99 protein-coding genes, 3 tRNA genes and 2 pseudogenes (1 of these 104 only partly in view) are annotated in these 115,343 nt (G+C 53.8%); 55 read left to right on the plus strand and 49 right to left on the minus strand.

The window, feature by feature from the left end:
• The 4 genes from QN215_RS04975 to QN215_RS04990 form a co-directional block, all read right to left on the minus strand.
• Positions 1 to 1,025: the 5' portion of a DNA-processing protein DprA gene (locus QN215_RS04975; protein ID WP_369344984.1), read on the minus strand. It extends 535 nt beyond the left edge of the window; only the first 1,025 of its 1,560 coding nucleotides appear in the window; its start codon is at positions 1,023 to 1,025; the stop codon falls past the left edge of the window.
• An 80-nt stretch (positions 1,026 to 1,105) separates the two neighbouring features.
• Positions 1,106 to 2,698: a YifB family Mg chelatase-like AAA ATPase gene (locus QN215_RS04980; protein WP_369344985.1), complete on the minus strand. Its 1,593-nt coding sequence runs from the start codon at positions 2,696 to 2,698 to the stop codon at positions 1,106 to 1,108.
• Positions 2,695 to 3,129: a YraN family protein gene (locus QN215_RS04985; RefSeq protein ID WP_369344986.1), complete on the minus strand. Its 435-nt coding sequence runs from the start codon at positions 3,127 to 3,129 to the stop codon at positions 2,695 to 2,697. The genes QN215_RS04980 and QN215_RS04985 overlap by 4 nt, the downstream gene beginning before the upstream one ends.
• 408 nt (positions 3,130 to 3,537) lie before the next feature.
• Entirely contained in the window at positions 3,538 to 4,416 is an 879-nt protein-coding gene (locus QN215_RS04990; protein ID WP_369344987.1) for a pyridoxamine kinase, read from the minus strand.
• A 297-nt stretch (positions 4,417 to 4,713) separates the two neighbouring features.
• Here QN215_RS04990 and QN215_RS04995 point away from each other — a divergent pair, with 297 nt between their 5' ends.
• Entirely contained in the window at positions 4,714 to 6,024 is a 1,311-nt protein-coding gene (locus QN215_RS04995; protein ID WP_369344988.1) for an O-acetylhomoserine aminocarboxypropyltransferase/cysteine synthase family protein, read from the plus strand.
• Positions 6,025 to 6,077: 53 nt separating this feature from the next.
• Here the strand turns inward: QN215_RS04995 and QN215_RS05000 are convergent, their stop codons facing one another.
• The gene (locus tag QN215_RS05000) at positions 6,078 to 7,031 is read right to left on the minus strand and encodes an aminodeoxychorismate lyase (RefSeq protein ID WP_369344989.1); all 954 of its coding nucleotides are present in this window, start codon (positions 7,029 to 7,031) and stop codon (positions 6,078 to 6,080) included.
• Between the two features lie 317 nt (positions 7,032 to 7,348).
• Between QN215_RS05000 and QN215_RS05005 the strand changes: the two genes are divergently transcribed.
• Both QN215_RS05005 and QN215_RS05010 read left to right on the plus strand, forming a co-directional pair.
• Entirely contained in the window at positions 7,349 to 8,134 is a 786-nt protein-coding gene (locus tag QN215_RS05005; RefSeq protein WP_369345071.1) for an ABC transporter ATP-binding protein, read from the plus strand.
• Positions 8,135 to 8,228: 94 nt separating this feature from the next.
• A complete protein-coding gene (locus QN215_RS05010; RefSeq protein ID WP_369344990.1) occupies positions 8,229 to 10,826 on the plus strand; it encodes an ABC transporter permease in 2,598 nt (865 codons plus the stop codon).
• 152 nt (positions 10,827 to 10,978) lie between these two features.
• Here the strand turns inward: QN215_RS05010 and QN215_RS05015 are convergent, their stop codons facing one another.
• Positions 10,979 to 11,746, minus strand: a complete 768-nt coding sequence (locus QN215_RS05015; RefSeq protein ID WP_369344992.1) for a response regulator — start codon at positions 11,744 to 11,746, stop codon at positions 10,979 to 10,981.
• On the minus strand, positions 11,743 to 14,472 hold the full coding sequence (locus QN215_RS05020; RefSeq protein WP_369344993.1) for a histidine kinase: 2,730 nt from the start codon (positions 14,470 to 14,472) through the stop codon (positions 11,743 to 11,745). Before QN215_RS05020 ends, QN215_RS05015 begins: the two co-directional genes overlap by 4 nt.
• A gap of 247 nt (positions 14,473 to 14,719) precedes the next feature.
• Here QN215_RS05020 and proC point away from each other — a divergent pair, with 247 nt between their 5' ends.
• The 6 genes from proC to QN215_RS05050 all read left to right on the plus strand — a co-directional run bounded on the left by proC (position 14,720) and on the right by QN215_RS05050 (position 20,275).
• Entirely contained in the window at positions 14,720 to 15,520 is an 801-nt protein-coding gene (gene proC, locus QN215_RS05025; RefSeq protein WP_369344994.1) for a pyrroline-5-carboxylate reductase, read from the plus strand.
• Positions 15,521 to 15,642: 122 nt separating this feature from the next.
• A complete protein-coding gene (gene ychF, locus QN215_RS05030) occupies positions 15,643 to 16,728 on the plus strand; it encodes a redox-regulated ATPase YchF (RefSeq protein WP_369344995.1) in 1,086 nt (361 codons plus the stop codon).
• Positions 16,729 to 16,875: 147 nt separating this feature from the next.
• Complete coding sequence (pdxS, locus tag QN215_RS05035) at positions 16,876 to 17,751, plus strand: pyridoxal 5'-phosphate synthase lyase subunit PdxS (RefSeq protein ID WP_369344996.1); 876 nt, start codon at positions 16,876 to 16,878, stop codon at positions 17,749 to 17,751.
• 131 nt (positions 17,752 to 17,882) lie between these two features.
• Positions 17,883 to 18,437 (plus strand): pyridoxal 5'-phosphate synthase glutaminase subunit PdxT, encoded by a 555-nt coding sequence (gene pdxT, locus QN215_RS05040; RefSeq protein ID WP_369345072.1) that lies wholly within the window; start codon positions 17,883 to 17,885, stop codon positions 18,435 to 18,437.
• Positions 18,438 to 18,648: 211 nt separating this feature from the next.
• A complete protein-coding gene (locus tag QN215_RS05045) occupies positions 18,649 to 19,122 on the plus strand; it encodes a glutathione peroxidase (protein WP_369344997.1) in 474 nt (157 codons plus the stop codon).
• 118 nt (positions 19,123 to 19,240) lie between these two features.
• Positions 19,241 to 20,275: a bile acid:sodium symporter family protein gene (locus tag QN215_RS05050; RefSeq protein ID WP_369344998.1), complete on the plus strand. Its 1,035-nt coding sequence runs from the start codon at positions 19,241 to 19,243 to the stop codon at positions 20,273 to 20,275.
• Between the two features lie 191 nt (positions 20,276 to 20,466).
• On the opposite strand, the gene QN215_RS05055 is transcribed toward QN215_RS05050, so the two are convergent.
• Positions 20,467 to 21,495: a YdcF family protein gene (locus QN215_RS05055; RefSeq protein WP_369344999.1), complete on the minus strand. Its 1,029-nt coding sequence runs from the start codon at positions 21,493 to 21,495 to the stop codon at positions 20,467 to 20,469.
• A 158-nt stretch (positions 21,496 to 21,653) separates the two neighbouring features.
• Between QN215_RS05055 and QN215_RS05060 the strand changes: the two genes are divergently transcribed.
• Positions 21,654 to 22,835: a glycosyltransferase family 4 protein gene (locus QN215_RS05060; protein ID WP_369345000.1), complete on the plus strand. Its 1,182-nt coding sequence runs from the start codon at positions 21,654 to 21,656 to the stop codon at positions 22,833 to 22,835.
• Between the two features lie 18 nt (positions 22,836 to 22,853).
• Here the strand turns inward: QN215_RS05060 and QN215_RS05065 are convergent, their stop codons facing one another.
• On the minus strand, positions 22,854 to 24,179 hold the full coding sequence (locus tag QN215_RS05065) for a glycoside hydrolase family 3 N-terminal domain-containing protein (RefSeq protein WP_369345001.1): 1,326 nt from the start codon (positions 24,177 to 24,179) through the stop codon (positions 22,854 to 22,856).
• Between the two features lie 42 nt (positions 24,180 to 24,221).
• Here QN215_RS05065 and QN215_RS05070 point away from each other — a divergent pair, with 42 nt between their 5' ends.
• The 6 genes from QN215_RS05070 to QN215_RS05095 all read left to right on the plus strand — a co-directional run bounded on the left by QN215_RS05070 (position 24,222) and on the right by QN215_RS05095 (position 34,753).
• Positions 24,222 to 27,386 (plus strand): UPF0182 family protein, encoded by a 3,165-nt coding sequence (locus QN215_RS05070; RefSeq protein ID WP_369345002.1) that lies wholly within the window; start codon positions 24,222 to 24,224, stop codon positions 27,384 to 27,386.
• Between the two features lie 190 nt (positions 27,387 to 27,576).
• Positions 27,577 to 28,176, plus strand: a complete 600-nt coding sequence (pth, locus tag QN215_RS05075) for an aminoacyl-tRNA hydrolase (RefSeq protein ID WP_369343283.1) — start codon at positions 27,577 to 27,579, stop codon at positions 28,174 to 28,176.
• Positions 28,166 to 31,765: a transcription-repair coupling factor gene (gene mfd / locus QN215_RS05080; protein WP_369343284.1), complete on the plus strand. Its 3,600-nt coding sequence runs from the start codon at positions 28,166 to 28,168 to the stop codon at positions 31,763 to 31,765. The genes pth and mfd overlap by 11 nt, the downstream gene beginning before the upstream one ends.
• Before the next feature lie 167 nt (positions 31,766 to 31,932).
• A complete protein-coding gene (eno, locus tag QN215_RS05085; protein ID WP_369343285.1) occupies positions 31,933 to 33,228 on the plus strand; it encodes a phosphopyruvate hydratase in 1,296 nt (431 codons plus the stop codon).
• 185 nt (positions 33,229 to 33,413) lie between these two features.
• Positions 33,414 to 34,019, plus strand: coding sequence for a septum formation initiator family protein (locus QN215_RS05090; protein ID WP_369343286.1), 606 nt, complete (start codon positions 33,414 to 33,416; stop codon positions 34,017 to 34,019).
• A 56-nt stretch (positions 34,020 to 34,075) separates the two neighbouring features.
• Positions 34,076 to 34,753, plus strand: a complete 678-nt coding sequence (locus QN215_RS05095; RefSeq protein WP_369343287.1) for a DUF501 domain-containing protein — start codon at positions 34,076 to 34,078, stop codon at positions 34,751 to 34,753.
• A gap of 101 nt (positions 34,754 to 34,854) precedes the next feature.
• Here the strand turns inward: QN215_RS05095 and QN215_RS05100 are convergent, their stop codons facing one another.
• Positions 34,855 to 36,348, minus strand: a complete 1,494-nt coding sequence (locus tag QN215_RS05100; protein WP_369343288.1) for a xylulokinase — start codon at positions 36,346 to 36,348, stop codon at positions 34,855 to 34,857.
• A 291-nt stretch (positions 36,349 to 36,639) separates the two neighbouring features.
• On the opposite strand from QN215_RS05100, the gene QN215_RS05105 reads away from it, so the two are divergent.
• From QN215_RS05105 to QN215_RS05135, 7 genes are all read left to right on the plus strand, one after another.
• Entirely contained in the window at positions 36,640 to 37,686 is a 1,047-nt protein-coding gene (locus QN215_RS05105; RefSeq protein ID WP_369343289.1) for a Ppx/GppA family phosphatase, read from the plus strand.
• Positions 37,687 to 37,946: 260 nt separating this feature from the next.
• Positions 37,947 to 38,558, plus strand: a complete 612-nt coding sequence (locus QN215_RS05110; protein ID WP_369343290.1) for an NAD(P)H-dependent oxidoreductase — start codon at positions 37,947 to 37,949, stop codon at positions 38,556 to 38,558.
• Between the two features lie 128 nt (positions 38,559 to 38,686).
• Positions 38,687 to 39,283: a YbaK/EbsC family protein gene (locus QN215_RS05115; protein WP_369343291.1), complete on the plus strand. Its 597-nt coding sequence runs from the start codon at positions 38,687 to 38,689 to the stop codon at positions 39,281 to 39,283.
• 224 nt (positions 39,284 to 39,507) lie between these two features.
• Positions 39,508 to 39,588 (plus strand) — tRNA-Leu (locus QN215_RS05120).
• A gap of 299 nt (positions 39,589 to 39,887) precedes the next feature.
• The gene (locus QN215_RS05125; RefSeq protein ID WP_369343292.1) at positions 39,888 to 40,346 is read left to right on the plus strand and encodes a hypothetical protein; all 459 of its coding nucleotides are present in this window, start codon (positions 39,888 to 39,890) and stop codon (positions 40,344 to 40,346) included.
• Between the two features lie 129 nt (positions 40,347 to 40,475).
• Positions 40,476 to 40,883: an FKBP-type peptidyl-prolyl cis-trans isomerase gene (locus tag QN215_RS05130; RefSeq protein ID WP_369343293.1), complete on the plus strand. Its 408-nt coding sequence runs from the start codon at positions 40,476 to 40,478 to the stop codon at positions 40,881 to 40,883.
• Positions 40,884 to 41,050: 167 nt separating this feature from the next.
• Complete coding sequence (locus QN215_RS05135) at positions 41,051 to 41,530, plus strand: GreA/GreB family elongation factor (protein WP_369343294.1); 480 nt, start codon at positions 41,051 to 41,053, stop codon at positions 41,528 to 41,530.
• A gap of 157 nt (positions 41,531 to 41,687) precedes the next feature.
• On the opposite strand, the pseudogene QN215_RS05140 reads toward QN215_RS05135, so the two are convergent.
• Positions 41,688 to 42,353 (minus strand): annotated as a pseudogene (locus QN215_RS05140) (hemolysin III family protein); the annotation flags it as partial.
• A gap of 170 nt (positions 42,354 to 42,523) precedes the next feature.
• Between QN215_RS05140 and QN215_RS05145 the strand changes: the two are divergent.
• A complete protein-coding gene (locus QN215_RS05145) occupies positions 42,524 to 44,026 on the plus strand; it encodes a sensor histidine kinase (RefSeq protein ID WP_369343295.1) in 1,503 nt (500 codons plus the stop codon).
• 127 nt (positions 44,027 to 44,153) lie between these two features.
• On the opposite strand, the gene QN215_RS05150 is transcribed toward QN215_RS05145, so the two are convergent.
• The 4 genes from QN215_RS05150 to QN215_RS05165 all read right to left on the minus strand — a co-directional run bounded on the left by QN215_RS05150 (position 44,154) and on the right by QN215_RS05165 (position 49,403).
• Positions 44,154 to 44,432: a WhiB family transcriptional regulator gene (locus QN215_RS05150; RefSeq protein ID WP_094693199.1), complete on the minus strand. Its 279-nt coding sequence runs from the start codon at positions 44,430 to 44,432 to the stop codon at positions 44,154 to 44,156.
• An 82-nt stretch (positions 44,433 to 44,514) separates the two neighbouring features.
• Entirely contained in the window at positions 44,515 to 46,407 is a 1,893-nt protein-coding gene (locus QN215_RS05155; RefSeq protein ID WP_369343296.1) for an FtsK/SpoIIIE domain-containing protein, read from the minus strand.
• 224 nt (positions 46,408 to 46,631) lie between these two features.
• On the minus strand, positions 46,632 to 47,957 hold the full coding sequence (locus tag QN215_RS05160; RefSeq protein WP_369343297.1) for an LCP family protein: 1,326 nt from the start codon (positions 47,955 to 47,957) through the stop codon (positions 46,632 to 46,634).
• A gap of 63 nt (positions 47,958 to 48,020) precedes the next feature.
• Positions 48,021 to 49,403: an LCP family protein gene (locus tag QN215_RS05165; RefSeq protein ID WP_404978515.1), complete on the minus strand. Its 1,383-nt coding sequence runs from the start codon at positions 49,401 to 49,403 to the stop codon at positions 48,021 to 48,023.
• Between the two features lie 350 nt (positions 49,404 to 49,753).
• Here QN215_RS05165 and QN215_RS05170 point away from each other — a divergent pair, with 350 nt between their 5' ends.
• The 3 genes from QN215_RS05170 (at position 49,754) to QN215_RS05180 (ending at position 54,931) form a co-directional block, all read left to right on the plus strand.
• Positions 49,754 to 50,050 carry a WhiB family transcriptional regulator gene (locus QN215_RS05170; protein WP_369343299.1) on the plus strand — a complete coding sequence of 99 codons (297 nt, stop codon included), beginning with the start codon at positions 49,754 to 49,756 and terminating at the stop codon, positions 50,048 to 50,050.
• 70 nt (positions 50,051 to 50,120) lie between these two features.
• Positions 50,121 to 53,273, plus strand: a complete 3,153-nt coding sequence (locus tag QN215_RS05175; protein WP_369343300.1) for a glycosyltransferase family 2 protein — start codon at positions 50,121 to 50,123, stop codon at positions 53,271 to 53,273.
• Positions 53,274 to 53,281: 8 nt separating this feature from the next.
• The gene (locus QN215_RS05180; RefSeq protein ID WP_369343301.1) at positions 53,282 to 54,931 is read left to right on the plus strand and encodes a DUF5719 family protein; all 1,650 of its coding nucleotides are present in this window, start codon (positions 53,282 to 53,284) and stop codon (positions 54,929 to 54,931) included.
• Positions 54,932 to 55,043: 112 nt separating this feature from the next.
• On the opposite strand, the gene QN215_RS05185 is transcribed toward QN215_RS05180, so the two are convergent.
• Entirely contained in the window at positions 55,044 to 55,478 is a 435-nt protein-coding gene (locus QN215_RS05185) for a metallopeptidase family protein (RefSeq protein WP_404978516.1), read from the minus strand.
• Positions 55,479 to 55,591: 113 nt separating this feature from the next.
• Here QN215_RS05185 and QN215_RS05190 point away from each other — a divergent pair, with 113 nt between their 5' ends.
• Both QN215_RS05190 and QN215_RS05195 read left to right on the plus strand, forming a co-directional pair.
• Positions 55,592 to 56,446, plus strand: coding sequence for an HAD-IIB family hydrolase (locus tag QN215_RS05190; protein WP_369343303.1), 855 nt, complete (start codon positions 55,592 to 55,594; stop codon positions 56,444 to 56,446).
• A gap of 198 nt (positions 56,447 to 56,644) precedes the next feature.
• Positions 56,645 to 57,436: a ComF family protein gene (locus tag QN215_RS05195; protein WP_369343304.1), complete on the plus strand. Its 792-nt coding sequence runs from the start codon at positions 56,645 to 56,647 to the stop codon at positions 57,434 to 57,436.
• Here QN215_RS05195 and QN215_RS05200 read toward each other — a convergent pair.
• The 5 genes from QN215_RS05200 to glgB form a co-directional block, all read right to left on the minus strand.
• Positions 57,420 to 58,817, minus strand: a complete 1,398-nt coding sequence (locus QN215_RS05200) for a Y-family DNA polymerase (protein WP_369343305.1) — start codon at positions 58,815 to 58,817, stop codon at positions 57,420 to 57,422. The genes QN215_RS05195 and QN215_RS05200 overlap by 17 nt on opposite strands.
• Positions 58,818 to 58,820: 3 nt before the next feature.
• A complete protein-coding gene (locus QN215_RS05205) occupies positions 58,821 to 59,519 on the minus strand; it encodes a LexA family protein (RefSeq protein WP_369343306.1) in 699 nt (232 codons plus the stop codon).
• Positions 59,520 to 59,766: 247 nt separating this feature from the next.
• Positions 59,767 to 60,864, minus strand: a complete 1,098-nt coding sequence (locus tag QN215_RS05210; protein ID WP_404978481.1) for a sensor histidine kinase — start codon at positions 60,862 to 60,864, stop codon at positions 59,767 to 59,769.
• 44 nt (positions 60,865 to 60,908) lie between these two features.
• Complete coding sequence (locus tag QN215_RS05215) at positions 60,909 to 61,640, minus strand: response regulator transcription factor (protein ID WP_369343307.1); 732 nt, start codon at positions 61,638 to 61,640, stop codon at positions 60,909 to 60,911.
• A 39-nt stretch (positions 61,641 to 61,679) separates the two neighbouring features.
• A complete protein-coding gene (gene glgB / locus QN215_RS05220) occupies positions 61,680 to 63,944 on the minus strand; it encodes a 1,4-alpha-glucan branching protein GlgB (RefSeq protein ID WP_404978482.1) in 2,265 nt (754 codons plus the stop codon).
• A 123-nt stretch (positions 63,945 to 64,067) separates the two neighbouring features.
• On the opposite strand from glgB, the gene QN215_RS05225 reads away from it, so the two are divergent.
• Positions 64,068 to 64,667 carry a CarD family transcriptional regulator gene (locus QN215_RS05225; RefSeq protein WP_369343308.1) on the plus strand — a complete coding sequence of 200 codons (600 nt, stop codon included), beginning with the start codon at positions 64,068 to 64,070 and terminating at the stop codon, positions 64,665 to 64,667.
• Between the two features lie 13 nt (positions 64,668 to 64,680).
• Here QN215_RS05225 and QN215_RS05230 read toward each other — a convergent pair whose 3' ends face one another.
• Positions 64,681 to 65,727 (minus strand): metal ABC transporter solute-binding protein, Zn/Mn family, encoded by a 1,047-nt coding sequence (locus QN215_RS05230; RefSeq protein ID WP_369343309.1) that lies wholly within the window; start codon positions 65,725 to 65,727, stop codon positions 64,681 to 64,683.
• 172 nt (positions 65,728 to 65,899) lie between these two features.
• Between QN215_RS05230 and QN215_RS05235 the strand changes: the two genes are divergently transcribed.
• From QN215_RS05235 to pyk, 6 genes are all read left to right on the plus strand, one after another.
• Entirely contained in the window at positions 65,900 to 66,784 is an 885-nt protein-coding gene (locus tag QN215_RS05235) for a bifunctional methylenetetrahydrofolate dehydrogenase/methenyltetrahydrofolate cyclohydrolase (RefSeq protein ID WP_369343310.1), read from the plus strand.
• A gap of 107 nt (positions 66,785 to 66,891) precedes the next feature.
• Positions 66,892 to 68,379, plus strand: a complete 1,488-nt coding sequence (rpsA, locus tag QN215_RS05240; RefSeq protein WP_369343311.1) for a 30S ribosomal protein S1 — start codon at positions 66,892 to 66,894, stop codon at positions 68,377 to 68,379.
• Positions 68,380 to 68,511: 132 nt separating this feature from the next.
• On the plus strand, positions 68,512 to 69,165 hold the full coding sequence (gene coaE, locus QN215_RS05245; RefSeq protein ID WP_369343312.1) for a dephospho-CoA kinase: 654 nt from the start codon (positions 68,512 to 68,514) through the stop codon (positions 69,163 to 69,165).
• Between the two features lie 46 nt (positions 69,166 to 69,211).
• A complete protein-coding gene (gene uvrB / locus QN215_RS05250) occupies positions 69,212 to 71,323 on the plus strand; it encodes an excinuclease ABC subunit UvrB (protein WP_369343313.1) in 2,112 nt (703 codons plus the stop codon).
• 156 nt (positions 71,324 to 71,479) lie between these two features.
• Positions 71,480 to 72,460: a TerC/Alx family metal homeostasis membrane protein gene (locus QN215_RS05255; protein WP_369343314.1), complete on the plus strand. Its 981-nt coding sequence runs from the start codon at positions 71,480 to 71,482 to the stop codon at positions 72,458 to 72,460.
• Between the two features lie 163 nt (positions 72,461 to 72,623).
• Complete coding sequence (pyk, locus tag QN215_RS05260) at positions 72,624 to 74,066, plus strand: pyruvate kinase (RefSeq protein WP_369343315.1); 1,443 nt, start codon at positions 72,624 to 72,626, stop codon at positions 74,064 to 74,066.
• Between the two features lie 144 nt (positions 74,067 to 74,210).
• On the opposite strand, the gene QN215_RS05265 is transcribed toward pyk, so the two are convergent.
• Positions 74,211 to 74,807, minus strand: coding sequence for an NUDIX domain-containing protein (locus QN215_RS05265; protein WP_369343316.1), 597 nt, complete (start codon positions 74,805 to 74,807; stop codon positions 74,211 to 74,213).
• A 117-nt stretch (positions 74,808 to 74,924) separates the two neighbouring features.
• On the opposite strand from QN215_RS05265, the gene QN215_RS05270 reads away from it, so the two are divergent.
• The 7 genes from QN215_RS05270 to QN215_RS05300 all read left to right on the plus strand — a co-directional run bounded on the left by QN215_RS05270 (position 74,925) and on the right by QN215_RS05300 (position 82,824).
• Positions 74,925 to 74,998 (plus strand) — tRNA-Leu (locus QN215_RS05270).
• An 83-nt stretch (positions 74,999 to 75,081) separates the two neighbouring features.
• Positions 75,082 to 75,696 (plus strand): ANTAR domain-containing response regulator, encoded by a 615-nt coding sequence (locus QN215_RS05275; RefSeq protein WP_369343317.1) that lies wholly within the window; start codon positions 75,082 to 75,084, stop codon positions 75,694 to 75,696.
• Positions 75,697 to 75,715: 19 nt separating this feature from the next.
• The gene (polA, locus tag QN215_RS05280) at positions 75,716 to 78,610 is read left to right on the plus strand and encodes a DNA polymerase I (protein ID WP_369343318.1); all 2,895 of its coding nucleotides are present in this window, start codon (positions 75,716 to 75,718) and stop codon (positions 78,608 to 78,610) included.
• 188 nt (positions 78,611 to 78,798) lie between these two features.
• Positions 78,799 to 79,740 (plus strand): Nif3-like dinuclear metal center hexameric protein, encoded by a 942-nt coding sequence (locus tag QN215_RS05285; protein ID WP_404978517.1) that lies wholly within the window; start codon positions 78,799 to 78,801, stop codon positions 79,738 to 79,740.
• A gap of 17 nt (positions 79,741 to 79,757) precedes the next feature.
• Positions 79,758 to 80,465 (plus strand): NUDIX hydrolase, encoded by a 708-nt coding sequence (locus tag QN215_RS05290; protein WP_369343320.1) that lies wholly within the window; start codon positions 79,758 to 79,760, stop codon positions 80,463 to 80,465.
• An 88-nt stretch (positions 80,466 to 80,553) separates the two neighbouring features.
• Entirely contained in the window at positions 80,554 to 82,671 is a 2,118-nt protein-coding gene (gene glgX / locus QN215_RS05295; RefSeq protein WP_369345075.1) for a glycogen debranching protein GlgX, read from the plus strand.
• 79 nt (positions 82,672 to 82,750) lie between these two features.
• A tRNA-Pro gene (locus QN215_RS05300) sits at positions 82,751 to 82,824 on the plus strand.
• A 300-nt stretch (positions 82,825 to 83,124) separates the two neighbouring features.
• Here QN215_RS05300 and QN215_RS05305 read toward each other — a convergent pair.
• Together QN215_RS05305 and QN215_RS05310 are read right to left on the minus strand one after the other, a co-directional pair.
• Positions 83,125 to 83,283 carry a hypothetical protein gene (locus tag QN215_RS05305; protein WP_369343321.1) on the minus strand — a complete coding sequence of 53 codons (159 nt, stop codon included), beginning with the start codon at positions 83,281 to 83,283 and terminating at the stop codon, positions 83,125 to 83,127.
• A gap of 132 nt (positions 83,284 to 83,415) precedes the next feature.
• The gene (locus QN215_RS05310) at positions 83,416 to 84,135 is read right to left on the minus strand and encodes a hypothetical protein (protein WP_369343322.1); all 720 of its coding nucleotides are present in this window, start codon (positions 84,133 to 84,135) and stop codon (positions 83,416 to 83,418) included.
• Positions 84,136 to 84,347: 212 nt separating this feature from the next.
• Here QN215_RS05310 and QN215_RS05315 point away from each other — a divergent pair, with 212 nt between their 5' ends.
• The 3 genes from QN215_RS05315 (at position 84,348) to QN215_RS05325 (ending at position 86,202) form a co-directional block, all read left to right on the plus strand.
• Positions 84,348 to 84,656 carry a hypothetical protein gene (locus tag QN215_RS05315; protein ID WP_369343323.1) on the plus strand — a complete coding sequence of 103 codons (309 nt, stop codon included), beginning with the start codon at positions 84,348 to 84,350 and terminating at the stop codon, positions 84,654 to 84,656.
• A 25-nt stretch (positions 84,657 to 84,681) separates the two neighbouring features.
• A protein-coding gene (locus tag QN215_RS05320) for an IS3 family transposase (protein WP_369343324.1) occupies positions 84,682 to 85,844 on the plus strand; the annotation gives its coding sequence in 2 pieces (ribosomal slippage) (positions 84,682 to 84,937 and positions 84,937 to 85,844; 1,164 coding nt in all).
• 43 nt (positions 85,845 to 85,887) lie between these two features.
• On the plus strand, positions 85,888 to 86,202 hold the full coding sequence (locus QN215_RS05325; RefSeq protein WP_369343325.1) for a hypothetical protein: 315 nt from the start codon (positions 85,888 to 85,890) through the stop codon (positions 86,200 to 86,202).
• A gap of 127 nt (positions 86,203 to 86,329) precedes the next feature.
• On the opposite strand, the gene QN215_RS05330 is transcribed toward QN215_RS05325, so the two are convergent.
• Positions 86,330 to 86,812: a hypothetical protein gene (locus tag QN215_RS05330; protein ID WP_369343326.1), complete on the minus strand. Its 483-nt coding sequence runs from the start codon at positions 86,810 to 86,812 to the stop codon at positions 86,330 to 86,332.
• Positions 86,813 to 87,087: 275 nt separating this feature from the next.
• Positions 87,088 to 87,294 (minus strand): hypothetical protein, encoded by a 207-nt coding sequence (locus QN215_RS05335; RefSeq protein ID WP_369343327.1) that lies wholly within the window; start codon positions 87,292 to 87,294, stop codon positions 87,088 to 87,090.
• Between the two features lie 176 nt (positions 87,295 to 87,470).
• Between QN215_RS05335 and QN215_RS05340 the strand changes: the two genes are divergently transcribed.
• Positions 87,471 to 87,887, plus strand: coding sequence for a hypothetical protein (locus tag QN215_RS05340; protein WP_369345136.1), 417 nt, complete (start codon positions 87,471 to 87,473; stop codon positions 87,885 to 87,887).
• Between the two features lie 201 nt (positions 87,888 to 88,088).
• Here the strand turns inward: QN215_RS05340 and QN215_RS05345 are convergent.
• The 4 genes and pseudogenes from QN215_RS05345 to QN215_RS05360 form a co-directional block, all read right to left on the minus strand.
• Positions 88,089 to 88,235 (minus strand): annotated as a pseudogene (locus QN215_RS05345) (helix-turn-helix domain-containing protein); the annotation flags it as partial.
• 247 nt (positions 88,236 to 88,482) lie between these two features.
• Positions 88,483 to 89,079 (minus strand): hypothetical protein, encoded by a 597-nt coding sequence (locus QN215_RS05350; RefSeq protein ID WP_369343328.1) that lies wholly within the window; start codon positions 89,077 to 89,079, stop codon positions 88,483 to 88,485.
• A gap of 39 nt (positions 89,080 to 89,118) precedes the next feature.
• Positions 89,119 to 89,355 carry a hypothetical protein gene (locus QN215_RS05355; protein ID WP_369343329.1) on the minus strand — a complete coding sequence of 79 codons (237 nt, stop codon included), beginning with the start codon at positions 89,353 to 89,355 and terminating at the stop codon, positions 89,119 to 89,121.
• A gap of 312 nt (positions 89,356 to 89,667) precedes the next feature.
• A complete protein-coding gene (locus QN215_RS05360; RefSeq protein WP_404978535.1) occupies positions 89,668 to 89,838 on the minus strand; it encodes a hypothetical protein in 171 nt (56 codons plus the stop codon).
• Between the two features lie 123 nt (positions 89,839 to 89,961).
• On the opposite strand from QN215_RS05360, the gene QN215_RS05365 reads away from it, so the two are divergent.
• From QN215_RS05365 to QN215_RS05400, 8 genes are all read left to right on the plus strand, one after another.
• Positions 89,962 to 90,222, plus strand: a complete 261-nt coding sequence (locus tag QN215_RS05365; protein WP_369343330.1) for a hypothetical protein — start codon at positions 89,962 to 89,964, stop codon at positions 90,220 to 90,222.
• 422 nt (positions 90,223 to 90,644) lie between these two features.
• Positions 90,645 to 91,400 (plus strand): hypothetical protein, encoded by a 756-nt coding sequence (locus QN215_RS05370; protein WP_369343331.1) that lies wholly within the window; start codon positions 90,645 to 90,647, stop codon positions 91,398 to 91,400.
• 133 nt (positions 91,401 to 91,533) lie between these two features.
• Positions 91,534 to 92,964: a UTP--glucose-1-phosphate uridylyltransferase gene (locus QN215_RS05375; RefSeq protein ID WP_404978483.1), complete on the plus strand. Its 1,431-nt coding sequence runs from the start codon at positions 91,534 to 91,536 to the stop codon at positions 92,962 to 92,964.
• Positions 92,965 to 93,200: 236 nt separating this feature from the next.
• Positions 93,201 to 95,126, plus strand: a complete 1,926-nt coding sequence (locus tag QN215_RS05380; RefSeq protein ID WP_369343333.1) for a helix-turn-helix transcriptional regulator — start codon at positions 93,201 to 93,203, stop codon at positions 95,124 to 95,126.
• Between the two features lie 47 nt (positions 95,127 to 95,173).
• Positions 95,174 to 95,452, plus strand: a complete 279-nt coding sequence (locus tag QN215_RS05385; RefSeq protein WP_369343334.1) for a hypothetical protein — start codon at positions 95,174 to 95,176, stop codon at positions 95,450 to 95,452.
• 29 nt (positions 95,453 to 95,481) lie between these two features.
• A complete protein-coding gene (locus QN215_RS05390; RefSeq protein ID WP_369343335.1) occupies positions 95,482 to 98,055 on the plus strand; it encodes a DEAD/DEAH box helicase in 2,574 nt (857 codons plus the stop codon).
• Positions 98,056 to 98,137: 82 nt separating this feature from the next.
• Complete coding sequence (locus tag QN215_RS05395; RefSeq protein WP_369343336.1) at positions 98,138 to 98,485, plus strand: RNA polymerase-binding protein RbpA; 348 nt, start codon at positions 98,138 to 98,140, stop codon at positions 98,483 to 98,485.
• 89 nt (positions 98,486 to 98,574) lie between these two features.
• Positions 98,575 to 99,336 carry an HAD hydrolase-like protein gene (locus tag QN215_RS05400; RefSeq protein WP_369343337.1) on the plus strand — a complete coding sequence of 254 codons (762 nt, stop codon included), beginning with the start codon at positions 98,575 to 98,577 and terminating at the stop codon, positions 99,334 to 99,336.
• 149 nt (positions 99,337 to 99,485) lie between these two features.
• Here QN215_RS05400 and QN215_RS05405 read toward each other — a convergent pair whose 3' ends face one another.
• The 18 genes from QN215_RS05405 to pyrH all read right to left on the minus strand — a co-directional run bounded on the left by QN215_RS05405 (position 99,486) and on the right by pyrH (position 115,256).
• On the minus strand, positions 99,486 to 100,154 hold the full coding sequence (locus QN215_RS05405; RefSeq protein ID WP_369343338.1) for a MerR family transcriptional regulator: 669 nt from the start codon (positions 100,152 to 100,154) through the stop codon (positions 99,486 to 99,488).
• Positions 100,155 to 100,272: 118 nt separating this feature from the next.
• Positions 100,273 to 100,713, minus strand: a complete 441-nt coding sequence (locus QN215_RS05410; protein WP_369343339.1) for an FHA domain-containing protein — start codon at positions 100,711 to 100,713, stop codon at positions 100,273 to 100,275.
• Positions 100,714 to 100,718: 5 nt separating this feature from the next.
• Positions 100,719 to 101,507, minus strand: coding sequence for a DUF881 domain-containing protein (locus QN215_RS05415; protein WP_369345076.1), 789 nt, complete (start codon positions 101,505 to 101,507; stop codon positions 100,719 to 100,721).
• Between the two features lie 71 nt (positions 101,508 to 101,578).
• Positions 101,579 to 101,911 carry a small basic family protein gene (locus QN215_RS05420; protein ID WP_094693133.1) on the minus strand — a complete coding sequence of 111 codons (333 nt, stop codon included), beginning with the start codon at positions 101,909 to 101,911 and terminating at the stop codon, positions 101,579 to 101,581.
• 1 nt (position 101,912) lies between these two features.
• Positions 101,913 to 102,881 carry a DUF881 domain-containing protein gene (locus QN215_RS05425; RefSeq protein ID WP_369343340.1) on the minus strand — a complete coding sequence of 323 codons (969 nt, stop codon included), beginning with the start codon at positions 102,879 to 102,881 and terminating at the stop codon, positions 101,913 to 101,915.
• Positions 102,874 to 103,488, minus strand: coding sequence for a CDP-alcohol phosphatidyltransferase family protein (locus tag QN215_RS05430; RefSeq protein ID WP_369345077.1), 615 nt, complete (start codon positions 103,486 to 103,488; stop codon positions 102,874 to 102,876). Before QN215_RS05430 ends, QN215_RS05425 begins: the two co-directional genes overlap by 8 nt.
• A 2-nt stretch (positions 103,489 to 103,490) precedes the next feature.
• Positions 103,491 to 104,342 (minus strand): ATP phosphoribosyltransferase, encoded by an 852-nt coding sequence (gene hisG / locus QN215_RS05435; RefSeq protein WP_369343341.1) that lies wholly within the window; start codon positions 104,340 to 104,342, stop codon positions 103,491 to 103,493.
• Between the two features lie 104 nt (positions 104,343 to 104,446).
• Positions 104,447 to 104,710: a phosphoribosyl-ATP diphosphatase gene (locus tag QN215_RS05440; RefSeq protein ID WP_369343342.1), complete on the minus strand. Its 264-nt coding sequence runs from the start codon at positions 104,708 to 104,710 to the stop codon at positions 104,447 to 104,449.
• A gap of 75 nt (positions 104,711 to 104,785) precedes the next feature.
• The gene (rpe, locus tag QN215_RS05445) at positions 104,786 to 105,451 is read right to left on the minus strand and encodes a ribulose-phosphate 3-epimerase (RefSeq protein WP_369343343.1); all 666 of its coding nucleotides are present in this window, start codon (positions 105,449 to 105,451) and stop codon (positions 104,786 to 104,788) included.
• 47 nt (positions 105,452 to 105,498) lie between these two features.
• Entirely contained in the window at positions 105,499 to 106,554 is a 1,056-nt protein-coding gene (lgt, locus tag QN215_RS05450) for a prolipoprotein diacylglyceryl transferase (protein WP_369343344.1), read from the minus strand.
• Between the two features lie 77 nt (positions 106,555 to 106,631).
• Complete coding sequence (gene trpA / locus QN215_RS05455; RefSeq protein ID WP_369343345.1) at positions 106,632 to 107,555, minus strand: tryptophan synthase subunit alpha; 924 nt, start codon at positions 107,553 to 107,555, stop codon at positions 106,632 to 106,634.
• A 5-nt stretch (positions 107,556 to 107,560) separates the two neighbouring features.
• The gene (gene trpB / locus QN215_RS05460) at positions 107,561 to 109,660 is read right to left on the minus strand and encodes a tryptophan synthase subunit beta (protein WP_369345078.1); all 2,100 of its coding nucleotides are present in this window, start codon (positions 109,658 to 109,660) and stop codon (positions 107,561 to 107,563) included.
• A 136-nt stretch (positions 109,661 to 109,796) separates the two neighbouring features.
• Positions 109,797 to 111,413 carry a chorismate-binding protein gene (locus QN215_RS05465; protein ID WP_369343346.1) on the minus strand — a complete coding sequence of 539 codons (1,617 nt, stop codon included), beginning with the start codon at positions 111,411 to 111,413 and terminating at the stop codon, positions 109,797 to 109,799.
• Complete coding sequence (hisI, locus tag QN215_RS05470) at positions 111,413 to 111,859, minus strand: phosphoribosyl-AMP cyclohydrolase (protein WP_369343347.1); 447 nt, start codon at positions 111,857 to 111,859, stop codon at positions 111,413 to 111,415. The genes QN215_RS05465 and hisI overlap by 1 nt, the downstream gene beginning before the upstream one ends.
• Before the next feature lie 100 nt (positions 111,860 to 111,959).
• A complete protein-coding gene (gene hisF, locus QN215_RS05475; protein ID WP_369343348.1) occupies positions 111,960 to 112,730 on the minus strand; it encodes an imidazole glycerol phosphate synthase subunit HisF in 771 nt (256 codons plus the stop codon).
• A 154-nt stretch (positions 112,731 to 112,884) separates the two neighbouring features.
• Positions 112,885 to 113,853 (minus strand): phosphatidate cytidylyltransferase, encoded by a 969-nt coding sequence (locus QN215_RS05480; RefSeq protein WP_369343349.1) that lies wholly within the window; start codon positions 113,851 to 113,853, stop codon positions 112,885 to 112,887.
• Between the two features lie 51 nt (positions 113,854 to 113,904).
• Positions 113,905 to 114,459 (minus strand): ribosome recycling factor, encoded by a 555-nt coding sequence (frr, locus tag QN215_RS05485; RefSeq protein ID WP_369343350.1) that lies wholly within the window; start codon positions 114,457 to 114,459, stop codon positions 113,905 to 113,907.
• Between the two features lie 20 nt (positions 114,460 to 114,479).
• Positions 114,480 to 115,256: a UMP kinase gene (gene pyrH, locus QN215_RS05490; protein ID WP_369343351.1), complete on the minus strand. Its 777-nt coding sequence runs from the start codon at positions 115,254 to 115,256 to the stop codon at positions 114,480 to 114,482.
• Positions 115,257 to 115,343 lie beyond the last annotated feature (87 nt).

The following is a 115,343-nucleotide window of genomic DNA, read 5'->3' on the forward strand; positions in this document are numbered from 1 at the left end:
GCATTGTGTGGGTGCTCGATATCACCAGGGATGGCATATACTTCGCGTAAGAGATTCGCTCCCCAGTTTGCGGTGTTCAGGGCACCGGACCGTGTTCTTGCCTGAGTAACGATTATCTGCCGTGACATTGCCGCGATGATTCTATTACGCAGTAGAAATCTTCGGGCTTCAGGAATTGAGTCAGGACTGAGTTCACTGATCAGAGCGCCGTGATTGGCCTTGATGCGCTCGAACAGACGCTGATTGGAAGCGGGCCCGATATGATTGAGTCCCCCTGCAAACACGGCAATGGTGCTTCCGGGCTTGACATCGGATTCACTGCATGGTTCGTACGATTCCTGAGCTTGAACGGCACCCCAGTGTGCGAATGCGTCGGCACCGAGAGCACCGCCAGATATGACCGTATGCCCCAGCGAAGAGACCAGCCTTCCGGACAGCATGGCCATGCGTCGACCATAGTCATTGATCTGGCGTGAACCGACGATGGCAACCGGATGATCGCAACGAGCTACTGCTTCCATCGAGCCCTGACCCCACAGACACATGGGAGAAGACCAGCCGACGGTGTTAGGCAAGTCATGCAGCTGAGAAGGCCAACAGGGATGATCTGGAGCAATGACCCACATAGAGTGATCGGCTGTCACCCAGTTCTGAACCGCATCTGAGCGCACATCAAGAGTGGCATCAAACCCGAGCGTTGCCTTGCGATGCTCCCAACGGACAATGGCATCGTAGAGACGATGCAGGGAAGGCTTGGTCTGACACTGATTCCTTATTTCCATTCCCTTGACGAAAGCGTCATGCACTGCCTTCGGCAAGGAGTGGGACGTGTGGGTGCTCTGTGCCATTCGCGTGCCATGCTCGGCCAGAAGCTGCCACAGCGCCATGACCTGTATGCCACCCAGCACCAGAGCATGCATGACTGGATCAGGTCCATCGGAACAATATGACAGCAAAGCCCTGGCAACGGTGCTGTCACGAATGCTGCCACCATTGCTTTCGCTGGTACTGCTTGTGCTCCACACATCGTTCTTGGCTGTGCAATCGAGTTCTGTGCGGTTTAATTCCGTGTTGTTTAATTCCCTGCGGTCTGATTCCCTGCGGTTCATGAGAGTCTCGTTCTCAGTTGAATGCTTGATTCGATATCAGCCATGTTCGGACTGGTATGGCCATTCAGATCTGCAAGCGTCCAACATAGCCGAATCGACCTATCAGCTCCACGCATGCTCAGTCCGCCTTGTCCCAGCACGGTATTGACCACTGCGAGTACCTTCTTGGAGGTGTGCTTGCGCAGCCATTCGCCGCTGGCATCAGCATTGCAATTCCAACCAAAACCGTGGAAGCGTTCTTTGGCACAGTTTCGTGCCATCAGAACCACTTTGCGTATGGTTTCACTCGAAGACACGGTTGAAGTGGGCAATTCAATCATCTCCGATACTTCACGAATCTGTGACTGAATATCAATGCGGTCCAATATTGGCCCTGACAGACGATTCCAATATCGCGTCCGCTCCTTCACCGAGCATGTGCAGCGCTCGCCATTGCCAAAGTCGAAACCACATGGGCAAGGGTTTGCAGCCATGATGAGCTGAAATCTAGCTGGAAAGAATGCCGTACCTTTGGCTCGGGACAGCGCAATAAGGCCAGTTTCCAGTGGTTCGCGCAAGGTTTGCAAGGTTCGTGGAGAAAATTCAGGTGCCTCGTCCATGAACAGCACGCCTCGGTGAGCTCTCGTTATGGCGCCGGGCAGGGCAACGCCGCTTCCGCCACCGACCAGTGAAGCGGTTGAAGCTGTATGATGCGGGGCAATGAACGGTGGAATGTCCGTTATTCCATACTGGTGAAGATTGCCGCAAAGGGAACGTATCGATGCCACTTCCAGCTGTTCCTCTTCGCTGAGTGGCGGAAGTATTGTCGGTAGACGTGAAGCCAGCATGCTCTTGCCTGAACCCGGCGGTCCAGTCATAATCATGTGATGGCCACCGGCTGCAGCGACGGTTAACGCCCATTTTGCCTGTTCCTGACCAATGACCTGGCTCATATCCAGCGTGCTATAGCCATGTGAAGGATGCTCCGGCAATGTCGCCGAATTGGATGCGTCTGGTGAATCACGAGTCTTGCCCACCAATGATGTGCCGGAGCCGAACGGTGTCGTTCTGGATTGATGCTGTATGCGATACACAGCCTTGCCACCTCGCATCTCAACAAGTTCGCCAAGATGTCTGATACCCGTTATCTCCATATCCGGAACCAGGGCAGCTTCGGCTTCGTTGGTAGAGGGAACGACTACCTTGCGCACGCCGCGAGCCTTGGCATGCAAAATCATCGGAAGCACACCGTTGACATGGAGGACACTGCCATCAAGATTCAGCTCTCCAATGGCAAGCTCATCTTCAATGGCCTCAGAGGGAATAAATGAGCCTGCAGAGAGGATGCTCAAAGCGATTGCCACATCGTATGACGATCCTTTTTTCGGTAAGGAGGCGGGAGACAGGTTGACGGTGATCCGCGTTTCTGGCCATGAAAAACCGACGGACGAGCAGGCTGATTTCACCCGTTCTCGCGCCTCTGAAACGGAGGTGTCCGGCAACCCGATAATGGAAAAGTAGGGAAGTCCAGGCGAAATAAACGATTGAATCGCTATGGGACAGGCCTTCAAGCCGACCAAGCCAATTGAGAGTGAAGTTCCAATTCTCATGCGAACGCGCTCCGAAGATGATTCACGTACACGGTGTTGCCAAGCACTGAGATTGCAACCACATCAAAGCGCACGCCATGATGAGCAACTCGATGCGATGTGTCGCATAGCCATTGCGATCCGGCACGTCGAAGATTGCGCTGCTTTCTATAATCGACGGCATCCTGAGGATTGCCGAATCTTCGGTTACGGCGCGTTTTCACCTCTACAAAGACAATCATCCCATCGGTGTCTACGGCGATAATGTCAAGTTCACCATACCGTGATTGCCAGTTTCGGCCGAGAATTCGCCAACCTCGACAGATCAGCCAATGTTCGGCGTATCGTTCGCCCAGCATTCCCAGCGATTTTGGACTCAAGCCTGGATCCAGCAACTGATTCGGTGAAGGGGGTGAAATGGGATGCGTGCCTTCTGCAAGTTGTATGTTCATGCATTCAAGTTGACCATGCGGAGGACATCCAAGAAACTGAAGCTTAGAGATGTGGTCGAATGTGGCTGTTCGCAATTCGGCTGTGGATGCGTATCCAATTGTCCATATCAGTATCCACATCCTTGATCCACACAAGGCATAACGAGTCTGTGTTCATAACGAGTCTGTGCCCGTAAGAGTCGGTACCAGCAAGAGTCGGAACCAGCAAGGGTTTGTGCCCACAAAAGCCCGTGCCCAAAGAGCTTGCGCATAACGAATCAATGCACAAGAAGTGAATGCACATACAGAGAACCCATGTCGGCGTAGTCCCGGAATCTCAGCGCAAGAGAACTGAAATTCAAGGTCTACGAGACATGGGTGATAGCAATGCGGGCTGCAGCAGGCAAAAGACCTGGTGCCCTTGGTACGTCAGTGAACCAATGACGTCAATTCGAAAAGACTCAGCTCGAAGCTGACGCCACGTTCCTGGTAATGGGGCTGATTACGTGTGTCCATCATTGCCGAGCGGACGAATTCACCTGCAATGCGAGCGCTTTCGGCGAGATTCTTTCCTGCCATGATTGCGCCGCACAGTGAGGATGCGAAGGCATCTCCCGTTCCATGAATCATGAATGGCAGCTTCTCATGCTCAAGCTCGACCATATGGCTGGCATCGCCGAGCGCTGCCGATGCCACATAGTTGCGAATCGAGCCGTCATTTCTGTCGATGCCTTTCAGCACGACGTTCTTTGCGCCAAGATCAAGCAAAGCCTGAACCCATGAGGTGACTTCCTCATCCTTGATGTTCTGACCAGGGTAGTCGCGCCCGGTCAGGATGCTGGCTTCGGTGAGATTCGGCATCAGAATGTCAGCGCCGTCGGCAAGCCTGCCCATCGCATCGCACAGCTCCTTGGTGTAGGTGGGATACATCTTGCCGGCATCGCCCATAACCGGGTCGACCAAACGCAAGGAATTCGGATACTCAGTGTACAGGCGTTGAATGATGCTCACCTGATCCGCACTGCCAAGAAAGCCACTGTATACGGCATCCAGCTCGACGTTTTCCTTTCGCCAGGCATCCAGATAGCCGGGGAGCATGTCCGTCGTGTCGTGGAACGTGAAGTCCTTGTACATGGTATGGGCGCTGAACAGGGCCGTTGGAACGGGGCACACGTCACAGCCTGCGGCTGAAAGGATTGGAATGGCGGCCGTCAGCGAGCATTTGCCATAGCCACACATGTCATGTACGGCGGCGACGCGTGGAATGTATTGTGGGTCGCGATCAAAAAGAGTCACATCGTTAGTCATCGGTATCTTCGCATCCTTGTTGCTTGTGAGTCGGATCTGTTGAGGTATCCGCCTTCACACAGCAACAATAGCGCAGTTTGAGCACTCCCATGCATGTCGGTGTCCGTGCTTGAAAAGGGTGCTATCCCTTGTGCTGAGCGAAACTTATATACGTTATAAACAATGGCGATAACCGATACGCGTTTCTGGCTTGCGCTTGGCTTTGCAACCACATAATCTCGCATTTGACACGGCTTCCAGTGATGGTGGTCGATATTGATGATGTGAGCAAATGTTGAAACCATACAAGGAGCAGCAATGGCAGACAAGAAGTACCGTTTTGAAACCCTCCAACTTCACGTTGGACAGGAAGAGGCAGACCCAGCTACCGATTCGCGCGCAGTTCCGATCTATGCGACGACGAGTTATGTCTTCCATGATTTCGATCATGCCGAGGCACGCTTCGGCCTTCAGGACGCAGGAAACATCTATGGTCGTCTGACGAATTCCACTCAGGGCGTGTTCGAGGATCGCATCACTGCTCTTGAAGGTGGCACAGCGGGTCTCGCCGTTGCATCCGGCGCCGCTGCAGTCGAATATGCGGTACGCAACATCACCCAATCCGGGGATCATATCGTATCGAGCAAGAACATCTATGGCGGAACGTATAACTTGTTCAAGCACACGTTGATTCGCGATGGCATTGCAACGACATTCGTCGATCCGGAAGATGCGCGGAACTTTGAGGACGCCATTCAGGATAATACCAAACTGGTGTATTTCGAGACCTTTGGCAATCCCAACGCAGACCTGCCAGATTTCGAAGCCATCAGCGCGATTGCGCACAAGCACCATCTTCCAGTGATCGTTGACAACACCTTCGCCACGCCTTATCTGTTCCGTCCGCTTGAGCATGGTGCAGACGTCGTTGTCGAATCGGCAACCAAGTTCATCGGCGGACATGGCACCGCACTCGGTGGTGTGGTCGTAGAGGGTGGCAAGTTCGACTGGAATGAAGTTCCAGGAAAGTTCCCCACGTTGACCGAAGCCGATCCAAGCTATCATGGGCTGAAATTCTTTGAAGCGCTGGGGCCTGCCGCTTTCGTCACCCGCATCCGTGCGATTCTGCTTCGTGACACCGGTGCGACCCTTTCGCCATTCGCAGCATTCTTGCTGCTTCAAGGCACGGAAACCCTGAGCTTGCGTGTCGAGCGTCATGTGGAGAACGCGTTGAAGGTCGTTGACTATCTTCAGACCGTGCCTGAGGTGGAGGCGGTTCGCCACCCGTCCATTCCAGGTCGCCGCGATCATGAGCTGTATCAGCGCTACTTCCCGAATGGCGCAGGCTCAATCTTCACCTTCGACGTGAAGGGCGGCAAGGATGCGGCTCGTGTCTTCATCGACAATCTCCATCTCTTCTCGCTATTGGCAAACGTTGCCGATGTGAAGTCCTTGGTGATTCACCCAGCTTCCACCACGCATTCGCAGGAAACCACTGAGGAACTTGAAGATCAGGGCATCCATCCAGGAACCATTCGTCTTTCGATTGGCACTGAGAACATTGACGACATCCTTGACGATCTGAAGGGTGGCTTCGCAGCTCTGAAGGAGTCCGGACTGGCCGAGTAGTGAGTTCCGTGCGCTGGACTTGAATTGAAGATGAGGGCATGTTCTGAGGCAGCTTAGAACATGCCCTCATCTGGTTGTATCTGCAATGCTTCCTCTTGCGTTCGTCCAGAATGAATCGCATCGTTGGCGCGCTGCACGAAGTCAGGGTTCACGACAAACTTCGTATCATCGATGCTTGCCACCGGTATAACCCAACCACCGTGCGTCATGAACACATGATCCGCTTCCAGTAGGCGGGCAAAGGGGAGCGTCGCATATTCCCAGCTGCCGCCTTCCTGCTGATTGAACGAAAACAGTTCACGCTGACTGGTTCCATGAAGAATGCCGATATTAGGATTCGGCGTTACCAGACGATTGCCATATTGGGCGACGATTGAAGAGTTCGGGCATTCCAGCACAAAGCCATCCTCGGTAGTCGTGACGGCATCATCGACATGGCGACGGTCACATTCCCGGTGCATGGCCATATTGACCGCATAGCTCAAGGTCTTCGCACCATTGAGCAGCCAAGGGGCACGGGATGTGATGTCGGAGGAATATCCACGGTTCAGCGCGGTCAACGTGATCGGATCGGTGTCGTGCAGCGCCCCTTGCGCATCGAGAAACATCCAGACATGGGGTAAGCCGTCGCTGGCACGGCCAATGCCCGTTTCCGCATCCAGGCCACGGGAGACCAGAATGCGTAGAATCGGACCGGGTTCAGGATCATCATAGTGAGCGATCATTTCGTCAACTGCTCGGGAAAATTCTGCGACATTCGGCTTCGGCAATTCCATCAACGCGGCAGAATGGGCAAGTCTGCGCAGGTGAGCCTGCAAGGAGATAGGCGTGCCGTGCCATACGGTGGTCGCCTCAAAAATTCCGTCGCCGCGCGTGACGGCATAGTCAAAAGGACTTACCACGCGCTCATGCGCGTCAACAATCGTCATCAGTGGCTCTGTCGAGTGCTGAGCGCCCTCCCCAAACAATCGGGCCGAATCAGCAATTCCTAGAACGATGCTCGCCATGTCCAACCTCTCGATCCTTCAACGTACGTGAACGCTTATCCTACATGGTACGCATGTCACGCACGATTCACTTCCTGCTGATGTCTGGCTGATACAGGGCATGTCATCCTTAAGAATGAGAAATGCATGGAAGAATCCTGAGAATTTGCCTGTTTCGTATGCAAAATCAGTCTTTTGTCTGATTTCAGCGTACTTCGGTGCTTCATATTCTTGATATATACAGGCGCGAACCGAGCGTCATACATCAGAGGAGAATGAAGATGAGCACTGTGAATCCCACGAATGCTGAGCGTGCCTTGGCAAACCCCAACAATGGCATGCATCGTGATACCGCGATTGAAGCAATCGACGTAGTCAAGGATTATGGAAGCGGAGAAAATGCGGTGCATGCACTTCGCGGAGTGAATGTGGCGTTTGAACGAGGCAAGTTCACGGCAATCATGGGGCCTTCCGGCTCAGGAAAATCTACGCTGATGCACACGCTTGCTGGACTGGATTCAGTCTCGCACGGCAAGGTCGTCTTCTCGGGATTCGACATCACATCGATGAACGACACTGACCTGACCATGCTTCGTAGGCATCGAATCGGTTTCATCTTCCAAAGTTTCAATCTTCTTCCGATGTTCACGGCCAAGCAGAACATTCTTATGCCCTTGACTCTTTCGGGTGGAAAAGTCGACAAACAATGGTTCCGCATGCTCACACAGACGCTCGGTTTGAAAGATCGCTTGGAGCACAGGCCAAATGAGCTTTCTGGCGGTCAGCAGCAGCGTGTGGCCATTGCCCGCGCCTTGATAACAAAGCCTGACGTGGTGTTCGCTGACGAGCCAACCGGCAATCTCGACTCCGTGTCGAGTGCCGAGGTTCTGGGCTTCCTGAAGAAATCCGTCACCGACTTTGGTCAGACCATCATCATGGTGACGCATGATGCCGTCGCAGCGTCATACGCCGATCGTGCCATCGTTTTCGCCGATGGGAACATCGTCGCCGACGAAGCCAATCCCAACCCGGACCGCATGAACGATCTCTTGATGCAGGAGCGTCGCCGTTCTCTGACTCAGCAAACCGTTACAGCACAGGTCAATTCAGCGTTGCTTCGCTGAATTCATCTGCCATTGAGCGTCATCGTTCGCATCATCACGTCGTCTATCAGAGCACTATAAGGACACCATCATGTGGTCAGTAACCATGCAATTAATGAAACGAAATCTGACAATGCTGATTCCCGCCGGCATTGCCATTCTGGTTGGTTCCATGTTTATTTCATGCACCTTCCTTTTCAGCAACACATTGAACTATTCGCTGCGAAAGCAGATCTCCGCCAACTTTGGCGAGGCAAATTACGGGGTGACTCCGAAGACCCCTTCAGACAGCGATAACGCAGCGTTGTCAACTGTCTCAGATTTCCGACTTCAAGAACTCAAGAATCTCAACGGGGTCGAAGGCGTCAGAACCGATGTTTCCACACCTATGGAAATCAGTGCAAAGCTTGGGGGAGAAGGCATCAGGCACACTTCCACCATTGCAATTGCTGCTGCGGAACCTTCATCGATGCTGCCCCTGCAGCTCACTTCAGGTGTCTGGCCCAAGGCATCTGGGCAGGTTGCCATTGCGGACAGTGTGGCCAAGCAGCTCAATCTCAGCGTAGGTTCAACGGTGAGCGTCAGCACCGCCGCTGAAACCAGCATGTACGGTACGAGCGGATCACTTGCCGGCATGAAGGTCGTTGGCATCACCCATGATGGCGCCGGAGCGTTCTCGTATTATCGAGGCGCATGCGTATTGAGTGAATCCGATATCGCAGCGGTTCAAGGCGTCTCGACAGGATTCAACGACCTCTATACATCTGAAGTCTTCCTCACGATACATCCCACTGCAGGCGCAACCGAGTCACAGGTGGTTGACCATGTCAAGAGCGTTCTGCCACAGGGCTTTGCAGTGCAATCAAAGCAGACCTTGCAGGATCAGCAAATCAAGCAGCTCAGCAGCGGTGGCACCAACGTCATCACGACCTTCGTGCTTGTGTTCGGCATTCTTGCCATGTTCGTTGCCAGTCTGGTGATCGGCAACACCTTCCAGGTGATGGTCGCACAACGGCGTAGAACTTTGGCACTGCTCAGAACCATCGGTGCGAAAAAGGGTCAGCTCTATCGTTCGGTCGTGCTCGAATCGCTGATTCTTGGATTTGCAGGATCGGTGATCGGCGTGGCATGTGCCATGGGACTGATGGCCATTCTTGCCGTTGCCGGCACGACCCTTGGAAACGTTTCCTTCGCGCTGATTCCAAGCTGGCAGGTTATTGTAATCCCTATCGTCTTCGCACTGATTGCAACGACTGCCGCATCCATAAGTTCAGCTCGCATGGCCACCAAGGTAACGCCCCTCGAAGCTCTGCAGCCAATTGAAGCCTCCGAGAACAAGCGTTCGGGGAAGGCGAGAGCAATCTTTGGAATCTTGCTGCTGCTTGCTGGCCTTGCGCTCAGCTGCCTCGCAATCTATCGGACATATGCATCCACGCACGGCTCGCACATGTCGGATACCAACTCTGAAACCCTGGTGCTCATTGCCATTGTAGGTGTGATTTTCTGCTTCGTCAGCATGCTTGTCATGTCGCGCATGTGGATTCCTGCAATGCTCAAGGCTGTTGGAGTACTCATCTCCCACATTGGTGCGGCTTCAACGCTTGCCAGTGCCAATATTCAGAAGAATCATCGTCGCGTTGCTGCAACCGGTTCAGCCTTGCTCATAGGCGTGACCTTGGTCTCTTGCCTGGGAATTGGGGCTGCGAGCGCAAAGGCGACTATGGGAACGGTGCTGGACTCGCACTATAGCGTCGACATTCAGGCCGTTGGTCAATCCTTGGATGCTTCAGCCTTGCACAAGGTCGAAAGGGTCGAAGGGGTTGGCAGAGCAGAGTTGGTCAGCAGTGCAACCGCAACGATTACCAGTGGAGAGTATAAAGGCACGTCGATTGATATCTACGGTGTGAACACAGGTAACATCGCGGATGTCATGCATGGCATGATCAATTCCCAAGATCTGGACAGCGGCAAGCTGGTATTGTCATCGACTTCCGCCAAGAGCGATGCCGCCTTGAAGAAGCAGCATTCGCTTCCGATATCTTCCGGTAGTTCCGACTCGAAGGACATTCCTGTGACCATCGGAACATATCGGGGTATCGATAGCATGAACGGTCTGTACGGTATTGTGTCGCAGAGCACGTTCGATTCGATGGAATTGACCCATGTCAGCAACCAGATTTGGGTGAAGAGCAATGGCATAGCCAGTACCGCCAATCTGGTCGACAATGTGAAGAATGCATTATCTTCATATGCGAGCGTGAATGTGATCGGATCGATTGCAGAGCGTGCACTATGGGAACAGATGGTGAATGCGGTGTTGATGATCCTGGTCGCGCTGCTAGCCGTTGCCGTGGTTATCGCGTTGATCGGCGTGACGAATACCCTGAGTCTGTCTGTCATCGAACGTCAGAAGGAATCGGCGACCTTGCGTGCCATCGGCATGACGAAAGCCCAGCTGCGGCGTTCATTGGCAGTTGAAGCAATCCTTATCTCGCTTGGCAGCGGTGTGAGCGGAATTGTCGCCGGAACCTTGTTTGGCTGGCTGGGATCATACGTTGTCTTTGCTCCATTCGGCAAGGTTGCGTTCCCCTTCGATTGGCGCATGGCCTGCACGATCGTGATCATCGCATTGGCGGCCGCATTGCTTGCGAGCATCATCCCAGCCCGCCGCGCGACCAAAGTTTCGCCAGTGAGCGCGCTCGCTGAAGCCTAACCTGCAAAGCTGAAACTGAAAAAACCAAGATTGCGAGTTTTGTTGCCTTTTTAGAAGTATCAGAGACTTTTTCCTTGAAATGTTGACTAAATGTAGCCGATATTCGCTTTGATACATGAAAAAGGCAACAAAACTCGCAATCTTGATTTATATTACGAGACCAAATGGTTTTCGTAGGCAAAAACGACCGCCTGAACACGGTCACGAGCGTGGATTTTTTGCAGAATGTGAGCCACATGAGTTTTCACGGTCGGCAGGCTGATGAAGAGCTGCTCGGCAATCTCCTGATTGCTGAGCCCGTGTGAAATTTCGACAAGGACCTCGCGCTCGCGGTCGGTAAGTTCTGAGAGCTCTGGATCCTGATAGCTTTCCACTGCAGGCGGAGCAACAGACGGCGAAGGGGAGTCCAAGCCCTGCGAGCGCGTGGGTTTGGGTGTCCCGGCCTTGTCGTTGCTCCAGGAATCCTCGACAAAACCCGTTTCCATCATGTGCTCGACCAGACGCTTGGTCGCGCTTGGGGCGATGATCGCATTGCCCTGATGCACGGTTCGGATCGAAGAGAGCAGAGTCTCGGGTTCGGTATCCTTCAAAAGGAAACCGGAAGCCCCAGCATTGATCGCAGACATGACGTATTCATCAAGATCGAAGGTTGTGAGAATGATCACGTGCGTACTGTCATGCTCTGTTGATGCGGTAATCTGTTCAGTGGCCGATATGCCATCAAGACCGGGCATGCGCACATCCATCAGCACAACGTCTGGATGGAGACGATTGCATTGGTCAACTATCTGCTGACCGTCGTTCGCCTGACTTACGACGCGCATGTCAGGTTGAGAATTGATGACCATGGCGAAACCAGCCCGAACCAGTTCCTGATCGTCTGCAACGCTTACCTTGATTATCTCGTCGCCAATGTTCATGATTCATCGCTTTCCTTGGTTGCGCTTTCCACAGTGTTGTGTTGGTTTGCATGCTGGGATTTCTGTACGTGAAACTCGCCATGAAGCGTCTGACGTAGCTGGGCATCGTGAAGCTTTGCATCGTGAAGCTGTACATCGAGCGAGGCAGCGGGTTTCAGTTCGGAACTTGGCAGACCGCCGTTCACTGCATGTGACTTCTTTGAATCAGCGTCACTGAATCCGGTTGTGCGCAGTACCCCCAACAAGGTTCTCATATGTGCCAAAGCGGTGCGTCCCTGACGGCCAATCGCACCGAATGCCTCATCAAGAATGCCTTCGTTGGAATCATTATGAAACAAATCTGCAGACTTACCTGCCATGTTGTTCTGATACAGGGCGTCGATCGTTTGCAAGCCGTGTTCTGCCTGATTGACAACAGACATCAGCGTATCCGTAACTTCCTGCTGGATGATCGATGCGATGCGATTTCGCTCGTTGTCGGCACTCAACACCATTTGGCGCTGCTGCTCGAGCAGAATCGCCTCCTCGCGTTCTTGCAAGACCAGTACATTGTTGCCTCGTGCACGTACCCACAATGCGCATGCTGCTGAACCACCACACAGCAGCAGCATGTACAAGGTGGTGACTAGTCCATCACGAACCGAACGCACGTCCGAATTCATGCTGATGCCAAGCATTGCATCACGCGCAATGTCAATCAAGCTTCTGCCAGTATCTGCGGTTGCGAAATATGTCTGCATTCCAAGCAGCACCGAGTCGAGTGTGGCAAGGCTCAGCAGCTTCACCATATGTGATCGCCGGCCATACATGATTGCCGACGACAGATACACGACCGCATATATGTTTACGGCAAATGCGCCGGGAACGAACAAGAGTTGAACCGTGCAGCAGACAGCCACGAATACCGCAGTGATGAAGGGGAAACGTCTGCGCGTGCAGAGAGGCAAGGCCATAACACAAGTAACCAGTATCAGAACCATGCTCGAAGGGCTGGCGGAAGAAGACGAATAGAACAGGTACGTCTTGTTGGAGAGCTGGCTGACAAGGAAGAACGCCCATATGATTATCGCGCCTATCGTATCCACCAAGACGTAGTGGCGCTGAGTCCACTGGGAGAATCGCTCAATCGGATTCGGCTTGCGCGAATGATCGGAATCATGAACATGCAGAGGTTGGGAACGGAACAGGTCGATGGTCAACTGCACCTGGTGGATGAACGACTTGAATCCGCTAGCTTTCTCATTGTCCAGTGGAGTAAGAGGAAGCGTTACGACGAGTTCAAAGCCAGCCGTGGCAAGTGCTCCGGCATGAAATGAGCCGTTGCACGCCTCCACTCGTTCCCGCATGCCGAGCAATCCAAAACCCGGCGCGTGACCGTCTTCGCTCGCATGCTTGCCTCGTCCATTATCGCGAATCGTAAGACGTATCTCATGATCCGACCACTGTTCATCGACCACGACTTGGACCACGGAACCAGCATGCTTGCGCACGTTGCTCAGAGCTTCCTCAACGACGCGAAACAATGTCTCCTGGCAGTCAGCAGTGAGCATATCCGGGCTTGCCTTGCCACTGATATGCCGACTTACATGAGATTGAGGACTGATGGCATTCTCGTGCGAGATAAGCATGGGAATATCGGCATAGGTGGTCGAGGGGAGAGCGCTCCGTGCCGAATCGACACTGGATTCATGCACCAACCCGGCATGAGGTTCAACCGATTGCGTGACAGAATCGTGGACAGTTGACTGAGAAGCCCCCTGATCTCGGCTATCGCTTAGTTCAGCCGCAGTTTCCCGCCTGGCTGCTGCTTCCCCTTCGTGCGATTGCGATGAAGAGGCATCAGCAGATTCTTGCGCAGTCCTGTTTTCTTCAAGGGAACCATCATCGCGAACAGTGATCGTTCCCAGCAGCGACTGCATTCCGGAAAGCGCAGAACGTCCCTCACTTTCTATGTTTCGCATGGTCATTCGCGCAATATCAACATCGTGCTTTCCCGCATATCTTCCGGCATCCGACTGGACGATTATCGATGACAGCGTGTGCGCCACAACATCATGCATATCCCTTGCAATGCGAGCACGCTCTGCAAGTACCGCGATCTGTCGCTCCTCATCCTGACGGGACAGCAGAGCCTTGTTGCGCTCTTGCAGAAGCTGGATGGAATGCCTCCGGGCACGCTGCCAGTAAGCCATCAGGATGACGCTTATCAACGATATGAATACCGCAATCCCGAGAACTAGCATCACCCTTTTCAAGGAATCCGTGCAGTCTGCATCAAAAAAGGCCTGAGTGCGCAATGTGCATGCAAACGTTTCGGCTTTCGCTGACGTGTACCACAACGGAGACAGAAGCGGACCGAATGATTCCGACACGGCTCCCACCATGATCGTGAGCAAGCCCATGGCTCCAGCAATGAAGAGAAAGTGGTGAGTGTTCTTCGGATTGCCATAGACGATAACGCTGTAGAGCAGCATCAGGGAAGCAATGTCCGAGGACAGCGCACTCGGGCCAAGAATCAGATGAAGAAGAACACACACAACGAAGATCAGAGCTGCAGTCTGAGGGTATGTGCGTCGAATCAACAAAGGCACGCCGAGCGCAATCGTCCAGGGAATCATGGCCCATGCCGGGAATCGAAACAGCAATCCGTTGTAATCGACTCCTTTGTCGGCAAGCAGTACGAACAGCGCTGTGATCAGGGTGCCAGAAAGGATGTCCTGAATCATACGGTTGCCAAGCGCAGAACGGAAACGCTGAATAAATGAGTGCACGTTACCCAAGTTTAATGGTCTGCATGACTCGCTTGACACTTTGAGCCGGCCAGACAACGTAGAGCCTTGAATCCTTCCACCGGTCGCTTATGCTGATTATCGTTGACTGGTGACAGAAGTGGTGCAGAAGAAGTAACTGAGTTGAACTGCGTTCCGACTTCGAAAGCAGCGATATTCACGACAGTGCAGAAAGGCGACGACTATGGATTTGAGCTCACTTACCATCGGTTTTATCGGCTATGGCAATATGGCGCAGGCAATGGCTGAAGGATTTGTGGATCAGGGAGTGGTGACAGGCAAGCAGATAGTGGCTTGCGCAGGTCATTTCGGCAAGCTTGAAAAGAGTGTGGCGAAGATTGGCGCTCGCCCACTGCATTCTGCGACCGAGGTTGCCATCGCTGCGGATATCGTGATTATCGCGGTAAAGCCTTATCTGGTTGAATCTATTGTCGATTCCATCAAAACCGAAGTGGCGCATGATGACAAGTTCATCATTTCCATCGCATCAGGATGGACCCTCGAGCAATATCAGTCATTGCTCCTTCCTCAGACCCATGTGATCTGCACGATTCCGAACACGCCCATCGCCGTCGGTCAGGGAGTCGTCATCGCAGAAGCTGAGGATTCACTCAGCGATCATCAGAGGCAGATTGTGGAGGCCATGTTCAGCCCTGTCGCATTGTTCGAACGCGTTGAAACGGCGCAGATGTCAGTTGGCAGCGTCGTTGCCGGATGTGGTCCCGCCTATGCGGCCATGTTCATCGAATCGCTGGCAGATGCAGGGGTGAAATATGGTTTGCCACGCCAGACCGCCTATCGTCTGGCGGGAAAGATGGTGCAGGGCACCGGAGCATTGCAGATAGCTACCGGTCAGATTCCTGCCGCCATCAAGGATGCCGTATGCTCTCCTGGGGGCACCACCATCAAAGGCGTGTCCGCATTGGAGCAGCACGGTTTCAGGGGTTCGATCTTCTCGGCCGTAGATGCTGTCGTGGGAAAATAACATCAGCCATGTAACGCAAAAAAGGCGCTCATGAGGCTCATAGACGAGTCGCAACGATGCGTGTGGACGAAGGTGGCGCACGGCACCGCCACTTCGTCCGCCTTGGCCTTAGACTAGAAGCCATGTCATTAACCATAGGAATCGTCGGACTGCCAAACGTTGGCAAATCCACATTATTCAACGCTTTGACCAGAAACAACGTTCTGGCTGAAAACTATCCATTCGCCACCATCGAGCCGAACACCGGCATCGTTGCATTGCCTGACAAACGTCTGCCGATTTTGGCAAAGCTGGTGGGCACGCAGAAGATCATTCCTGCTACCGTCACGTTCGTTGATATCGCAGGCATCGTCAAAGGCGCTTCACAGGGAGAAGGGTTGGGCAACCAGTTCCTCGCCAACATACGAGAGGCCGATGCTATCTGCGAGGTCGTTCGAGCTTTCGAAGATGACGATATCGTCCATGTCAATGGCAAGGTGGACCCGGCAGACGATGTTGACACGATCAACACCGAGCTGATTCTGGCCGATTTGCAGACGATTGAGCATGCATTGCCGAAGATGGAGAAAGATCTTCGCGGCAACAAGATCGACAAGTCCCTTATGGATGCGGTGTTGAAGGCGAAGGACATCCTCGCAGGTGGCGAAACCATCGACCACGCCGCGCAGGACAAGCGCATCGACAAGGCCAACATTGCCGAGCTCCATCTGATGACAGCCAAGCCATTCATCTATGTGTTCAATGTCGATGACGACGAGTTGCAGAACGATGATGTGAAGAAGAAGCTTGCCGCTTCCGTGGCTCCCGCGCCTTCCATATTCCTCAATGCGCAATTCGAGTCGGATCTCACCGAACTCGATGAGGCCGATGCCGAGGAGATGCTGCGCGATGCGGGTTTGCAGGAATCCGGCCTGGACCAGCTGGCACGCGTCGGCTTCGATATTCTCGGATTGCAGACCTACCTCACGGCTGGGGTGAAGGAGGTGCGCGCCTGGCAGATTCACAAGGGTTGGACGGCCCCTCAGGCCGCAGGCGTGATTCACTCCGACTTCGAAAAGGGTTTCATCAAGGCCGAGATCGTCTCGTATGACGATCTGGTTGCATCGGGATCCTACGCAAAGGTCAAGGATGAAGGCAAGATGCGTCTGGAAGGCAAGGACTATGTCATGCAGCCAGGAGACATCGTAGAGTTCAAGTTCAACGTGTGAATTCCAACGCACGCTTCATTGGCTTCATTGAACGTCCATAAATGACAAGGCTTCTTAATAGGGGTCGTTCCGAGCCTCAGGCGCATGCGCCTGCGGCTTTGTGATACGTTTCTTGTCTGAAACTCGATGATGGGTATCCTTATGCGTATGACAAATGATAGATATGAATTGAATAAGAATCTTGCCCAGATGCTCAAAGGCGGGGTCATCATGGATGTGACCACGCCGGAACAGGCTGTTATCGCTCAGGATGCGGGTGCTTGCGCTGTCATGGCTTTGGAGCGCATTCCTGCGGATATACGTGCAGCTGGCGGAGTGTCGCGCATGAGCGATCCGAAGATGATACATGGTATTCAGAAGGCTGTCTCGATTCCTGTGATGGCAAAGGTCCGTATCGGACACTTTGTGGAGGCACAGATTCTTCAGGCCATCGATATCGACTATATTGACGAATCTGAAGTGTTGACTCCTGCCGATGATGTGTATCACATTGATAAAACCGCGTTCAGCGTGCCCTTCGTCTGTGGTGCCAAGAATCTGGGCGAGGCCTTGAGAAGAATCGCCGAGGGCGCTTCGATGATACGTACCAAGGGCGAGCCTGGAACGGGTGATGTGGTGCAGGCCGTGCGCCATATGCGCGAAATGAACAGCCAGATTCGTGAGGTTGCAGGACTGCGTGACGACGAACTCTTCGAGAAGGCGAAGCAGCTTGAAGTTCCTGTCGAACTGCTTCGTTCCGTGCATGACAACGGTCGACTGCCGGTCGTTAACTTCGCGGCTGGAGGCGTTGCCACGCCAGCTGACGCATCGTTGATGATGCAGCTCGGTGCCGAGGGTGTGTTTGTTGGATCGGGCATCTTCAAGTCGGGAGACCCTGCACAGCGCGCCTCTGCAATCGTTCAGGCAACGACGAACTACAACGATTTTGACTTGGTGGCCCGCGTCTCCGAAGGTCTCGGACAGGCGATGGTCGGCATCAACGAGAATGAAATTGCGCTGCTGATGGCGGAGCGTGGCAAGTGAGTGATTCTGAGGAAAACTTGCCGCTGGTAGATGTTGCTGGGGATGATGCAGGTAACGATTCTGCCGATGTTGGCGATGTTGGTGACGCTGGCGACGCCGGTGGGCGCGATTCTGGCGATTCGTCACGTGTAATCGGCGTGCTTGCCCTGCAGGGAGCGTTCATCGAGCATGAACATATGCTGGCGAAGCTTGGCATCCGAACGGTTGAAATTCGACAGCGACGAGACCTTGAGCAGCATTTCAGCGGCTTGATACTGCCAGGTGGCGAATCGACGGTGCAGGGCAAGCTGCTGCACGATCTGGATATGGCGGAACCCTTGCGCCAACTCATCGCTGCCGGGCTGCCAACCTTCGGCACCTGCGCGGGACTCTTGCTGCTTGCCAAGCATGTCGAAGATGGAGACACCCATCTTGCGCTGATGGACATCACGGCAAGGCGTAACGCCTACGGCCGTCAGCTTGGCTCGTTCTTCACCAAAGGCGAGGTGACTGGCGTAGGAACCATTCCGATGACCTTCATTCGTGCGCCTTATATCGAAAGCGTGGGGAAGAAGGTGCAGATCCTCTCCGAAGTCAGAGGGCATATCGTTGCGGCACGCGAAAACAACATGCTGGTCTCCTCATTCCATCCCGAATTGAACGACGATCTCTCCCTGCATCGCTATTTTGTGGGCATGCTGAGCTGAATCGTTGATTTCAACTGAATGCGACCGCAATTGCGTAACTTGATAGTCCTGATTCTTTTCCAGAGCTGAAAAGGTGGATATGGGGGAGAGATGCGCGAATAATCAAGGGAAAGATAATTCCACAGTTGTTGAGGTCACAGTTGTTGGGGTAACAGTTGTTGGGGTAACAGTTGTTTGAACCTGATCTGGTTATCGATCTGAAGGAGCTGGAATGAGTGTTTATGATTTTACTGTCAAGGATCCGAAGGGCAATGATGTGAGCCTTGGAGAATACCAGGGCAAGGTGTTGCTTATTGTGAATACGGCGACCAAATGCGGGTTCACTCCGCAGTATGAAGGGCTTGAGAAGCTGTATCACGAATACAGGGACAAGGGCTTGGAAATCCTTGATTTCCCGTGCAATCAGTTCAACAGTCAGGCACCTGGAACAGACGAGGAAATAGGATCGTTCTGCCGTGTGAAGTACGGCACTGAGTTCCCTCGCTTTGCAAAGATTGATGTCAACGGCGATCATGCAGATCCACTCTATGAGTGGCTCAAGGACCAGAAATCTGGCGTTGGCATGAAAAGCATCAAGTGGAATTTCACGAAATTCCTTGTCGACCGGCAGGGCAACGTGGTGAATCGTTACGCTCCGACAACCACTCCTGAAAGCATCGAAAAGGACATAGTCGCACAACTGTAGGCGCGTCATTCATGCATCGAATCATGTATTAACTATGTTCACATGGTGGTCATCCACCTTCCCGCAGGCTGGAATCAGCGTAGGTTTCCCGTCTTGAGAAGGGAAGGTGGATAATACAATGGCAAAAGTCCAGCAATTTAGCTCATGGCTGACAAAGTGGTTCACACTCGTCGTCGTGCTGTGGGCAGTACTCAACTTCTTCGAACCGCAGACCAGTCTGTGGGCGAAGAGCTACGTTAATTATTTCCTCAGCATCATTCTTTTTGGAATGGGAATGACACTGAGTATTGAGGATTTCAAGCGAATTATCCGCATGCCCCTGATGGTTATCGTCGGCACCGTGGCTCATTACTTGATCATGCCTCTTCTGGCCGTCCTCCTGTGCTGGATATTCCGTCTGCAAGGAATGATTGCAGTAGGCGTCATCCTTGTGGGCTGCTGCCCTTCGGGAACATCATCGAATGTGATGTCGTTCCTTTCCAAAGGTGATGTGGCTTTGGACGTTTCGATCGGTCTGCTCTCAACGCTATGCGCGCCAATCATGGTGCCACTGTTGATGAGCGGTCTTGCAAGTTCATATGTTCAGATCCCCGTCGAGAAGCTGTTCCTCACCTCGGTTCAGGTGGTGCTGATTCCTGTCGCCTTGGGCGTTATCGTTCATACGATCTTCGGCAAGCATGTTCAGAAGGTCACGCTGGCATTGCCGGCGGTTTCACAGATAGCCATACTCGTCATCATTGGCGTGGTCGTCGCTGCCAACAACGGCAAGCTGTTCACGGCTCAAACCGCGCTGCTGCTTCCTGTGGTGATGCTGCATAATCTGAGTGGCTATACTCTTGGCTTCCTGTTCAGCAAGCTGATGTACAAGATATATCCCAAGGGTTTCCGCTATGCACAGCAGAAGGCAGTCACCTTCGAAGTCGGTATGCAGGATTCGGCATTGGGCGCGACACTTGCCCTTCAGGCGTTTGCCGCAAATCCAATCGTTGCAATCCCTTCAACCTTCTTCAGCGTATGGCACAACATCTCAGGTTCGGTGCTGTCATCATGGTGGGTTCGTCACGATGCAAAATATGGCATCAAGGCAGACTCTGAAAATGGGAAGATTCATGCAACAACCAAGCAGGTGAAACTGGAAACGGCTCAAGCGTAGTCAGAAAATCATCAAGAAACCACAAGATTGCGAGTTTTGTTGCCTTGCATCGAGTACAAGGTCAGAATTCGTTGGAATTGAGTTCACATTCCGCGGATAAGATCATTCGATGCTTTCACATGGCAACAAAACTCGCAATTTCATGTTTGGACGCGGCAACAAGGCACGATGTTGCAAGCATTGTGGTGTAGTCAGTGCATGAATTGTGACAATGCTGGTCCAAAAGTCTGAAGCAACAGTGAAATGAGCCAGATGCAGGCGATGACGATGTATGGCCATCTATGATCGATTGAAATCGCAACGAATTCGCGTATGAAAGCTGTCGGCCAATAGTAGCTCTTCGTGTGGCTGCCCACTCCATCGGCCTTGAGATGCAGCATATGCGCATATTCCGCTGCACGGAAGACATGGTAGTCGCTCGTCACCAAGGCGCAGCGATAGTCATGCCCGCCTGAGTGCTCGGTAATCAGGGATTTGGAAAATTCGAGATTCTCCATGGTCGTTGTCGAACGATCCTCAAGCAGAATGGCTTCGGCGGGCACCTTGCATTGCTGCTGCAGATATCTGTTCATCGCCTCGGCTTCGGAGATTTGCTCGTCAGCTCCCTGACCTCCTGAGGCTATGAACTTGCCGTAACCCTGTTGACGTTTCCAGAGGCGAACCGCCTTGTCAATTCTGCCTTTCAGCAGGGGAGTGGGTTCGGTCCCCTGAAGGCCTGCACCATGAATGATGATGTAGTCGTAACGTCTGCGCTTTGGCAGGAGTCGATAAATCCACGAGTAGGCCAGAAGTGCGGTGAAGGTGAAAAAGAACCATATTCCTTCAAGAACGATCAATCCTGCAATGCTGACCAAAGCCCGGGGAGCATGCATTGCGGTCAGCAGAGGGAAGGCGATGAAGAACAGGACGATTGCGAATGCGAGCAGAGCTGGAAGCATCGTAGTTCTCGACAATCCCTCATGCCTCGCAACCACAATCGAGTTGATGCCAAGAAATACGATGACGATGATCGGGCATATCGTGATGGCGGCGAGAATTGGCAGAATCATCCATTCCTGGCCGAATCCCATCAACAGATTGGTCGCCAGGCAGATGAGGAACAGGCTGAGGTAGATGGAATTTCTAAATTGCCGCGGCTCCCTCCACAAGGAGTAGATAAAGAGTCCGCCAAAAAGCAACACTGGTGCATAGAGCAGGGCTATGCCAATCATGGGATTCATGGGAGCCTTTCACGACCGAAGAAAAATCAATGACTGATACCTATGCTAGCCAATTGCCGCTTGCCATGGTCTGTGAGTCGTTGGTGAGCCTTCAGTGAGTCGTGGCCACTGAGCTCCTTTCTGGTTCTCCCTCGAAGCGTGGTACTACCATCGAACGCATGACGTTGCGAATAGGCTTTGTTTTTGACGACACCCTCGATGTGCTGGATGGCGTTCAGGCACACATACTCACCCTCGGCAAGGAGCTGGCCAGACGGGGCAATGAAGTCCACTATCTTGTCGGCCAGACTGCAGGAAGGCCTGTCGAACACATTCATCCCTTGGCTCGCAACATGATGGTGGCGTTCAACGGCAATAGAATGAGAATCCCCATCCTCTCCAAAGCTTCGTCTATTCGCCATGTTTTGGACGAGTGCAACTTCGATGTTCTTCACGTTCAGGCACCCTACAGTCCTCTGTTTGCGGGCAGGGTTCTCAATCGTGCTGACGACGCCACAGCAGTTGTGGCAACCTACCATATTGCACCTACGGGCATGCTGTCATATCTCGGTGGGAAAATGCTTGGAGCCATCAATGCGCATACTCACAGACGGGTTGACGACGTGATATCTGTTTCCAAGGTGGCAGCAGACTATGCGCATCTTACGGCGCACGTCGATAGTTGCGTCATACCCAATCCCGTCGATGTGCAAGGTTTTAAGCGGCGCAAGGAACAAGCCGGACAGCGTTCCATCGAAGCGTTCCATGGCAACGGTCCGCATGTGGTGTTCCTTGGTCGCTTCGTTGAACGCAAGGGTGCCAAGGTGCTGATTGAAGCCTTGCATTGGGGAGAGAGCCATCATCTTTTCCCCACGGATATGCATGTCACCTTTGCAGGCAAAGGGCCGCTCTTGGAAGAGTCGAAGCAACAGGCCAGTGACCTTCACTTGCCTTGCAATTTCATCGGTTTCATCGATGAGGATGACAAGCCCTCACTGTTGGCAAGCGCCGATGTGGCGGTCTTCCCCTCAACGGGTGGAGAATCGTTCGGCATCGTGCTGCTCGAAGCCATAGCGTCAGGCTCGAAGGTGGTGCTTGCCGGTGACAATCCGGGCTATAGAAGTACCCTGATGAACCAGGAGGATGTGTTGTTTCCGGTCAGAGGAGAAGGACGAGCCCAGGCTCTGGCAGAGAGCATCGCCAAGGCGCTCACGAATCAAGCGTGGTCCAGCCAGGTGCATGACGAAGAGCAGGGCCTGCTCACATCCTATGACGTTTCAGCAGTAGCCGATCAGGTCGAAGAGGTCTATCGACGGGCAATCAGGGCCAGAAGAAATCCCGAGCAGGATAGGAGCATATGACCCGCAGATGCCTGCGGGCTAATGCATCAGTTGCTTCTCGTATTTGAGCGTGAGCACGCGAGTGGCGGACGACTTGACCTGCTGGGCGAAATCCGCGTTCTTCTGTGCCGTGTCAATGATCCCATCGAGTATTGTTTCGATGTAACCCGGAGCGTCGGCACACACGAGATCGCCGCCAGCCTGAATGAAGCGAACGCCCAGCTCACCGACCGGTATCCCTGACAGAGCCTGAGCCGAGAGGGAATCTGAAACGATGATGCCCTCAAAGTGCTCCTCATCTCGAAGGTGACCCTGCATGATCGTTGGCGAGAATGCTGCAGGATTGTTGGGGTCGATCTTCGAATATGTGGCAAGCGACATCATGACAAACGCGGGTTGTGACTGAAGCGTCGTATCGAATGCAGATATTTCCTGTCCATCCAGCGTCGTCGTGGAATCGATGATGCCTGCATTGGTGAAATCGGTGTTGCCTGCGATTGCTCCAAGGCCTGGATAGTGCTTTATCGCAGTGGACACTTCAGCATCGGCCATGCCTTGAATGAAAGCGGAGGCGTGCGCGGCATTGCCTTGGGCATCGAGGCCGAAATCTCGATTGAGGGCTCCGATTGCGGCATTGTTCGCACGTGGCTGAGTCTGCACGGTGTCAACCGATGGTGCAAAATCAACATTCACTCCCGCAGATTGCAGTGACGCGCCCCAAGATTGTGCATTCGTGCGCAAAGTCTGAGTATCCATCTGACCTTGCATGACGGCGCTGGGCATCTGTGCGAATCCCGGACCTTTGAGGTGCTGCACGGTTCCGCCCTCCTGATCGGTTGCAACGAGCAGACCGTCGCCATTGCGCGCATAGGCTTGCAGCGCTTGCGTTTCGGCATGGACAGCGGCCACGCCTGCCGTGCTGTTGCCAAACAGAAGCACAGACCCGATGTGCCTGTTCTCAATGTCGTCTTGAATCGTGCTCGTAGCTGAGCCTGCCTGAAGCGAAATCATCACCAATTGCGCTGCCTGATCCTGCACTGACATCGTGGAAACACGCTTGCTGGCCTGCAACGCGGCCTTCTGCTGTTCGCTAAGGTGTGGCGACGGAACTTCCTGCTTGCTGATATCGAGATGAATGTTCGCTGACGTGCTTGCCGGTGTGCTTGCTGGAGGCTGCGATGTCGTCGGTTCCTGCTGTCCAGTCGAGCAGGCAGAGGAAAGCAGGGTGAGCACCATAGCGATGATGGATGCCCAGCCCCGCAGGTGCATCGAGTGGCCGTTGCGTGTCTTCAGAACACATGCCTTCAGAACAGATGCCTTCAGAACGGATGCAGGAGAGCATCGTCCATTGTTCAGCTTTTCCATAGGGTTCCATGCTATCTGGAGGGGTTCATGTAGTCTTGAATCATGTCATTTTTTGGTAGTTTTTCGCATATGTTCGAAGACCCCTCAGACGGGCGCGGGTCCCGACGGGGCAATGATGATGAGGCGCATGTCGATGACATTCGCACTGATGGAGACGACAGCCACACTTCGGGAAGTGCCCGACGTGGCAAGCCGCTCTTTCGCGTGACTGCCCATCGATCCGGTGGATCAGGCAATTCGCTGGGAGCAAAGATCCTTATCGGTGTCGTTCTTGCCGTGGTTATCGTGCTCGCTGCCGTTGCATTGCTGTCACATTTCATCACTGAGGTCATGTGGTTCACTCAGCTTGGATTTGCATCGGTGATTTGGACACAGCTCGCGATCAAGGTCGGCCTGTGGCTGGCGTATGCAATCGTCATGGCATTGATTACCTATGGTTCGGCAACCATGGCGATTCGGAACCGTCCCGCCGATCCAGATGGCTCGACCATACGAGTCAAGGGTGATGTCATCGAACTTGGCAAATCGGTGAGCTCAAAGGCGGCTCGACGTACCGCCGTCATCATTTCGCTGATAGTTGGCCTGGTCTTCGGTTCTCGACTGAATACCAACTGGGCACAGCTGGTGATGATGTTCCACGCGCAATCCTTCGGCACGAAGGATCCCCAGTTCGGCCTTGACGACGGCTTCTTCGTGTTCGTGCTCCCCGGTCTGCAGCTGTGCATGGGTGCGCTTGCGATGCTGCTGCTGGCAGGTCTAGTCTTCTCCGTGATCACGAACTTCCTTATGAGTGGCATCCGTCTTACCATGCCTGTGCGTGGCCACAGCATCATCGGCATGACCAAGCATGCGCGCCGTCAGGTTGGCGCATGGTTTATCGTCAATATGGTGGTCTGGTCGGCGCGTATTCTTCTTGGCATCTTCGACACCGTGACCGAGCAAAGTGACCGCATCACGGGCGCTGGCTTCACATCGGTTCATATCACCATTCCTGCAGGCATCATCATGTCGGCGCTTACCCTGGTGCTGGGCATCATTCTGGGCATCTGGATCATGAATGCGAAAAGTCTCAGGGAGAATGCGCTGCCAAGCGCTTCCATGTCCTCAATGCTGAAGGAATGGAAGGTTCCGGCCATCGCAATAGCCACCGTTGTGGTGGTGAGCATTCTGCTCACGGGCGTAGCTCCTATGATCATTCAACGATTCAAGGTGAATCCTAACGAGCAGGAAACGGAATCCGCCTATATTCAGAGGAACATTGCGGCGACAACCGCTGCTTTCGGACTCAACAAGTTGAAAGTGGAGAACTATCAGGCGACGACAACTGGCAAATCTGGCGCATTGGCTGAGGATGCGGAAACAACCGCACAGATTCGTTTGCTTGACCCGCAGGTCGTGTCTCCCACGTTCCGGCAGCTTCAGCAGTCCAAGCAGTATTACAATTTCGAGGACACGCTCGCAGTCGATAAATATGACATCGATGGCAGAAGTCAGGATACGCTGATCGGCGCGCGTGAATTGAACCTCGCAGGCAACGACAATCGAAACTGGATCAACGACCATACCGTGTACACGCATGGTTATGGCGTTGTGGCTGCATACGGCAACAAGGTGACACCTGACGGTCAGCCTGAATTCTTCGAATCGGGAGTTCCGACGCAGGGAAAGCTCACCGATGCTGAACACTATGAGCCAAGGATCTATTTCTCTCCAAATGCTCCAGAATATTCCATTGTGGGTTCTCCAAAGGCTACGCAATCCTGGGAATTCGACTATCCCAAGGGTTCCGAGGGAGCTACCAACACCTTCACCGGCAACGGTGGGCCCAGCGTCGGCAACCTCTTCTCCCGTCTTATGTATGCCATTCGCTTTGGTTCTGACCAGATTCTCTTCTCTGACCGCGTCACTCCGTCCTCTCAGATTCTTTACGACCGCAATCCGAAGGAACGCGTTGCCAAGGTCGCGCCATACCTCACCTTGGATGGACGCGTTTACCCAGCGGTCGTTGATGGGCGCGTGAAGTGGATTATTGACGGATATACGACATCGGCGAATTATCCCTATTCGCAGACCGTCGATCTCGGCTCTGCAACCAAGGACTCCACAACGCAGACCTCATCTGCTGTAAAGGGATTGGGATCGCAGAATGCCAATTACATCCGCAATTCCGTCAAGGCAACCGTCGATGCCTATGACGGCTCGGTGAATCTGTATGCATGGGATCCGCAAGACCCTGTTCTCAAGGCATGGGAAAAGGTATTCCCCGGGCAGTACAAGCCAATTTCCAGCATCTCTGGCGACCTGATGAGTCACCTGCGTTATCCAGAGAGTCTGTTCAAGGTGCAGCGTCAGCTGCTCGCAAAATATCATGTGAATACTGCAAACCAGTTCTTCTCGGGAGAGGACTTCTGGCAGACACCAATCGATCCAGTGGAATCCAAGCTGAATCAGGAAGATGACGTGTTGCAGCCTCCATACTATTTGACGATGAAAACGCCGGGAACCGCCAAGCCTTTGTTCTCGTTGACGTCAACCTATATCCCTGCAGGCACTTCCACAAGGGAGATTCTCACCGGCTTCCTTTCCGTTGACTCCGATGCCGGTCGCACCGCAGGAAAGGTCGGAGCGAACTACGGGACCATGAGACTTCTTGAGCTTCCCAAGGATGCCAGTGTTCCAGGACCCGGTCAGGCGCAGAACAACTTCAATGCGAATGCCGATGTTTCCAAGGAACTGAATCTTCTTGAATCAGGAAGCACCTCGGTCAAGCGCGGCAACCTGCTCACGCTTCCCATCGGTGGCGGTCTGGTCTATGTCGAGCCGGTGTATGTGCAATCCAGCGGCAACACCAGCTTCCCATTGCTGAAAAAGGTTCTTGTTGCCTTCGGCGACCAGGTTGGCTTTGCCAATACCTTGGATGAAGCTCTGAATCAAGTATTCGGCGGCAACTCTGGCGCTTCGGCAGGCGATGCCGAGAATGCCACAGGCCAGCAGTCCGATTCCACTTCAGAAGGAACTGAATCGGGTGGTTCGACGAGCGGACAGTCTTCCACGAAAGATAACGCTGCACTCAAGAAAGCTCTGGATGCAGCCAATCAGGCGATGGAGGATTCCGACGCAGCCTTGAAGAAGGGCGATTTCAACGCGTACGGTCAGGCTCAGGACCAGTTGAAGCAAGCCATCAAGGACGCTGTGAACGCACAATAAGCAAGCAAGTCGAGTTTTGCGGCAATTGTCAGATAGACCGTGGCGAAAACGAGGAAATTCGTTCCTGTTTTAGCCAAAAAACGGCTTTGATATCCAGCAATTGCCGCAAAACTCATATGCTCAGAACAAATGCGTCATGCCAGTTGGTACAATCTGAGGGGTTTTGCGCGAGAAAGATTGGTTTTACGGCATGTCGTCTGATTTTTGGTTGATAGCAGGTTTGGGGAATCCCGGTTCACGCTATGAGGGTACCCGACACAATATGGGTTTCATGTGCGCGGACATCCTAGCCGAGCGTTGGAACGTGTCACTGTCCGATCACAAGGGACTTGCGTTGCTCGGTAAAGGCGTAATGCGGCTTTCCGGCGCTCCGCTCAAGTTTTTCCTGACCAAGCCGCTCACCTTCATGAACGATTCAGGCAACGCCGTCGCTTCCATCTGTTCGTATTACGACATCGCGCCGGAACATGTCATTGCCATACACGACGACATGGATTTGGAATTCGGGCGCATCAAGGTCAAGGCTGGCGGTTCGGCAGGTGGGCACAACGGCATCAAATCGATTGACCGTTCACTCGGAACGAACGCCTATTCTCGTGTCAGGCTCGGCGTTGGTCATGCAGCCCGTCAGGGGGATGCACATGCCAAAACCGTGAATTGGGTTCTTGGCGGCTTCAGCGCAAGTCAGAAATCACAGTTGGGTAACTTTCTCGGCGATGGTGCCGATGCGGTGGAAACAATCATGAACGAAGGCCTCGGACAGGCTCAGGAGAAATTCAATGGTCGATGATGTGAGACAGCAGGTGCTTTCGAAGGCCACGGGTTCTGAAACAGAGCATACAGCAGTGCCGAATGCTCGCGTTGAGGGATCGTTGTCACATCTGCTTGAACTCTTGCAACACGATCCCATATTCCAGGCTGTGGTGACGGGTGAGACCGACATCTCGGAATCGAAGACCAGTCCGTCAACGACCTTGGGCATCCCGGAAGGTTTACGACCAGCTCTTATCGCTGCATCCGCGGCACGAAAGACGGTTGTCGCCATAACCGCTTCCGGCAGAGATGCCGAAGAGTTGGTAGGAGCAATCCGCTCGTGGTATCCGGGAAATCCACAGGACATTGCGCTGCTGCAAGCGTGGGAAACTTTGCCGCATGAGCGACTCTCACCGCGCGCCGACACGGTTGCCAGCAGAATGGCCGTATTCCGCCGCTTGAAGCATCCACTCGTCGGTAGCAGCATGTTCGGCCCGATTCGTATTCTCGTCATGCCTGTCCGATCCTTGATCCAGCCCGTTGTCGCTGGCTTGGGTGACGTCGAACCGTTGGTTTTTGAGACTGGCAAGGAGATCGCGCTGGATGAGGCTGCGCGACTGCTTGTCAGAAATTCTTACTCTCGGGTCGATTTGGTCATGGATAGGGGTGAATTCGCCGTTCGTGGAGGCATCCTCGACATATTCCCACCGACTGCAGCACATCCGGTGCGCATCGAATTCTTTGGCGATGAAGTTGATGGCATCCATGAATTCAACGTTTCGGATCAACGCACCTATGGCGATTCGATTCCGAGCATCTGGGCGACCGCATGCCGAGAATTGCAGCTCACACCAGAGGTGTGCCGCCGCGCTGCATCACTTGTTGGACAGATTCCCAATGCTGAGGATATGCTCGAATCGATTTCCAAGGCCATACCTGTCGAAGGCATGGAATCCCTGCTGCCAGCGTTGGTTGACCATCTTGAACAGGTGCCAAGTATGCTGCCTGACGATGCCATGGTCATGCTGGACGATCCAGAGCGTCTGCGCAGATCTGCGGATGATCTGGCAAAGACAGCCAATGAATTCCTGGCAGCAAGCTGGCATGTCGCCGCATCTGGTCACGGTTCGGGAGCTCCAATAACCTTTGACGAGGCGAGTTTCCTTGATTTTGATGAAACCTTGTCAGCCATGGAGTTTGGACACAAGGAAGTCATTCGGCTTACAGGATTCGGCGTTGACTCCCACGTTCAAGGCCATTATCAGCTTGATGCTCAGAACCCAGAGAGTTTCAGGGGAGAGGAAGAGAAGGCAAGCTCGGGAATCAGTGGTCTTATCAGACAAGATTTCACAGTCATCCTCACGGCAGCCGCGCAGGGAACGTTGTCGCGACTCAAGCGAGCCATCAATGAGACAGGCATCACCACCTTCACGCCGATTCGTTCGCTCACTCCCAACGGCTTCGTCGACCGCGCGGCAAAGCTTGCAGTGCTTACCGAACGCGACCTGACTGGAAGAACCAGTGCGTCGGCACAGTTGAAAACGCCGAAACGTCGCCGCAAAAGCATCGATCTCATGGAACTCAAACCCGGTGATTTCGTCGTCCACGAGCAGCATGGTGTCGGACGTTTCACCGGAATGAAGCAACGGAGCGTAGGCAAGGGCGCTCAGAGGGCACAGCGGGAATATCTGGTCATCGAATATGCTCCAAGCAAGCGCAATGCGCCTTCCGACAAACTTTACGTACCAACCGATCAACTCGATCAGATCAGCAAGTACATTGGTGCCGAGGCCCCAAAGCTCAACAGGTTGGGCGGGGGAGACTGGGCGGCAACCAAGGCCAAGGCTCGCAAACATGTGCGTGAGATCGCAGCGGATCTGGTCAAGCTCTATTCGGCACGTCAACGCACCAAAGGCTTCGCATTCAGCCCCGACACTCCATGGCAGAAGGAGTTGGAAGACGCCTTTCCGTTCCAGGAAACGCCGGATCAGCTCACCACCATTGACGAAGTCAAGCACGACATGGAACAGCCCATGCCCATGGATCGCCTGATTTGTGGCGATGTGGGCTTCGGCAAAACAGAGATAGCGGTCCGCGCGGCGTTCAAGGCGGTGCAGGACTCGAAGCAGGTTGTCTTGCTCGTGCCAACGACTCTCCTTGTGCAGCAGCATCAGGAGACCTTCAACGAGCGCTTCGAAGGATTTCCCATCAACGTGGCCGCAATGAGCCGCTTCCAGACACCCAAGGAGATCAAAGCCACCACCCAAGGCCTTGCAGATGGAACCGTGGACGTGGTGATCGGAACGCAGGCATTGCTGAACCCCAAGATACGGTTCAAGGATCTAGGTCTTGTCATCATTGATGAGGAGCAGCGTTTCGGCGTCGAGCACAAGGAAACGCTTAAGGCTTTGCGAACCAATGTGGATGTGCTGAGTCTTTCTGCCACGCCTATTCCGCGAACCTTGGAAATGGCCGTTACCGGCATTCGAGAGATGTCAACCCTGGATACACCTCCTGAAGATCGTCTGCCTGTGCTGACCTATGTCGGTGCGAGCGAGGATTCACAGCTTACGGCGGCGATAACGAGAGAGTTGCTGCGGGGAGGTCAGATTTTCTACGTGCATAATCGCGTCGAGGACATCGACAGGGTGGCATCTCATATCGCACAGTTGGTGCCGCAGGCGCATATCGGCATCGCCAACGGCAAGATGGGCGAACGTCAGCTTGACCATGTCATCCGAGATTTCTGGCATAGAGACATCGATGTGCTGGTCTGCACGACAATCATCGAAACGGGCTTGGATATTTCGAACGCGAATACCCTGATTGTCGACCATGCTGACCGTTTCGGACTCAGTCAGCTGCATCAGCTCAGAGGGCGTGTCGGGCGAGGCAGGGAACGAGCCTATGCCTACTTCCTCTATGATCCCAGCAAGCCCATGACTCAGACAGCTCACGACCGATTGGCAACGATTGCCCAGAATACCGCCCTGGGCTCTGGCTATGAGGTCGCCATGAAGGATCTCGAACTGCGTGGTACGGGCAATCTTCTCGGAAGCGAACAGTCTGGCCATATCGAAGGCGTTGGATTCGACCTCTATGTGCGCATGGTGTCTGAAGCCGTAGAACACTACAAGAAGCCGGAGTCCGAGGAGGAGCAGGCTGTGTCCATCGACCTGCCCATCGAAGCTTCGATTCCCGTTGACTATATCGATTCGGACAAGCTGCGCTTGGAAGCATATCGCAAGCTTGCAGCGGCGAAGCATGAAGAGGACTTGGACGAACTGAGGGAAGAGCTCACCGACCGCTATGGAATGCCTCCGCAGGATTTCGAAGCCCTGTTTGACGTGGCACGGCTTCGTTTCAAGGCGCAGAAGCTTGGCATCACCGAGATTGGCGGACAGGGAAGAAACGTTCGCATCGCAAAGATCGACCCTCAGGAGTCGGTGCTCATGCGTATCGAGCGAATCTATCGATCCTCGCAGTACCGTCCGGTCACCCACACACTGCTGGTACCGGCTCCATTCGCTGGCTCGCTCGGTCAGCAAGCCATGGATTCCGAGCATATCCTGGCATGGACCGCCCAGCTTCTGGACGACCTGGCATGGCATCCGCACCAGCATTGAATCATGCTGCGGCATGCATGTGCGCAGGATGGAAGTCGAAAAGTGACTCGCGCATTCGCACAGAAATGTGAGCGCTCACATTCATTTCTGTGCAACACGCACTGCTCGTCCATAAAAAGCACTACGCTGGATGATGTCAGAACAACACAATGTCTTAAGGAGAAGTTGTGGCAGCAATCGAAAGCGTATACGCACGCGAAATCCTTGATTCCCGCGGAAACCCAACAGTAGAGGTAGTTCTTGAGACCGAAGACGGAGCTCAGGGCCTCGGCCTCGTTCCTTCCGGCGCATCAACCGGTGAAGCAGAAGCTTGGGAGCGTCGCGACGGTGACAAGAATCGTTATCAGGGCAAGGGTGTTCTCGGAGCTGTCCAGGCCGTGAACGACGTTATTGCACCAGCCGTTATCGGCATGGATGCAACAGATCAGCGTGCCATCGACGACACCATGATCGAGCTCGACGGAACGGCAAACAAGGGCAAGCTTGGCGCCAATGCCATTCTCGGCGTCTCGCTCGCAGCAATGTATGCGGCAGCAGAGTCGGCTGAACTCCCTCTGTACCGTTACCTCGGAGGAACCAACGGACACATTCTTCCTGTCCCGAACATGAACATCATGAACGGTGGAGCTCACGCAGATTCCAACGTTGACATTCAGGAATTCATGGTTTCCCCATATGGATTCGATTCATACAAGGAAGCCCTTCGCGCAGGCGTCGAGGTCTATCACACGCTCAAGGGCGTTGTGAAGGCACGCGGTCTGAGCACCGGTCTCGGTGACGAAGGTGGTTTCGCACCAAACCTCGATTCAAACGCCGAGGCTCTTGACCTCATCGTTGAGTCCATCGAGAAGGCCGGATACAAGCCAGGCGAGCAGATTGGTCTCTCCCTTGACGTTGCATCTTCCGAGTTCTACGACAAGGAAACCGGCAAGTACCTCTTCGAAGGCGAGCTGCGTGACGATGACTGGCTGCTGAACTATTACAAGGGTCTGGTCGAGAAGTATCCACTGGTTTCCATCGAGGATCCATTCCAGGAGGAAGACTGGTCCGCATGGACCAAGATCACGGCCGAGATGGGCGACCAGCTTCAGTTCGTTGGCGATGACCTTCTCGTCACCAACCCGGTGCGTCTGCAGAAGGGCATTGACCTGAAGGCTGCAAACTCGCTGCTCGTCAAGCTCAACCAGATTGGTTCAGTCACCGAAACGCTGGATGCCATCGAACTCGCAACAGCCAATGGCTTCACTTCCATGGTTTCTCACCGTTCAGGCGAAACCCCAGACACCACCATCGCTGACCTCGCAGTTGCCAAGAACACCCGCCAGATCAAGACCGGTGCTCCTGCACGTGGCGAGCGCATCGCCAAGTACAACCGTCTTCTCGAAATCGAAGAGGAGCTGGGTTCAACCGCACAGTATGCTGGCTACAGCGCATTCAAGGCTTGCAAGAAGTATGTCAAGTAGTTATTGCTTCAGGGCTTGAGGCAATCTCAGGTCCTGAACCATACGATGCCCGTCACTTTCTCAGTCGAGTGTGACGGGTATTTTCGTATGGCAAGCAGTAGAGCAAACAGTATGGTAAAGCAGTTGGGCAACTTACACCGTATGTGAAGGTACAATGGCTTCGTGAAAGAATCTGGGGATTTACCATGAGCAAGACATCCAAGGGCAGCGGACGGACTTCCACTGGTTCCGCACGGCCATCGCAGGGCTCCTCGGCTCACACCCTGGGCAATTCCGGCCCGATTTCTTTTTTCATTGCCATGATTATCATTCTTCTCAGTACGATGGAATTGGTCTCTACCTTCCACACCTATGCAATCAATCTTTCAGAGCTCAATGGTTTGCGCAAGCAGGAAGCCAGTCTCGTGGCGCAGAAGAAAGATCTGGAAAACCAGATTTCACGGTGGAACGACAAGGCGTATGTGACCGCTCAAGCACGAGAACGACTGGGCTTCGTCTTCCCCGGTGAGGAAGCCGTCAGAGTGCTTCATCCCGAGGCTGTCACCGGAACCAAGACGAATAAGGATGCGAAGCAGACAGATTCTTCCTCGGACACAACAACGCTACCTTGGTATAGCGAGCTTTCATATGCGTTCAACAAGGCCGACAAACAGGCCGGGCAGTCTTCGGGCGGCTCGTCGTCTGCAGACTCCTCCAAGGGAGGATCCTCGAAGAGTTCCCCAACGCCAAGCTCCACATCGGCCCAATCTACGCAATCGCCATCATCGTCATCGTCATCGTCCTCAGACTGAAGCAGTTCACAGTCGAGTCTTGAAGATAACTGCCATAAGGAACCATTCAATCGAATATGAATCATTACGATACTTCTCTAGACAACGATACTTCTCAAGACCAAGGCGTACAGCACAGGGAAGGTGCAACGGCACCATCCCAGGCTGGAACGAATGCAGACACGCTCGATGAACAGTTGCAGTCAAGGGTGAGAACTCGGCTGAACGAAGTCCTGAACTCGCCTGCGACAGATGCCGAAATCAAGCTTGTCGAGCGGCAGTTGACGCGCTATCCACGCGGCATGATCGCGGTTGGTGCGCGATGCAGATGTGGAAGACCGCTGGCAGTGGTGACTCGACCGTTGCTGCAAGGGTCCATTCCATTTCCAACGACTTTCTATCTCACCAGTCCCGAGGCAGTGAAGGCAGTATCCAGCCTTGAAGCTGACGGAACGATGAAGCAACTCTCAGAGCAGATCGAAGAGGATCAGGAGCTGAAAGAAGCCTACGAACAGGCTCATCTGGCTTATCTGGCCTTCAGATCGCAACTCGCGGAACTGCTTGGCGATGATGATGGCCATATCAGGGGGATCAGCGCAGGGGGCATGCCTGTCCGTGTGAAATGTCTGCATGCGCTGGTGGGGCAGAGCCTGTGCATGGGCTCTGGAGTCAATCCAATCGGCGATATGGCTCTGAACATGGTAGCTGCAGCAGGACGCTTCGACCGTAACCTGTGCCGGTGCAGCATTCTGTGATATTTGCTGTGTCAGGCTCAGTCAATGCGAGCAGGGCTGCAACGTTCACGTTCACCGTGGAAGTTGCAGCCCTTGCCTGTGTTGTTGCCGTTGCTGGAATATCAGCCGCGATAGCTTGCGTATTGTTGGAATACGTCGTTGTTTGCTTCGCCGGATAGCGTCTCGTCGATTGCAACGGGCCATTCCGGTGCCTGATCCAAGCCGTCAAGAACCCATGCTGCCTGACGTGCCGCACCAATGGCCACGTATTCATCGGGATGTGGCAATGTGACCTCTGACCCAAGAATCGAGGGAAGCAGCGTGCGCACTGCTGGAGTTTTCGATCCGCCACCGATCAGCAGTATGCGTGTGACATCCACGCCGAGTCCCTCGATCAATTCGAGGCAATCTCGCTGCGTGCACAGCAACGATTCGACAAAGGCACGGGCTATGTTCTCAGGCTTGACGTTGCTCATGGTCATGCCATGCAAGGTTCCTGTAGCCTCCGGTCGGTTCGGCGTGCGCTCACCGTCAAAATACGGAATCAAGGTGATGCCCTCTGCTCCAGGCTTCGACTGCAACGCTAGATCAGAAAGTTGCTGATAGTCGACGCTGAGCATCGATCGTCCTGCATCGATGATCCTCGATCCATTGATGGTGCAGGCCAACGGCAGCCAGTGGTCGGTGCAATCGGCAAAACCGGTGACCGATGCGCTCATGTCATACACGGGTTCTGAAGCGATTGCTGCCGCAACGCCTGAAGTGCCCAGCGAGATGGAAACATCCCCAACCTTCATGTTCAATCCCAGCGAAGCCATGGCATTGTCACCGCCGCCAGGAGCGATGATGCATCCTCCTTCCACGTCTTTTCCTGCGATGGATGGGTCTGCCTTGGCTGCAACGTCGTGTGAGCCGACCAGCTTCGGAAGCGTCACATTGTCTCTTGCGAATGCCATCTTGAACAGATCCATGCGATACGTGTTGCTGACGGAGTCGAAATAGCCTGTTCCTGAAGCATCCGAGCGGTCGGTGAACAATGCATCCAATGCTGCTTCCTTGCCATCTTCGACCGGACCATACCCTGCGATTCTCCAGCTCAGCCATTCGTGAGGAAGGCATACGGCAGCAACCCGATCCGCATGTTCAAGCTCGTGCTCTGCAACCCAGGCTATCTTGGTGATGGTCAATGAGGCGACCAGAGAGGATCCGACTGCCTTGACCCAGCGTTGGCGTCCTCGCAGCATGGGGTCGTCGGCAAGATCCTGTTCGTCGGCTGTTTTTTCCGGCTTTCCAAGTTCTGCGACAAGCCGTTCTGCATCTGGTGCAGAACGCGTGTCGTTCCATAGCAATGCGTCTCGTATCACTCTGCCTTGAGCGTCAAGAAGCACCATGCCGTGCTGCTGGCCGCCGACGGCCAGTGCACTGACATCGTCAAGTCCTCCAGCCTGCTGTGCCGCTTCGAGAAATGCATCCCACCAGCGTTGTGGATCTACGCTGGTGCCGTTGGGATGCTTCGCCTGCCCAAATCGCACCATTCGTCCGGTGCCGGCATCAGTGATTCTGACCTTTACCGATTGAGTCGATGTGTCAATGCCTGCAACAAGTACCTGTGTCATGAATTTTCCCCTTGGTGTGCTGTCAGAAGGGGAATAAGGCCTCAACGCAACTTTAATTTCCCCAGTTCCTGAACCATTTCATTATATTCCGCTACAGGCCAAGAATGCCGTTGGAATAATGCATGTTGTGTGATGTCAGACTTGGCAATACTATGCGACTGCAATGGATGAACGCCGCCATGAGCATGATGATGACTATGCTGAATGATGCCGAGCAGCGTTACACTCGGATCATGTGTGAGATGCATGGTTGAGCTTCACATACGAAGAGCATTGTTGGAGGAGAAGCTGATGGATTCAGTGACCATAGCCGGAGTAGACTGCGGCACCAATTCGATACGACTGATGATTGCCGAGGTCGATGCGCATGGGCTGCATGTGGTCACGCCGCGAATCCTGCGAATCATCAGGCTTGGCGAGGGTGTCGATAAGAACCGCCGATTCTCCGATGATGCCTTGCAGCGTGCGTATGCGGCAGTAAGGGAATTTGCAGAGGTCTTGAGCAGACAGCATGTCGACAGTCTGCGTTTCGTGGCTACGTCAGCGACGCGCGATGCCGCGAATCGCAATGAGTTCGAAGATGCTGTCGAGTCAATTCTCGGTGTCAGACCAGAGGTGATTCCAGGGTCCGAAGAGGCCGCATTGAGTTTTCTGGGAGCTACGGCTACCTTGCATTCGAAACAGAATCAGTCACAGAATCAGTCACAGACACCACCACAGGCTCATATGCGTGATCACGCACCATATTTGGTGGTCGATCTTGGCGGCGGCTCCACCGAGCTGGTTGTGGGAGGCGATGGCGACGCAGTGCCTGAGTACCAGGTTCGAGCCGGTTTCTCAATGAACGTCGGCTCTGTGCGCATGACAGAGCGGCATCTACTCGCCGATCCTCCAACAGAGGCGCAAATCGAAGAGGCCACTGCAGACATCGACGAACACATAGACGAGGCGTTCACCCGTATTCCAGCGCAGGATGTATCAACCATCATTGGCGTCTCAGGTACCGTCACCACCATGAGTGCCATCGCCATGGGTTGCCAAAGCTATGATCGCCATGCAGTTGATGGTGCACGAATTACTTTCGACGATGTTCTGAAGGCGGATGACCGTGTGCTTCGCATGAGTCGCAAAGAACGTGGCACGGTAGGGGCGATACATCCTGGGCGAATTGACGTCGTTGGCGGAGGCGCATTGATCTGGACCCGTGTGCTCACCAGGGTCGCATCGGCTGCAGCAACTCAGGGAAGGCATATCGATTCATTCCTGGCCAGCGAGCACGGTCTTCTGGATGGCATTGTCCTCGATCGCGGTCGAAAGATGCTTGCAGATAACATCTGATTCCGTAGTGGCGAGACGGTAAACGCATCTGACATGGGATTATCGTGTGCTTACCTTGTCGATGGTAAATACGACAACTCACGCAGACCCACTGGAGGTTCTGCGCACTTGGAGTCGTCACCATTGAACTGGATATTTGGCTAACAGGCAGAATCTTTGAAACAATTCGAAGCAGTCAATATGTATAAAGTCGATATATATATATCGATATATATCGATCTCATGCAAGTACATCTACGTATTTCGCCGAAAGGAACACCATGAAAGTTCTTGCCATTACGAGTAATCCCAAAACTGATAGCCTCACCAATGCCGTGGCCGATGCATTTCTCAACGGTGCGACGGCCTCGGGTGCCGAGGCAGAACTGCTAGACCTGCACCGGATCGGTTTCAACCCTGTATATACGAATGAAGACCGTGAGCACTACCTCGGCAGAGCACCGTTTCCTTCGGATGTTGTGCCCTTGCAGGCACAGATTGCAGACTCTGATGTCATCGCTGTTGTTTTTCCTATCTACTGGTATGCGATGCCCGCGATGATGAAAGGCTTCTTTGAACGAGTGCTATGCCGTGGCTTCGCCTACAGAAGAGACGGACTGCCAGGAGCTCTTGTCGGCAAAACAGTGAGGATATTCGTGCTGTGTGGGGATAGCGAGGAATGGTATCGGACAAGTGGCATGGATGACGCTCTGCAGTTGCAAATATGCGAGCGTACCTTCAAACACTACTGCCGGGTTGACGATGTCGAATTGCATTATGTTGACGGTCTCATCATGGGCGATGACAGTCATGAGGCGATTGAATCAGCGAATGCTCAGCTTCGTCAGATTCGCATAATGGGGGAGACCATTACTGCATCTCACAGCAGCTAACCTTTCTGAAACATGGTTGCGGTTAAGTTGTCTCAAGTCTTTCGCCGATACGCTGGCTATGCCCGTATCGGCGAAGGGCACCACAAGCGCAACTATGGCTTGTACTGTTCAGACTAAGGTGGTACTTCTTGGAACGTCAGTCAGTGGAACACAGTCACGAGCAAGAGGCAGGTCGCGATTCAGCGGCAGAGCATGTTTCAGAAGCAGAGCGTGTTTCAGAAACAGAGCGTAATGATGCTGCGGTACAGGCTGTGTTAACGAATCCCAAGGTTATGTTGGTGCGGGCTGCACTTGCCGAACATGGATATACCGATCACATTCGTGTGTTCAGTGAGGCGACAAGGACTGCCGCTCAAGCCGCTGAAGCATGTGGTTGCTCGATTGGCGCAATTGCCAACAGTCTCGTGTTTCGTTGCGACAACGAGCCACTGCTGATTCTGACATCAGGAGCGCATCGAGTCGACGTGCGGTATGTGCAGCACCAGCTCGGCAGTGGCAAACTCCATCGTGCCGATGCTGAATTTGTGTTGGAACAGACGGGGCAGGTCATAGGAGGAGTGGCGCCACTGGGTCACAGTCGGGCGATAAGAACGATTCTTGACACGTCCTTAGCGCAATTTCCAGAAATCTGGGCTGCAGCCGGTCATCCCAACACAGTCTTCCGTACAAGCTACGCGGATTTGCTGGCGTATACAGGAGCGATGGAAATGCCCGTTGCTCCATAAACACTTGTGTGAACTTTGGAAACTGTGTTATGGAGAATAGCGATTATGCAAACCATTGTGCAAACCACTATGCAAACCGGAATAGTGGCAAGGGACTCTAATGGACTCCTATTAAGCGGGCGAGCATGGTCTGCTGGTTGGAATTATGCTTGATTGTTGACGCGCCTACTGCAAAACGCTGCAAACGTGGCATAATACTCAGGGTGGTCGTTGCTAGCGGCCATGCCCCAGTGGCGAAACGGTATACGCATCGGACTTAAAATCCGACGTCGCAAGACATGTGGGTTCGATTCCCACCTGGGGCACCCGTCATTGATGGTACAGGCGGTTGCAGATGCTAAGCTTCATTGCACAGCGTCACAGTTGAGATGAGGTTCATGTGTCCAAGTCATTAGACAAAGCAAAAGTCCACCAGAAACAAGAACATCAGAAACAAGAACATCAGAAACAAGAACATCAGAAACAAGAACATCAGAAACAAGAACATCAGAAACAAGAACATCCGATACCAGTCCATAAGGTTCCAGAAATACTGACGCAGGTAATCTGTGCCGCTGCGTTGCTGTGCATTGGAGAAATCATCTGTGCGCCATTCATACTCGCTATGGCCACCAACACAGGGATCGCACTGGTGCCATGGATCTGCATTGCGAGCATGCTGGCTGTGTTCTTCTGCTATACGGTCGGTTTCGCTCTGTTCTGGGCCATTGACTACGTTTCCATGCAAATCAAAGAGTCGCTGCGTGCCCGTTTGGCACCGGTGATTTTCGGGCTTGGTGGATTCATCGCATACGCCACCTGGGGATATTTCGTCATACCAGCGATCTTTGATTCCTTGCTTGCCGGCATCGATGCAGAGCCTCTCTCCGTCTCACAGCGTCTGGCTGTCGGATTCAATTGCGCGGTGTTGGGTTTCGTGGCATGGTTCGTCGCCAAAATCGTCGCTCCACGGTTCTCCGAGCGCCTTGCTCCGGTCGTCGTGACTGGTGTCATCACCTTGGTTCTTGCGGCGCTTGGAGTGTTTTACATGGTCATGATATTCACGTACATTGCCCATGCTTGAGTTCGCAATGTCAGTCTTGCACATGCTGTTGGGATTGCGAAATCTTGCTTGCTCAACACGGATTGAGTTTGTGATATTGGCTAAAAGGTAATACCGTAGAACTTTGTTATTGTAAGGCAAGGAGAACTTATGTCAGACGCGAATATGCCCAAGGTCGCTCAAGATTTCGGTCAACGACCAACCATCGAGTTTGATGGCGAAGCTCCCAGCGGTTTGAAATCCGTTGAGCTGGTTGCAGGCACGGGTCCTGTGGTTCGCAAGGGCGATACCGTGACCGTAAACTATCATGGCGTCACCTGGGGCTCCGAAAAGCCATTTGATTCAAGTTTCGACCGTCATGAGCCGGCAAGCTTCCCCATTGGTGTCGGGCGTGTTATCAAGGGTTGGGATCAAACGGTTCCCGGCCACAATGTCGGTTCTCGCCTTCTAGTGAGTATCCCACCCGAGTATGGCTACGGAACGCAGGGCGTGCCCCAGGCTGGAATCGGTGGAACGGATACGCTCGTATTTGTCGTTGACATCATTTCAACACGCTGAACACTGAAACAGGGGACGTCGGCTGCTGTCGGCGTCTTTTTTGTTATGAGGATGCGGAGCAGGCATCCATGGCGGTGGTCAGACGAATCATCATTTCACGCGTTTTTGACACATGGTGTCGAAAACCGTAATACACTTACTGCTCAATACACAATTAAGGAGGAATCATGGCAGAGGAAAAGACCATCTTGCTGACACAAGAGGCGTATGACAAGCTCAAGGAGGAGCTTGACCATCGGCAGGGCGAATACCGTGAAGAGATTACGGAGCGTATTGCAACAGCTCGTGCCGAGGGAGATCTCAGCGAGAATGGTGGCTATCAGGCTGCTCGCGAGGAGCAGGGCAAGAACGAGGGGCGCATCAACGAGCTGATTGTCAAGCTGCGCAACACCAAGATTCTCAAGGCTCCCAAGGCGGGTCTGGTGGGCAACGGTTCCATCGTTACGCTTGACCTCGCAGGTAACAAGGTGACATACGTCCTCGGCTCCCGCGACATTGCGGTAGCGACGGATTACGACGTCATCAGCCCAGAGTCACCGATTGGCGCAGCGATCATGGATGCGAAGCAGGGCGACCAGGTGACCTACAAGGCACCAAACGGGCGCGACATCAAGGTCAACATCATCGAATCCAAGCCGCTGAAGTAGGCATAAAGCTCCTCCTTGATCGGTGTGCCAGGCTGCAAAGAGTCTGACACCATTGAACAGGCCGAATAACTCAACACGGCAACAACCCAGAACAGGCGCTTCATATAGACCTGTTCTGGGTTTTCCTTGCTGGATTGCGAGAAGCCTTGAAATCTCGTCACATGAGACGGCAGATGACAAGATAAATGGCAACCATATGGCATGCGTAACCAGCGATGGTTCCACAATGGAATATTTCATGGAAACCGAAGACCTTTGGCCACGGATCCGGCCGTCTCAGAGCATATACGATGGCACCTGCAATGTAGCAGATTCCTCCGGCGACGATGAGCCAGACGACTGAAGGCCCTGCCACTGGCGAATTCCAGAAGAGACCGAGGAATGCCACCCCTGACACTCCAAAGATGATGTACACGGCCGTGTACAGCCAGCGCGGAGCGTTGATCCACACGACGTGAATGATGATCGCTATGGCCGTGCTGGTCCACATGCCAGCGAGAATGATGTTTCTCCACAATGGTGCGAGCGCAAACGATGAAGGCGTATAGGTTCCAGCAATCAAGAGAAATATGTTGACGTGGTCGAACCGACGCAGCAAGACGGTAAGCCTTGGAGACCAATTGCCAAGATGATACAGAGCGGAATTTGCGAAGAGAACCAAGGAACACGTCATGAAGATCGCACATGCCCATTTCAGTGCGGCAGTCGGACTGAGGCATATGAGAACAATGCCAGCGGCCAATGCTAGGGGTGTCGCTCCCGCATGAATCCATCCGCGCAACAACGGTTTCTCCCGGCCGTGCACGTCCAGTCGGGGCGTACGAGTCTTTTTCGTGTCAGATGGGTCAATGTGAACTTGCGCTGGCATGCCTTACCTCCAGAACTTACGATAGCGTAACCTACGATACCGTAAGTTAGTTCAGAATGGGAATCCAGTTCACCGTCCGCGTTTCCAGGAAGCGCGAAGTGCGCAGTCATCATTATGATGGAGACATGGCAGATTTTACCCACATCCTTGCGACCCGTCCGGACTTTACCAATGACGATAGGGAATGGCTTCATCATCTCGTTGCGGACTGGCAAGTCATATCGGATCTTACCTTTGCCGATCTGCTGTTGCTGCTCCAGACAGGGGATGGGCATTACGTCGTTGCCGAGCAATGCAGACCATCGACCGTAATGTCCCTCAGATCGGAGGACGTTGTCGGCAATCAGGTTCCTGATGATCTCACTGGCGAGCTTGATGAGGCCATGAAGCTCGACACCCCGCTGCATTCTCGGCGAGTGCGTACCCTTGGACGGTTCACGGTCTGCGACGTCTATGCGCAGGTGAAGCATAAGGGTAAGACGCTGGGCCTCGTTGTTCGGGAAACGAATATGGCGACGCGCGAATCGAACGGTCGTTACGAAAGCGAGAGCATCGAATCGGGAAAGATGCTCTTCAACATGATTTCCCGTGGAGAATTCCCCTATGTCGATGCTGTCATCAACCAGCGGCACATTGCCCGTGTCTCTGACGGCTTCATCATCATCACGGCAGAGGGAATCGTGCGCTATGCATCCCCGAATGCTACCAGCTGCTTCAGAAGGCTGGGTTCGGTGAAGACCATGCAGGGTCGCTATCTCAGTGAAATTGGAACCTCGCTGCTTCACAAGAACGATCCTGTTCCTGAGAGCCTGCCCCTGGTGTTGAGCGGGAAGGCTGCCATCGACTCCGAGCTTGCCGCGAACCGTTCAGCCGTATCCATACGCTCGTTGCCGCTTTTGGACGAGCATGGACGTATCGGTGCCGTGATTCTCTGCCGCGATGTCACGGAACTGCGTCGACGTGAACAGGAACTGCAGACGAAGGATGCGACAATCTCCGAAATCCATCATCGCGTCAAGAACAATCTTCAGGCCGTTTCAGCACTTCTACGCCTTCAGGCTCGCCGGACGAAGCTTCCCGAGGTAAAGGCCGAATTGGAAGAGGCACAGCGGCGCGTGCAGACCATAGCGGCCGTACATGAGGGATTGAGCCAGACTGCCGATGAAATCGTCGACTTTGACAAGGTCATTTCGAATCTGCTCAAGCTGAGCGTTGATCTAGCCATATCCGAGGAGCAGAAGATTTCGATAACCTTCCTTGGAAAATTCGGCATGATGCCTGCCCAGGATGCAACCCCGCTGTCTCTGGTGCTGACAGAACTGATCAACAATGCCGTAGAACACGGCTTTGAAGGCCGCAAAGAGGGGCATATCACCATTTCCGTGGGTCGAGGAGGCAACTCCCTGAACGTTGTTGTGGAAGACGACGGCAACGGATATCGCAGCGAATCCAAGGAGGGCATGGCAAAGTCAACGGGTTCAGGCCTTGGCACGCAGATCATCAACACTTTCGTGACCAATGATTTTGGTGGGTCGGTCAAGTGGGGTCCCCGTCGAGATGGAGGCACGCGCGTGGCGCTGTCAATGAAGCTTAGAGCCGCCCAGGAATCCCAAAATGATAGGGAATAGAGCCACACGGACGGTCACGCGATAGTCGTGCAAGAGTCGTGCAAAAGCCATGCAATCGGCGTCCAAAAAGGAAAAGGTCGTGCTGAATGTTTCCATCCAACGCGACCTGATATGAAGTTGATGCGTGTTACGCCTGCATCTGGATAGCTTGGGAGCGTCTTGCTCTCATGGCTCTGCGCTTCAGCGCTCGGCGTTCGTCCTCGCTCAAGCCGCCCCAAACGCCATAATCCTGATTGGTGTCCAGCGCGCATCTCAGACATGCATCGATGACCTTGCAGGTTCTGCACACGCTCTTAGCCTCTTCGATCTGCTGGTACGCAGCACCGGTGTTGCCAACGGGGAAGAATAGTTCAGGATCCTTGTCTCTGCAAGCGGCTTTGGCTCGCCAGTCGAAAGCACTACTCATTGTCGCCTCTTTCAAGTCTGTTGCCCGGTTTATCCGAGTATGTACCTAGGTAAGCACGAAAATGGAAACTTTTCAAGAAAATTTAGCATCTATAGGATGTTGAACACTGTATTATGCGTTCGATTCCCGGCGCAATCAGCACGGCTCGGCCCACACGTGTCGCATCATCTGGGGCGAAGTTCTTCACAGTCCCGGACGAGATCCCGGACATGATATCCAGACCTGACTCTCCGGAGGGGAAAATGATGCGTGTGGGACAATACTCGTGCAGACGAAAATGGCTGGGGGAGTCCACTGCGAATATCACGACTATTTCTGGATTGCGAATTGCCTGGATAAATGGTCTGCTCAGAGGATGCATGACACTGGGATCACAGAGTTCATCGGCATCATCGATGAGCCATACATGCCGCGAAGCATCAGTGACCGAGGGCAATGCAGCGCAATCCGCAGTGATGAAGGTGCAGATGACACCCGGTCTCGTTGCCAGAGCATGCTGGATGTTTCGCAATATTGTGGTCTTGCCTCGTCCTGGTGAACCGACGATTGCGACGTTGCCCGATAACGGCATTGAGCAGACGCGATACCTCACGCCATCATCTTCCAACCCAATCACTACAGCGAGCGGCTGGGAGATTGCCGGTCTTGCACTCATTGAGGGTTCTTGAGAGCGTTGCAACTCTGAGTCATCCTCTAAGTCATTGCCTGCGGCTTCGGCCTGCTGCTGCGTATTGCAGATCGATGGCAAGGGGCGAGTGAAGAGGGGTCTCGGAGCGTCATGGTTGAGAAACGAGGCAGCATATCTGACATGGGTGACTACATGGTTGCAATCGTTGATATACGCACTTCTAAAGAGCATCTTGGATGCACCGTCGGTGAACACGCCCATGCCGGGCATCGTCGGACTGATGCGAATTGCTGCGGGTTCGCCTATCATCTCAAGAGACTGCAAGGGATCCTGAACGCGCAGACATATGCGAACTGCCATATTGGCCTTGATTTCCGTGTGGAGCTGGCTTGCAGGGTTCTGAGTGCACATGATGAGATTCATGCCCAGAGACCTACCGAGCGACGCAACACGCGATAAGCGTTGCATGGCCTCGGGTATCTGCTGGCATAAGGCATGTGCCTCGTCAATCACGATTACTAGCCGGGGTGGTGGAGCAGCAAGCTTCATGACATCGCTCACCCCATGGCGTGAGACCAATGATTCGCGGCTGCGGAGCTCTTGTTCCAAGCCTCGCAGCGCACGCTGCGCATGCTGCAGGTGCAGGTCGCTGACACATCCGACAGTATGGGGCAGCCCTTGCAGCACGTCGAGTCCCGCACCACCCTTGAAGTCCATGAGCACCAGATTGAGTTCCTCTGGCGAGAAGCGCATAGCCAGGGCAAGACACCAGCTTTGCAGCATGGCCGACTTTCCGGAACCCGTGGTCCCAGCCATCATGGCGTGCGGACCCTGGGAAGCGAGATCTATCTGGAACAACACGCTCTCGTCAAGCATCCCCAAAGGCACACGGATGTTCTTCCTTTGCCTGTTGTTGCCAGCACCCTTGAGCCATGCGTGAACGATCGTCTGCCAGACCGGCTTCGTTTCGTTGGAAGTCGAGTGAACCATGGCATGCGATGAATCGTCGGAATCATTCCGTGTCCACACAATGTCCATAAGGTCGCAGCATGGGGGAAGGTGTGTGCTGAGCAAATCCGTTTCGAGCTTGGAGTAAGGACCCTTGTTCAACATCCCTGATTCTGTTCTTGCAGAGCCGTGTTGCTGTTCTTGTGGGGAAGTGTCCCCCAAGGGTTCAAGGGTGACACGCTGTGTCATATTCATCCAGATATACGAGACGGTGACAATGAAACTGATAAGAGCGGCAACCCATTGTCGTTGCACGAGCATAATGGAAGCCACGATTGCCTGTGGAAGGAACACCGGCGTGAGGGCAAGAATGCGTTGGAAGTGTGAGCGCTTAGCCATGGCCTCAGTATCGCTGCCCCAAACACCTCACGACGCTGGCCGAAATCATTGTGGTCGAATGTGAATCTGCTCAGATTGTGGCGTGCGAACGCTCATTGTGAACTTCACGAAGTATACAAGCCTTAAATCGAGGGAAATTACACGATTTCGACCCCAATTTTGCCATTTCTGGGGCTTCTATACTTCGCGAAGTTCACAATGAACGCGCAGATAGGCGTTGCAGCTCAGTCTTGACCGCCAACGGTGCCGCGCTCGTGGGTTCCGTCTGCGAGAGAGGTGAAGAGCGCCTTGTTCTTCGAAGCGTCAAGGCGGACGGTCGAACCGACGTTGCCTGGATAGTAGTCAGGATCCGTCCAATAGACGCTTCCCGTTACGCCGTTCGTGCCAGATGCGGATTTGAATGCCAAGGCCATCTTCAGGAGCGTATAGGGGTTTGTCTTGTTGTCGACCACTATCGAGGCCAGCGAAGCCTTGGCGACCTTCTGGATGGTCGAAGGGCTGCTCGTGGTGGCTGAGCTTGAAGCTTTCTTCACGATTGCAGCGATCACCTGACGCTGTCTTTTCGCGCGGCCGAAGTCGCCTTCAGGATCAGAGTATCGCATTCTTGAGAAAGCCAGGGCTGTGGCACCATTGGCAACATGACATCCTTCTGTCCAATTGAGACCAGAGTTTGCGTCATTGACGGTGCTGCTGTAGCACAGCTCGACGCCACCAAGCGCATTCACGACCTTTTCCAAGCCACCAAACTTGATCAGGGCTACGTGGTCGATCTTCTGACCGGTGATGTTCTCGACCTGCCCGGTCAACGCTGGATAGCCCCCAGTTTCAGCTACCGCGTTGATCTTCATGTATGTGCCGTTATTCTGCACCAGTGAATCTCGGGGAATTGAAATGAGCGAACTAGGTCCGCTCTTGGGCTTGGTGAGTACCAGCAAGGTATCTGTTCTAAATCCTGGCGTATCCTCGTCCGTGCCTGTTCCAGGTGTGCCGTCCCGCTCATCGGAACCAAGGATGAGCCACGACTGGGCTGGAGTGTCTGCCGCAGAGGTGAGCATCTCCTTCTTGTTGAGCTGACCGTTGACCCAATTCCACATACCTATGCCACAGACTGCGAGAAGCAGCAGGATCACTATGATCAGGACTGCGATGATGCGTCTGAATTTGAACTTCATGCGAGTATTGCCGCCATTGCCTCCACGACCTGAAGGCCTGGCTGGAAACGACCGAGACTGCGGACGGCTAATGTTCGAGGACGATGACTGATAGTGCCTTTGATCGCCCCCGCCATTGCGTGAAGCATCGAGTTCGCCCGAAGCATTGCGTGAACCTGATGAGCCGGACGAATGGCGCGTGGAACCATACGGTCTAACGTTCGAGGCCGTAGGGTGCGAACCCTGGCTCGAACTTCTTCTCGGAGCAAAGCTGGGCAAAGCATCAGAACCCTTGCCACGTGCGCGCGAAGACGATTGGCTCGACTTATTCGAATGGTGTGTCGGAATGAAACTGGGCGGGGTGTCGCCGGATGTCGCATCTTCAGATTCTCGAGCCATGTATCCTCCGAACTTGTCTTTCTGGACATAGCTTTAACACAGAAAGCGGCATACAGGTGAGCTTCAGTCCCAATCTTGCGCAGTAATCCCACATACCGTGAAGTTGATGTATTTGGCTGCCATACCGATGTATTGACCCGTGTTCGGATCGCGAATGGCCCCACTTTCAGGGTCAACCGTGCCTCCCGTTTCCGGATCGATCAGCGTTCCATCGCTTTCGGTGATCAAGCCGGTGTTTGCATTCACCGTTGCGCTTGGCGTCGATGACGCGCCTGTGGAGGATGATGCGCTTGGAGTGGAGCTGGAAGCATCCGAAGAGCTGGAGGAATCGCTCGAACTGCCGTCTGAGCTGCCTGAAGAGTTGGACTCAGTCGCTGCCGAGCTGACGAGCGGCTGACTTTCCTTGAATTTTGCCCATACGCTGGATGCCGTGCTCGCCCAAATCACACGGTTTGGATCGGAAGGAGCGCTGGTGACAGGCAAAGTCTGAGAATAGATATGTGAAGTGGTGAGGTTCTTCAAACTCGTTGCCAATCCAACCAGACCTGTTGTGGTGGCAAGGTTCTCGCTGAACTGCAAGGAACTCAACGCAGACTTTGCGAGTTGATACATCTGCGAGGCATTGGTGAAGAGACTTTTGGAACGGGCCGTGGCAAGCAATGCTTTGACGAGATACTGCTGACGCGTCGTGCGCATGATATCCGAACCGTCGGTTCCGGTGCCATGCCTCATGCGGGCATACTGCGTGGCCTGCGTCCCATTCAGATGCTGAAGTCCCCTTGTCAGGGAGAGATTGGTGTAGGAGTCCTTTGTGTCTTCAGGAATGCAGACGCTGACCCCACCAATGGCATCGATCATGTCTTGCAGGCCGGCGAAGTCGGCAACGATGAACGAAGAGATATCCAAGCCCGTCAGCGCGTTGACGGCGGTCATCGCGCAATTTGCGGCCGATGCGACATCGCCGCCCTGAGAATAGCCATAGGCAAAGATTGAATTGAACATGACGTTATACCGCGCTGGGATTGTGCCCGTCGTGGTTTTGCAGCTGGGCGCATCAACGAGTGAGTCACGGGGGATCGATACCAGATTGACATAGGATCGGTCGGCTGAAATCTGCATGACCATCGCAGTATCCGATTGATGATCCCCTGCACCATCACTACCGCCGATGGCAGCATTCTGAGAATCTGAGCGCGTATCTTGCCCAAGAATCAGAATATTGAGTGTCTTGCCGGCGTATTGATCGAGTGTCGTGGGCGTGCTGGTTCCCTTGCTCGGCGAAAGAATAGGGACGGCGTGTGATTGTACGGTGCTATCGATATCGAGGAAGCTCGCTGCTGCGAAGGTGGCTGAGAAGGCGAAGAATGCGATGATGGCCAGGGAAACGGCTGTAAGCACGCGGTGATGAGTGACGAAACTTATGCCGTGCTTGGGTGCAGTTACCATGAACCCCCCAATATTCGGAGGATTCACACCTGTATGTTTCTTCAAAGCCACGCTTAAGCCTTCCTGTCAGAGCACAAGGATCGTACTTGATTCTCGCAATCGTAATGTCGCTCTATCCCTCGTAAACTCTTAAATTGTAATTCATCGAATGTGTGCTTCTCTGAAAACCTGCTGAAAATTGTGAAGCTAGTGTGTTAAAGACCCTGAAAGTTCGGTGCAAAACGCCTGAAATCACGAGTTTATTAGTAAATATTGCATTTTCATTGACAAATGCTGACTCACAAGTGTGTAATTTACACGAAGTCATATCATTCTCTGTATGTGCACACGATGCACCAAGGAGGCCAGCCATGCTAGATGGCATCGAAGACGATTCTCCGTCAACATCGGCGAACCAACTTTGGGGATTGTTCGACCGTAGCGAGGATCTTTCCTGGCAGCACCGTGCCCTATGCGCGCAAACCGATCCGGAGGCGTTCTTCCCTGAAAAAGGTGGATCGACCAGAGAGGCCAAAAGAATCTGTGCACAATGTGAGGTGCGTGAGCTGTGCCTGGAATGGGCCATTGCTCATGATGAGCGTTTCGGCATCTGGGGTGGCATGAGTGAACGCGAGAGACGCCGCTATCACAAGGAACAGCAGGCATGAGGCGAAAGGATTGTGCGAGGCACAGTCCGTTCACCTCTTATCTTCTTGGACCTATGCTTACACTGGTTATATGAATTCAGTTGGTCTCACGACTCCAGGCATACAGCAGGCACTAGCTCAGACCATGTCCGAACATGCGCAATCTCTTCGTTCGGATGTGGCGGAAGATGTCGCTGCGGTCATCACCGTCGAAGAGGATTTGCGTTTCTTCACGAAAACATTCGAAAGTGTCCTGCATCAGCGAGTGCTTCCCAGCTGCATCGTCATTGCTGACTGCAGTGGAGAAACATCCACGCCCTTATACTCCTCCTTTGAAGTGTTGGAGCCGAATAAGCAATCTGGAGAAAGCTTTCCCCGAGTTCACACAGTTCAGGTTCAGCTGGTTCGTGCAAAGGGTGCAAGCTCGTTCTCTCACGCGGTTTCTCAGGCCCTGAGCTATGCCAGGCTGCCAGAATCCGTTCGTGGTCTGTGGTTGTTGCACGATGATTCGCGACCTGAGAATCCGCACTGTCTGGATGCTCTTCGCGAGGCTTGGCGCAATGCTCCCAAGGCTTCGCTGATTGGAGCCAAGCAGATTGATTGGGACGAGCCCAATCTTCATAACGTTGGATACTATGCCGCCAAGCACCGTCTGGTCAGTCTCGTCGTCGATGGTGAACCTGACCAGGAGCAATATGACGCTCGTCAGGATGTTTTTGCAGTATCTTTGGCTGGTGCGCTGATGCCGCTATCAACCTTCAACCGTTTCGGCGGCATGGACTCATGGTTTGGAACGTTCGGTGAATCCGCTGAAATATCACGTCGTATCTGTCTTCATGCCGGTCGAGTAATCGTCGTTCCCCAGGCAGTCATTGCCCATCGTCGCGCGCGCTATGAAGGCATTCGTACCAAGAATGGGCTTGCCACTGAACCGCATACCGTTCACAACCCGTACCTAAGCGTCGCGGCTGCACGGCTGCGATATCGCATCACCGATAGCCGCATGACTCTATGGCCCTTACTGTGGGTATGGCTTGTGCTGCAGGGGATCGGCTCATTCGCGCAGCGGCTCTTCAGAAAGCAGCCTTACGAGGCGATATGCGACCTGTGCATTCCCTGGCGTCTCTTCCTCATTATTCCTGGTGCAATCGCGGCCAGAAGAAGACTGGTTCATGGCAAGACCGTTGCACTCTCTTCGTTGAACATGCTGGTGGCCGGAAGAAGTCAGCTGAAGCAGTGGAGAGAACGCAATGAAGCTTTTGCCGAACAGGGTAGCGTCACACTGCTCAGCCCTCTGGCTCTGGCACATCTTCACCGGCAAATGCGCATTCGGCTGCTGTGGATGGTTGCCTTGCTGATCGTCACATGCACAGCAGCGGCTGCATCCCAGCACGTACTGATCACTGGTCTGTTCCAAGGTGAAGGAGCGGCATCAGGTACGCTGCTTCCCTTCGATGCAAGCTGGAGTCAGCTATGGAACACTGCAACGAGCAATTGGTCCTTCGGCTCGGGTCTCGGCATCTTTGCTTCGCCAACGCCATTCGCCTTCATCATCGTCGTTGCCAACGTCATCACGTTCGGACATGCCAACATCGCCTTGCTGCTCATGATTGTCCTAGCAGCGCCGCTGTGTGCCATATCATTCTGGGCACTTGCAGGAACATTCACTCGCTCGAACATCATTCGCTTCGCCACATCGCTGCTGTGGGCAGCATCCACCTGGCTTCTTGGCATATACAGCGATGGATCCGTGGCCATGGCCGTCACGATGGTCTTTCTGCCGGCATCCTTCGCATTCATGTTGAGAGCGGTGGGAATGTACCGCACCGAAATGCCTGCCCTGCCTCATCCCTCGATTCAATCCGCGGCTTTGGCTTCGCTGTGCTTCATGCCGGTGACGCTGTCGGAACCGCAGATAGTGCTGCCGCTGATTGCCGTGTTTGCAGCCTTCCTGGTGATGGTCCGTTCGCATCGCACCATGTTGCTGCTTATCCCCATCCCATCGGCATTGGCCTTGGCACCAGTACTCCTCAACGCTGTTGAGTTCTGGGCTGCAGGAGATTGGAGACAGCTCTTCGGTGATGTGCAGATACCGGTTGCCAGCGTCGGCTCTTCACCAAAAGCCCTGAATGCGCTGCAACTCATCGCGCAAAGCTTTGACATGCAGTTCATGCAAGGCCAGCAATGGTGGCTTTTGCAAGGCGATGTGCTGGTTATCGCGCTCTGGGCCAGTTTTGCCCTGCTCACCGTATTTGGTATATGTGCGCTGGCGCTGCCGTTTGCGCTGCGTCTTTCGAGGATGATGTGGATTCTCGCCATTGCCGGGCTTCTCCTGGCTTTGGTATCGGTTCGCGTTGGCATTGGTACGGATGCAGGCACGGGCGTGGCCGCATCACCATCGCCGGGGCTGGCTCTAGTCATTCTGGCACTGCTTTCATGCGTCTGTCTGATAGCGGGATCAGCAGTGCATCAATTCATCGAGCTTGCTCAGCGCTCCAGCATCAAGGAAATCAGTGCAGGTTCAAGGCGTCGTTTCGTCTCTGTCGCCAAGGCGGGTCGTATCTCGCTGGCTCTCGTTCTGTTTGCCTGCATAGCGGTATGGGGCGTCTATGGCGGTCTGCTCAGCAACTCTCGAAGCTCTCTGGCACCGTCGGGCAGTGGTCTGCCGATGGTGGCACGAGATTATCTTTCCCAGAAACCTTCGCATCGCGTGCTTGCCTTGGCTGCGCTGTCTTCGAACAGAGTCGATTATTCCCTGATGCGAACGGGCAACGGCGATATCATCGATAGTTCCCCAGCAGCACGAGTATCGCAATATCTCGGCAGGGAGAGCACAGCGTCGGCGGCCATAGGACAAGCGTGCGCCGAGCTGCTTTCGAATAGTGCGGATGATGCCATTGCATCGCTGACCAATCTCGGCATTGGTGCCATCTATGTGCCCTATACCGGAATGGTCAATAATCTTAGCGCCACGAATGCTTCGGTCAGCAGTGAAAGCGCTACGGATTCATTGATCTCCAACATCACGGCGAGTGCCGGGGTTCAGCCGGTTGTGAGCAACGGCAATGGTACCTATTTCCGTCTGATCGGACTCGATGCATACAAGGGCGGTATCTCCACTGTCGGTGAGCGTGAGGCGCTGAACAATCCGTTCAGAATGCTATGGCTATGGTGTCTGGCAATCTGCCTTGTCGTGTATTGTCTGGTGGCTTTGCCTCGTCGCACGAGAAGCAGCCAGAGGTGAGAGGGAACATGAAGAACAACGCTGAAACCACACATTCGCAGCACCATGCAGATCAGCAGGGTAGAGTCCCAGACATGGCAAACAAGGCAGGGCATGAAAGTGACGAGCATGCTGCACTGTCGTCCTCGTCGCGCGGCCGAAGCATTTCAAAGATAGCGCTTGCCTCGCTTTCCGCATTGGTCGTTCTTGCGATGATGTTCGTTCTCGTCGCCATTGAGCCGGCGCAGGGCAAGGTTGATAGTGATAACAGCGGTTCTGCAATGCAGACTCATGCCGTTACTCAGCATACGATTATGGGCTACTGTCCTTCTCGCATGAGTTTGGCGGATTCTGGGAACTATGGTGATTCCCAGTTCCAGGCGAGTGCAGGAGATATCTCGTCTGATTCGGCACATGCGGCATTTGGCGCAATCTACGATTCGTCAATCACTGCTTTCCCCAATAATGATGGAACTGCCTTGGCAACTCAGCTCGAAGATAAGGATCCAACTAATGATGCTGCAGTTTCCATCGCTCAGAGCGACGTAAATGCACATGCCCTGGTGCAGAATACGCAACTGTTGGATACCAAGAGTGGTGCCGGAGCTGCATCATCCGTTGTTTCGCAGGCCACGCAGGGTGATTTGCGAGGTCTTTCGGCTACCTCCTGCGTGAGCCCTGCGCTGTCGCAGTCATTTTTGCTCCCTGCCACCGATACGGGATGGACGCAGCAACTGGTTATTGCCAATCCCACCGATAAGGCCACGGCGATTTCCTTCAACGTCTGGGGTACCGTTAAGACAGGAACGCTAGCTTTGAACACTGCACGAACCGTGACCATTGGCGCTGGCAGCGAGTCTGTCTACGATCTTGCTGCTGCGGCACCGCAGCAGGATGGTCTGTTCGTCACTGTCGCAAGCAAGGACACGGCAGTCGCTGCCGTCGTCAAGGTGGTTGGCCTTGACGGATTGAAATCCTTGGGATCTGAATACGTGACGGCAACCGGTTCTGCCGCGCAGAGCATGGTATTGCCGGGCGTGACGAAGGGGCAGCATGTGAAGCTGCTCGCCTATGCTGAATCAGCCAGCAAGCTCAGCATCTCGTGGGTGACGAAGGCTGGTTTGAAGAATGCCACGTCGCAATCCCTTGAGGCACACCGCGTCGCATCCATTGATATGGGCAGCGTTCCCGACGATGCCATGGCGGTGTCGGTGACTGCCGACAATGACATTCATGCCTCTGCAATTACGACGGTAGATGGTTCGGACGGCCAGCAGGACTTCGGCGTGATTGCTGCCCAATCCACGCCTCAATTCAGTGCCATCGCTCTTCCCAAGGGTTTGGGAGGCTCGTTGGTACTGGCGAATCGATCCACGCAGGAAGCGTCAGCCGACATCGACATCTACAATGCGGATGGCGCCCGTCTCGAAACGAAGACGGTTCAGATTGGTCCCAATGCCGCCTCGTCTCTTGCCTTAAGCGATCTGGGCTCGAATATCGCTGCCATTACTGTGCAGCAGCAGGCATCTTCGAAGAATGCGTTGTCCTGGGACATAGCCCTGTCCAGCTCAACATTGGACGATGCCAAGATTGCAGCGTCAAGCTATCTGCAGCCTGTTTCGCTGATGCTCCAGCATGCGAGGATAACAGTGAATGAGACTGTCGGTGTCTTGCGCTGATTCATGTGCAACCCTGCCGGGGGTCAGCGCTCGGTAGGGTTCAGCCCCACAGTGTGGTTCAGTACCATAGTGTGGTTCATCCCAACAGTGTGGTTCACCCCCACAGTGTGGTTCATCCCCACAGACCCCATTGAGGATCGATTTCCTCGGGTCTTCTTCCATACAGTTCTGCAAGCTGTGACACCATTTCGTCGCGAATGAGCAGCTGCAGTTCGGTTTCATCCTCAACCTGCATCTGCATGGGCATTCGGTACAGGACTATGCGAGCCGGAATGCCGTGACTGGCTGGAAAGGAATGTGAGAGGCTGCGCATGTCTTCGTCCCAAGGCACCGGATCGGATGGGGGCACGTCTTCGACGGCGAACTGAACTGGATGGATGAGATTCGGCCAGGCCTCGTTCAATCGCTTGATCTGCGAGGCGACGGCACTGTCAAATATTCCGGAACGTGTTCGATAGCGGGGCAATCGTGTGCCAAACATTGGCTTGCGCTGCCCTCGACCATGTCTATCGCGGAAAATCTCACGCGTCCAAGGATGCTCATCCATATGTCTCACAGTAAGAGCCATCAGCGACCGGAACAAGCTTCGATGCACGTATCTCTCGAAAGTGTGAATTATGGTGTAAGCTCTCAGCAGTGAATGACGAAAGGAATAATGCGATGGACGTCACAGGTATGGAAACAGCCACCACACAGGTTGAAATCGCAAGTTCCTGGAAGCAGCTTGACATCGCTGACATGAGTGCGCGTGCCAGAGTCGTCGCCTTCGATCTTGACAACACGCTGGCATGGTCGAAAACGCGCATGAGCGAGCATATGGGTTTCTTGCTTTCGCAGCTCACCCACAGCATCACCGTTGCCATTGTGTCTGGTGGCACATTCGAGCAGTTTCGCGATCAGGTGCTTGCGGTGCTGCCTGAGACAACGGACAACTCACGACTTCATCTGATGCCGACAAGTGGAACACGCTATTATCACTGGGATCATGATGCGTGGTCTCGCGTATATGCACACAATCTCAGCGAGGCTGATCGCAAGAGCGCCATCGCTTCATTGACATTGCATGCGCATGAACTCGATCTGTGGGAGAGCAAGACCTGGGGACCTCAGATAGAGGATAGGGGCAGTCAGATAACCTTCTCCGCGCTCGGTCAGCTTGCGCCAGTCGAGGCCAAGGATGCCTGGGATTCGGACAATGTCAAGAAGAATGCCTTGGCTGCCGCTGTCCGCGTTGATTTGCCGCATCTGCAGGTGCGCTCCGGCGGATCCACGAGTGTCGACATATCGGCAAAGGGCATTGACAAGGCCTATGCCGTGCGCAAGCTTGGCGAAATCCTTGGCGTGGCCGTTCCTGACATGATCTTTGTCGGAGATCGCATGGATCCACAGGGCAATGACTATCCCGCTGCATGTGCGGGTACGATGCCTGTACGGGTCGCCAACCCAGATGAGACCGCAGCCTTTGTCGAAGAACTGCTGCGCAGCCTGCCCAATTCTGGAACTTCGGCATTCTGAGATATTCGGAGATGCTCTGAAAACCTCGCAGGCTGGTGGGGTGCACGGTTCTGTTGGAATTCTCGGTTTGTTGGAATTCTTGGTTTGTTGAAGTTCGCCAGCTGTCGGAGAATCGCACTGTTCGCAATGCATGTCATATTTGACCACAATGCTGATGTGCGTTGCAGTGAATCGTAGAAGCTGGATATCGTCACCATCATGACTGATCCCTTTCGCATCCGTGTCGTCGCTTCTGCGATGGCAGTGCATGCTTATCGAGCATCCTTCGTTCGTGCCGCTCGTCGCATCTGTCGGGAAGTGCTCGACATAGTGGTGCCGCGTGGCTGTGTGGGATGTGATCTTCCGGATTGCGTCATATGCCAGCGATGCGCGGCATCATTCCGCTATGGCAGCACGCGGGTCTTCCCCCTTGCTCTCATGGAGCGATCCTTCTCCAGCGCCTTGTATCGTGGCCCGGTCAGAGCCGCCATCCTAGCGTGGAAAGACCATCGTGATGAAGAGCTTACGCAGTATTTCAGTGAACGGATGGCTTTTCTGGTATATGCCTCTTCCTTGGTGGACTGGTGTCACGAGCACGCAGTGTATTCGCTCTGCATCGTTCCGATGCCATCCTCGCCCTATGCAATCCTGAAGCGCGGGCGCATGCACACCCTTGCTCTGGCTCAGGCAGTAGCGCAGACGCTGCAGAGGGAGGGCATCGATGCTCATGCGCAGTCAGCGCTGCGCCTGAAGTTCTCGACCACCAAGGCCGTTCGTGCCGTTGGAGCCGCAGGCCGCACGCAACGGCTTCACGGCAAGATGGCTGTGAAACGATCGTACGAATTGAACAATCGGCATATCGTTCTTGTAGACGACATCATTACGACAGGCTCGACCATTCGTGCATGCATCAAGATGCTCGGCACCTGCCAGGCGCATGTGGTAACCGCGCTCACCCTCGCGTCAACGCCCTGCAACCCGCATCGTGACGCTGCTATGCATGAACGATAGGCATTTCATCCCATCTGGTTGTGCCGCGGATGGAAAGCATGTCGCGCCTCATCGTCCATGTGGCACCGGTATCGGCATCATTGCGCCCCGAGCCGCGAATGCCTCCATAGCCGATACCTACACGTCGAGGACCAAATCGACGGGCGGCAACTTCAAGCACGCTGCCGATGCCGTGTTCATCACGCTGGGCGTCCATGCCTTCGAAGGTGGCGAAATCCTGAGCGTCGCTCAGATCCAGCAACATCACACCAGCTCGGATATACGGCGCATGCTCGTCTATGCTGTGGCGCAAGGCATTGCAGGCCGCCTTTGACAGTACCATCGGGTTGTCGCTCGGGTCGTCAAGGATAACCGAGTTGCCGATATGCGAGTATTCCTTGGCAAACGGACTTGTCGAGCAGAAAGCGGCGACACGGCCGCACAGACTGTGCTGACGGTGCAGTCGATGACAGGCTTGCTGAGCATAGACGCTTAAGGCTTGCGACAATGTTTCAAATCCCCTGACCGGTGAGGAGAACATGCGCGAACATAGAATCTGGGTTCTTCTCACGCCACTGCTTGCATCTGATTCGTCCTCGATGCATGGCGTGCCTCGCAGCTCCAGAACGGTGCGTTCGAGCAATACGGAGAAACGATGTCGAATAAGAACCGGATCGCATCGCTGCAGATCAAGGGCAGTGGTGATGCCCATGCCCATGAGTGTCTTGGTAATGCGTCGACCAACGCCCCATACTTCGGATACGGGTATGCTGCGGAGTGCGTCGTCACCGCATTCCTTGGCAATGTCGTTCCAGAATGTCACGCCATGCGAAGTCGGATGCTTCTTGGCCCAGTGGTTGGCGATTTTTGCCAAGGTCTTGGTCGGGGCCACACCAACGCTTACGGCAATGCCCACGCCACGCAGCACGGTGCTGCGCATCTGTCTGCATGTCTGCTCGGCTCTTGCTCTGCCCATCGTGTTGTGAAGAAAACATTCATCGATGGAATACACCTCCTGATGGGAGAAGAATCCAGACATGACATGCATCATGCGGTGCGAAAGGCTGGCATAGAGCTCGTAGTTGGAGCTTCTGGCAATCACGCCGTCGTGTTCCGCCTGACCGCGAATCTTGAACCAGGGCGTTCCATTGACGATGCCTAACTGCTTGGCGGCCGCACTGCGCGATACCACGCAGCCGTCGTTGTTGGATAGCACCACGACAGGGCGTCCAGCCAGCTGCGGGTTGAATACCGTTTCACACGACGCGAAGAAATTATTGGCATCTGCGAGCACTATGGCATAGGGAAGGTGAGAGACTTCGATATCTTGGGCGGCATCGGTCCGTGTCTCGACGGTGGGCGCATCAAGGGCCGGATGCTCGGCGCGCATTGAATCAAGCATGAATCATGCACCCCAACCTGATCTCGGATATCGCTGAGCATCCTGATGCAGCTGACCGCTGCGATGCGATTCTGCAGCATACGAAGATACGCGAGCATGATGGCTGCTGTGCGATGTGTCGGCACGATGAGGTGCAGGCGTGGAGGTGCGGGGCACCTGAGCGCTGTGCCGTGACGACAAGGCATCGTGCTGGCTGTGAAAATTGCCGGTGACGACACCCCAGATGCTCAGGCTTTCGTCATTGCCGGGAATGAAGTTCGGATATCGCGCATTTTCGGGATGCAGAACCGGCGTAGATCCATGCACCAGAAGGCGTTTCACCGTGAGTTCATCATCGAGAATCGCGACGACGATGTCACCGGCTGCCGGTGCAATCGAACGGTCTACGATAAGGAGATCGCCGTCAAATATGCCGGCACCTTCCATGGAATCTCCAGCAACATGAAGAATGAAGGTTGTATCGGGATTCGTGATGACGTTTTCGTCAAGACTGAAATCGCCGGCAAAGTAGTCCTGCGCCACCGAAGGAAAGCCTGCGTGCACGGCCTCCAGCGCCATGAGCACCGGCCTTGGGCTCACTGCCGCCTGAACGACGTCAGTGACGCGTAACGATGCCTGATCCGCTGTTCCATCGATCTCAGACGCGTTGCGTGAAGGCACGCCATCGCCATGTTCGGTCGCATGTGACATTTCATTATGCATGTGCATTGTTCCTCCAGCCCATCACTTATCTGAATGCGTCGAACATATGTTCGAATACCATTATGCATGAGCGACGAGCCATGCGCAAGCACATATCGCAATCGAGCGGTCATGCAAGGTGACCGCTCGATATTCGGGGCGTGTTGGAATATTCGTCCGGTGTGTGCGAACATCCATGAACGACTGATCGTTTCATCGATTGAACGATTGGGTGGCTGAACGATTGGGTGGCTGAACGATTGATGATTTATGCGTCGTGATATTGGGGTAGTACGATTTCAAAATCCGCACCACGGGTATCGTCAACGACGCTGACCGAACCGCCATGCAGCTTCGCGGCCCAGCGAGCTATGGACAGTCCAAGACCGGTGCCTCCGGATTCGGTGCCGAGACCCGCCTTGCCCTTCACGAAGCGTCTGAAGATGTCCGAGCGAGCCTCTTGGGGTATCTGAGAGCCAAAGTTCACGACATTGGTGACCACACGTGGGGGATCGGTTTCCACATGGACTTCAATGAGGACGGTCGTGCCATCGGCGGAATGCTTGAGAGCATTTGAAATGACGTTCGTGAAGAGCTGACGAAGCCTGTCCTGATCGCCTTCCATCTTGGTATTGCGGGGGACATCGACTTCAATCTCATGCGCATGACCAGCATCGGCAATTTCAAGCGGCTCGATGGTTTCATCGATGAAATCGGCAAAGTCAAAGCTCGTTATCTCAAGGCTTGAGGCACCTGCCTCCATGCGCGACAGATCAAGCAGGAAGGCGATGAGATCCGAAAGACGGTGGGTTTGATTGAGTATGCTCTCCAGGTTTGCTGGGGTCGGTTCGACGACATGGTCGGCAAGGTTCTCAATCATGGCCTGCAATGCGGATACGGGGGTGCGCAATTCGTGGCTGACATTGGCAACCATGTCGCGCCGCATCTGGTCGGCATGCTGCAATTCCGCAGCCATGACATTGAATGAACGTGCCAACTGCCCGATCTCGTCATGGCTCAGCGTTGCCGATTGCACGCGAACGGTGTAATCGCCATCTGACATGGCCTCTGCAGCGTCTCGCATCTGTCGCAGTGGGGCAGTGAGCCCTCGCGAAAACACATAGGTGATGCCCAGAGCCACAATCAGCGTCAGGGGCATGGCAATCCAACCGTTGAGCCCGACCTTGAGCAGGAACCACGCCATGATGAATGCTATGGCCGTGGCAATCGTAATGAGAACGCTGAGTTCGCCCTTCAATGACGAAAGAAAGCCAATGGGTCGATCTGGGGACACATGCTGCGTCTTTACCTGCGACCCGCTGCTGGCATGCGTTTTCTGCTGATGCTTGTTGCTATCAATTTTCATATGTCTTGCACTGATGTCTGCTGGTATTGGTGATGTCTAGCGTGTCATGCGGCGCGCTGCTCTGGCGGCTCGAAGGCATAGCCGACACCGTGCACGGTGCGAATCATGTCCGAACCGAGCTTATGCCGCAGCGCCTTTACATGGGAATCGACGGTACGGGTACCTGAAGCATCGACCCAATCCCATACGTCTTCCAGAAGTTTTTCGCGGGTGAGAACCGAGCGTGGCTTGCGTGCAAGGGTTGCGAGCAGGTCGAATTCTGTCGGTGTCAGATGGATCTGCTGATCGTCAAGGGTGACAAGACGCTGTGCAGGATCGATGATGAGCGAACCAAAGTCAAGAATCTTCTCATTCTCTGAATTCTTGGCGATGACCTTTGCCCGTTCGACGCGTCGCAGCAACGCCTTGCACCTGGCGATCAGCTCTCGCATCGAGAATGGCTTGGTCATGTAGTCGTCAGCTCCGGCACCAAGTCCAATGACCTTGTCGGCTTCGTCGTCGCGAGCCGTAAGAATCAGAACAGGCACAGGCCTTTCGGCGACGATGCGCTTCGTCGCCTCAAGACCGTCCATGACGGGCAGCATGATGTCCATGATGATGAGATCTGGCTTCAACTGGGACGCAGCCTGAACGGCGCTGGCACCATCGGAGGCGACTCGTGCCGTCCAGCCTTCTGCCGTAAGGCGTTGTGCAATTGCAGTGGCCAAGGTTGGCTCGTCCTCCACAACAAGAATCGTGCGATGTATGCTATCGCGACGCATTGTGGTGTTATTCATGCTCACGTGTTCCTACCTTCATGTGTGTGGTGGGTATCCTCAAATCTCTCCCAATGAGTTGTCTGGTTTCAAGAATACTGCGCCCAGGGCAGGCACGGTGAGTCTTGCTGACCATTTTCTACTGTGGAAAGGTACATCATCGGCATCGAAGCTGCCATTGTGTATGTCAGAACCGCCATATTTCGCGGCATCGGTGGTCAGTATCTCTGTCCATCTGCCACCTTGGGGAAGTGGCACCTGATAGTTCTGCCATGCGGTTCCAGCGAAGTTCACGACTGCTACAATGCATTCGTCCTGCGAGCCCAGGCGCATGAAACTCAGCACGTTGTGGTCTGCATCATCGCTGGTAAGCCACTGGAATCCTGCAGGATCAAAGTCCTGTGACCACAGGGCTGGTTCATGACGATACAGCGCGTTCAGATCTTCGACCAGTGTCTGCACTCCTTGATGATCCGACCAGTTCAACGAGTCCCAGTCAATGCTGTACTCATAATTCCATTCACCGAACTGAGCGAATTCATTGCCCATGAATGTCAGATTCTTGCCTGGGTGTGCCCACTGATAGGCAAACAGCGCTCTGACGGAGGCGAATCTCTGCCAGTCATCTCCCGGCATTTTGCCAATGAGCGAACCCTTGCCGTGGACGACCTCGTCATGAGAGATCGGCAGCACGTAGTGCTCCGAATAGGCGTAGACCATGGAGAAGGTGATTTCGTTATGGTGGTATTTCCGGTTGACGGGGCTTTCATGGAGATACTCGAGCGTATCGTGCATCCAACCCATGTTCCATTTGAGACCGAATCCCAAGCCGCCAATGTTGGTTGGAGAAGTCACGCCCTGCCATGCCGTCGATTCCTCGGCAATCATCATGATTCCAGGATTCATGCGGTAGGCGGTTGCCGTCACTTCCTGCAGGAAGGAGATCGCCTCGAGATTTTCTCGACCGCCGTAGATGTTGGGTCTCCATTGACCGGGATCGCGACTGTAATCCAGATACAGCATCGAGGAGACGGCATCGACGCGGAGGGCGTCGATATGAAACTGCGAAAGCCAGTACAGTGCGTTGGCGACCAGGAAATTACGTACCTCGTTGCGGCCGAAGTTGAAGATATAGGTGCCCCAGTCAGGATGCTCACCGCGGAGGGGATCAGGATCCTCATATAACGCAGTCCCATCGAAACGGCCAAGAGCGAAGCCATCTTTGGGGAAGTGAGCGGGAACCCAGTCCATGATCACGCCGATACCGGCGTTATGCAGCTTGTCTATCAGATATTTCAGATCATCGGCGCTGCCCTGACGCGAATCTGGAGCATAGTAGCCGGTGACCTGATAGCCCCACGACCCTGTGAAGGGGTGCTGTGTCAGGGGCATGAACTCAACGTGGGTGAATCCGAGCTTGGACACATAGGGGACAAGCTGATCCGCCAGCTCACGGAAGCCGAGCCCTTCCTTCCAACTTCCAGCATGAACTTCATAGATGCTGATGGGGCCGCCGTGCGGATCGTGCTGAGCTCTCGTGCGCATCCAATCGTCATCTTGCCATTCGTGCCGCGAATCAATGACGACGGATGCGGTTGCCGGTGGAATTTCATGGCCGCGCTCCATGGGATCTGCCTTCATCACCCACTCATGGTGAACATTGAGAATCTCGTATTTGTAGGTTTCGCCCGCTTGCAATCCCGGAATGAACAGTTCCCATATTCCTGAAGAACCCAGCTCTCTCATGGCGTAGCTTCGTCCATCCCAGGAATTGAAATTGCCCACGACGCGAACCGCATGGGCGTTTGGCGCCCAGACCGCGAAGGATACGCCGGAAACCTGCTGTCCCTTCGTACCGTCTGCGGAACCCATTGGATCGTCATAGCTTCGCACGTGCGCGCCGAGAATCTCCCAGAGTCGTTCGTGCCGCCCTTCGCCAAAGAGATAGATGTCGATATCACCGATGGTGGGGAGATAGCGATAGGGATCGTCTTCGACACGTATGGTTCCATCGGCATATTCGGTGCGAATGCGATAATCCGGTACGGAATAGCGCATCGACGTCTGCAGGGCTGGAATGACGACGGTGAATATTCCATTGAACTCATGACGAGCTGGATACTCGCCATTCTGAGTGATGATGGTGACACTTTGTGCCATCGGTCTGAGCACTCGAACGGTGACCTCATGACTGGCGCTTTCCATGTTGATGTGCTCGCCCAGAATTGCGTGAGGGTTGTAGTAGCGTGCGTTGCTAACGGCGTCTAGGATGGTGCGATCGACGTTGATCGGCATCGTGGACGACTTTTGTGAAAGTGTTGTCATAACAAGAGTGTAAACGAGCATGTGGGACATAGACAAAATCCATGCGATTCCTTATCGAAGTCCTTGCTGCATGACACAATTGTGTCGGTTTTTAGGCCAGCTTAAGCATACTCTGGAGGATTCATGGGATATAAGGTCGGCGATATGGTTGTCTATCCGCGGCACGGTGCAGCGAAGGTAGATGCCATTACCGAACGAACCGTCAAGGGAATCACGCGTCAGTATCTGCAACTCTCAGTACTGTCTTCTGACGGTTTGGTCATCAACGTCCCCGTCGACAATGCTAAAAAAGTTGGTGTCAGAGACATCGTAGGTGCCCGTGAAGTCGCCAAGGTATTCGAGATTCTTCGTACGCCAATCGTCGAAAAGGAAATGAACTGGTCGCGTCGATACAAGTTGAACGTTGAGAAGATTGCAACCGGCGATGTCAACAACATTGCAGAGGTTGTGCGTGATCTGGCACAGCGCGACGTTGACGAGCACGGACTTTCTGCAGGCGAGAAGCGCATGCTTACCAAGGCTCGTAATATTTTGACTTCGGAGATTGCCTTGTCGGAAGATCTTGATGATGACGAGGCGCAACGTCTGCTGGATGTCAATCTTGGCTATCAGCCTGCCCAGCCTGGAGATGAGAAGCATCATACCAAGGCTCCCAAGGAACCGGTTATGGAGACTTTGGCTCGTATGGAAGCGGAAGCCAAAAGCGCCAAGAAGAAGAAGTGATTTGCAAGAACGCTCATTGAGATGAGCTTGGCGTTGCGTCTGATTCGCTGCTCGAAGGTGAGACGCTGTCAGATGTCGTTCCCTGGCTCGAATCCGCCTGTGGGTTCTCGGACTGCATCGTTGTCCTAAGTTCCAATGCTTTGGCGATATTCGTCGTTATTGCGCTGATCCATGCATTCAGCGTCGTGTCCTGTGCAGGCATCACTTCGGTGACATCAGCCGTGGGAACATTGTTGTCTTTGGCAGCAGTGGCGAGTTTCTTCTGTGTTTCAGCCGATTGCTGCGTTGAGTCTTCCAGGAAAATGCTCGGATGCTGTGATGTGCCGAGCAGGTCCACGAAAGTTTCGACTTCGGTCGTCGTTGGCTGCTCACTGCCGCTGAGAGCCTGTGCAAAGCCTTCGGGCGTCTTGTCGGAAAATCCAAGATCAGCCATGAGATAGTAGGCAATTGGACGTTCCTGGGCATAGGTCAACTTCTTCTTCGACTGCGATGCGATGGTTTGCATCAACGTTTCCAACGTCGTCTCGCTATGCTTCCATGCCTTGAGCCGAGCATTGAAGTAAGACTTCTTGGCGGGAAGAGCCTTGATGTAGGCTTCGGTCACTTCGGTTGCAACACTGTTGCGTACATCCTTGGAAAACCACAGATAGGGGTTGTCCCCCTCCGAAGCGCCCACAGCATCGGCAGCACTGACCAAGGTTGCATCCTTGGGTGCGGATTTGGTAGCCCAATCGTCATAGCCAGCACCATTGACGATCTCAATCCGGGACTTGCCAATGGTGGTGACATCCGTTGTCTTCGGCTCGTATTCCTGTATCGCCAGATTCGGATCTGAAATTATCGTGCTGACCTGGACTTGATCGCCACCTAATTCCTGAGCCAGAGAACCCCATGGACGGATGGTGGCAACCACGGGGATCGGTCCACTCAGCGTGGTCGACGTTGTGGAAGGGATTGCGGAGTCTTGCGAGCGCAGCGAACAGGCAGATACTGCAATGATTGCGCTCATCGTGAGGAGAGCCGCCAAAACCCTCCGTGTCAAGCCCCTATGTTGTTTCATACCCGACCTCTTCATCAACCTTCGATGGTGACATTACCAGCATTATCGATGCCAGCTCCATCGACTCCAACTCACGGCTCCAATTAACTTCATCTTCATATGAAGGCGATAATCCTTAATTCACGATAGCCTATGACTCGGAGCAATTTCGAGAAGAACTGGAGTCTCAATCATGGTTTTGTTGCTTGATGGCAATGCTGTTGCGCAATCGATCAAACGGGATTTGCGGCAGCGCGTCGAACGATTGCAACAGCATGGGGTTTTCCCCGGTCTTGGGACGCTTCTTGTTGGTGACGATCCGGCCTCTGCCCGGTATGTGGCTGGCAAGCACAGGGATTGTGCCGAAGTCGGCATCAAATCAATCAGATATGATCTGCCGGAAGGTGCCACGACCGATGACATCATACATGCCGTCGACGCGTTGAATGCTGATGCACAGTGCACGGGGTTCATCGTTCAGCTCCCGCTGCCCAAGGGCACGGATGCGCACGCTGTGATAGACAGGATCGATGCTTCCAAGGATGCAGACGGCATGCATCCATATAACCTCGGTCAGCTTGTCTTGCATGTTTCAGGAGAGATTGCGACTCCGCTGCCATGCACTCCTCGAGGGGTTTTGGAGCTGCTTGCCGCCTACAACATCGATCTTGCTGGGAAGCATGTCTGCGTGGTCGGGCGAGGCATCACGATTGGTCGAACCATCGGGCTGCTCCTTACTCGCAGGGAATGCAACGCCACGGTGACGCTCTGCCATACGGGAACCAGGGATCTTCACGAGCAGATGAAAAGGGCCGATGTCATCATTGCCGCCACAGGACGGCCCGGCATCGTTCAGGCGGACGATGTGAAGGAAGGTGCTGTCCTCGTGGATGTCGGCATTGCCCGAGTGCAGGACAAATCAACTGGAAAATGGCGGATTTCAGGCGATATTGACCCTTCGGCACGTAGCGTCGCTTCAGCGTACACACCAAATCCTGGAGGAGTGGGGCCCATGACTCGTGCCATGCTGCTCACCAATGTCGTCGAAACTGCGGAACGCCAAGCTTTTGGAAAGTGACAACAGGTGATTTATCGCATATACTAATGACGTATGTGCCTACCAGGCAGATATTCATAATTGAAAATCGATTTTATTCATCCACTACGTACAGAAATAATCAATTAATGGCAGAAAATAATACAGAAGTCCAGAAGGTTGCGATCAACGACATCGGCACCGAGGAGGACTTCATCAAGGCAGTCGATTCAACCATCAAGAATTTTGATGATGGTGATTTGGTCGAGGGTACCGTCGTTCGCGTTGATCATGACGAAGTATTGCTTGACATCGGCTACAAGACTGAAGGAGTTATTCCTTCACGCGAACTTTCCATCAAGAAAGACGTCGATCCCGATGAAGTGGTCAAGGTCGGAGATTCGATCGAGGCTCTTGTCGTCACCAAGGAAGACAAGGAAGGCCGTCTTATCCTTTCCAAGAAGCGTGCACAGTATGAACGCGCCTGGGGAGATATCGAAAAGATCAAGGATGCCGATGGCGTTGTTGAGGGAACTGTCATCGAAGCTGTCAAGGGTGGCTTGATTGTCGATATCGGTCTGCGCGGATTCTTGCCTGCATCTCTTGTTGAAATGCGTCGCGTCCGCGATCTGAGTCCGTACATCGGTCAGAAGATCAAGGCAAAGATTCTGGAGCTTGACAAGAACCGCAACAATGTGGTGCTGTCACGTCGTCAGTATCTTGAAGAGACCCAGTCCGAAGTGCGCGAGACCTTCCTGTCTCAGCTCAAGAAGGGTCAGATCCGTGAGGGCGTTGTCAGCTCCATCGTCAACTTCGGCGCGTTCGTCGATCTTGGCGGCGTTGACGGCCTCATCCACGTTTCCGAGCTCTCTTGGAAGCACATCGATCATCCGAGCGAAGTAGTCAAGGTTGGCGACAAGGTTACCGTCGAGGTACTGGACGTCGATATGGACCGCGAGCGCATCTCGCTCAGCCTCAAGGCAACTCAGGAAGATCCATGGCAGCGTTTCGCACGCACCCATGTTCCAGGACAGATCGTCAAGGGCAAGGTTACGAAGATCGTGCAATTCGGTGTCTTCATTTCCGTCGAGGACGGCATCGAGGGTCTGGTTCACATTTCCGAGCTGGCCAACCGTCACGTTGAAAATCCGGAAACCGTCGTCAAGCCGGGCGAAGAGGTATTCGTCAAGGTCATCGATGTCGATCTCGATCGTCGTCGTATCTCCCTCTCGCTCAAGCAGGCGAACGATTCGGTTGATCCTTCATCCGAAGACTTCGATCCAGCACTCTACGGCATGCCTGCAGAGTACGACGAGAACGGCAACTATAAGTATCCAGAAGGCTTCGATCCCGAGACCAACGAATGGATTTCAGGCTACGAGAAGCAGCGCGAAGAGTGGGAAGCTCAGTATGCTTCTGCTCACGAGCTGTGGGAAGAGCACAAGGCCTTCGTTGCCAAGGAGCTCGAGAATGCTGCAGCCTCAGCCGCAGAGGATGGTCAGGAATCAGAGCAGAAGGAGAAGAAGGCCGAAGAAGCAACTTCGAACTATTCTTCTGAAGACAGCGCCGAAGGCACACTTGCTGCCGACGATCAGCTTGCTGCTCTGCGTGAACAGCTCCTCAGCGAAAAGAAGTGAATCGCATAAGGATCATGCTCAGCTCTGAAATTCACGAGTAATGCATGAACTGCATGAATGAAGCCCACCATTATGGCGGGCTTCATTTGTTTTGCGAGCCATGGTAGCGTTCGGCAAGAATGGATGAAGCTTATGAGAATAGCTGTCACTGGTGGAATTGCCGCTGGGAAGAGCACCGTCGTCGCCCATCTGCGCGATCTTGGCGCCTATGTCATCGACTATGATGCAATTGCGGCCGCAGTGGTTGCGCCCGATACGGCCGGTCTTCGCAGTATCGTGTCAGCCTTCGGTCCAGAAGCGGTCGATGAACACGGGCAATTGCGCAGAAACTGGTTGGCTTCGGTCGTTTTCGGGGGAGCGGAGCATGCTCGCCAACGCCAACGCCTGAATGCCATCGTGCATCCTTTGGTCTATGAGCGTGCAGCAATCCTTGAGACTCAATTCTTGCGCAGTCTGAGCGATGACGTGGAACCGCAGCATCGGATCATCGTTCACGATGTGCCACTGCTGAGCGAAGTCATCCATACGATGCATGTTGAATTCAGACACATCATCACCGTTGAGGCACCTATCGATGTCCGCATCCAACGCATGGTCAGCAGGCGACATATGTCCCTGCACGATGCGCAGGCACGAGTCCAGAGCCAGTCCAGCGAGCGCCAGCGTCTTGCCATTGCAGACATCGTCATCGACTCAGCTGTGAGCATCGAACAAATGTTCGAAACTGTTGATAGAGTATATGCTGGGCTGGTAGAGGAGCAGCGGGAGTCGTGCGATCCGCGCTGAATTCCGAGGATTGGCCTGTTATCAGTGACCTTATGAGGAGGAATGTATGGGATTCAATATCGAACGTGCAAACAAGCCTTTCGAAGTGAAGTCACCGTACCATCCTTCAGGAGACCAGCCTCAGGCCATCGATGATCTCGTGACACGAATCAACAATGGCGAAAATGACGTGGTGCTGATGGGCGCAACAGGAACGGGAAAGACCGCCACCACCGCATGGATGATTGAAAAACTCCAGCGCCCGACCTTGATCATCGAGCCGAACAAAACCCTTGCAGCGCAGCTTTGCGCGGAGTTCAGGGAACTGATGCCTGACAATGCCGTCAGCTACTTCGTCTCCTACTATGACTATTACCAGCCTGAAGCCTACATTCCCCAGACGGATACCTACATCGAAAAAGACTCGAACATCAATGACGACGTTGAACGCCTACGGCATGCTGCGACAGCGAATCTGCTCACTCGCAGAGATTGCGTCGTCGTGGCAACGGTTTCATGCATATATGGATTGGGAACGCCAGAGGAATACGCGAGCCGCATGCTGTTTCTCAAACAGGGGCAGCAGCTGAACAGAGACGAGCTGCTGCGAACCTTCGTCAACATGCAATACAAGCGCAATGACATCTCATTCGTTCGCGGTACCTTCCGAGTCCGGGGCGACACCGTTGAGATCATCCCGGTCTACGAGGAGCTGGCCATTCGCATCGAATTCTTCGGCGACGAGATAGACCGCATATCGACCCTGCATCCTCTTACTGGCGATGAAATCGAAGAGGAGAAAGAGGTGCACATCTTCCCTGCATCGCATTACGTTGCCGGCCCTGACCGCATGGAACATGCCTTGAAAACCATCAAGGAGGAGCTGGACACTCGTGTCGCCGAGCTGCACAAGCAGGGTAAGGAACTTGAAGCGCAACGACTGAACATGCGTACCACATACGATCTTGAAATGTTGACGCAGATAGGCGTATGCTCCGGCGTCGAGAACTATTCGCGACATTTCGATGAACGCGCTCCCGGCACGCCGCCGCACACCTTGCTTGACTTTTTCCCTGACGATTTTCTGCTGGTCATCGATGAATCCCATGTGACCATTCCGCAGATCGGCGCGATGTACGAGGGTGATGCCAGCAGAAAGAGGACGCTGGTGGAGCATGGTTTCCGCTTGCCGAGCGCGATGGACAACAGGCCGTTGAAATGGCCGGAGTTCCTCGATAGGGTCGGCCAGACAGTCTACCTTTCAGCAACACCGGGCGATTATGAAATGGGACTCTCGGACGGAGTCGTGGAGCAGATCATCCGTCCTACGGGACTGCTCGATCCTCAGATTGAAGTGCGTCCTGTCAAGGGACAGGTCGATGACCTGCTCGCTGAAATCAAGGACCGAGTGGCCAGAAACGAACGCGTGCTGGTCACGACCCTCACCAAGAAGATGGCCGAGGACCTTACCGACTATCTTGTCGAGCGCGATATCAAAGTCGAATATCTTCATTCCGATGTGGATACTCTGCGACGGGTGGAACTGCTGCGCGAACTCAGAACCGGCACCATCGATGTGATCGTCGGCATCAACCTGCTGCGTGAAGGCCTTGATCTGCCAGAAGTGTCACTGGTGGCTATTCTCGATGCAGACAAGGAAGGGTTCCTTCGCTCCTATCGTTCGCTGATCCAGACGATAGGCCGCGCTGCACGTAACGTTTCAGGAACCGTGCTGATGTACGCCGACCAGCGCACTGATTCGATGAACAAGGCGATTTCCGAAACGAATAGGCGTCGTCAACGTCAGATCGCATACAACAAGGAGCATCATATCGATCCCAAACCGCTTATCAAGAAGATCAGCGACGTCAACGACATGATTGCCCATGAGGATGTTGACACCCAATCCCTGCTGGAAGGCGGATATCGCAACGCCAACAAGGCGGGCAACTCACACCTCGGTGTGCCGACCTTGGATAGCGAGGAAGCGCAGAAACGTCATGAGGAGATACTCAAGGCGGGTCTGCCGGCGCAGGATCTCACCGATTTGATTCGTCAGCTGAGCGAGCAGATGCACACCGCCGCAGAACAGCTGCAGTTCGAGCTTGCCGCAAGGCTGCGCGATGAAATCCACGATCTGAAGAAAGAGCTCCGCGGCATGGTCAACGGTGCACAATGAGTGAAAGCCTAGCGCATACGGCTTTGCTGTCGTTGTATCGCAAGGGGCTTGCGGCTGGGAAGCGTCGTCACAGCGTCGTTCCCGCAGCCAGTCCCCATCGCTGCGTCCCAGGTCTGTGGAGGCAGTGGTTCCCGCTGCGTCGTATAGTTGACTGTTATGGCTGAAACCCCGTTACCTTTCATGATCGGCACCTTCGTGGTGCTTGCAGTGTTCTTCATCGTAGACATCTTCTTCATAGGGCGAAAGCCTCATGTTCCCAGCACCCGAGAGTGCATCACCCATATCGGCTTCTTTGTCGTGGCTGCATTGCTTTTCGGCGGACTGCTGTGGATGGTTGCAGGGTCAGGGCCTGCCATCGAGTTCTATTCCGGGTGGTTGACGGAATACTCGCTCAGCATCGATAACCTCTTCGTCTTTGTCATCATCATGGCCAATTTTGCCGTGCCCAAGACACTCCAGAAATATGTATTGAGCATCGGCATAACCGTAGCTCTGGTGCTCCGCGGTCTGTTCATTCTGGCCGGAGCCGCACTGATCACCCGATTTACCTGGGTATTCTTCATCTTCGGGGCTTTTCTTCTCGTTACTGCAGCGAAAATGGTGTTCGGATCAGACGATGACGAAGAGTATCACGAAAACGGCTTGATCCGAATGCTCAGAAAGTTCATGAAGATCTCCGACGACTACGATGGCGAACACCTGCGCACCACGCATGATGGTCAGCGCTATTTCACGCCTATGCTCGTTGTATTTCTTGCCATTGGCACGACTGACGTGCTGTTTGCCTTTGATTCCATCCCCGCCATATTCGGACTTACCAAAGATCCCTTCATCGTCTTCACGTCGAATGTGTTTGCGCTGCTTGGACTTCAGCAGCTCTTCTTCCTGCTCGGCGCTCTTCTGGACAAGCTCGTATATCTACCGATAGGTCTTGCCGTCGTCCTTGCATTCATCGGAGTCAAGCTCATACTGGAGGCCGTACATGAGAATACGCTGCCATTCATCAACGGAGGACATGCCATCGAAGCGGTGCCGGAAGTGCCCACGTGGCTTTCTTTGGGCGTGATAGTCGTATCCATAGGAACGGCTGCAATTGCAAGTCTGATACATATGAAAGCAGAGGAAACTTCCAAATAATCATCGAAGTTCCTTGACATTGCAAAGAAAATGGCCATTGTGAGCGCTAACAACACACCCTTTGCATTCGTGGGGTTTGGTCGGTGAAAGATAGTACTGTTGTTTGTGGAAACTATGCGAGGATACAAACCTCGTTCACCAAATAAGAAATAGGCAGGCATTCATGCGCAAAGCCAAAATTGTAGATACTATCGGACCAGCGACGGAATCGCTGGAAAACATCACCGAGCTCATTGAGGCAGGTATGGACGTCGCTCGTCTCAACCGCTCACATGGAACTCCTGAAGATCACCTCAAGGTCTACAACAACGTTCGCGAAGCAAGCAAGAAGACCGGACGCAATGTTGCGGCACTGGTCGACATTCAGGGACCAAAGATTCGTTGTGGTTGGTTCAAGAAGAATGCCGATGGCGAAGACAAGGTAATCCTCAAGGAAGGCCAAGAATTCACCATCACCACCGAAGACGTCACCGGCGATGAACACATCACCTCAACGACCTTCAAGGGTCTTCCAGGTGACTGCCACGCAGGAGATCCCATTCTGATCGATGACGGCAAGGTTCGTCTTGAAGTCACCTCCGTCGAGGGCAACGAAGTGCACACCAAGGTCATCGTCGCAGGCCCGGTTTCCTCACACAAGGGCATCAACCTTCCAGGCGTTGCCGTGAGTCTTCCAGCGCTGACCGAGAAGGATGAGGCAGACCTTCGCTGGGGCATTCAGACCGGTGCAGACATCATCGCCATGTCATTCGTTCGTTTCGCGACCGACATTGATCGCGCGCACGAAATCATGGACGAAGAGGGTCGCCGCATCCCAATCGTCGCCAAGATCGAAAAGCCACAGGCCGTTGACAACCTCGAAGAGATCGTGCGTGCCTTCGATGGCATCATGGTTGCTCGTGGCGACATGGCCGTTGAAATGCCGTTCGAACAGGTTCCTCTGGTTACCAAGCGTTGCATCGAGCTTGCTCGTCAATATGCAAAGCCGGTAATTGTGGCCACCGAGGTTCTCGGTTCCATGGTTCATTCGCCAATCCCAACACGTGCAGAGGCATCAGACTGCGCCAACGCCATCCTTGATGGTGCAGACGCAACCATGACCTCCAACGAAACCGCTGTTGGCGATTACCCAACACAGACCGTACAGACCATGGCACGCATTTCAGGTTACGCTACAGATCACGGATACGACCGTATCCCAGACCTGAAGAAATTCGACATGTCAAACTCGGGCGCTGTTTCTTCTGCAGCAGTCGATCTGGCCGAGAAACTCAACGCCAAGGCCATCGTCGCCTTTACGCAGACCGGCAACACCGTTCACCGCGTTTCTCGCGAACGTCCTTCGGCTCCGATCTTCGGCATCACCTCGAACATGCACACTTTCCACTGGCTCGCACTGAGCTGGGGAACTGAAGCATTCCTGCTCGATCACGACTATCATGACCTTACTCGTAAGGAACTGATGAAGCTTGCTGACGACACCCTCAAGAAGGCCGGCAAGATCGTTGACGGTGACAAGATCGTTCTGCTCAGCAGCGCACAGGGAGAGCACAAGTCCGGAAGCACCGATTCTATCTACGTGCACTCAGTCGGCGCATCTGACTGATTGAGCCGCTCGCCACTCGGCTGGCAGGAGTGCAGACCGGAGCATACTCGCTGACTGTCTGCACTCGATAGCACCCATAGCAATATGCCGGCACCATCTGCTTCATTGATGATGCCGGCATATTGCTTTTTTCGTCGTACGAGTCTACTGCAAGGTTTCCCCGAGGCCGCAATGTGCACGCAACACGGCAATCACTGTTTTCGCATCGACTATGGTTCCATTCAGCACCATTTCATACGCTTCCTCAGGAGTGTAGAGACGAACGTTTGAGCGAGGGGACTCCGGGCCGATGACCCCTCTGTCTATCGGTGTCAACCCGCTTGCGTAGTACATCGAGGTGTGCTGGTTCGAAAAACTGGGCGTATTGATGAATCTGCCGAACTGCGTAAAGCTTGCCGCTTCAAACCCGGCTTCTTCATGGAGCTTGCGCTTTGCCACATCGAGTGATTTCTCGTTCGGTGAATTAGCGTGTCCAGCAGGAATCTCCAGTGTCCAACGATGTGTCGGAATGCGATATTGCTCGATGAGCGGCATCCTTCCATCGGATGTGACCGCGAGAACAGCCACGGTGTCGCCGTTGTTCTCATGCAATATGTATCGCTCGAATGATCCGAACACGTTGGAATCGAAAGAGACCTGATCGACATTGAAGTAATGGCTTTGCACGATTTGGGTTCTTGAACCTTCCTTGACTGGAGAAGGACGCCAAGGGTCGAATGGCCGGTATGTTGGATTGCTCATGAAATCTCCTTGCTGCATACGTGTATTGCACTGCATGGTTACCGTCATTGTATGCCGCCACGCGCGGCGATGTTGCATGGTCGCGAGAATATGGTAAATTCCCAAAGGTAACAGAAAGCCCCTGTATCCCAATTGGTAGAGGAAACGGCCTCAAAATCCGTCCAGTGTGAGTTCGAGTCTCACCGGGGGCACGGTTGCAGGTACCTGTCAGCATACGCACCTAGGGGAGCACTGAAGCTACGCTGGGAGGGAAACATACGGAAACGAGGTTGGCATGGTAGCGGAAACGGATAAGACCGAAGATTCTCAGTCAAACAGAACAGTTGTGGTCGCTGAGGATGAATCGTTGATCCGACTCGATATCGTTGAAGCCTTGGGCGATGCCGGATATGACGTCGTTGGTGAAGCTGCGAGCGGTCAGGAAGCGTTGGACTTCACTCGAAAAATGAAGCCGGACGTTGTGGTCATGGATGTCAAGATGCCCGGTATGGATGGCATTACGGCCGCCAAGGAAATCGGCAAGGATAATCTTGCACCGGTTGTCATGCTTACTGCTTTTTCTCAGCAGAAACTCGTCGAGAAAGCTGCGGAAGCCGGTGCCATGGCCTATGTCGTCAAGCCGTTCGTACCTGAAAAGCTACTTCCTGCACTTGAGGTTGCCATCACGAGATTTGAGCAGATCAACACGCTTCGCGATGAAGTCAGCGATCTCAAGGCTCGTTTCGAGGCCCGGAAGCGCGTGGACCGTGCGAAGGGTCTGCTGATGGAAAACATGGGTCTTACGGAGTCTGAAGCCTTCCGTTGGATTCAGAAGACTTCCATGGATAGAAGACTTACCATGCAAGAAGTCGCAGATGCAGTTATCGCTCAAGTAGAGGGTGACGACTGATTCAACGAAAGGCAGGGAGATGGACACGGATTCGCAGGACAGGCAATCGCAGAAAGACACGCTCCTTGTAGTTGATGGTCATTCCCTGGCCTTTAGAGCGTTCTTTGCTCTGCCAGTAGAGAATTTCACCACGCAAAGCGGCCAGGCCACCAATGCGGTATGGGGTTTTGCAACGATGCTTGCGCAAGTCATCGAAACGGAACGGCCAAACCATCTTGCCGTGGCCTTCGACATGTCAGGCGGCACCTTCCGCAACACCATGCTCAAACAGTACAAGGCAACACGAGATGCAGCACCAGAGGAGCTTCTCAGCCAGCTTCCGCTGATTCAGCACCTCCTCACATCTCTGGGCATCACCTATGTGGAACGGCGTGGCTTTGAAGGCGATGATATCATCGCCACCCTTGCCACGATGGGTTCGCAGGCACAATACAAGACGCTGGTGCTCTCGGGGGACCGTGACGCTTTCCAGCTGATTGACGATTATGTGACCGTGCTCTATCCGGGTCATCACTTCAAGGAACTGAAGCATATGACCGCCGATGCGATACAGGAAAAATATCATGTTTCGCCCTCGCAATACCCAGACCTTGCGGCGATGCGTGGAGAGACGGCCGATAACATTCCCGGGGTTCCGGGAGTTGGCGATGGCTACGCAGCAAAATGGATCAATCAGTATGGCGGACTTCAAGGAATCTATGAGCATGCCGAGGAAATAGGCGGCAAAAAGGGCGAGGCTCTGCGCGAAAACATCGAACAGGTCAAACTGAACCGCAAGGTGAACGCGCTTGTCCGTGACATGGACCTCGGCGTTGACATCACCGATCTGGAATATGGCGATATCAAATCTGATGATCTTTCGAAACTGTTCGACTCGTTGCAATTCGGCGAACGAACCCGCAGCCGCATCATCGCAGCATTCGGCGCGGATGCCGCAAAGAAGCTGAAGCAGGCTGCTGCAAAGGACGATACGGACACAGCAGGTGAGCAGCATCAGCCAGAGATGGAGGCAGAACTCGACCAGGTGGGCGATTCGCACGACTTCCAGGCTTGGTTGACGGAGCATGCGCACAAGTCCAAAAACTCCCTTGGTCAGAGCAACGACGAGCAAGGCAATCCCGCATTGGAAGCGTCTGCAACCGCCGGATCGGCTTTGCCAGATGCCATCACACTGGTTGCCGCAGGCAAGGATCTGCCAGGTCGGGAAACATTCCGTTCGCTGACCATCATGGCAGCAGACGGCCATGTCGTGGTATTCGATGGCGTTGGTGAGAACGCCGATGTGCAGCATTCTCTCCAGCAGTTCCTTGATGAATACCAATCACAGCTGCTGGTTCATGGATACAAGGAACAGCGCCATATTCTCAATGCATCCGGGCTTGAGCTTCATGAACCGATGTTCGATACGAAGCTCGCTGGTTACATCGTGGAACCCGACTTCCACGCGGACAACCTTTCCGCATCGGTCGCGCATTTCTTGGACATTCAGGACGGCAACCGCGACATAACCATCGAGCAGGGCAGCTTCGCATTCGACGACAACGATTCAGAGGAGAGCAAGGATGAATCCTCGACAGATGCGCATAAGCAACCTGAATCCGTGAGACAAGCCATGCTCATATCTCGTCTGGCACAGCATCTGATGCCGATCATCGATGAGCGCAGGCAATACCGGCTCCTGCGTTCCATTGAGATACCTGTGTCCTCAACGCTCTATGCCATGGAATCGTCAGGAGCATCCGTGAGTGCGCAGAGACTGAAGGAACTGCATGATCGGTTCATAGCGGATGCCTCTCAGGCACAGGACATCGCGTGGGAGAATGCCGGTTCAAAGATCAATCTGCAAAGCCCCAAGCAACTCCAGAAGGTTCTGTTCGAAGATCTTGGGCTCAAGCATTCCCGCAAGACGAAGGGTGGATCATATACCACCAATGCTGCAGCATTGCAGAGCATGTATCTGAAGTCGGTTGACAATCCCAAGGCGAATGATTTTCTCGGAGCCCTGCTGCGCTATCGAGAGACCAACAAGCTCAAGCAAATCATGCAGACCCTGATCGATGCGGTGAATGCCCGCGATGGCAGGATTCATACGACCTTCGAGCAAACGGTTGCCGCTACCGGAAGGTTGAGTTCAGTCGATCCGAACTTGCAGAACATTCCGAACAGAAACGCTGAAGGGCGCGAGATCCGTTCGGCATTCGTGCCTGCGCCTGGCTATGACTATCTTTTGAGTTCCGATTATTCTCAGGTCGAATTGCGTATCATGGCTGACCTTTCCGGAGATGAGGCGCTTATCGAAGCGTTCAAATCCGGAAGGGACTTCCATAAATACGTTGCCAGTCTGGTATATCAGAAATCCGTTGACGACATCACAGGAGACGAACGCTCGCATGTGAAGGCAATGAGCTACGGTCTGGCTTACGGTCTGAGCACGTACGGGCTTGCCCAGCGGCTGAGCGTCAGCCCAGCCGAGGCCGATGTGCTGCGTCAGAAGTATTTCTCCACCTTCGGCAAGGTTCACGAATATCTCGAATCCTTGGTGAATACGGCACGAGACAAGGGTTATACCGAAACCATGTTTGGCAGGAGAAGATATTTCCCGGGTCTAAAGTCCACCAGACGCCAGATCAGAGATGCGGCAGAGCGCGGTGCTCTGAACGCGCCTATCCAAGGCTCCGCAGCCGACATTATGAAGATTGCAATGGTGCGCGCTGACGCGGCATTGCGCTCTGAGGGTATGAAAAGTCGTATTGTGCTTCAGATTCATGATGAACTCGTGCTTGAAGTTGTAAAATCAGAAGTCAAGAAGGTTACTGCCTTGGTCACTCAAGCGATGGAACATGCAGTGGACATAGCGGTTCCGCTGGATGTGTCAACTGGCCTGGGAGCAGACTGGCAGCAGGCCGCACACTGATAGGCAAGGCAGACGTTTGTGTTCTTGCTGCTGATGCGTTGCTGACGGGGATAACATTACATTCATTGCATCCCCGCCAATCACTGCAGGTCAGTCACTTGCAGTACTGGAATCACTGGGAATTACACTGGGCACTGCAACGAAGCGCGACTTTGGAGGTTATCGATATGAGCGATGCAGATACGGACATGGAGCGCACCAAGGGGACGACGCTCGACATTTCGCAGACCGATAGTGACGAGCAACCGATTCTTGGTCAGGTCGTCGAAATCCTGGAATCGTTGTACCCGCTCGAATATGCGGAGAGTTGGGATGCCCCGGGTCTTATCGTCGGTGATCTGTCGAGACGGATCACCAGGGTCATGTTTGCCGTCGACCCGACGATAGACGTCGTTGACGAGGCGATTCGTCACCATGCCGATCTGCTGATAACCCACCATCCCTTGCTGTTCAGAGCCGTTCATGAGGTCAGTGGACTCGGCTTCAGAGGTGGCATCATCAATGCACTCGTGCGTAACAACTGTGCGTTGTGGGTTGGCCATACGAATGCCGATGTCGCCTATCGCGGAGTTGCGCACAGTGCAGCTGATGCCCTGGGTCTGGTGAACCTGCACCCACTGATTCCCTCTGGTACCAAGCAGCACGGTCATGACATTGGGCTTGGCAGGGTGGGAACGCTCAGCAAGCCGCAGACTCTGCGCAATTTCGCATCAGTGATTGCCAACAAGCTGCCACGAACGAAAGCAGGCGTTCTGGTATGCGGTGAGTTGGATGCAGTGGTCCATACAGTCGCCATCCTGCCGGGGTCAGGTGACTCATGCTTCGATGAAGTGCGAGATACTGACGCTGATGTGTATGTCACGAGCGATCTGAGGCACCATCCGGTGACCGACGCTTATCAGCAGTCGCGGTATGAATTCATGCTGAAAAGCTCAGGTTATGTCTCTGGGGGAGAGCATCATGCTGCACCCTCACCAGCATTCATCAATACGCCTCACTCCGCAATCGAGCATCTCTGGCTAGCGTACGCGGCTGCAGACCTACAGGAAGCTTTGAAGAAGCATCATCGACACAGCATCACGAGCTACATGTCAACGTTGAACACGGATCCTTGGAGCTTACGATTGTAGACAAGAGAAGGGTAGCCATGCCGCAGAAAGAATCTGAAACGGAATCATTGCACACGTCGTCACATTCGGTGTTTCATGCTCAGCCACCTGCGTCGTTCCTTGCATCGTTGCAAGAAGACTCCGATGGCATCGACATGTCGAGTCAACCGCATATCACTTCCAGAATCGTCCAGTATGCAGGGATTATCTTCGATGTTGATGAACTGAGAGTTGCCTTGCCAAGGATGGATGGTGGCAGAGAATTCATAACACGTCAGATTGTCAAGCATGCCCCATCGGTGGTGATGATCGTTCATGACTCCAAGAATGACACATATCTGGTTGAACGCGAGTACCGAGTAGGCTGCAACGGTTTCGTCTTTGGACTGCCCGCAGGTCTCATGGACAAGGACGAATCGATTGATGCCGCCGCCTTGCGCGAGCTGAGAGAAGAAACCGGCATTGTGCCGACGCAGCGTGCATACATGATCACCCATATCAGCGATTCGTATTCCTCTATAGGCATGTGCGATGAAATGTCACATGTGATCTCCATCGAATTGCATGACTGGAGCATGCACGACACGAAATTTGACAAGGACGAACACGTCCAATCAGCATGGGTGAGCTGGGACATGCTGAAATCACTGAAAATTCAATCCGCCACATGCATCATCGCCCTGCAGTCAGAGGCATTGAAACGAGCGGGAATAAGGGAAAAAATGAACATCAGGGAACGCGACTGATTGCTCATTGACAAACACGGTCTGGGTCCACTACCACGTAATCGTTTTTAGGTGACATACTGTAACTATGCAAATTAGACCAGGTTCAATGTATCCGCTCGGCGCAAGCTACGATGGAGCGGGCGTGAATTTCGCATTATTCTCACAGCTGGCCGAAAAAATCGAGCTGTGCCTGTTCGACGATGACGATCATGAGACTCGCATCGACATGAGTGAACAGAACTCGTTCGTCTGGCATAACTATGTTCCAGGCATCCAGCCCGGGCAACGCTATGGGTATCGCGTCTATGGGCCCTACGACCCCGAACATGGGCTTCGATGCAATCCTCACAAACTGTTGCTAGATCCCTATGCCAAGGCGATTGAGGGCAACACCGATGGTGACGAGAGCCTGTATTCATTCTGGTTCGATGACAAGCAGGGCCATACCGGCATGAACACCTTGGATTCAGCCTCCCATATGATGAAATCTGCCGTCATCAATCCATACTTCGATTGGGGCAACGATCAGCACCCCTTCATCCCATACCATGATTCAGTCATCTACGAGGCCCATCTTCGGGGCATGACCAATCTCAACGAGGATGTGCCCCCAGAGATTCGCGGCACATATGCCGGTCTGGCATATCCTACCGTTATCGATTACCTGAAAAAGCTAGGGGTGACAGCCATCGAACTGATGCCCGTGCACCAATACGTCAATGATGCATTCCTGCAGGAAAAGGGACTTACGAACTATTGGGGATATAACACCATAGGATTCTTCGCGCCTCACAATGAATATTCAAGTTCAGGCGAACGAGGCGAACAAGTCAACGAATTCAAGTCCATGGTCAAATCCTTCCATAAGGCCGGCATGGAAGTTATTCTCGATGTGGTGTACAACCATACCGCCGAGGGCAATGACAAAGGACCTACCTTGAGTTTTAAGGGGATCGACAATAAGTCATACTATCGTCTGGTCGATGGCGATGAGGCTCACTACTTCGATACGACAGGTACCGGCAATTCTCTGTTGATGCGCTCGCCTCACGCCCTTCAGCTGATAACCGATTCGCTGCGGTACTGGGTTACGGAAATGCATGTTGACGGCTTTAGATTCGATCTGGCAGCCACCCTGGCCCGTCAGTTCCAAGAAGTGGACAAGCTCAGCGCCTTCTTCGACATTGTGGAGCAGGATCCGGTTATTTCACGGGTCAAGCTCATTGCAGAACCTTGGGATTTGGGTTCTGGCGGCTACCAGGTGGGTGGCTTCCCATCCTCGTGGAGCGAATGGAATGGTAGGTATCGGGACTGTGTCCGTGATTTCTGGCGGTCTCAGCCATCGACGCTGCCTGAATTCGCGAGCAGGCTGATGGGTAGTTCCGATCTGTATCAGGATGATGGGCGCAGGCCTGTGGCATCGGTGAACTTCGTCACGGCCCATGACGGCTTTACCCTGAATGATCTGGTGAGCTATAACGACAAGCACAATGAGGCGAATCTCGAAGGAAACCGAGACGGTGAGAACGCCAATCGTTCATGGAACTGTGGTGTTGAAGGTCCGACGTCAATCGCTGACGTAAACGAATTGCGCATGCGGCAATGCAGGAACTTTCTTGCGACATTGCTGGTCAGTCAGGGCATTCCTATGATCTGTGGAGGAGACGAAGTTGGCCGCACCCAGCAGGGCAATAACAATGCGTACTGTCAGGACAATGACATTTCGTGGACCAACTGGAATCTTGATGACAACCAGCAGGATTTGCTTGCATTCACCACGAAACTGATTCACCTTCGCCTTGATCACCCAGTCCTGCACCGTCGTCGGTTCTTCACAGGGCGTCAGCCTGGAGATACCTCCGATACGATTCCGCAGGTCGAATGGTTTGACCATACCGGCTCGATCATGGACATGAATGACTGGAACAACACGCATGCGTTCTCAGTCATGGTATTCCTCAATGGAGGCAACATTCCTGAGAAGGACTGGTTTGGTACGAATCTGACCGACAACGACTTCATATTCATATTCAACGCCCATTACGAGCCGATTGTATTTAACCTGCCGGAGGAGAGCTACGGCAACAAGTGGCAGCTGATGGTCGATTCCTTCAACCCCAAAGGCCCACAGCTTGCATACGAGGCAGGTTTCGCCATCACAGCCCAGCCGAGAAGCTTCCTGCTGCTCATGAGTGCCGAGCGGCATAATCGACTGGAAGCATGACCAGAGGAACACTGCGTTTCGCGAATTGACGCATTTCTTGTGGTTATGCTAGTTTATTCTGTGGTGCTTTATGCACCGTCGGGCCATAGCGCAGCTTGGTAGCGCACTTGACTGGGGGTCAAGGGGTCGCGAGTTCAAATCTCGCTGGCCCGACAAAAATGGCGGAATTCCAACGGTTTCAAGGTGTTGGATTCCGCCAGTTCTGTCTTTCGTTGTACATTATAGGACATTGCAGAAACACTATCCGTCGCGTTGTTTCTGGAATCTCCGAGGCTTTTCCTCATCATGCATAGGCTATGCGTTCGATATGTTAATATTCTCGCAACCTTACCAAACCTGCCAATATTATTACCATTACGCTGTGACACATACTTATAAGTATGACAGTTACCGACGCATAACAGCAGTATAGGCTACAATAATGGTCGCTATGTCCAACCTAGGGGGCTACCGTCAAGAAGTCTTGGCGGTAAGCCATCTTCGTAAGGAGAAATCGTGCGCTTGCTTCTTCGCTTTATCGCTGTTTTCCTCGCGCACCGTTCTGACTGCGTCTTCGTAGGCGGCCTTCATGTCAGGATCGTGAAGAACCTTTGGTGTATGTGCAGCAGTCATGTCAGCCTCCTTTGATTCCGGTTACTTCCCTCAGTTTAACCCTGACTGATTGACAAATTGTGAATACTTCCTTAAGCCTGACGAGGTTTTTGCAATCGTTTCAGCTATCCCCAAGAGTCGGGCAATCATTTTTCAACCCGCTATATCAAGCGCATCAAAGGCGTTTGATTCAAGACTGTTCACAGTGAGCATTCCATAGGGGAGTGATCCTGGATTCACCGCAACAGAGACAAATGATTTATATTCTCTTTTGGTGGAGATATCGAAACCCTCTGGCGCATCATGGGGAAGATCGTTAGCCTGCTGAACACTGCCCTCGTCTCGTATGAGCTTCCAAACATTGGTGTCGGTACCACTGTCCAGAGTGAAACGTGAAGAAAATTCGTCAATTCTACCTGAAGATGCTCTGACTATAGACCTCATGGACACGGTATCCGTAACTGTGTCGTCTATGGCAAAGTACGCTGCTCTTGGAGAGGTGTCGCTCACCATATCGCAAATCTTATCGACGGCGGATTGCCGAACCTTTCCCAATGCCTTGTCCTTCTCGGGCTGAGACGCAAGGCACATGTCTTCAATATCTCGGACAAGAGACAGGAGCGATCCATTTGAAGTTGTCAAAATTCGGATACGTTCAGAGTCCAGTCGCTCTGCCAGTGATTGCTTTTCCCAATTCTTCGATACTGAAAACAGTGCCGTACTACATGCGCCTACCGCGAGTCCGATTGCCTGGATTGCAACAAGAGACAACGTCATACCGACAATGTTGATGATTGCTCCTCCAAAAATCAACACGATTGCAACAATCTGCGCCGGTGAAGATGAAACCAACTGTTTAAATTTCAAGAGCATATCTGAACCATATAAAGAAATGTCGACTTACGGTGAGCTGTGTCAAAATCGTTGCGATTGCGCTGTGACGCATACATATCGGTATAGGCAGTTACCGGCGTATAACAGCTGTACCAGATACAATTATTAACAGTATGTCCAACAAATAAGGTGAGACCAATGACCAACAACGACCTTGAAGACACCACGGTGACGACGCCCAGACCCCCGAGGTGCAGTCCAACCGCAAGCGCACGATGATCATCGCCATCGTCGCGACGGCGGCTCTGGTACTCGCGGGCAGCGTTGTCTACGCGAACCATGTACGCGAAACCCAGCGGCAGGAAGCCCTGGCCTCGTGCGAGAACCAGCTCAAGTCTTTCAACAGCGCGCTCACCGATTTGGACAAGGCGAAGGACGGTGTGGCCGATGCGCTGGCGGTCACCGTCGAGCAGGTGGCCGATGGTGCTACCGTCACCGCGTTGTCGTTGACGGCAGGGTTTGCTGCAATGTTGGTTGACTTTGGGTCTGGTTGGATGTGATGGTCTGACCGGGAAGGAGCCAATGATGGCGACCACGTATAGTGACGAGTTCAAGGCCGATGCGGTGGCGTTGGTCAGGAACGGCATGATGCAACGGCAGGTCAGGCAGGATCTGGGCATCTCGAAGTCCTCGCCGGGCAAGTGGGTGCAGGATGCCGAGCTTGCCGAGCGTGGCCTGTCGGGCACGCCGGAGGAGCGTCGGGCGTTGAAACGCATCCGCGAGTTGGAGACGGAGAACGAGATCCTGCGCAAGGCAGCGGCATATCTGTCGAAGGCGAACCTCGACCGCCCAAAATGATCTACCCGCTCGTCAGACGGCTGGCAGAGCTTCCCGAAGCTGGGAGACCTGCCATACCGGTCGTGCTGGCCGGGCGGGTGCTGGGCTTCTCGAAGCAGGCGTATTTCACATGGCGGGCCGATCCTGTATCCATGTTGGAGCGTGAGGAGAAGGAGCTGCTCGCGATGATTCGTGTGATTCACGAGGACGACCCCCAGTTTGGGTATCGGCTGGCCGGTGACGAGCTGCATGCCCGGGGCGTGTGCGTGTCGGAGCGTCGCGTGTGGCGTATCTGTTCGAAGTATCGGATATGCTCCACGATCCAGTGCCGCTACCGCACGGGCAAGCCCGCCAGCCGGCCCGCGTCGGATGACCTCGTGCGCCGCAAGTTCCACGCCGACGCTGCCAACGTCGTGTGGCTGACCGATATCACCGAGCATTGGACGAGCCAGGGCAAGCTGTATCTGTGCGCGGTCAAGGACGTGTGGAGCAACCGGATCGTCGGCTGGTCCGTGAACTCCAGGATGCGTGCCTCGCTGGCTGTCGACGCGCTCGAGGACGCCTGGCAGCGGCGTGGCAAGCCCCGTGACGTGATCATCCATTCTGATCGTGGGTCCCAGTTCGGTTCACGCACGTTTATCGAGACCTGCCGCGCTACGGGAATCCATCGTTCGATGGGCCAGGCATACACGTGCGCGGACAACGCGGCGATGGAATCATTCTTCTCCCTGCTGCAGAAGAATGTCCTCAACCAGCGCTCCAGTTGGCCGGACATAACCACGCTCAGGCTCGCGATCATCCGTTGGATCGAGGGCACCTACAACCGTCGCCGACGACAACGCTCCCTGGGCAAACTCACCCCCGTAGAATACGAAACAATCTTCGCCAACGGCAACCGGCCAACGGCATGACAACAACACAAGGAAAACAGTCAACCAAGTTTGCAGCAAACCCGTGCATGCGGGCAGTTCCTCCACGCTGACCGACAGGGTGCGGGTCAAGCTGCTGGGAGCGTGCGGGAAGGACGTGTACGACGGTGGCGCAGAGAACAAGAACCTGGACTCGAACTGTGACCGGATGATGGATACCTTCCACTTCGCGGTTGAGACCCGTCTGACCATAGGCGGACAGTCGCGCACCAAGTTCTTGAACTATCGCGGCTACTACCGTGGCGGCAGCACATGCGATACCACGGTGCGCACCGTGTCCGGTGGCGGAGGAATTATCCGCGTATATATACCAAGTCCTGTGTCCGCGTGGGACATATGATCGACGCCCTTGACACAGTGCGCCGTGCGGTCATCGTCTCAGCAGTCTGCGGGCAATGTCCAGCGCGATGCTCCACGGCGGACGTTGGAAGCTCATCGCATGACCGTCCCTGAACATGCCGTGAAGCCTAGTACTTCGTCAGTCTGCTTTCGGACGCATGCGAGACATGTGCCGCAGGACGCTCGGCTAGGTCATGACCGGCCTGGATCAGTTCGTCGTAGACGATCTGAGGGAACTCTCTGACCAGTGCCCTGAGCTGGCGTTCCCTGTATTCCTTCCTGCTGTCCTTGATGGCGTCAAGGCAGTGGTCTTCCGCATCGATGCCAAACTCACGTATCAGCATCTCAAGGACATCCTCCAGTCCAGGACGGAAGCGATCACCGCCCACAGGAAAGTGCAGGGTGGAGAACGTGGGGAAGAAACCGCTGTCAACGAAGCGTTTCCTTCGTGCCTTGCCACGGTTCTTGCCTCCGCAACCCAGCATCACCTTCACGGCGCTGTCGTTGCTCGCATGGACGTTGATATGTGCTGAGGGTATCCCCTTGCCAGCGGTGCGCACAAAATCGTAATGAAACATGGGAACCGAATCACTAAACGTGGCGACGGTCATATCCGAATTATCAACTTGAAGATACGAGCCATCTGTCCTGCATGAGCAGTTGAAAAAGAAACCGAAAGTTAGGACCGCGCTTCCGTCCATTGTAAGACAAATCCCCGAATCGTCTGCATTTTCGATGCGAAAGTACCGCACGCCATTCTTGGATATACGAGATTCGGGAGTGTTGACATACGAGTCGTGCGACGTGCCGAAAACCCTTACAAGCAGGTCTTCAATCCGTTGTGCGAACGCAGTCGCCTGGTTGTCAAGCGACATGCCGTCAGGCATCATTCTCCTTCAAGGTAGTCGAGGGCTTCCAGCTTTCTCAGAGCTATACGCTCTTGGGGGTTCAGACCAATTCCATTCCGTTTCACGATAAGGTCGTGTAACGTTCCATACTCATGTTCGAGAGCCTCGCGCCTACGCACGATGGTCGCATCGTCAAGCATTACCGGTGGCCCTATGCGATGTGCGCTTGGTCTTACGGCTGTCATGGACATGTGGCACCTCCTGGAATCTTTGTGATCGTGCCTCCATCATACAGAAGCTATGCGTCAGATATAAGTATTCTGCCAGCCGCTTCAGACATCCTCAGATCGTTGCCATTGCACTGTGACGCATACCTATAAGCATAGGCAAAATAGCAATACCAGATACAATAATGGACACCATGTCAACACAGGAGACTCCGATGACCAACTTCAACGAATTCGAAGACACCACGGCAGCCCCATCCGTCGAAGACACCCAGACACCCGACGCAACCGGACAGACCTCCGAGGTGCAGTCCAACCGGCGTCGCAAGACGGTCATCGCCATCGTCGCGGCGGCGGCTCTGGTGCTCGCGGGCAGCATCACGGGCAGCGTGGTCTACGCGAACCATGTACAGGAACGGCAGCGGCTCAGGCTGCGGCAACGCAGAAGAGCACGTACTCACGCAGTGGCGGCTCGTACTCGAATACCGGCTCGAATGGCAAGATCGCCACGTCAGGCGGCGCCGCCAGCGGAGGCAAGAAAACGACCGGAGGCGGTCAGTCACAGCCAGCGCCGACGCCAGCTCCGAAGGGCGAGAGTGAAGAGATACTGAGCTTTTGCGCGGAAGGCGATTCACTCGGCAATGCAACCTATTACCATCCTTGTTAGGCCTGGTTGGCTGTTGTTTGATGCTCTCTCTGCATGACAATGCAGGGGGATTTTCGTGTATTCCACCGATATCGGTTCTTGTTTTTTCTACTTCATGTGAAGAGGTCAAGTGTTTGCATAGAACACGGGGTTTTGCTGCAATGCTGGTTCGCTCGTTGCGCCATGTTTTCCCCGTGCGTTTGGATACCCCGACCATGCGGGCAGCCTGGGTGAAGTTCATGCCCTGGTTCAACAGTTCGACATAGTGGACGCGTCTCGCGCTGCACATCGCACGCCGGGTCGCATAGATCACGCCCTAATACTCGTATTGCGACATCCATACCTACCAGAAGGACAGATGTTGCAACGATCACTAGGATCCCCTAATCCGCTCGTTTACGAGGGGGAGGAAGTCAAGTCCTGTCTGCTTTCAGAGGCTTGGCTTCGTCTGGATGCGTCATCGGACGCGCGCCTTGCCGCTTCCTGCATCCGCATCTCTTTCCCCGACTCTTCCATCCTTTGGTGGTCGGGCGCTCCGGGGACGCGAGGAACGTATATTATCATCGGGCACCTTGTTTGTATCCGAGGATAAACGCATCGGACGGTGAGCTGGAACCCAAATCCGTATCATCCAATGCCCTGCGCGCTCGGGTATCGAGCACTGCTTTCGCAACGGCAACGGAGTTTAATGGAAGTGGCATGAAGAACGTCGTAGACATGTCGCCAACTCTCGCGGCTGCCATGCGCTCGTTGGTGGAACCTACGAAAGGGTCGAGATCCAGCGCAAAGGGATGGACAACGTATCTTCGGTCAATCGGCTTATCCGTGACGATCAGCACCCTGCCACCGTCCTGGCTGAATGTGTTGGCAATCCACGCGATGAAGTATGGGTTGTCGCAGTCTGGCATCATCGCCACCACGAGGTCGGGACGGTTCTTTTCATCCAGGTCCAGCATGTCGGTTTTCGTGACGCCCACGCCCCATGTCTCCCAATAGTGTGGGACGCGATCCTCGGGGGCGACCAGTGCAACGGTGTCGCCTTGGTAGATTGCGTGGACGAGGAATCGTTCGGTCAATGCAATCCTCTTGTCTTCGGTACCTCCATAGATGGTGACCACTGACTTGTCGAACGGTTGCAGGTCGGTGAATTCAGTCATGATTGCTTTCCTTGTACTGTGGCGGTGCGAAGATGCATGTCAATCATCTTTGGGGGACGCGTCCTCATGGCGTTTGAACACCCTCGAGACCAGTGTAATGCCCATCGCTCGCAGGAACGTGATAGCGGCGAACGTAAGCGACATGACGAGGATCTCGGCCCAGAAGGGCGTGGCGTCGCTGGAGTATATTGCCTCAAACCCTATGGCGTAGGTGATGCCGGCAACCGTAACGAATGCAACTATGGTGATGATGGCGTTGATGATTGTTTTGGTCATGCATGAGTGTATGCGTCTGAAGACTGCAAGCATTGCAGTTTCCAAGTGGTGCATGCGGGAACTTTTTTCATCTTTGTCATGTCGTCATGGGCGTTCGGATCGAACCGACGGCACAGGGAATCTTCCGTCTGCATCCGCTATGGTCAGCACATCCGCAAACCTGCCGTTGGTGATGTCGATACATTCTTCATTCCATTCATGCCGGGTGTATCGTTGGCAGCTTTCATCCATCCTTGAAGAGGGGCAAGCGCGACGTGCCTGTTCATCGAACTCGTTGGAATGCGGATTATAGGCCAAACGTGTGTCCTTGTGTTAGTCGGTTTCGTTTGGATATCTGGTAGGTGTGTGGAATTCGTTCCAGTTGATGTCGGTGCTGTACCGGTTGGGGATGCTGTAGGTTTCCCAGTCTCCTTGCGGACTTGATTGCCAGGCCTGCTGGCTGTGCTGGTGGCACCACCAGCAGATGGCTTTGATGCGTCGCATGAGGCGCAGTCCCCGGTGCTGACGCATCATGTCGCGCAATTGATGTGAACAAAACCCAGTCCACTTCAATAACCCAGTTTGTGAACGTCCGACACAGCTATAATGCAAGGACGGGAGGCGATCATGAACGACAGCATGCACTACCATCTCAGCAAGCCATCACAGGAAGAACTGAGGTTTGCGAGCAGACTGCGAAAGCGTGCCGTTGTCCGTCGCCCTAGAATCGTCTATCTTACCGGTACGGCAAAGGTCGTGCGTGAATTGAAGCGAGAAATGGAGAGACAGGGCATCACGCATCACAGCTTGCAGACCGCTCAGGAGTCACGCAAGAAGTGGTTGAAGCCATGCTTGATGATGGCGATGTGCGTGCGCAGGATGCCATGAAGACTCTGCGGGCGGTGGATCTTAGCCCCACCGCGTTGCCGGCGGCATATTTCAAGAGTGCGTCATGAGGGTTCTCCATGCATGGCTTGAGGATAGGTACGTTGGCAGATTCATGCAGGACACCAATAGACATACTGTTTTTGAATATGCCGTTGATTACCCATCAACTAGGTTCTAGTGATTGTTGCAACATCCATACCTCCCAGAAGGACAGATGTTGCAACAATCACTAGAACCTAGTCTGCTTATAGAATGAAGGGGAGGCGACGATCGATGGTGAGTTGCCTGTTCATACACTATCGCTGTTCATTTCTGCTTCGACATGCAATGTGACATGCTGTACGGTATGTCAATCGATTGAACGAGATTTCATGCTGTTCCACTGGTGATGAATTGACTATAAATGTTATAAGGAGTTGCCCTTGGCAAGGAAACTATTGCAAAGAACATGGATGTCTCTCGTTCAGCTTCTCCTGTTCGGTATCATGTTCGCCATCGATCTTTCGCTGGCACCCATTGGAGGGACGCTGGCGAAGGTGGTCTTCCAGGTCCTAACAGTCACGGTCGGTGCAGTTGTTGCCATTTTCGTCGTATTGTGGACGAAAGGCGGTGTGGTCGAACGCACGACTGCCTCTGTCTGTAGTCTCATTTCGCTGGTGTTCGCTACGAATCCAGCCTGGATCTGGTATCCGTTCTCAACATCGCCAATACTGTACTATCGCAGCATCCGCAACGCATTTCCTATGGTGGTCTGGCTTTTCATTGTCGCCTGTCTGCTTGCGATCCTCGTCATCGTAAATATGCGAAGCCATAGAACAGAGGAAAAACCCGCTCATGCGGGACTGATCGTGTCGGATGCACAGAATCATGCGTATGGAAGTTTGCTTGGTGAAGCGGCTTGTATCGCAGCGCCTGGCTGGGTCTTTCTACCTTATTTCGTGGGTTCGCGAACCTTCATGAAGCTCCAATCTGTTGACAGGCACTCGTACGCTAGCATGGTGCTGATTGCTGCATTTGTTATAGTGGCATGGCTGTTCTTGCTGATGGTGAATGCGCTCTTCGATGCAGCAAGGGGGTCACGTCGCCTGTCCCGAGCGGGAATGACCCTTCTTCCCTTCATGTTCGCTGGATTGGCCGTGGCCGGTGTCGTCGTGGTAACTCAAGCTGCAGGAATTTAGAAACCGTTCTCTGTAGGAAATCAACGAATGGATTCAACGATAACGCCCGCTTCTTGCATGTTCTTATTGCAAATCGGAACAATCGCTGTGCCGAGGGGCTAGACTAATGCTGACCTATACCGAAAGGGACTCAATGAGTGAAGAAGCATTTGAACTTTCTGCCGAGAAGATGCGCAAGCGCGGCCTGAGTGAAGTGTCCATCAAGCAATTCAAGCGCTTGTACGATACCTGGCAGGGAGAAGATTCAGAGTTTTCGATATTGGAAAAGAATGTTGACGCTCTCAAAGATGTCCCCTATGTGGGTGACGTGCACGACAGGATGAATCAGCAGCAGGCATTGGATGCCTTCTCCAAGACCGCATTCCTCAAGCTCAATGGGGGACTGGGCACTTCCATGGGTCTTGAGGGTGCGAAATCGCTGCTTCCCGTGCGTCGTCACAAAGCTCGTCAGATGCGCTTCCTTGACATTATTCTCGGTCAGGTGCTCACAGCCAGGAAGCGTCTTGGCATCCCTCTGCCATTAATTCTGATGAATTCCTTCAGAACGTCCAAGGACAGTCTGAAACTGGTGAAGAAGAATCGACTGTTTGAACAGCACGACATCCCTCTGGAGATCATCCAGCACGTTGAGCCTAAACTGGTGTTGAAAACCGGTGAGCCGGTGGAATTCCCGGAGGATTCCGAGCTGGAATGGTGCCCACCTGGTCATGGTGACGTCTATTCCACAATTTGGGAATCGGGTCTGCTGGACAAGCTTCAGGAGAAAGGTATTGAATACCTGTTCATCTCCAATTCCGACAATCTTGGGGCTCGACCGTCACGTACCTTGGCATGGCACTTTGCCAAGTCTGGTTCACCGTTCATGGTTGAGGTCTCCCGAAGAACGAAGGCTGACCGTAAAGGCGGACATATCGTCTTTGACAAGAAGACCGGACATCTCATGCTTCGCGAAATGAGTCAGGTGGCTCCGGGCGATGAGAACGATGCGACCAACATTCGCAAGCATCCATACTTCAACACCAACAGTATCTGGGTCAGGGTCGATGCTCTCAAAGCCAAGCTTGAGGAATATGACGGTGTGCTTCCATTGCCTGTGATCGTCAACAAGAAAACCGTGAATCCTGCCGATTCGAGCACGGAAGAGGTCGTTCAGCTTGAAACCGCAATGGGTGCTGCCATTGGGCTGTTTGAGGGAGCAAGCTGCATCGAAGTGGATCGCATGCGCTTCCTTCCAGTCAAGACGACCGATGACCTGTTCATTATGCGGTCAGATAGATTCCACTTGACGGACTCGTATGAAATGGAAGATGGCAACTACATCTTCCCCAATGTGCAGCTTGATGAGAGATATTACAAGAACATCAATGATTTCAATGAGCGATTCCCATACTCCATTCCCACGCTTGCTGCTGCCAATTCCGTCACCATCGAGGGGGACTGGACCTTTGGACGGGATGTGACGATGTTCGCTGATGCAAAGCTCACAGATCAAGGCAGACCTTCGTACGTTCCGAATGGAGAGTTTGTAGGACCGCAGGGCGTTGAACCTGACGAATGGGTGTAGAAGGAATCTGCTCGGATTTCTATGAAAGCTCATGCCGAGATGCTCTGAGACCTGGCTGCGCTGAACTGGAAGGTGCGCGTCTATCTCTCAGAGCATATTTGTGTGGCTTCGCTCACCATGATATTTGTACATTTTTTGATTATTGTGCCTGACACGAGCAAAATACATCTAATATAGATAAGGGTCTGTGCAAACACGCACAGTTACTTAGGTATGCTAACGATACGCGAGGACTAATGACAGAGGGAACGAATGGTAGGCGACGCTTCTCCGATAAATGGGGGAAACATGAATTGGATGTGCTTGCCGTACTGTCCTCAGCCTTCCCGCAATGGCTGACATCCCGTCAAATCGCACAGCGCGTGAAGGCGTATGCCGATTCGTACGGCGAACTTGCTGACCAAGCGGCAAAGGCTGCATTTGCTAAACAATTTCAACGTGACCGCGCCAAACTCGCGGCAATGGGCATAGCAATAGAATCCCGACAACCTGAATACTCATCGAAGTCAGAGGGTCAGGATTTTGCGTCATATCGTCTTCAACTTGGTGACGAACCCAGAGTTCGGCTTCGCTTTGAACAGGATGATCTACCTGTTCTGGCAGCAGCCAACTACCTTGCTCGTTCGGTATCCATCTCTCAATCGGCAGAACATCAGGAGCATCACGCTTCGCGCACCAGCCCACGCGTGCCACAAATGCCGGTTCCGGGACTGGGCCTTGATTCCATAGCTCCCGGCTTAGGGACGCAGCCTATTCCCGATGCCTTGGTAAAGGTTATCGACTCTCGACGTTTCGCCGCGACCGTTGACGACAATGGTGAGCATATCAATGTGGCATACACGGATTCTGACGATCTGGCGATGTTTGTACTCGGCCATCCTGGCTCATCGATCATCAGCCCTCAGGAAGCGGCCGACGCATTCAGCAGAAGGCTGCATGCCGCAACCCGTCTTCAACCCATTGACGGCAATGGTGCTGAAGCTGCGCAAGCCATGACCGAGATTGATACCGGCAAGGACCCCTGCGAGCTCCATCACAAGGAAAGCAGAAAGTCATCTGCCTCGTTTCAGACCGGTTCCGAGGTTGACCGTAGACTGCGCCTGATGCTGTTCCTATCAGCCCATCTGGGCGAGGAATTCTCCCTGAATGAGCTTGCAGAACGCTTTATCGGCCGCGTCCGGGACGATGACGATCTGAAACGCTTCGTCAATATTATTCACAAGGACATCAACACTCTGACAACCGTTTCTGACGACGGCGAGATGGCCGGCAGCCAGTTCTTTGACATTGATTGGAATTTGCTTGAGACCGAAGGTATCGTCTCGGCTACCAATTCGCTTGGTTTGGAACGTCTCGCTGGCGTTTCGCCCCAGTATCTCAGTCTTCTCACTGCTTCCGTCAGCTATCTGGCGCATTCGCCACTCCTGCCTGACTCCTCGCGCCAGCATGCTCAATCGCTCTATATGCGACTGCGGCAGCATGTCGAGCCAGGTGTGACGCCATGGCTGAGTCTGACAGGGTATGAACTGGAACCCATGAGCTTTGCCATTGTGAAGCGGGCCATCGATACCCTGTCGATTCTTGACATGGAATACACCGATGGGGCAGGCAGAACACATCGCAAGATCGTCGCTCCGGCGAAGATCTTCGTTGATGAGGGCGTCTACTACGTCGCCGTATGGACTGATCTCTACCACGTCATCGACATGGATACGATGTCAGACGAATTCAGGGCGATCATTACCAAGCAATCCGAGCAGCTTACCCATATGAAAGGCGAGCATCGCCAGTGGCAGGTATTGCGGCTTGCACGCATCGAACATGCTCAGCTCGTCAAGACCGAGCGTGCCCCTGAAATTCCGGATGTCCCCATAGGTACGTTGCGTGAGTGGAGTTTTGACAACGGCACTGCAGCGGTCATCGTCACTGACAAGAAGAATCTTGCCTTTGTGAAGACGCTGCCGGGTGCAACGGTCGATGACAATGGCACGGGTGAGAAGGTACACTTGACTGTCTCCTCTGATTCCTGGTTCGTGGCTTTTTGCATCTCGCATGCACGGCATATCACGGCTGTAGCACCTGAAACATTGCGCACGATGATTGTCGCTCGTGCAGAGCGCGAACTAAGCTTGGGAGAGAACAGCATAGCGAACGAAGAGTGAGGGGAGTGGCAATGCCAGGATGGATATGGCTGCTATTGGTCATCTTTATGATCGTTGTACTTATCGTTGGGGCTGCGTATGTCGTTTTCCGTGCCCTGGCTGCAATGCGCACCGTGACCGGACTCACGGGCGTCATCGGAGACAAGATCGCAGATGCACAGTCTTCCTCTTCCGAGAGGGAATCACATGATCCGTTGCTCACACAGCCATTGAGCGTCGCTAGTGAACGCTATTCACAGGCACATGCTGAGGTTATTCGACGACATGATCGCATCCGTGAGCGGCATATGCGTACGTGGCAACAATGGAAGCATTTCAACGACTGATTGATATATAAGGATGTTTAGGGACCGTTATGCCAGATAATCCGACTCGGCGTTACGCTGCGTTCAGGAAAAGACAGGCTCATACACACACTGCTGCCTTTCGTTTCGCCAGCACACTACCATTTGAACTTGACCCCTTTCAGGAAGAGGCCATAGAAGCCCTGGAAGCTGATGACAACGTGCTCGTCGCAGCCCCAACGGGATCTGGCAAGACGGTCGTTGCAGATTTTGCTGTCTTTCTTGCGCAGGAGCATAATGTCAAGGCGTTCTACACGACCCCCATCAAGGCGTTGAGCAATCAGAAATATCATGATCTGGTTGAGGTATTTGGAGAGGATCATGTGGGTCTTCTGACCGGAGACACGTCAATCAACTCAGAGGCAGACATCGTCGTAATGACGACGGAAGTGCTGCGCAACATGCTGTATGAGCACTCAACCACGCTTCAGGCTCTACGATATGTCATTCTTGACGAGGTTCATTATCTCAGCGACCGGTTCAGGGGACCGGTCTGGGAGGAAGTGATCATTCATCTTCCTGCATCCGTCCGCGTCATTGGACTGTCTGCAACCGTGTCAAACGTTGAGGATTTCTCCGACTGGCTGCAATCGGTTCGTGGCCACACCAAGCTCGTCATCACGGAAAACCGACCCGTGCCTTTGGAACAGCATGTGATCGTTCAATCGGACGACCATACCCCTCCCGAACTCATTGATCTGTATCGAAGGAATTCAAACGAGGGCAGTCATCAGCCCAAGCTCAACCCTCAATTGATCGAACGCCTCGATCAGCTGGATCGGCAAGCTGCACGCGCGCACAACAACGTTCAGGAGCGTAAGCACGGTGCCAGACATGGGCGCAATGGCTTCCGGCACAACGGTCAATCCAATCACTTCGCCAATGCCCGTCATGTGCCTCGTCGCTGGGCTGTAGTCGATGAATTGGACTACCAGGACATGCTTCCTGGCATATATTTCATCTTCTCACGCAACGGGTGCGATCAGGCGGTCGAGCAGTGCATGAACGCAGGTCTTGAACTCACCACAGCCGACGAGGCGCAGCGCATTCGCAGCATCGTTGACGACATGGTCGATGGACAGCTCAGCAGGGATGATTTGAAGACCTTGCATTTCTCGTCGTTCAGGTTTGCACTCGAAGAAGGGTTTGCCGCGCATCATGCCGGTATGGTCTCACTGTTCAGACAGATTGTCGAACGGCTGTTCGAGGCAGGTCTGGTCAAGATGGTCTTTGCCACGGAAACACTGGCTTTGGGTATCAATATGCCGGCACGCTGCGTGGTGGTGGAGAAACTTGAAAAGTTCAACGGCACTGGCCATGTGACGTTGACTCCTGGCGAGTTCACGCAGCTCACCGGTCGCGCTGGTCGTCGTGGCATCGACAGCATTGGACATGCAGTCGTTGTCGATCATCGAGACTTTGTTCCGGCAACCGCTGCGGCACTGGCCAGCAAACGAGTATATCCGCTGCATTCAAGCTTCAGACCAACGTTCAACATGGCTGTGAATCTGTTGAATTCCAGTGATTATACGACGGCACGAATCACTCTCGACCACTCCTTTGCCCAGTGGGAAGCCAATGAATCGGCCTGGCAGCTAGAATCACGCATGGATACGCTCACACAGGCACTGCATGGATATGAAGAGGCGTTTGCCTGTGACTACGGTGATTTTGCCGAGTTCATGGAGATTCGCAGGAGACTCTCGGATGCTCAGAAGCATGACCGTCAGGAGCTCAAGCACACACGATTTAGATCTGAACAAGCACGAAGTCGGGCATTCAGAGAGCTCGATCAGCGCATTGCAGCATTAAAGGATCAGGAACGGCATCATCCGTGCAGAGAATGCCCAGATGTGACCACTCATTTGAAATGGGGCCATCGTTGGCTGCGCGAGAAAAAGGAGCTCGAACGGGTTCGAGAACGGTATGAATCACGGACAGGTTCCGTAGCCCGTCAATTCGATCACATCTGCGAGATTCTCAACGCCTTGGGATTCATCACTCCTGAGTATGACACTGTTGAGTCTTCGCTCGAACATGCGAAGGTAAACTACGCCTTGACTCCACGCGGTCAGATGCTCAGACGAATATATAGCGAACAGGATCTGGTACTCGCTCAGATGATTGTCGATCGGGATCTGCAAGGTCTTTCAGCTCCAGAGCTCGCGGCTGTCGTGTCATCGCTGGTCTATGAAGCTCGACGTGGCGAAGGCGGGGGAGACGGCAACTTCCCCGGCGGGCCTCAAGGCAACATGGCTATAGCCGTTCAGGCAACGCTGGGAAGCAGGGCTCACGTTTCCATGCTCTGCGAAGACTATGGTCTTGAACCCGTCAAGGAACTCGATTTTGGCATGGCCCAGATTGTCTATGCATGGGCAAACGGCGAGTCTCTGTCGCGTGTGCTGCGCAATTCAGAACTCACAGGCGGCGACTTTGTACGAAACACCAAGCGACTCGCGGATTTGCTCACGCAGATAGCTCAGGTCGGCAACTTCTTCAAGGATGCCGCCTCGCTGTCAGAGACTGCTCAGCAGGCTGTGCACGCTGTGAACCGTGGAATAGTCGCATATTCAGGTGTTGACTGATTACGCGATTGCAGAAATGTCGGAATAAGCATCAAGTCTTAGCTGTTTTGTAGCTTGGACAGTACACATACGAGGAGGAATTATGGCAGAGCGCAGTTTGCGAGGCATGAGTATCGGGGCAAAGTCTCTGGAATCAGACGATAATGTGGACTTTGCTGCACGTACGGATGTGGCATACATCTGTCCAAAGGGTCATCGAACCATTCTTCCCTTTGCTGAAGGTGCCGAAATCCCAGATCAGTGGGAGTGCCGCTGTGGTGAGGTTGCTCATCGCGAGGGGGAGCAGGATCAGGAAGCGGATGAAATTACCAAGCCAACGCGTACGCATTGGGATATGCTGCTCGAACGCCGTTCGACAGATGAATTGAAGACCTTGCTCGACAAGCGTCTTGAGATGCATCATGACGGCTGGATTCCCGATTACGAATAAAATTGATAAACGAGCAGTAGCGGAATACGAGCAACAGCTGAGTACGAGCAATAGCCGAGTAAGTGACGCTTCAAAGGAGCACACACATTATGACTCAACATCCACGCAAGGTCGTGTTACTGGATTTGGATGGCACCTTGACGGAATCTGCCCCTGGAATTCTTGCAAGCGTCAAGAAGACCTTCCAGGCGATCGACATGCCGGTTCCCGATGATCATGAGCTCCAGCAATTCATCGGGCCTGCGATCATCGAATCCTTGCAGCGCAACCATGTTCCCGAAGATAAGCTCCAGCTTGCGGTAGACACCTACCGTAGCTATTACAGCGACGTCGATGCATTCGACGATCCGCAAGAACCGGGGGCCAAAGTTCCTGGCAAATTCGTCAACGTCATCTATCCCGGAATCATCGATCAGCTCAGGCAGCTCAGAGCAGCTGGCTATTATCTGGCGATTGCCACATGCAAGCCTGAATATCAGGCAGCACCGATATGTGATCATTTCCATCTCAACGAAGAAGTCGACGGACTCTACGGCGCAAGCCGCGACATGACGAGGCTGAATAAGGATCAGGTCATACGCTACGCCTTTGATGCCATCGGATTTGACGAGTCTCAGGGCGATATCGCGATCATGGTTGGTGATCGTTGGACGGATGTCGATGGTGCCAAGGCAGTTGGCATCGCCTCGATTGGCTGCAACTGGGGCTACGCCAATCCAGGTGAACTTAAGGAACATGGCGTGACGACCACCATCGATGCAGTCCGTGATCTGACTGATGCGGTCAATGACCTGTTTGCACAGCTTGAATCCGACAAGCCTGCGGTACAAAGCCAGCAGACGGTTAAATAGACGGTATTGATACAAAAGGCGCACGTAACAGCATAGTGTGCTGCATGTATATTAAGCCGATAATGTACGTTATGTCAGAATAGTACGGTTAGATTCACACTAGCGTTAGATCTTAGTCATATACCTGCCCCGATCCGAGGCCTGCCCTTTCAGGCTGCTACAGCTCTCTCCTGACGATGGCGCTCGAGTTGACGGCGAACTCTCATGGTTGTGAGTTCGTCAATGGGACGTCCTTGCGTGCGCGTCTGACGCGTGTGCGTCAGATCAACATAGTCTTCGTTGTCAAGGGCATCATGAATCTGATGCCACACCTTGTCAACGGACAGTCCGAATACTGCACTGCCGCTTGACATGAATGCGGACATCGATTCAGCGCTGTCACACTCGTGGACGGACTCGCCATCGCACATGATGGTCAGTGTTTCGAGGCGTGACGCTGAATGCTGAATCAGGAATTCAATGGCTCGTGTGACATTTTGAAGATTGACGCCAGCGTCGAGCAGCTTCTTCGATATGGCAAGTATGACCACGTCCTTGAATGAATACAGGCGTCGAGATCCTGAGCCGTGTGATGGCTTGATCGATGGTTCTACGATTTGCTTCCGAGCCCAGTAGTCAAGCTGACGGTAGGTTATTCCAGCAACCTTCGAGGCCACTGTCCCCCGGTAGCCTCGTGTCTGTTCCTCGTCATTGCTTGCTGAAAACAGTTCGCCTTGGATTGCATCTTCTGCATTCAGCGAATCTCGACGTTCAAGCGGAACATGAAGATGGAGTTCTGGCTGTCCCTTACGTGATGCTGCATCGGTCATCTCTGCCATCTTCTATCCCCTCGACTTGGCTATTTTGCCTGTATGCCATAGCGTGATACGGTGCACTCATAGCGGCACTCGTAATCTGCGCTATCTGTGTTCGAGTGTAATCACTGCGTATGAACAGCTAGTCCTTAACAACCGCAGATTTTGTGAAGAAAACCAAGCGGAACTTGCCGATTTGGATTTCGTCACCTGCATGCAGCTCCATGTCATCGACACGCTTACGATTCACATACGTGCCGTTGAGACTGCCTGCGTCGAGGACATGATAGACATTCCCGATCTTTCTGAAGATGGCATGCGCACGAGACACGGTTGAATCGTCAAGCAGGATATCGGCATTCTGATCACGGCCTACGCTGACCTCATCTTCATCGAGGAGATATCGTGAACCTGACACCGCTCCCCTCGTTGAGATGAGTAAAGCGGTCCCCTCTGAAAGCTTTGCTATTGTCTCCAGGTCTTCCTTGGTCAAAGGACGATCCGCTGTGGTTACTACTGGCATATTGAGAGCCGGCAGACCAATGATTGTGGTCTCGCCTGCTGTTGGAATTGGATCAGTCATAGCTGTTATTCTACCGTCTTTGCATACTTATACGTCGGGGAGCGTCGAACCTCGTCGATTTTAACACTTTCCTGCTGTTTCAACACTACTTTTGCGTTGTACTGCACCTTGAGTCTAGATCCCACTCCCCCTGCAATCTGAATCGCGTTCTGCAAGTCATCCGGGTTGCCGATGGCCTTAATCGTATAGGGTGTGGCTAGGCTGTGTCCATCTACGATAAGTCCCGATTTCGTATCCTTGATGTACGACGAGGTGACGATTCGCACGGAATTGAAGGAAATCACCTCGGCACCCGCATTTCTCAACTCTTCAATCAGCGTAAACATCGTGGAAGCATCCACGTGCGTGCTGCCTTCGGCCACGACAATCGTGATGCCTTTGCCTTCTGCTGGCAGTCTGCCAGAGAGTATTCCGTTGGTCGTCTCGTTCTGAGAAGCGATTCTGGCCGCTTCCTCCTGCTTATCAGCTGCCGATTGGATGGATTCCAGCTGCGCGTTCAGCTCACTTCTACGCTGTTCGAGTTTGTCGACCTGCGTGCTCGTCTCGTCGAGCACGCGCACCAGCTCGTCTTCACTCAAGGATTCGTATGAGGACTCGGTGTTGCGCACCTGGGCAACGTATCCAAACCCCAGCAGGGCACAGAGCAGGGCAACCAACACACTGCTGACGAACCTCGCTCTTTTGGCATCGTTCCGTTGGCGGTGAGGTGGCTTTCTCCGCACAATCGGGAACGACCCGGTGTCGGTGGTGTCATTGACCTCATCATTGCTGTTCCTGCGGCGAGAGCCAGGCATCGCAGCATGAAGCTCTCGACGGCCATGCTGTACGTAATGTTCGTAATGTTCGTGATGTGTTTGTGCCATGGTCAGCCCTTAAAGATGAATCGACGTATGGCAGAAACATTGGAAAAGATACGAATGCCGAGCACTACGATGACCGCTGTGGAAAGCTGCGATCCGACACCAAGCTGATTGCCGAGCAACACCAGCAGGGTTGCCGTGATGACGTTCGAAAGGAAGGAAATGACGAACACCTTGTCAGAAAAGCTTCGTTCGAAGAATGAGCGTGCCGCACCCAGCAGCGCATCGAGGGCAGCAACGACCATGATCGGCAGATATGGCTGCAGGACGATGGGTATGTCGGGTTGCAAGAAGATTCCAAAAACCACGCCTGCGATTAAACCTATGACTGCGGCCATGCTATTCGCTCCTTTTCGCATATGACAAATCAGGTGTACCAGCGCTGCTGTTCATCGTAATCATATGCTCTTTCGACAGCTGGGGATGGATTCCCGCCTTGTTCAGCGTGCCATAGAATCCCTTCTGCTCAGAGCTGCTCATGTCAGCTTTCAGGGTGTCAGCATCGCCTATGGCGGTTATCGTATAGGGACTTTGTATGGAATTGAGTCCAACGAGAATCGTGGTGCCTGCCGTGCGCACGGAAGTCTGGACACCTACTCGATAGCCATTGATGGAGATGGCTTCCGCACCGGAGGCCCACAGTCTAGAGACGAATTGCTGGAGGTCGATGTCAGTGATGACACGAATATTGTCGTTGTCGGTATCGTTGGATCCTGCTGCGCCAGTCGCTGCTATGGGATCGGCAAGGCTGATCGAAATGCCGTCACCCTCGACCTTCGTGAATCCATTGAGCAGATTGTCCGCATCGACGGTTGGATCGTTGCTGTCGCCGCCAACCTGAGCGGAGAGCGAGTCTATCTGACTGCGGAGCTTGGTAATCTGACCGTTCATCGTATTGTATTCCTTGGTTTCAGATTCGACCTGGGATATGAGCTTCTCGCGAATCTTGCTCCTCGGATCGGCATGCAGTTCGCGAACGATCACCGATCCAGCCAATCCAACGGCGAGGCATATAAGAAATACCAGCAGTCTGGACATCCATACCTGCAATGGTCCTCGCTGATCATGAACCAATGTGGCATCGCTGAACATCGGGTCAAGCGAACGGTTGGTCAGGTCATCGATGAGGCGCAGTGATTCATCGTCAATCCTTCTGCGACGGTTGCGGATGTCCGAAACCGTATCTGGCAGCCGGTCTACATGCCTTTCGGCAAGAAGCGAGACACTGCTCGAGAAGACGACTCTGCGATGGTACGGCATTCTGCCTGGACCGACTGCAAAGGACTTGGGGCGCTGCTGATCATTCATGACGTCGTTCTTCGCGCATCAGTGATATTCCCTGACGAATGTAGAGGATGCCTGCAAACCAGTAGAAGAACACGCCCCACAGTACGACTGCGAGAGAGAGGAGATGAAGAATGCGAAATATCGAACCGGGCCAGGCATCGGCGACGATCAGTGCCGGAATGCCCAGCATGAGCAGAGCCGTGCCAGTCTTTCCAGCGAAATGAACTGGCAGTGGACCATAGTCATATTGCGCAAGAATGAGTATGAGTCCAGCCATCAGCAGATCACGCAGTCCTACGACAATGAGCAGCCACCACGGCAAGATATGCGACACGCCCAAGGCAAGGATGGTGAAGAAAATCAGCATGCGATCCGCAATCGGATCAAGCATCTGACCCGCCTTGCTGACCTGATTGAAACGCCTGGCAATGTAGCCGTCAATGCCGTCAGACAAGGCCGACACAAAGATAAGCAGCAGTGAAAGCACCAGATGCCGGTGAGACACCAGCACTGTGATGAACGGAATGCATGCGATGCGCATCAGGCTGATCGCATTGGGAATCGTCCAAATCGTGTCTTTGGCTTCGGGGCTGTATTTGCTTTCCATTGTGGGGTCCTGGGAGGTCATACTCACATTCTCGATGCTTGCAGTGCGGTTACTATAATGGCACGCGCTCCAACATCATAGAGTTTATCCATCAAGGCGTTCACGGTTTCCTTAGGGACCATCACACGCACGGCAGACCACTGCCTGTCATGCAGATGTGAAACGGTTGGCGACTCGAAGCCAGGAGTGATATCGACTGCCTCCTGAACCTTCTCTGTGGGAATATCGTAGTCCATCAAGACATAATGATGGGCGGTGAGCACTCCCTGCAGCCTGCGGCTGAACTTGATCATGCGTTCATCGTCAACCTTGACGCGAGGGGAACGTATGAGAATGCCTTCGGAATGCAGAATCGGATCGGAGAAAATTCTCAGGCCTGCATTGCGCATCGTCGTTCCCGTCGAAACCACGTCGGCAATCAGGTCAGCGACGCCCAGATGCACCGAAGACTCGACGGCACCGTCCAAGTGAATGATCTCAGCATCGATGCCACGCTCCTTGAGGTAGTCACCGACAAGCTTGTCATACGAGCTGGCGACCCGCTTGCCATTGATGTCAGCGAGTTCCTTGATGTCTGAATCTTCGGGTGAGGCAAAACGGAATGTTGACGCGCCAAATCCGAGCTTGAGATGTTCGACTGCGGCCGTGCCTGAATTCAGCAGTAGGTCACGGCCGGTAATGCCGACATCGACGGTTCCACGCCCCACGTATACGGCAATGTCAAGCGGACGCAGATAAAACAGTTCTATATCGTTGTCATGGTCCTCGACGACCAGTTGACGCGGATTCGTTCTCAGTCTGTATCCGGCCTCTTCCAGCATGCTCCATGATGGCTGCGAGAGCATTCCCTTGTTTGGCACTGCGATTCTTAACATCAATCCTCCTCTGCACAGTCTGAAACGCATTGTTTGCGTAACCCTATGCGGCTGCTTCTTTGAATGTGCTCACACATTCTCTCTGAAATGGTTGCCTGTAAGAATCACAGATGCTTGTACACGTCTTCGATGCTGATGCCACGATCGATCATCATGACCTGCACGTGATACAGCAGTTGGCTCATTTCTTCGGCAGTGCGGTCTGCACCTTCGTATTCGGCGGCCATCCAGGTCTCCCCTGCTTCTTCGATGATCTTCTTGCCGATGAAGTGCGTTCCCTTGGCAAGTTCCCCTACTGTGAGCGATCCTTCCTGCTTGGAGGCCGACTTCTCTGAGAGTTCCTTGAACAATGATTCAAATGTCTTCATGCTGACTTTCCCAAATACAAATCAAATACAAATACTTGTCTGTGATACGAATACAACTCACCGGTGATGGCGAGTTCAATCCTTGTATGCTGCCTGTGCAAGATCCCTGATGGTATCGATTGCCTTCGCACGATTTGACGAACCGTATACTGCCGAACCCGCGACAAGAACATCGGCACCTGCCTCGGCGACGATATGAGCCGTGGACGTGCTCACACCTCCATCGACCTGAATATGCGTGCTCAGGCCACGACGGGTGATTTCATCGCGAAGGCGTCGAACCTTGAGGGCTTGACTGGTGAGGAACTTCTGACCTCCGAAGCCAGGTTCGACGGTCATGATCAGGATCATGTCGAATTCGTCAAGAATGTCGAAGATTGGTTCGACGGCTTCTGCCGGCCGCACGGCGTAACAGGCCTTGACACCCATGTCATGCAGTTGGTGAGCAAGGCGAACGGGGGCGTGGGTCGCTCCCATATGGAAGGAGACCGAGCTGACGCCAAGCTTCGCATATTCTGGTGCCCAACGATCTGGATCCTCAATCATGAGATGAACATCGACTGGAAGATCGGTCACTTGGCAGATTCTCTCGACAATGGGTTCACCCATGGTCAGATTCGGGACGAAATGATGATCCATGATATCGACGTGAACCATATCGGCATGGTCTATTGCGTGAATATCACGTTCGAGGTTTGCAAAATCGGCGGAAAGAATGCTTGGCGCTATCTGAATATTCATATCATCCATTCTAAGCAATACGAAAGACGAGCGAGTACGTGTCAAGCCTACTCATGCTTCTCGGATGACGTTTCGTCCGATTTCGCGCTCGTCTGCGAGTCACCACTGTCATGGCTTTCAGATGAGTCGATCCGCGACGCAGCAGCCTCGTCCGCCTTCGGCTTTGTGCCGGTGTCACTTGGCTTTGGTGAGTGTGTCGAAGTTGAGTCCCCCTGTTCACGTGACTCAAGTTCGGTGACGGTGCGCAGTTTCTCGGACAACAGATCCGTGGATTTACCGTATCTCTGAATCAGGATGAAGGCGAACACGCCGAGAATGAAGCAGACCATGGATACCCATACATTGATGCGGACACCGAGGAATTCGTGTGCGAAATCTATGCGCAGCATTTCAATCCAGGTGCGACCCGCCGTGTACCACATCACATATATGGCAAACAGAGAACCCGCCTTGAGCACCTTCGAAGCCTTGCGGCCGATCCAGAGAATAAGCGCGGCACCAATGAGATTCCATATCATCTCATACAGAAACGTCGGCTGGAACAGGGTCCCGGTTGGGCATGAGGAACCGTCATAGCACAGTTCGCTGCCACCTATGGCCGTGCCGGTGACGTTAAGCTTGAGTCCCCATGGCAATGGCGTTGGCGCACCGTAGAGTTCCTGGTTAAACCAGTTGCCCAGGCGACCGATGGCCTGTGCCACCAGAAGGGCTGGTGCGATCACATCACTGAGGAGAGCCATGGGATAGTGACGATGCCTGCACCATACCCATGCGGCAAGAGCTCCCAGCACGACCGCTCCCCAGATGCCCAACCCTCCATTCCAAATGCGGAACATGTCCACCCAATCACCGGTTGGGCCAAAGAAACGTTCAGGAGTGGTGATGATGTGATAGATTCGCGCTCCTACGATGCCGGCAGGAACCGCGCACAGGGCGATGTCAAGAATCTGATCGCCGATGCCGCCAACTTTCTTCCAACGCACGGTTGCTATCCATACAGCGACGACAATGGCCGCCAGCATGGTCAAGGCATAGAAGTGTATGGTCAGCGGTCCGATCGAGAACTGTGAAATCGACGGTGACGGAATATAGGCTAAGTTCATGACTCCCCATTCAATTGACTGTTATGAAGTTCCGAGAGCGTGCATGCTCACACAGGGATTGCAGACAAGCTCGAAGTCTAGCCTCGCGCTGTATGTATCGCATCGGCCAATGCTCGTGTCGTCTGTGCCAGATCGGCCAGACCCTGTTCCTGAGGCTTGACATGCTTGCCCGTGTCATCCAGCAATTGGTGCACCAAGGCAGACCCTACGATAACGCCATCGGCATAGCTGCCCACCTTGGCGCCCTGCTCCGGGGTGGACACGCCGATACCCACGCAGACATGGTCGGCACCTGCCTGACGTGTGCGTTCGACAAGCAGTTCAGGTGAGGACGATATCGTGGTCCTTTCACCAGTCACGCCCATGCGCGAGGCCGCATAGACGAAGCCACGAGCATTGTTGGCCACGATGGCAAGCCTGTCTGCCGTGGAATCCGGCGACACCAGAAATACCCTATCCAGACCGTAGCGCTCCGAAGCTTCAATCCACTCCCCTGCCTCGTCGGGTATCAAATCAGGTGTGATCAGTCCAGCTCCGCCCGCATTCGAAAAATCTCTGGCAAAGCGTTCGACACCATAATGGAAGATCAGATTCCAGTAGCTCATGATCAGCGGCACGCCACCGGCCTTCGCGACGGTTTCGACCGCGTCGAAAACTCCGGCGATGTGCTCGCCGTTGTCCAAGGCAATATGAGAGGCTGCCTGGATGACTGGACCATCCATGACCGGATCAGAGTATGGCAAACCGATCTCCACAATATCGACGCCATGGTTGACCAGCGTCTCAAAGGCCTTCAGCGAGTATTCCTTATCAGGGAAACCGTAGGGAAGGTAGGCGATGAATGCTGGTGAATTCTTGTCAGCCAGCGTCTGCAGCCTCGATGCGGTCTTGCTCGGCGTGTTGGTGAACCCCAGTGGTTGAGTATGACGAGCATCAGAAGGTGCGCCAGCAGGTGCTGTGGCAGCTTGTGACGATTCGAAGCCCTTGTGTGTGTCAGTCATGTCGATCACTCTTCTCCATCAACGCTGTTGCCGTGGGCGCCATTGGCATCCAGAGCCTTGCTTTGTTCATCGGTAAGGAAGCCGAACCATTTTCCGGCAGTTGCCACATCCTTGTCGCCTCGACCAGAAATGTTGACGACAAGCACGGGGTTTTCTACACCCTTGTCTATCAGATCCTGCGCAGCCTTGTACGCACCAGCCACGGCATGAGATGATTCGAGCGCCGGAATGATGCCCTCGCTGCGAGACAGATCCAAGAACGCGCTCATGGCTTCCTTGTCGGTTGCATAATCGTAATGCACCCTGCCAATATCCTTCAGCCATGCATGTTCTGGTCCAACCGAAGCGTAATCAAGTCCGGCTGAAATCGAATAGGTGTCCAAGGTCTGGCCTTCGGCATTTTCAAGCAGATAGGATTTAGCGCCCTGGAATACGCCGAGCTGCCCGGTTCCCTCGGTCAGCCGAATGGCATGGTCGCCTGATTCAGGGCCGTTGCCACCAGCCTCATAGGCATAGAGCCGAACTCGTTCGTCATCGAGGAATGCGTTCATGATGCCAATGGCGTTGGAACCTCCGCCGACGCAGGCAATCACCGCATCGGGATGTTCGATGCCATAGTCATCCTGCAGCTGTTCCTTTGCCTCTTCTCCAATGATTTTCTGGAAGTCCCTCACCATGGTGGGGAACGGGTGCGGTCCGGCGACAGTTCCCAGCAGATAATGCGTGTCTTCAACGTTGGTTACCCAGTCGCGCAACGCTTCATTGATGGCATCCTTCAGAATGCGCGTGCCCTGGGTCACCTCGACCACCTCGGCACCAAGCATGCGCATGCGAGCTACGTTCAAGGCCTGACGTCGTGCATCGATCTGACCCATGTAGATGCGGCACTTCAAACCGAGCAGGGCACACACGGTAGCTGTGGCAACGCCGTGCTGACCTGCTCCAGTCTCAGCGATGACGCGATGCTTGCCCATGCGCTTGACCAGCAGACCCTGTCCGAGTGCGTTGTTGATCTTATGAGCCCCGGTATGGTTCAAGTCCTCTCGTTTGAGGAATACTCGTACCGGAGCGCTCACCTTGTCGCTGACGAGCTTCGCAAAACGAGGTGCCTCGGTCAATGCCGATGGGCGCCCAACATACTGCTTGGACAGTCGAGCGAACTCCTGATGGAACTCTGGATCAGCCTTTGCCTGCTTGTATACGTTTTCAAGCTCGTCAAGGGCATGAATCAAAGCCTCCGGGACATATCGTCCACCGTATTGTCCGAAATATGGACCCTCATGGGTACTGAGCGGCAGACTTTCTGATTGCTTCACGACTTTTCCTCCTTCAACGAGTCGACTGACGGCAAGTTCATGATCGCCAGCAGTCGCAACTCCTTCTCCGACCAGAACGGCATCTGCACCTGCTCTGGCATACATGTCGAGTTCCTTGATACCGAACACGCCTGATTCGGCAACGCGGATGACGTTTTCAGGCAGCTTGGCAGCCAAAGCCTTGTATTTGGTGACATCCACGGACAGATCTTTGAGATTGCGTGCATTGATGCCGATTATTCTCGCTCCGGCTGCCACTGCCCTATCGATCTCTTCGCGAGTATGAGTTTCGACAAGCGCACTGAGACCCAGCGAGTGTGCCAGTTCGAGCAGTTCGCGAAGCTTGTCATCTTCGAGGGCAGCGACTATCAGCAACACCACATCCGCGCCATGCGCCCGGGCTTCCCATATCTGGTACTGGGTGACGATGAAGTCCTTGTTGAGCACGGGAATCTGTACCGCTTGCCGCACGGCATCGAGGTCATCAAAGCTTCCCAGAAAGCGACGACGCTCGGTGAGCACCGAAATGGCGCTTGCACCACCGCGCTGATATTGCAATGCCAATGCTGCAGGGTCTTCGATATCGGCAAGATGACCCTTTGATGGCGAGGCACGCTTGATTTCAGCGATGATGGGAATGGAATCAGGCTGTCGAAGCCATCGAGTGGCATCCAAGGGCGTGCTCGTCATATTCCTCACCTGCTGTTGAAGCTGGGTCAAGGAAAGTCTGGCCTCACGTTCGCGCTGATCAGCTAACGCTCCTGCGACCAATTCATCTAGGACTGACATCATTCACCTCGCTATTCCACTCAATGTTCTTGCAACTTCTTTATGGAGACCGTATGTCTCACACATGTCATGTCTGGCAGTAATCACGTCTTGCAGTTCATTGCACTCACTGGTCATTGGACTCACTTGCAGACCATTAGATCTGCGTCAACTGTGCCGCAATCTGCACGGCTTCGACGGATGCCTCTGCCTTGTTGCGTGTTTCCTGCCATTCGTTTTCAGGAACCGAATCCAGCACGATGCCGGCACCAGCCTGCACGCTCGCCTTATGATCTCGAATGAAAGCGGTCCGAATCGCTATGGCCATATCCATGTTGCCAGAAAAGTCGAAGTAACCGACCGTGCCGCCATAGATGCCTCGATCAATGCCTTCGATATGGTCAATGATGCTGATGGCGCTCGTTTTCGGAGCCCCGCTTAACGTCCCTGCAGGGAATGCCGAGGTGAACACATCAAAGGTCGATGCACCCGGTGAAAGCTTTCCGGTTACTGTCGAAGCGATATGCATGATATGGCTGAATCGCTTGATGTCCATCAGCGAGACGACGCTCACCGTCGAAGGATCGCAGACACGCGAAAGGTCGTTGCGAGCCAAATCAACCAGCATGATATGTTCGCTGCGCTCCTTTGGATCGGCCAACAGTTCCTTGGCCAGACGCTGATCCTCTTCAGGGGTTGCACCCCTGGGACGAGAGCCAGCTATCGGGAAGGTCAGTGCCTGACCACGGTCCACCTTGATTAACGTTTCCGGACTGGAACCGATGACATTGAAATCCCTGCCCTGAGCATCCGTCAAGGCGAAGAAGTACATATAAGGGCTGGGATTGAGCGTGCGCAGCACCCGATAGATGTCGAATGGCCGTGAAGGGGCATCAAGATCAAGTCGTTGCGATATCACCACCTGGAATGCGTCACCATCGATGACGTGCTGCTGTGCCCTTGCAACCCATTGCTCGTAATCGCTTTTGGCTGTGCGGAACCTGAGCTTGGGTCTGGGCTTAGCTGCATCAATACTACCGATGTATGCCACTGACTGGGCAGGATGCGCTGCATCGTTCTGCATGGCATTGAGCCGAGCGACAGCCTCGTCATAAGCGTCATCCGCACGTGTTGGCCGGTCGTCGATATTGACTGCATTGGCAATCATCCAGACAGATCCGCTGAAATGGTCGACTACGGCAATGTCGGTTGCCAGTGCGAGCACGAGTTCAGGCTGACCGGTTTCGTTTACCGCATCGTGGGGAAGCTTCTTCTCCCAGTGACGCGTTGCATCCCAGCCGACGGTGCCGACCAGTCCACTGGTCAGGTTGGGAAGTCCGTCCACTTCTGGAGCCTTGAGAATATTCAGCGTCTCGCGTGCGACATCGATGACGTAGCCATGCTGCGGAACTCCGGCTGGCACTCGTCCGAGCCAGTCCGCCTCACCCTGGTTTGAGCGCAGCTGCGCTATGGAATGCACGCCAATGAACGAGTAGCGATTCCATGAACCGGCATGATCGGCGGTTTCGAGGATGAAGCTGCCACTTCGACCGTGGGCAAGCCGCTCATAGAAGCCGACCGGTGTCAGCGTGTCCCCGAGCAATCTCCTGACAATCGGGATGATGCGGTATCCGGCATCGGCAAGACGGTGGAATTCGTCGCGATCTGGCCATGTTGAGCCCCATTGCAGATTCTTGACACTGCAGCGAGGGTCATGGGAAGCTCGTTCATCTCTGTTGGGAACGTCATTGCCTGGCCGTTCAGCATTGCTCATCAGACACTCTTCTCTTCGTTACTGCGCGTTCCAACGACAACGGGTAAAGGTCCACCGGAAAGGAAGCATGTACGTGCGCCCGTATGGCATGCTGCTCCGACCTGATCGACTTCGACAAGAATGGCATCGCCATCGCAGTCAAGATTGAAGGCCTTGACATACTGCACATGTCCCGATGTGTCGCCCTTGCGCCAGAATTCCTGACGCGACCGAGACCAGAAGGTTACTCGGCCTGTGGTCAATGTGCGACGGACGGCTTCATCGTTCATATATCCGACCATCAGCACTTCTTTGCTGTCATATTGCTGAATGACGGCGGCAACGAGACCTTTCGCGTCATGCTTCAGCCGTTGCTGAATGCGTGGATCCAGACTGTCGGAGTTGTCATATTGCACATCGCTTGTATGTTGCGTGGTTTCCTTCAATGTATTCACACCCTGATTCATGCGAGCGGCACCGTGCCGGGCTACTCATGCTTCGTGTTTCAATTGCTGTACAGTCTAGAGTTTTGCCATCGAAATGGAGTGAAGTGTCTCACGGTGATTCCTATCTGACCTGATACCCAGCATCGTGCAAGGCATGTTTTACCTGCGCGATGGTGATGATTCCATAATGGAACACGGATGCTGCCAACACGGCATCGGCACCTGCGGCTACGGCAGGAGGGAAATCCTCGACCTTGCCCGCACCGCCGCTGGCAATGAGCGGGATGCTGACTTCTTTGCGCACTGCGGCAATCATCTCAAGATCGAAGCCATTCTTGGTACCATCCGCATCCATCGAGTTGAGCAGCATTTCCCCAGCTCCCAGCTCCTCCGCACGTTTGACCCACCAGAGCGCATCGATGCCGGTGCGTTTGCGACCACCCATGGTCGTGACCTCGAAGCCGGATTGCGTATGCTGCGTGCCCTGCTCGCGTCGGGCATCGATGGACAGCACGATCACCTGGCTGCCGAAGCGATTGGAAATGTCGGAAATGAGTTGAGGATTGTTGATCGCTGCCGTGTTCACGCCAATCTTGTCAGCTCCGCAGCGCAGGAGAGAATCAACGTCCTCGATGCTGCGCACACCTCCGCCCACCGTGAGCGGAATGAATAGCTGCTCTGCCGTTCGAGTCACGACATCGATCATGGTATTGCGGTGCGAGGATGATGCCGTCACATCAAGGAAGGTGAGTTCGTCTGCGCCTTGACGGTAGTATTCCGCGGCGAGTTCGACAGGATCGCCCGCATCTCGGAGATTTTCAAAGTGAACGCCCTTGACCACTCTTCCAGCATCAACATCCAAACAGGGAATAACCCTTATGGCAAGCGACATTTCGTGCTCCTCGTGTGTAACCGTGGTGAATCGTCTACAGGTTCTGCAAGAGCCTGCACCTCATCAACGTGCTTGAGACGGTATCAGTTGTTGTTTCAGACTACTCATAACATGCGACGCGCATATGACGCCGCTGGCGAATCGATGCCGTGCATTATTGCAGTGCGAGTATCAGAACTGCAGCGATGAAGGGCGCGCACATCAAGATGGAATCAACACGGTCGAGCACACCGCCGTGTCCTTTGAGCAGATGGCCCATATCCTTGAGGCCAAGATCTCTTTTGAGCATCGATGCGCAGAGATCGCCGAAGGTGCCAACAATTCCAACAAGAATTCCCAGCATGATGGGCACCCACCATCGGGTCCTCCATAATGACGCATCAAAGGTAGTCGCTACCGCCACGAAGGCACCAATCATGGCAAACAGCATCGACCCAATCAATCCCTCATATGACTTCTTCGGTGAGATTCGCGGCGAAAGCTTATGCTTGCCCAGCAAGGCCCCGAAGAAAAGGCCTCCAATGTCACTCAGGGCAGGCAGAAATACCAGCATGCACGCATTCACGATGTTCAAGCGCTGCATATGCAGTGGAAGAATGAGGAAGCATGCGAGCAGCGGTATGTAAGCAACGGTGAAGAGCGAAACTCCCACGTTCGAAAAAGCGCCTTTCGACGTTATCGCATTGTCGTGGTTGTATGAAGATTCCAAACGTGCGGCTGATTCGGAAGCCGACAGCTTGGTAGCCACAGCCATGGGAACCCGAGTGCCGAAGGTGAGCCGCACCGTGGCTGAAATCACGACGAGCAGTGCAGTGAGCATGATGCTCAGGCCCATTGCAATCAATGGTCGTGGAGCATAGAAGGTCAGCAGAATCGATGCAACCGAGCAGACGGAAAGCGTGATGAATGGTATGTGCAGACCTGCCGTTGCAAAATCGACGCGTAGCTCCCACAGACCTAGAACCATGAATACGGCGATGAGCATGACGAATACATCGATTTTTATCACCAGACACGCAAGAATGATGATCACCAGAAGCGCGCCGGTAGCAACAGCTTGGGGCATGTTGCGCCCGGTGCGCTTGTTGATCGCCTTCAGCGCATCTTCAGTTTCGTTCTGCATGGTCTAACACTTCGTATTCGAACAATGGTTTCCGCAACGTCATGAGGACTTTTAGACTTCGAGAATTTCCTTTTGCTTGCCTTCAAGCAAATCGTCGATGGAGTCAGAGATCTTCTTGGTGACGGTATCCAGCTCCTTCTGCAGACGCTTGCCTTCGTCCTCGCCAAGATTGCCATCCTTGACCGATGTCTCGATGCTTTCCTTGGTTTTGCGACGAATGTTGCGTACGGCGATCTTACCATCTTCAGCCTTGCTCTTGGCGAGTTTGACATAATCCTTGCGACGATCCTCGGTCAGTTCAGGAAGCGTGACTCGAATCACATTGCCATCGCGATTCGGGTTGACACCCAGATCCGAATCCCTGATGGCCTTTTCCACGGCAGCGGCCTGAGATGCATCAAACGGAGTGACGGCCAAGGTCCTTGGTTCAGGAACACCGATGGAAGCCACGGCTTTGAGCGGCGTTGGTGAACCGTAATAGTCGACGGTGATTCCGTTGAGGAGGGCTGGGTTGGCTCGTCCCGTGCGGATGCCTACGAAGTTTTCCTTGGTTGATTCGACAGACTTGTTCATCTGAGCCTGTGCCTGATCTACGATATTTGCCATATGAGTTCCTTAGCTCTTGATTACTCGGTTACTGATTCCTGATCGCACACCAATGTGCCCAGCGTTGCACCCTGCAATGCCTTGGTGACATTATCTGACTTTTCAAGTCCGAACACACGAATCTTCATGCTGTTGTCACGTGCCATGGAAAGTGCGGCAGCATCCATAACGGCGAGATTGTCAACCAGCGCACGCTTGTAGCTCAACCGTGTGAACATCTTCGCGGAAGCATCCTTATGAGGATCAGCGGTGTACACGCCCTCGACTCCATTTTTGCCCATCAGCACTTCGGCGCAGTGGATTTCCAAGGCTCGTTGAATGGAAACCGTATCGGTTGAGAAGTAAGGCATGCCAGCACCGGCACCGAAAATGACGACCCTACCCTTTTCCAGGTGTCGAATCGCCTTCTGCGGAATGTAGGGTTCAGCGACCTGACCCATCGTGATTGCCGTCTGCACGCGAGTGGCCTGACCCTCCTGCTCGAGAAAGTCCTGCAGGGCAAGACAGTTCATAACCGTGCCGAGCATACCCATGTAATCACCGCGGGAACGTTCAATTCCTGCCTGACTGAGTTGGGCACCGCGGAAGAAGTTGCCGCCGCCCACAACGATGGCCACCTGAACTCCATGTTTCACGGCAATGGCGATTTCTGAAGCGATACGGCTTACCACCGTGGTGTCAACGCCAACGGCTCCCCCACCAAATGCTTCACCCGAGAGTTTCAGTAACACTCGTCTAGGCTCTACCGTTGCTTTGCTTGTATCCTGATCACTCTCAGGCACGTCATCGTAGGTCATTTGAAGCCTTTCATTGCCTCGCAAGCCGTTTTAACCGTATATCAGGCTATCGGTGAACTGCGACATTGCAGTGCAGCAAGCAGCTGA

The organism is Bifidobacterium sp. WK041_4_12 (assembly GCF_041080795.1).
Taxonomy (GTDB): domain Bacteria; phylum Actinomycetota; class Actinomycetes; order Actinomycetales; family Bifidobacteriaceae; genus Bombiscardovia; species Bombiscardovia aquikefiricola.

Excerpts from the sequence above, each read along its gene's own strand:
- QN215_RS04980 (WP_369344985.1), bottom strand. The coding sequence starts at position 2,698 with ATGAGAATTGGAACTTCACTCTCAATTGGCTTGGTCGGCTTGAAGGCC.
- QN215_RS04985 (WP_369344986.1), bottom strand. The coding sequence starts at position 3,129 with ATGAACATACAACTTGCAGAAGGCACGCATCCCATTTCACCCCCTTCA.
- QN215_RS04990 (WP_369344987.1), bottom strand. The coding sequence starts at position 4,416 with ATGACTAACGATGTGACTCTTTTTGATCGCGACCCACAATACATTCCA.
- QN215_RS04995 (WP_369344988.1), top strand. The coding sequence starts at position 4,714 with ATGGCAGACAAGAAGTACCGTTTTGAAACCCTCCAACTTCACGTTGGA.
- QN215_RS05000 (WP_369344989.1), bottom strand. The coding sequence starts at position 7,031 with ATGGCGAGCATCGTTCTAGGAATTGCTGATTCGGCCCGATTGTTTGGG.
- QN215_RS05005 (WP_369345071.1), top strand. The coding sequence starts at position 7,349 with ATGCATCGTGATACCGCGATTGAAGCAATCGACGTAGTCAAGGATTAT.
- QN215_RS05010 (WP_369344990.1), top strand. The coding sequence starts at position 8,229 with ATGAAACGAAATCTGACAATGCTGATTCCCGCCGGCATTGCCATTCTG.
- QN215_RS05015 (WP_369344992.1), bottom strand. The coding sequence starts at position 11,746 with ATGAACATTGGCGACGAGATAATCAAGGTAAGCGTTGCAGACGATCAG.
- QN215_RS05020 (WP_369344993.1), bottom strand. The coding sequence starts at position 14,472 with ATGATTCAGGACATCCTTTCTGGCACCCTGATCACAGCGCTGTTCGTA.
- proC (WP_369344994.1), top strand. The coding sequence starts at position 14,720 with ATGGATTTGAGCTCACTTACCATCGGTTTTATCGGCTATGGCAATATG.
- ychF (WP_369344995.1), top strand. The coding sequence starts at position 15,643 with ATGTCATTAACCATAGGAATCGTCGGACTGCCAAACGTTGGCAAATCC.
- pdxS (WP_369344996.1), top strand. The coding sequence starts at position 16,876 with ATGACAAATGATAGATATGAATTGAATAAGAATCTTGCCCAGATGCTC.
- QN215_RS05045 (WP_369344997.1), top strand. The coding sequence starts at position 18,649 with ATGAGTGTTTATGATTTTACTGTCAAGGATCCGAAGGGCAATGATGTG.
- QN215_RS05050 (WP_369344998.1), top strand. The coding sequence starts at position 19,241 with ATGGCAAAAGTCCAGCAATTTAGCTCATGGCTGACAAAGTGGTTCACA.
- QN215_RS05055 (WP_369344999.1), bottom strand. The coding sequence starts at position 21,495 with ATGAATCCCATGATTGGCATAGCCCTGCTCTATGCACCAGTGTTGCTT.
- QN215_RS05060 (WP_369345000.1), top strand. The coding sequence starts at position 21,654 with ATGACGTTGCGAATAGGCTTTGTTTTTGACGACACCCTCGATGTGCTG.
- QN215_RS05065 (WP_369345001.1), bottom strand. The coding sequence starts at position 24,179 with ATGGAAAAGCTGAACAATGGACGATGCTCTCCTGCATCCGTTCTGAAG.
- QN215_RS05070 (WP_369345002.1), top strand. The coding sequence starts at position 24,222 with ATGTCATTTTTTGGTAGTTTTTCGCATATGTTCGAAGACCCCTCAGAC.
- pth (WP_369343283.1), top strand. The coding sequence starts at position 27,577 with ATGTCGTCTGATTTTTGGTTGATAGCAGGTTTGGGGAATCCCGGTTCA.
- mfd (WP_369343284.1), top strand. The coding sequence starts at position 28,166 with ATGGTCGATGATGTGAGACAGCAGGTGCTTTCGAAGGCCACGGGTTCT.
- QN215_RS05090 (WP_369343286.1), top strand. The coding sequence starts at position 33,414 with ATGAGCAAGACATCCAAGGGCAGCGGACGGACTTCCACTGGTTCCGCA.
- QN215_RS05095 (WP_369343287.1), top strand. The coding sequence starts at position 34,076 with ATGAATCATTACGATACTTCTCTAGACAACGATACTTCTCAAGACCAA.
- QN215_RS05100 (WP_369343288.1), bottom strand. The coding sequence starts at position 36,348 with ATGACACAGGTACTTGTTGCAGGCATTGACACATCGACTCAATCGGTA.
- QN215_RS05105 (WP_369343289.1), top strand. The coding sequence starts at position 36,640 with ATGGATTCAGTGACCATAGCCGGAGTAGACTGCGGCACCAATTCGATA.
- QN215_RS05110 (WP_369343290.1), top strand. The coding sequence starts at position 37,947 with ATGAAAGTTCTTGCCATTACGAGTAATCCCAAAACTGATAGCCTCACC.
- QN215_RS05125 (WP_369343292.1), top strand. The coding sequence starts at position 39,888 with ATGGCCACCAACACAGGGATCGCACTGGTGCCATGGATCTGCATTGCG.
- QN215_RS05130 (WP_369343293.1), top strand. The coding sequence starts at position 40,476 with ATGTCAGACGCGAATATGCCCAAGGTCGCTCAAGATTTCGGTCAACGA.
- QN215_RS05135 (WP_369343294.1), top strand. The coding sequence starts at position 41,051 with ATGGCAGAGGAAAAGACCATCTTGCTGACACAAGAGGCGTATGACAAG.
- QN215_RS05145 (WP_369343295.1), top strand. The coding sequence starts at position 42,524 with ATGGCAGATTTTACCCACATCCTTGCGACCCGTCCGGACTTTACCAAT.
- QN215_RS05150 (WP_094693199.1), bottom strand. The coding sequence starts at position 44,432 with ATGAGTAGTGCTTTCGACTGGCGAGCCAAAGCCGCTTGCAGAGACAAG.
- QN215_RS05155 (WP_369343296.1), bottom strand. The coding sequence starts at position 46,407 with ATGGCTAAGCGCTCACACTTCCAACGCATTCTTGCCCTCACGCCGGTG.
- QN215_RS05160 (WP_369343297.1), bottom strand. The coding sequence starts at position 47,957 with ATGGCTCGAGAATCTGAAGATGCGACATCCGGCGACACCCCGCCCAGT.
- QN215_RS05165 (WP_404978515.1), bottom strand. The coding sequence starts at position 49,403 with ATGGTAACTGCACCCAAGCACGGCATAAGTTTCGTCACTCATCACCGC.
- QN215_RS05170 (WP_369343299.1), top strand. The coding sequence starts at position 49,754 with ATGCTAGATGGCATCGAAGACGATTCTCCGTCAACATCGGCGAACCAA.
- QN215_RS05175 (WP_369343300.1), top strand. The coding sequence starts at position 50,121 with ATGAATTCAGTTGGTCTCACGACTCCAGGCATACAGCAGGCACTAGCT.
- QN215_RS05180 (WP_369343301.1), top strand. The coding sequence starts at position 53,282 with ATGAAGAACAACGCTGAAACCACACATTCGCAGCACCATGCAGATCAG.
- QN215_RS05185 (WP_404978516.1), bottom strand. The coding sequence starts at position 55,478 with ATGGATGAGCATCCTTGGACGCGTGAGATTTTCCGCGATAGACATGGT.
- QN215_RS05190 (WP_369343303.1), top strand. The coding sequence starts at position 55,592 with ATGGACGTCACAGGTATGGAAACAGCCACCACACAGGTTGAAATCGCA.
- QN215_RS05195 (WP_369343304.1), top strand. The coding sequence starts at position 56,645 with ATGACTGATCCCTTTCGCATCCGTGTCGTCGCTTCTGCGATGGCAGTG.
- QN215_RS05200 (WP_369343305.1), bottom strand. The coding sequence starts at position 58,817 with ATGCTTGATTCAATGCGCGCCGAGCATCCGGCCCTTGATGCGCCCACC.
- QN215_RS05205 (WP_369343306.1), bottom strand. The coding sequence starts at position 59,519 with ATGCATAATGAAATGTCACATGCGACCGAACATGGCGATGGCGTGCCT.
- QN215_RS05210 (WP_404978481.1), bottom strand. The coding sequence starts at position 60,864 with ATGAAAATTGATAGCAACAAGCATCAGCAGAAAACGCATGCCAGCAGC.
- QN215_RS05215 (WP_369343307.1), bottom strand. The coding sequence starts at position 61,640 with ATGAATAACACCACAATGCGTCGCGATAGCATACATCGCACGATTCTT.
- glgB (WP_404978482.1), bottom strand. The coding sequence starts at position 63,944 with ATGACAACACTTTCACAAAAGTCGTCCACGATGCCGATCAACGTCGAT.
- QN215_RS05225 (WP_369343308.1), top strand. The coding sequence starts at position 64,068 with ATGGGATATAAGGTCGGCGATATGGTTGTCTATCCGCGGCACGGTGCA.
- QN215_RS05230 (WP_369343309.1), bottom strand. The coding sequence starts at position 65,727 with ATGAAACAACATAGGGGCTTGACACGGAGGGTTTTGGCGGCTCTCCTC.
- QN215_RS05235 (WP_369343310.1), top strand. The coding sequence starts at position 65,900 with ATGGTTTTGTTGCTTGATGGCAATGCTGTTGCGCAATCGATCAAACGG.
- rpsA (WP_369343311.1), top strand. The coding sequence starts at position 66,892 with ATGGCAGAAAATAATACAGAAGTCCAGAAGGTTGCGATCAACGACATC.
- coaE (WP_369343312.1), top strand. The coding sequence starts at position 68,512 with ATGAGAATAGCTGTCACTGGTGGAATTGCCGCTGGGAAGAGCACCGTC.
- uvrB (WP_369343313.1), top strand. The coding sequence starts at position 69,212 with ATGGGATTCAATATCGAACGTGCAAACAAGCCTTTCGAAGTGAAGTCA.
- QN215_RS05255 (WP_369343314.1), top strand. The coding sequence starts at position 71,480 with ATGGCTGAAACCCCGTTACCTTTCATGATCGGCACCTTCGTGGTGCTT.
- pyk (WP_369343315.1), top strand. The coding sequence starts at position 72,624 with ATGCGCAAAGCCAAAATTGTAGATACTATCGGACCAGCGACGGAATCG.
- QN215_RS05265 (WP_369343316.1), bottom strand. The coding sequence starts at position 74,807 with ATGAGCAATCCAACATACCGGCCATTCGACCCTTGGCGTCCTTCTCCA.
- QN215_RS05275 (WP_369343317.1), top strand. The coding sequence starts at position 75,082 with ATGGTAGCGGAAACGGATAAGACCGAAGATTCTCAGTCAAACAGAACA.
- polA (WP_369343318.1), top strand. The coding sequence starts at position 75,716 with ATGGACACGGATTCGCAGGACAGGCAATCGCAGAAAGACACGCTCCTT.
- QN215_RS05285 (WP_404978517.1), top strand. The coding sequence starts at position 78,799 with ATGGAGCGCACCAAGGGGACGACGCTCGACATTTCGCAGACCGATAGT.
- QN215_RS05290 (WP_369343320.1), top strand. The coding sequence starts at position 79,758 with ATGCCGCAGAAAGAATCTGAAACGGAATCATTGCACACGTCGTCACAT.
- glgX (WP_369345075.1), top strand. The coding sequence starts at position 80,554 with ATGTATCCGCTCGGCGCAAGCTACGATGGAGCGGGCGTGAATTTCGCA.
- QN215_RS05305 (WP_369343321.1), bottom strand. The coding sequence starts at position 83,283 with ATGACTGCTGCACATACACCAAAGGTTCTTCACGATCCTGACATGAAG.
- QN215_RS05310 (WP_369343322.1), bottom strand. The coding sequence starts at position 84,135 with ATGCTCTTGAAATTTAAACAGTTGGTTTCATCTTCACCGGCGCAGATT.
- QN215_RS05330 (WP_369343326.1), bottom strand. The coding sequence starts at position 86,812 with ATGACCGTCGCCACGTTTAGTGATTCGGTTCCCATGTTTCATTACGAT.
- QN215_RS05335 (WP_369343327.1), bottom strand. The coding sequence starts at position 87,294 with ATGACAGCCGTAAGACCAAGCGCACATCGCATAGGGCCACCGGTAATG.
- QN215_RS05340 (WP_369345136.1), top strand. The coding sequence starts at position 87,471 with ATGTCAACACAGGAGACTCCGATGACCAACTTCAACGAATTCGAAGAC.
- QN215_RS05350 (WP_369343328.1), bottom strand. The coding sequence starts at position 89,079 with ATGACTGAATTCACCGACCTGCAACCGTTCGACAAGTCAGTGGTCACC.
- QN215_RS05355 (WP_369343329.1), bottom strand. The coding sequence starts at position 89,355 with ATGACCAAAACAATCATCAACGCCATCATCACCATAGTTGCATTCGTT.
- QN215_RS05360 (WP_404978535.1), bottom strand. The coding sequence starts at position 89,838 with ATGCGACGCATCAAAGCCATCTGCTGGTGGTGCCACCAGCACAGCCAG.
- QN215_RS05365 (WP_369343330.1), top strand. The coding sequence starts at position 89,962 with ATGAACGACAGCATGCACTACCATCTCAGCAAGCCATCACAGGAAGAA.
- QN215_RS05375 (WP_404978483.1), top strand. The coding sequence starts at position 91,534 with ATGAGTGAAGAAGCATTTGAACTTTCTGCCGAGAAGATGCGCAAGCGC.
- QN215_RS05380 (WP_369343333.1), top strand. The coding sequence starts at position 93,201 with ATGACAGAGGGAACGAATGGTAGGCGACGCTTCTCCGATAAATGGGGG.
- QN215_RS05385 (WP_369343334.1), top strand. The coding sequence starts at position 95,174 with ATGATCGTTGTACTTATCGTTGGGGCTGCGTATGTCGTTTTCCGTGCC.
- QN215_RS05390 (WP_369343335.1), top strand. The coding sequence starts at position 95,482 with ATGCCAGATAATCCGACTCGGCGTTACGCTGCGTTCAGGAAAAGACAG.
- QN215_RS05395 (WP_369343336.1), top strand. The coding sequence starts at position 98,138 with ATGGCAGAGCGCAGTTTGCGAGGCATGAGTATCGGGGCAAAGTCTCTG.
- QN215_RS05400 (WP_369343337.1), top strand. The coding sequence starts at position 98,575 with ATGACTCAACATCCACGCAAGGTCGTGTTACTGGATTTGGATGGCACC.
- QN215_RS05405 (WP_369343338.1), bottom strand. The coding sequence starts at position 100,154 with ATGGCAGAGATGACCGATGCAGCATCACGTAAGGGACAGCCAGAACTC.
- QN215_RS05410 (WP_369343339.1), bottom strand. The coding sequence starts at position 100,713 with ATGACTGATCCAATTCCAACAGCAGGCGAGACCACAATCATTGGTCTG.
- QN215_RS05415 (WP_369345076.1), bottom strand. The coding sequence starts at position 101,507 with ATGCCTGGCTCTCGCCGCAGGAACAGCAATGATGAGGTCAATGACACC.
- QN215_RS05420 (WP_094693133.1), bottom strand. The coding sequence starts at position 101,911 with ATGGCCGCAGTCATAGGTTTAATCGCAGGCGTGGTTTTTGGAATCTTC.
- QN215_RS05425 (WP_369343340.1), bottom strand. The coding sequence starts at position 102,881 with ATGAATGATCAGCAGCGCCCCAAGTCCTTTGCAGTCGGTCCAGGCAGA.
- QN215_RS05430 (WP_369345077.1), bottom strand. The coding sequence starts at position 103,488 with ATGACCTCCCAGGACCCCACAATGGAAAGCAAATACAGCCCCGAAGCC.
- hisG (WP_369343341.1), bottom strand. The coding sequence starts at position 104,342 with ATGTTAAGAATCGCAGTGCCAAACAAGGGAATGCTCTCGCAGCCATCA.
- QN215_RS05440 (WP_369343342.1), bottom strand. The coding sequence starts at position 104,710 with ATGAAGACATTTGAATCATTGTTCAAGGAACTCTCAGAGAAGTCGGCC.
- rpe (WP_369343343.1), bottom strand. The coding sequence starts at position 105,451 with ATGAATATTCAGATAGCGCCAAGCATTCTTTCCGCCGATTTTGCAAAC.
- lgt (WP_369343344.1), bottom strand. The coding sequence starts at position 106,554 with ATGAACTTAGCCTATATTCCGTCACCGTCGATTTCACAGTTCTCGATC.
- trpA (WP_369343345.1), bottom strand. The coding sequence starts at position 107,555 with ATGACTGACACACACAAGGGCTTCGAATCGTCACAAGCTGCCACAGCA.
- trpB (WP_369345078.1), bottom strand. The coding sequence starts at position 109,660 with ATGTCAGTCCTAGATGAATTGGTCGCAGGAGCGTTAGCTGATCAGCGC.
- QN215_RS05465 (WP_369343346.1), bottom strand. The coding sequence starts at position 111,413 with ATGAGCAATGCTGAACGGCCAGGCAATGACGTTCCCAACAGAGATGAA.
- hisI (WP_369343347.1), bottom strand. The coding sequence starts at position 111,859 with ATGAATCAGGGTGTGAATACATTGAAGGAAACCACGCAACATACAAGC.
- hisF (WP_369343348.1), bottom strand. The coding sequence starts at position 112,730 with ATGTCGCTTGCCATAAGGGTTATTCCCTGTTTGGATGTTGATGCTGGA.
- QN215_RS05480 (WP_369343349.1), bottom strand. The coding sequence starts at position 113,853 with ATGCAGAACGAAACTGAAGATGCGCTGAAGGCGATCAACAAGCGCACC.
- frr (WP_369343350.1), bottom strand. The coding sequence starts at position 114,459 with ATGGCAAATATCGTAGATCAGGCACAGGCTCAGATGAACAAGTCTGTC.
- pyrH (WP_369343351.1), bottom strand. The coding sequence starts at position 115,256 with ATGACCTACGATGACGTGCCTGAGAGTGATCAGGATACAAGCAAAGCA.